We start from the raw sequence: 113,175 nt of genomic DNA on the forward strand, positions 1-113,175 counted from the left end.
TGAGGATGCGGAAATGGATGCCGGCGGCGTCCGCCGCGCGGCCCATCACGCCGCCCAGGGCATCGATCTCCTTGACTAGGTGGCCCTTGCCGATCCCCCCGATGGCCGGGTTGCAGCTCATTTGGCCGATGGTCTCGATGTTGTGGGTCAGCAGCAGTGTGCGCGCACCGCCGCGCGCCGCGGCCAGCGCGGCCTCGGTGCCGGCGTGCCCGCCGCCAATCACGATGACATCAAAGGAGTTCGCCATGGTCCTGCTATCCCGGCCGACGGTCCGGCCTGTGAGTGCAAGTCGCGCCGATTATGGTCCGGGCACGAAAATCGGAATTCTAGCAGGGAGTTACGCGAGCGCGAAGCGGCCCCCGGGCCAAATGGTTTTCCGGGCGTGCCGCGCCGGCCTGTTCACCTGGTTCGTTGCGCCGCGGCGGCTTCGGCCGTGATGGGCAGCAGAGGCCGCATCCAGCGCCCGCCGTCATTGCGAGCAAAGCGAAGCAATCTCCGGAAGCTGGCAGGACGTCGGGCCGCGAAATCCGGTGGTCGCGGCGGGCGATTGCCGCGGCCCCTTTCGGGGCCTCGCAATGACGGGGACTACTTGCCGATGCAGAAGCCGGCGAAGATCTCGCCCAGCAGGGCCTCGTGGTCCTGGCGGCCAAGGAGCGCGTCCAGGGCGCGTTCGGCCAGACGCAACTCCTCGGCGATCAGGTCCGGGGGCGCGGCGGCGCCGATCGCGGCGAGATGCGTGGCCGTCGTACGCAGGCCGTCCAGATGGCGCGCGCGCACGCTGAAGCGTTGCTGGCCACCCTCGCTCACGCCCAGGCGCTCGACGATCGCCTGTTTGAGCGCGTCGACTCCTGCCCCGGTCCGTGCAGAGATCCTGAGCCCGTGGTCCGCTCGGGTGGAGTCGGCGACGCAGTCCATTTTGTTCCAGACGGTCAGTCGCGGGATTTCCGCCGGGGCCGCCAAGTCGGGGACCGCATCCGGACGCGTGAGATCGCGCAGCTCCAGGATCAAGTCAGCCCCGGTGGCCGCCTCCCGCGCCCGCTCCATGCCGATCTTCTCCACCGGATCCTCACTCGCGTGCAGCCCGGCGGTGTCGATCAGTTCGACCGGTATCCCGTGGATCGCAATCGGCGAACGCAGGACGTCGCGCGTGGTCCCGGGGCGATCGGTGACGATCGCGACCTCGCTCTCAGCCAAACGGTTCATCAAACTGGACTTGCCGACATTCGGGGCGCCGACCAGGGCCAGGCGCAAGCCCTGGGCAAAGTAACGCGCCGGACGCAGTCGTTCGAGGAGTTCGCGGATGGTCGTGTGGAGGGTGTCGGCACGGCGTGCGATATCCGCTGCGGCCTCCGACTCGAGGTCGGTCTCGCCGAAATCAATCTCTGCCTCGATAATCACGCGCAGGTCGCGGATCGCGCGCGAGACCGGTTCGAGTTCGGTCGCCAGGGCTCCGTCGAGGCTGGATCGCGCGAGCCTGGCGGCCTGCTCGGTCTGGGCGTGGATCAGATCGGCCACCGCCTCCGCCTGCGCCAGGTCGAGACGGCCGTTGAGGAAGGCCTGCTCGGTAAACTCCCCCGGTCGGGCACGACGCGCGCCGAGATCCACCGCGGCGGCGACGATCGCCTCCAGCAAGACCGGGCTGCCGTGGCCCTGCAACTCGATCACGTCCTCGCCGGTGTAGGAGTGCGGGCCCGGGAAGGACAAGATCAGACCGTCGTCCAGCGACTCGCCAGTCGCCGGATCAATGAAGCTGCCGTAGTGGGCGTGGCGTGGAAGCAGCTGCGCGCGGCGGGTCAGGCGCCGCGCGATGGGCAGGGCCTGGGGACCCGATAGACGGACCACACCGATACCGCCGACCCCCGGCGGGGTGGCGACCGCGACGATGGTGTCCGTCACGGTCACGGAGCGTCAGCTCTTCTGCTTGTCCGGGTCCTCGCCGCTCTCGATCTTGCGCGTGATGTACCACTGCTGGGCGATGGAGAACAGGTTGTTGGTGAACCAGTACAGCACCAGACCCGCCGGGAAGAAGGCGAAGAACACGGTGAACACGAACGGCAGCGCCATGAAGATCTTCTGCTGCACCGGGTCCATCGGCGGCGGGTTCAGCTTGTACTGCACGAACATCGAGACGCCCATCAGGATCGGCAGGATGAAGTACGGATCGCGCGAGGACAGATCCTGCACCCACAGCCACCAGGGCGCCTGGCGCAGTTCGACACTCTCCAGAAGCACCCAGTACAGGGCGATGAACACCGGGATTTGCACCAGGATCGGGAGACAGCCACCCAGCGGGTTGATCTTCTCCTTCTTGTACAGGTCCATCAGCGCCTGGTTCATGCGCTGCTTGTCGTCCTTGTAGCGTTCCTTCAGAGCCTGCAACTTGGGCGCGACCTTGCGCATGCGCGCCATGGAACGGTAGCTGGTCGCGGAGAGCTTGAAGAAGGCCAACTTGATCAGGATGGTCAGGATGACGATCGACCAACCCCAGTTGCCCACGAAGGCGTGGATCTTGTCCAGCAGCCAGAACAACGGCTTGGACAGGAACGTGAAGATGCCGTAGTCGGCCGTAAGCTCCAGCCCCTGGGCGATCTCGGAGAGCTCTGCCTGGAGCTTGGGTCCGACCCACAACCGGGTGGAGAACTCGCCGCTGCTCCCCGCTGGGATCTGGCGCGATTCGGAGTGCAGACCAATCAGGTACTCGTCACCCAGATCGCTGGGTACGGCACGCGCGTACAGCGCATTGACCTCGTCTTCACCCGGAACCCAGGTGGAAACGAAGTAGTGCTGAATCATCGCGATCCAGCCGCCCTGGATGCGTGCCTGAATGGGGTCGTCGCGGAACGACTCGAAGCTTTCGCGTTGGTAGCTGCCATCGAAATAGGCCGCTCCGGTAAAGGTGTACAGCCACCAGGACTCCCGATCCGGCGTCGGCCCGTGGCGGAGCTGTCGGTACTGGCGACCGCTCCAGGTGGAATCGGACCGGTTGTGAACCTCGTAGTCCAGCTCGATCAGATGCGAGCCACGGGTAAAGGTGTAGGTCTTGGTGACCTCGATCTCGCCATCGTCGGAGACCCAGCGCAGCGGGACCTCGAGCTGTTCCTGCCCGTCGGCGAGCTCGAAGCGGTCCTGGTCGACCTGGAAATTGGCGTGGTGCGACGGGGCACGCCCCTCCATCGACTGGTCGTTCACCCGGTCGTGGGTCAGACCACTCTGGGCGACATAGCCGCGCACGCGATGGTCGAACAGGCGGACCGGCACCAGCGGATCGTCCTGCAGGTCCCGTGGATACTGCAGCAGGTCAGCGCGCAGCAGCGTGCCCCCGCGAGTGTCAATCAGGATCTCGTGGGTATCGGTACGCACGGTGATCTGCTGACGGTCCGGCTCCTGCAGGGTGCTCACTTGCGGGGCGTCTGCCGCCCGCGTGTCCGGTTCCGACTCGAATTGCGGCGCATCCGGCACGTCCTCCGGACGGGCATCGGGGTCCTCCGCGGCGCGCTCGGCGGCGGTGTCCGGCTGGGATGTGCTGCCGTAATCCTGGTTCCAGGCCTGCCACATCAGGAACAGGACAAAGGCCAGGGTCAGCCACAAAAGGGGGCGAAGGTTATCCATGAGCGCGACTACTTTGAGGGTCGAGTGCTGGGAGTATCGGAACGCGGGTGCGGGACCGGGTCATAGCCACCGGGCGACCAGGGATGGCAGCGCAGGATGCGGCGCAAACCGAGCCAAAAGCCCCGCAGGACCCCGTGAGTCTCGACCGCCTCGACGGTATAGGCCGAGCACGTAGGGTAATGCCGACAATGGGGTGCCATGAACGGCGAGATGCCGTACTGGTAGGCCCGGACGGGCAACAGGGCGATCTTGCGTGGCAGAGTCATTGCAGACGTTCCAGCAGGCTGTCGATCTCGGCGCGCAGGGCGCGGCGGTCCATGGTCGCCGCGCCGCCTCGGGCCAGCACGATCATGTCGACCGGTGGCAGGTGGGCCCGCCGCCGGCGGAAGGCCTCGCGCACGATGCGCTTGATCCGGTTGCGGTCCGATGCCTGGCGGACATGCCGCTTGCCAATCGCAAGGCCCAGGCGTGCCTCGCCGGATTCCGAATGGCGATAGAGCAGGGTCAGCTCGCGACCGCGCTGGCGCCGGGCATCCTTGAAGACGCGCTGATAGTCCGCACCGGTCAACAGACGGACGCGGCGCGGAAAGGTCTCGCTAGCTGGCGCCGCGGTCACGGGAGCCGGCGCGCCGCCCGGACTACGGGCAGAGGCGCTTGCGGCCCTTGGCGCGACGGGCGTTCAGGACCTTGCGACCACCACGGGTGGCCATGCGGGCCCGGAAGCCGTGCGTGCGGGCGCGAACGAGCCGGCTGGGTTGAAAAGTGCGCTTCATGAGAGTTCCCGTGACGCTTGGTTAAAGGGCGGTGAAAACTAGCGCCATCCGGACGCAAAGTCAATCTCGAGGGTCGGCAAGTCGCTGGCACCGGGTACCCCCATCGGCGTAGACTCGGTGGCTTCCAATTCCCCCGTCGCCCCGGAGACGAACGCGTGTCAGCCAATGCCCTGTGGACAGCCTGTCTGGATCGCCTGCAGGGGAAGGTCAGCGAACAGCAACTCAATACCTGGCTGCGGCCGCTGCATGCCGAAGAGTCCGAAGGCGGGCTGCGACTGCTCGCGCCGAACCAGTTTGTGTTCGAGCACGTGCGCGATCACCTGCTGGAATCGATCGAGCAGACCGTGGGCGAGCTGCAGCCGGTGGGTGACCAGGACGGACGCCGCGTGCGACTCGGGATTGGCGGTGCGCAGCTTCCGGTCCCGCCGACCCCCAGTGGTCGCGAGTCCCGCCATGATCGCGGTGCTGCAGACAAGTGCGCCAGCACTGCGCCACGCCCCCAGGGGCCCGTGAGTAACCTGAACCCGGCCTTCACCTTCGACAGCTTCGTCGAGGGCAAGTCGAACCAGCTCGCGCGCGCAGCCAGCCTCCAGGTCGCGGAAAACCCCGGGGTGGCCTACAACCCGTTGTTCATCTATGGCGGGGTCGGGCTCGGCAAGACCCACTTGATGCATGCCATCGGGCACAGCATCCTGGCCCGGCACCCCGAAGGGCGGATCATCTATCTGCACTCCGAGCGCTTCGTGGCGGACATGATCAAGGCGCTGCAGCACAACGCGATCGACGAGTTCAAGCAGCACTACCGCTCCGCCGACGCACTGCTGATCGACGACATTCAGTTCTTTGCCGGCAAGGAGCGTTCCCAGGAGGAGTTCTTCCACACCTTCAACGCGCTGCTGGAGGGCCAGCAGCAGATCATCCTGACCTCGGATCGCTACCCGAAAGAGGTCGAGGGGCTGGAGGAACGCCTGAAGTCACGCTTCGGCTGGGGGCTGACGATCGCGATCGAGCCGCCAGAACTGGAGACCCGGGTGGCCATCCTCCAGCGCAAGGCGGAGCAGGCGGGGATCGAGCTCCCGTCCGAGGTCGCATTCTTCATGGGCAAGCGGATCCGTTCCAACATCCGCGAACTGGAAGGCTCGCTGCGGCGGGTGATCGCCAACGCGCACTTTACCGGGAAACCGATCACCGTCGAGTTTGCCAAGGACGCGCTGCGCGACCTTCTCGCGGTACAGAACAAACTGATTACACTTGAGAATATCCAGAAGACGGTCGCGGACTACTATCGCGTGAAGGTGGCCGATCTGCTGTCGAGCCGGCGCAGCCGATCGATTGCCCGTCCGCGGCAGATCGCGATGGCCCTGGCAAAGGAACTGACCCAGCACAGCCTGCCGGAGATCGGACAGGCCTTCGGCGGTCGCGATCACACCACGGTAATCCATGCCTGCCGGAAGGTCGCCGAACTCCGCGAGGCGGACGCCAGCCTGGACGAGGACTACTCGAATCTTCTGCGGACTCTCAGTAGCTGAAGTGGCTGTCCAATGCTCGGCAAAGCTGTGGATAAGCTGGGTGCAACTCCGGTATGGAAAGGTGGAAAACGCGGACCGCGAAACTGTCCACAGGTTGGGAACAGGCTTCACAGAGGTTCGGGAGAGCCAAAAATTGTCGATAAATAACTGAATTTAAAATGAAATCTGGGTTTCCTGCACAGGTCGACGTGCCCCTTATTACTACTATTTAAATATCTAAACACTAGATACAGGACATCGCCATGGAACTGTCTTTCAATCGCGAGACGATGACCGAAGCGCTGCAACGGATTGTGGGCGCGGCCGAAAAACGATTGACGATGCCGATTCTCGGGAATGTGCGTCTGCGACCGGACGACAACGGCGCGATCCGGATGGATACCACGGATCTCGAACTCGCCTGGCAGGCGGATGCGGAAGGCACCATCCCTGGCGAATGCGATGTCACCGTATCGGTGCGCAAGCTGTTGGACGTCGTGAAGGCGGCCCCGGGGGACAGCGAGATTCGGGCTCGGGTGGAAGGCGAACGCATGACCGTGGGATTCGCCGGTTCGCGCTTCAGCCTGGCGACCCTGCCCGGCGCGGACTTCCCCGACTGGGAGGCGCGAGGGTCGGAGGTCGTGCTCGATGTACCCCAGAACCGGCTGCGACGTCTGCTGGAAGCGACGATGTTTTCGATGGCGCAGCAGGACGTGCGTTACTACCTCCAGGGTTTGCTCCTGGTAGCCAGCGGGACCAGTCTGCGGGCGGTCGCGACGGACGGGCATCGCTTGGCGCTGGCCGAGGTGGAACTCGAGCATCCGGTCGAGGGCCGAGTTGAACGCATTGTCCCGCGCAAGGCCGTGGCGGAGTTGCGACGAAATCTGGCCGACGACGAATCGACGGTCCGGATTGGATTCGGGGAAGACCAGGTCGTATTCGAACTCGGCAAAGCGGTCCTGCGCAGCAAGGTGATCGAGGGGCGCTTCCCGGACTACGAACGGGTCATCCCCTCGGACCTGCCCTCCACGTTGCGGGTCGACCGGGAAGTTCTGAAACAGGCGTTGGGCCGGGTCGCGATTGTGGCGAGTGACAAGTATCGCGGCGTACGCATGGCCCTGGGGGAGAACGGTTGCCAGGTGATGACCCACAACGCCGATCGCGAAGAGGCCCAGGAGTCGGTCGAGGCGGAATACGACGGGGGGCCAATGGAGATCGGGTTCAACCTTGGTTACCTGGCGGACGTGCTGAATGTCCTGGAGACCGAGCAGGTTCGCATCGGGTTGCGTGACGGGAACTCGTCGATCCTGATTCAGGCGGAACCACCGGGCGGGGCGCGCTACGTGGTGATGCCGATGCGCCTGTAGTTCCGGGGTCTGCGTGCTGGAGTCGCTGTGGTGGCAGGGGGTCCGCAACCTTGAGGAACAGGCCTTGACGTTGGGGCCGGGAATCAACCGGCTGGTCGGGCCGAATGGTGCAGGGAAGACCTCCATTCTCGAAGCAGTGCATATCCTCGCGGCTGGGCGCTCATTCCGTACTCAGCAATTACGTCGTGTTGGCCGGAGCGGAGCCGAAGGGTTGTGGATTGGGGCGGTAGTGAAGGACCCGGCTGGGGGCTCCCATCGGCTGGGGATTAGCTGGGATGGTGCGCGCCGGTCGCGGCTCGATGGCCGCTGGATGGAAGGCCATGCGGCGGTCGCTGAGTGGTTGCCGGCGCGAACGCTGCATGCGGGCTCCTTCGAATTGTTGACGGGTGGACCGGAAGAACGCAGGCGCTTGCTGGACTGGGGCTGCTTCCATGCGGTCCCGGGGTATCGGGGGCAGTGGCAGCGCTGGAAGCGGGCCCATGACCAACGTAATGCCGCCTTGCGCGCGGGGGACCGCGCGGGGGCTCGCGAGTTTGAGCGACCCTGGCTGGAATTCGGCGAGGCGATCAGTGACGCGCGCCGTCGTTACGTGGAATCCTGGCAGGCGGCGACCATGGAGGCCGCCCGGCAGTTCGGATTCGGCGAGCGGTTAGCCGATTTGAACTTGAATCCGCGGATGGGCTGGGATCGGGAAAGGAGCCTGAGCGAGGCCCTGGAGCGTAGCCGGGAGGGCGACGAAGAACGCGGCTTCGCGCAGGCGGGGCCGCAGCGGGCCGACATCGATTTGCGGCTATCGGGTCGTCTCGCCGCCGAGGCCTCCCGGGGCGAGCAAAAGCGCCTGGTTACGGCTCTCGTGGGCGGGCAGGCATGGATGCTCGAGACCGAGACCGGGCGGACGCCGGTGATGTTGCTGGACGATGTGGTCTCGGAGCTGGATCGCGAGGCAGTGGAGGGATTGATGTCCGGGTTGTGTGCGTCGGGCTGGCAGATCCTGGTGACCGCTGTGGGAGATGACATCCCGGGGCTGGCAGGGGATACCGCAGGGCAATTGTTCCACGTGAAACATGGTCGCGTAACACCCGAATCCCCAGCCTGATGCGCCCGGGCCTTGGGTCTCTTGGCCCTCCTGGACCCCCGTACGTGACCTCACCGGTGCCCCCCGCCTTTGCGCTATACTGGCGTGTCTGCAACTGGCCGGATGACTGACCCGCATGTCCGAAACTGAAGCCCAAGATCCCTCCGTCTACGATTCCTCTCAGATCCGCGTCCTCAAGGGCCTGGATGCCGTTCGCAAGCGACCGGGCATGTACATCGGTGACACCGATGACGGCACAGGCCTTCACCACATGGTCTTCGAGGTGGTCGATAACTCGATCGACGAAGCGCTGGCGGGTCACTGCGACAGTATTGAGGTTACGATCCACGAGGACAATGCGGTCTCCGTTACGGACAACGGTCGCGGCATTCCCGTGGATATCCACGAAGAAGAGGGTATGTCGGCCGCCGAGGTCATCCTCACTGTCCTGCATGCAGGCGGGAAGTTCGACAACAACTCCTACAAGGTCTCCGGCGGCCTGCACGGCGTGGGTGTCTCGGTGGTGAATGCCCTGTCGGAAGAGCTCCGCCTGGAGATCCACCGGGATGGTCAGCGCCACGAACAGATCTATCACCTCGGCGTCCCGGATGCGCCGCTGGCGGTGACCGGCACCACGGAGCGCAACGGAACGAAGATCTGGTTTCGCCCCAGCCCGACCATCTTCACCGACATCAATTTTCACTACGAGATCCTCGCCAAGCGCCTGCGGGAGCTGTCGTTCCTCAACTCGGGCGTGCGCATCACGCTGCGCGACCACCGGGACAACCGCGAGGAGACCTTTGTCTTCGAAGGCGGTATCCGTGCCTTCGTCGAACACCTGAACCAGAAGAAAACCGCGCTGCATCCCACGGTCGTCTACGCCGACCAGATGCGCGAGGACTACGCAGTCGAAATCGCCCTGCAGTGGAATGACTCCTACCAGGAGAACATCTTCTGCTACACCAACAACATTCCGCAGCGCGACGGTGGCTCGCACATGGCGGGCTTTCGCGCCGCGCTGACGCGCACGATCAATCAGTACCTGGAGAACGAGGGGCTGATCAAGAAGGCCAAGGTCGCCACGGCGGGCGACGACATGCGCGAAGGCCTGACGGCCGTGCTCTCGGTCAAGGTGCCGGATCCCAAGTTCTCCTCGCAGACCAAGGACAAGCTGGTTTCCTCCGAGGTCAAGCCGATCGTCGAAAGCGTGCTGTCGGACGCCCTCAACAACTTCCTGCTGGAACACCCGCAGGAAGCCAAGGCCATCACCGAGAAGGTGCTGGATGCCGCGCGAGCGCGCGAGGCCGCCCGCAAGGCGCGTGAGGTCACCCGCCGCAAGGGCGCGCTGGATATTGCCGGCCTGCCGGGCAAGCTGGCCGACTGTCAGGAGAAGGACCCGGCTCAGTCCGAGCTCTACCTGGTCGAGGGTGACTCCGCCGGAGGTTCGGCCAAGCAGGGCCGTGACCGCCATTTCCAGGCGATCCTGCCGCTCAAGGGCAAGATCCTGAATGTCGAGCGGGCGCGCTTTGACCGTATGCTGGGTTCGGCCGAGGTGGGCACGCTCATCACGGCGCTGGGCTGCGGTATTGGCAAGGAAGAGTACGATCCGGACAAGCTGCGTTATCACCGCATTATCATCATGACTGACGCGGACGTGGACGGCTCCCATATCCGTACCCTGCTTCTGACCTTCTTCTTCCGCCAGATGCCGGAACTGATCGAGCGCGGCCACGTGTATATCGCGCAGCCGCCGCTGTACAAGATCAAGCGTGGCAAGCGCGAGCAGTACGTGCGCGACGAGGCCGAAATGGGCGAGATCGTGATCTCCCTCGCCCTGGACGGCGCCGCGCTCTATCCCAGCCCGGATGCACCTCCGATTACCGGCGAGGCCTTCGAAGACCTGGTGAAGGGCTATCAAAAGGCCGCGCGCGCCGTGCAGCGCCTGGGCCGGATGTACGACTCGCGCATCCTCTGGGCGATGCTCGAGGCCGATGCGATCCCCGAGCCCCGAAGCGTAACCAACGCTGCGGTTCAGGCATGGTTTGCCCGCATCCTGGAGAATCTATCCAGCGACAAGGCGGGTGCAACCCGCTACAGCCTGGGGCCGGTGACCCAGCATGAAGGCACGGCGCAGCTGAGCCTGGACCGCATCGAACACGGCGCCGCCCTGTCGCAGTACATCACCGATGACACCCTCGCATCGCGTGATTTTCAGGCAGTACTTGACCTGTCCGCCCGTCTTAACGCCCTTCTCGACGAAGGTGCGTACATGAAGCGCGGGGAACGCGTCCACGTGATCGACGGCTTTTCCGAAGCCATGGAATGGCTCCTGCAGGAAGGCCGCCGCGGGCTGGCAACCCAGCGCTACAAGGGCCTAGGCGAGATGAATCCCGACCAGCTTTGGGACACCACGATGAACCCCGAATCCCGCCGCCTGCTCCAGGTCCGTGTCGAAGATGCCATCCGTGCCGACGAAATCTTCACCACCCTGATGGGCGATCAGGTCGAGCCGCGTCGCGAATTTATCGAGTCGCGAGCCCTCAGTGCCGAGAACGTCGATATCTGACGTTCTTGCTGCCAAGGTACGGATCCCGCCGGCACCATGCAGGTCCTGGCCGCACTCCTGGTCCTGGTGATTCTGGCGCTGGTCGCGTTTCGCCTGTACACCCATCTTGCAGTCCATGAACGCCGCGTCGTCGCGGCCTGGGCTCGACTCGATACCCTGCTCACCCAGCGCAATGGGCTGCTGGAGCGGGCTTGGTCCGCGACCCGGACCGATCCGCCCCTGGACCTGCGGGCGCTCCAACGGGTGGTCCAGGAACAGGAGCGAGCGCGACGCTGCGGCGATCTTCCCGGTCTGGCCCGGGGCGAACGCGCCATCCGCGCCGAATGGGACCATATACGAACGCAAATCATTGATAAATATAATAATTTATCGGATTCGACCGATCGACTGCCCCCTCGCGTAGCGGCACTGGACCAAGCAATTACTGAGGCCCTCGGCCGCTACAATGCCGCTGTGGATGCCTATGCCGGGCTGCGCCGCCAGTGGGCCTACGGACTCCTCGCCCGCCTCGCTGGCCATGCCGTCTTTCACCCCGTTCGCCCGCCGAGCCCGTAAGCTTCGCCCGGACGACCCCGTTGCCGGGAACACCCTGCCGGACATTCTGTCCGAATGGCATAATCCACTGCTGGCCCGACCCCTGGAGATACCGTGTCCAACCCCTTGCTGCAGACCGACCGGCTGCCCGCCTTTCGTGCCATCGAGCCTCAACATGTGCTGCCCGCGGTGGAAACCGTCCTGGTGGAGAATCGCGCGGAGATTGACCGGCTGGTCGCGGCCGTCGGGGATCACCCGACTTGGGCCACGCTGATCCGGCCATTGCAAGCGCTGGACACGCGCCTGGATGCCGTCTGGTCTCCGGTCGGACACCTCAATGCGGTCATGAACGGTCCCGAGATTCGCGAGGCATACAACGCCAGCCTCCCCCTGTTGTCGGATTACGGCAGCTGGGTCTCGCAGCATCAGGGCCTGTACCGGGCGGTCCGTCGCCTGGCAGACAGTGAAGAGTACGCGCAGCTTTCGCCCCAGCGGCGCAAGGTGCTGGATGACATTCTGCGTGATTTCCATCTGAGCGGCGTCGACCTCCCCGAGGCCGAGCGCGAACGCCTGCGCGCCATCAACGCCCGCCTTTCGGAGCTGACTGCACGTTTCGAAGAGAACGTGCTGGACGCCACTCAGGCCTGGACTTGGCAGACCGATGATGCGGCCGCGCTCGCCGGCATCTCCGAGTCCGATCGGGCCATGCTCGCGCAGAACGCTCGCGATCACGACCAGACGGGCTTTGTCGTGACCCTGGACATCCCCAGCTACCTCGCAGTCATGACCCACGCCGAGGATCGCGACCTGCGTTACCGTGTGTACGAGGCCTTCACGACGCGTGCGTCTGACCTCGGGCCCGGCGCCGGCAATCACGACAACAGCGAGATCATGGTCGAGATCCTCCAGTTGCGGGAGGAGAAAGCGCAGCTGACGGGCTTTCGCCACTACGCCGAGCGCTCGCTCGCGACCAAGATGGCTGATAGCGCCGAGCAGGTCGAAGGCTTCCTCCAGGATCTGGCGCACCGCGCGCGCCCCCGGGCCGAGCGCGACCTGGACGAGTTGCGCGCCTTTGCCCGCGACGAGCTCGACCTCGGAACCCTGGAGGCCTGGGATATGGCCTTCGCGGCCGAGAAGATGCGTGAGCGACGCCTGGGCCTCAGCCAGGAGATGTTGAAGCCCTACTTCCCCGCTGACCGCGCGGTCAGCGGCTTGTTCGGTCTGGTCCAGCGCCTGTTCCAGGTCCGCTTCGAGCCCGACGACAGCATCGAGACCTGGCACGACGACGTCCGGTTCTATCGCATCTTTGACGCGAATGGCATCGAACGCGCTGGCTTTTACTTCGATCTCTACGCACGCAAGAACAAGCGCGGCGGCGCCTGGATGGATGTCTGCCGCAACCGTTTCATCTCCGAGGACCGAGCCCAGCTGCCGGTCGCCTACATGACCTGCAACTCCACCCCGCCGGTGGACGGCAAGGCCGCCCTTTTCACTCATGACGAAGTGATTACGCTGTTCCATGAGTTCGGTCACGGCCTGCATCACATGCTGACCCGGGTGGACGAACCAGACATCGCCGGCATCAACGGCGTGGAATGGGATGCGGTCGAACTGCCCAGTCAGTTCATGGAGAACTGGTGCTGGGAACGCGAGGCGCTGGATCTGTTCGCGCGCCATCACGAGACCGGCGAGGCGATGCCCGAGGACCTGTTCCAGCGCCTGCAGGGGACGCGCCACTTCCACACGGCGTTACAGCTATTGCGCCAGGTCGAGTTCTCCCTCTTCGACATGCGCCTGCATGCCGGGCCCGCCCCTGCGAATGCGGCGGACATCCAGCGGCTCCTGGAGACCGTGCGTCAGGAGATCGCGGTGGTCCATCCGCCGGCGTTCAATCGCTTCGCCCACGGCTTCGGCCACATCTTCGCCGGCGGCTACGCCGCGGGGTACTACAGCTACAAGTGGGCCGAGGTCCTGTCGGCTGACGCATTCGGGCGCTTCGAAGAGGAAGGTCTGTTTTCGTCCGAGGTGGGGGCGGCCTACCTGCGCGAGATTCTCGAGGCCGGTGCCTCGCGCCCGGCCGCGGACTCCTTCCGTGCCTTCCGCGGGCGCGATCCGCAGATCGACGCCCTGTTGCGCCATAGCGGCCTGGAGGAGAAAGCCGCGTGAAGATCGCCAGCTGGAACGTCAATTCGCTCAAGGTGCGTCTGCCGCAGGTCCTCGATTGGCTGGGGAGCTCGCGGACCGACGTCCTGGCCCTGCAGGAGACCAAGCTGACCGACGAGAACTTTCCGGCCGCGGCCATCCGCGATGCGGGCTATCAGGTCGTGTTCTCCGGACAGAAGACCTACAACGGCGTGGCCATCATCTCCCGCAGCGAGGCCACCGACGTGGTCACCGACCCGGCGGGGCTCGAGGACGCCCAGCGCCGTATCCTCGCCGCCACCATCGGCGACGTTCGCGTGGTCAACCTGTATGTCGTGAACGGCGAGAACGTCGGTACCGAGAAATACGCCTACAAGCTGGACTGGCTAGCGCGGCTGCACGCCTGGTTGGCCGACGAGCTTGCGCAGCACCCGAATCTGGTGGTCCTCGGTGACTTCAACATCGCCCCGGATGATCGCGACGTGCACGACCCCGAGGCCTGGCACGAGCGCATCCTTTGCTCCACGCCGGAACGCGAGGCCCTGGCCGCGCTGACCGATCTCGGCCTCACGGATACCTTCCGCACCTTCGAGCAGCCCGCGGAGGAGTATTCCTGGTTCGATTATCGGGCCGCGTCCTTCCGTCGCAATCGGGGCCTGCGCATCGACCTGGTCCTCGCCAGCGCTCCCTTGCAGGCCCGTCTGCAGGCCGCGGGCATCGACCGCGAACCGCGTGCCTGGGAGCGTCCGTCCGACCATGCCCCGGTCTGGGCGGAATTCTCCGCCTAACCCTGGCCCGGGTCGCACCAACCGGCCATTCCCGAGGGAGACCCCGTGAAGTACAAGGATCTGCGCGATTTCATTGATGGCCTCGAACAGCGCGGCGAGCTGCGCCGCATCACCCGCGAGGTGGACCCGAACCTGGAGATGACCGAGATCGCCGACCGCGTCCTGCGCGCCGGCGGCCCGGCCCTGCTGTTCGAAAACCCCACCGGCTCCGACATCCCGGTGCTCGCCAACCTGTTTGGCACCCCGGAGCGGGTGGCCATGGGCATGGGCGAGGACTCTGTCGAAGCCCTGCGCGAGGTCGGGCGCCTGCTCGCCTTCCTGAAGCAGCCGGATCCGCCCAAGGGATTCAAGGCGGCCTGGGAACAGCTGCCGATCTTTCGCAAGGTGCTGGACATGGCGCCCAAGAAGATCCGCGGGGCGCCGTGTCAGCGCCATGTAATAGAAGGCGATGCGGTCGATCTCGGCCAACTCCCGGTCCAGACCTGCTGGCCGGAAGACGCCGGTCCCCTGATTACCTGGGGCCTGGTGGTCACCCGTGGCCCGGAGAAGTCGCGCCAGAATCTTGGTATTTATCGCCAGCAGGTCATTGGGCGCAATCGCGTGATCATGCGCTGGCTGTCCCATCGCGGCGGGGCCCTCGATTTTCGCGAGTGGTGCCAGGCCCACCCCGGCGAGCCGTTTCCCATCGCGGTTGCCCTGGGTGCCGATCCGGCCACCATCCTCGGCGCCGTGACCCCGGTGCCGGATACCCTGTCCGAATATGCCTTCGCCGGATTGCTGCGTGGCAGTCGAACCGAGGTCACCCGCTGCATCGGTTCCGACCTGGAGGTCCCGGCCTCCGCCGAGTTCGTGCTCGAGGGGCATATCCACCCGGGGGATACTGCGCCGGAAGGCCCGTTCGGGGACCACACGGGTTACTACAACGAGGTGGACGAGTTCCCGGTCTTCACCATCGACCGCATCACCCATCGTGATCAGCCGATCTACCATTCCACCTACACCGGTCGCCCGCCGGACGAGCCCGCCGTGCTCGGGGTGGCCCTGAACGAGGTCTTCATCCCAATCCTGCAGAAGCAGTTCCCGGAGATCGTGGACTTCTATCTGCCCCCCGAGGGCTGCTCCTACCGCATGGCCGTCGTCTCCATGCGCAAGCAGTACCCGGGCCACGCCAAGCGCGTCATGATGGGCGTATGGTCCTTCCTGCGTCAGTTCATGTACACCAAGTTCGTGATCGTGGTCGACGACGACGTGAATACCCGCGACTGGAAAGACGTGATCTGGGCCATCACCACCCGCATGGACCCGGCCCGCGACACCACCCTGGTGGAGAACACCCCGATCGACTATCTCGATTTCGCTTCCCCAGTCTCCGGACTGGGCTCGAAGATGGGCATGGATGCGACCTCCAAATGGCCGGGCGAGACCGATCGCGAGTGGGGCCGGCCGATCGCCATGGACGAGGCGGTCAAACGCCGCGTGGACGAGATCTGGGATGAACTGGGGATATGAGGCGTGACGCGCCGCCGAATCCCGGGCGCGGTCGGGCTCCTGGCTGTACTGCTGCTGGCCTTGACCGCCTGTGCGGCCGCCCCGGAGCGTGAAACCGCGCGCGCGGCGGGGACCCCAGTGAAGGAAGCTCCTGCGGGCGCAGCGATCGCCCCCGATCGCGTCCGCCGCTGGTCGGCCGCAGAACCCGTCGCCGTGGTGATCGCCCTGCACAGCTTCCGCGATCACGCCGGTGCCTATGAAGCCCTGGGTCCCTGGCTGGCCGATCGCGGCTACAGTGTCCAGGCGCTGGATCAGCGCGGCCATGGCACGAGCGAGCAACACGGCCGCTGGCCGGGTGCCGAACCCCTGATCAGCGACGTGGCTGCCATGGTCCGCGCGGTGCAAGCGGAGTACCCCGAGCGGCCGGTTTTCCTGCTGGGCGAGAGCATGGGCGGATCCGCCGCACTGGCAAGCCTCGCCACTCATCCGGAACTGGAGGTCGCCGGGGTTATGGCCATTGCCCCGGGCCTGCGTGGCGGGATCCCCGCTCGGGGTTTCTGGGATGCCGCCGTGCGTACCAGCGAGGTCCTCGCCGGCGGGCTCACGCTGACCATCGACCCCGACTACTCCGACAGCCTCGCGCCCGCCGCGGTCGAACGCTTCTCCACGGATCCGCGCATCATTCGCCGTGTGCGCATGGATACCTATGCCGGCGTGGTCTGGCTGGCCCAGTACGCCACGGATCATATCGGCCACGTCACAGCCCCGGTGGTGTACCTGTGGGGCGAGCAGGACGGGACGATCCAGCGCGAGTCGGTCTACATGGCCGCCCGTGCCCATCCACAGGGCCAGGCCGAGGTCTGGACCGACCCCGACTGGCCGCATCTCATTCTGCACGCCCCCGACTGGCCGACCACGGCCACCCGCCTGGTCGACTGGATGCAGCGGGTTACGACCGATCCGGCGGGCTCGCCTGCGGTATTGGCTCCCAACCCCCGCCACGATCCGTAGCCGAGGGCGCCGACCCGGTCGGACTGCGGTTGCTTGCGTTCGGGGCGGCAGCGGCGAGAATAACGGCCTTTCCGCGACCGAGGGTTTCCGATGGCGTTCGATGTCACCATTCAGCCCAGTGGCCATGTATTCGAGGTCGAAGACGACGAGACCGTCCTCGAGGCCGGCCTGCGCCAGGGCTTCGCCTTTCCCTACGGCTGCCGCAATGGCGCCTGTGGCTCCTGCAAGGGGCGGGTGCTGCAGGGCGAGGTTGATCACGGGCCGAACAAGCCACCAGGCATCAGCGAGGCGGAACTGGCCGACGGCATGGCCTTGTTCTGCCAGGCGGTCCCGGTGGACGACCTCGAGATCGAGGTGAAAGAGATCGGCGCAGCCAGGGACATCGTGGTCAAGACCCTGCCGTGTCGCGTGGCGGCCCTGAACCGCCTGGCCGACGACGTGATGGAGCTGCGTCTGCAGCTCCCGGCCGCCGAGCGCCTCCAGTTCCTCGCAGGGCAGTACCTGGACATCCTGCTCAAGGGGGGTGAGCGCCGCAGCTACTCCCTGGCCAACGCCCCGCACGACGATGCCCAGCTGTCCCTGCATGTCCGGCACATGCCGGGCGGGCGTTTCTCCACCATGGTGTTCGAGGAGCTCAAGCCCAAGGCGCTGCTGCGTATCGAGGGGCCGCTGGGCAGCTTTTTCGTCGACGAGGAATCCCCGCGCCCGCGCCTGTTCGTTGGCGGGGGCACCGGTTTTGGTCCGTTGAAAGGCATGCTGGACCATCTGGCCGCCGAGGGACTGGATCGACCGTACCACCTGTTCTGGGGCGCCCGCGGCGCCGATGGCATCTATGCCCCGGACTGGCTGCAGCAGATGACCGCCGAGCACGCCGGACAGTTCCGTTTCACGCCGGTGCTGTCGGATACGCCGGCCGAGACCGCCGCCGGCTTTGCGGCCGTCAGCGGCTGGCCTCACGATGCGGTGCTGTCGGAGTACCCGGACCTGTCCGGCTTTGATGTCTACATGGCCGGGCCACCGGCGATGATCCACGCCGCGCGCGAGGTCTTCCAGGCGGCCGGTCTGCCGCCGGAGCAGCTGTACTACGACAGCTTCGAACCGGCCACCCCGGCCGAGTAACAGCGCCGGTGCCCGCGTTGCTTATTCACCACGAAGGGCGCGAAGACACGAAGAAAGGCAAGGTCACAATCATTTGAACCACAGAGGACACCGAGGTCACGGAGAAAACCGGGAATGGCGTCATAAGGACGTAGGATGCAGATGAGCGCAGCGAATCGCATCAGTTCCTCTGCGAGCCGCTGATCCCGACCTCGATGCCTGGCTCGGTCTGTTCACCGACGAGTTGGTGCCCCGCACGGGGACGACGCGCCAACTCTGTGGTGTAACCGCCTTTCTTCCTGTATTCGTGCCCTTTGTGGTAGAAAAACCTAGGCCCCATTCGCGCGCAGGCGTTCCCCCAGGCGGTGGACCGCCGCCAGCATGGCGGCATCGGTGGGATCCTCGGCGGTCTCCACTGCAGCCTTGAAGCCCAGCTCCTGCGCGATCTCCGCGATGCGTTCGCTGCCGACCACCAGCGGGGTCTTGCGCAGCCACATGCGCCCCAGCTTGCCGACCATCTCGTACAGGTTGCGCAGCCCCTCGCCACTGGTGATGGTGATCACGCCGATCTGCCCGCGCGAGAAGGCGTACATCAGCTCGCCGGTATCGCCCTCGGGGCGCCCGCGGCGGTAGGCCTCGGCAAAGGTCACCTCGGCGCCGCGGGCCTTCAAGGTGTCGCCCAGCAATTCGCGGCCGCCATCGCCGCGGAAGATCACCACGCGCTTGCCGGCCACGTCCTGCATCGCCTCCTGCGCCAGCAGGGCCTCGCTGTCGAAGCGTCGCGGCGGCAGGATGTCCGCCGGGCGCCCGAAGCCCTTCAGTTCCTGTGCCGTGCGGTTGCCGATCGCCGCGATCTTTGTGGTGGCGGGCCATGAATGTTCCGCCAGGGCCAGATTGAGCACGCGCTGGACGGCGTTCGGGCTGATGAACACGGCGATATCGAAGTCCGCCAGCCGGTCCAGGACCTCGCGCAGGTTGGTGGGATCACTGGGGGCCAGGATCTCCAGCACGGGAAAGCGGATCACGCTCGCGCCCTCGGCCGTCAAGGCGGTACAGAACGGCTCTGCCTGGGCGGCCGGCCGGGTGACCAGGATGCCAAGGCCGGCCAGCGGGCCGTGGGCCTCGTCGACCACCGTGTTGTCGTCTGCGGATGCGGTCATGCGTCTACCCCTTCGTGTCCTGGCCGTGTTCGCGATGGGCGGCCGCGAGCAGTTCGCCTGCCCCGAGTTCCAGCAGCATGTCCGCCAGGCGGATCCCGAGGGCCTGGGCGTCGCTGCGCGGCCCCTCGACCTGGCGGCGCAACAGGCGACTGCCATCCACCGCGCCGACCAGGCCGTCCAGGTGCAGCTGATCCCCGACCAGCGTCGCATGGGCTGCCAGTGGGACCTGACAGCCGCCTTCCAGGCGACGGTTGAAGGCCCGCTCGGCGCGCACGCGGTCGGCGGTATCCGCATCGTTCAATGGTGCGATCAGCGCGCCGATGGCGGTATCGCCGGCGCGACACTCGATGGCGATGGCACCCTGACCAACCGCCGGCAGGCTGACGTCCGGCTCCAGGCAGCTGCGAATCCGCTCATGGAACCCGAGGCGCTTGAGCCCGGCTGCGGCGAGCAGGATGGCGTCGTATTCGCCGGCATCCAGCTTGCCCAGGCGGGTATTCACGTTGCCGCGCAGGTCACGGACCTCCAGGTCCGGTCGCCGCGCGCGCAGCTGGCACTGCCGGCGCAGGCTAGAGGAGCCAACCCGGGCCCCCTGCGGCAGCTCGTCGACATGTGCGTACTGGTTGGACACGAACGCATCCAGCGGGTCCTCGCGGTCGAGGATCACCGGCAGTTCGAGCTGCTCGGGCAGCTCCATCGGCACGTCCTTCACCGAGTGCACCGCGATGTCGGCGCGGTCCTCCAGCAGCGCGATCTCCAGCTCCTTCACGAACAGGCCCTTGCCGCCGATCCGCGCCAGCGGGGAGTCCAGGACACGGTCGCCCTGGGTGGTCATGCCCACCAGTTCAACCGGGCGTTCCGGCTCACGGGCGCGCAGACGGGCGGCGACGTGTTCGGCCTGCCACATGGCAAGCGGGCTCTTTCGGGTGGCGATGCGTACAGGCTTCATGGATTGTCCGGGCGAGCCACGGCGCGAGCGGCCGGGCGTTCAAACGGACTAGTATAACGGCGAATGCTTCGCGCCCCGAATCCCGCAGGGGTGTGCGGCCCTCTCAGGTCCCGTTGCGCAGGTAATCGCGCACTCGTGGCAGCTGGCGGCGGCTGATGGGGATGGGGTCCAGGTCGTCGTGGAACAGCAGGCGGTGGTCGGTCTGGCCGAGGCTTTCGACGCCCTTGACCGAGGCCTTCACCGCCAGGCAGCCGCGGTGGACCCGCAACAGGGCGGGGCCGTACAGGCCCTCCAGTTCGCGCAGGCGGGTGTCGACGAAGCCGGCCAGGCGTGCCGAGCGCGCCATGACGTAACCGCCCTCCGCGATGAAGATGTCCACCTGTTCCAGCGGTACGCGTTCCTCGCGCCGGCCGACGGTGATGTGGACCTCGTTCGGGAAGGTCTCGGGCCGGTCCTGTTTTTGCTGCACCGCACGCTGCAACGCCTGTTCCAGCCGTTCGCGGCGCACCGGCTTCAGCACGTAGTCGCGCACCCCGGCCTCGAACGCCTCCAGCGGAAAGCGGTCGTGTGCGGTGACCAGGATCACCGTCAGCGCGGGATCTTCCGCATGCAGACGCCGCGCGAGTTCCAGCCCGGTTTCCCCGGGCATGTTGATATCCAGCAGCAGGGCATCCGGCGCGTGGTCCTGCAATTGCATCTCGACCTCGCCGGCATGCGCAGCTTGCGCCACCACCCGATGCCCCAACTCCTGGGCGAGCGCGGTCAGGCGTTGACGGGCAATCGGTTCGTCGTCGGCAATCAATAACTCCAGTCGAGCGTTGTTCATGTGGTTTCCCCCCGGTTCGCGAGCGGCAAACGGATCCGGACCTCGAACCGCTCGACCTCGGCCTCGGCCTCGAAGTGTACCTGCCCGCCGAAGGCGTGCTGCAGCCGCAGGCGTACCGCATCGGTGGCGGTGCCGGTCCCCTCGCCGCGTGCGTGTGGATCCACGGTGTTGCCGATGGTCACCGTGACCCGTCCGGAATCCATGCGGCAGCGCACCCATATGCGCCCTGCGCCGCGTGCGGGTGCGATCCCGTGCTGGATCGCGTTCTCCGCCAGCGGTTGCAGGATCAGCGTGGGCACATCGAGATCCAGGCCCGGGTGGTCGGGGCAGTCCCAGTCGAGGACCAGGCGTTCGCCGAAACGGGTCTGTTCGATCTCGAGGAACGCGCGGACCAGGTCCAGCTCCTCACGCAGCGAGTGGCGGTCGCCGGTGGCGAATGTGGCGCGGAACAGATCCGCCAGATCCAGGGTGACCTGTTCCGCACGCGCAGGATCACTGCGACACAGCCCGGCGATGGTGTTCATGCTGTTGTAGAGAAAATGCGGGCGCAGGCGGGCGCGCATGGCCTGCTCCCGGGCCGCTGCCACGGCCCGGGTTTCGCGTTGCCAGGCCGCCTGCAGGTACAGGTAGTGCATGGCCATCAGGCTGAGGATGGTGGCGACACCGATCACCGGCCAGCGCAGCGCCGGGTCGGCCAGCACCAGTTCCTCCGCGAGGCGATAGACGATGGCGGTGTTGGCGATGGGAACCAAGGGCGGCAGCACGATCTGGGCGGTCAGCGGCAGTCGCTGCAGCGGTCTCTTGAGCCCGCACAGGATCAACAGGCTGGTCAGTGCCACCCAGAAGATGAACAGCGCGTGCAGCGCCAGGGCCGAGAGCCAGTCCTGACCGCCGCCGCGCAACAGGGCCACGGCCAGTGCCAGCAGCACGGCCACCATGAGCACGCGCAGCAATGTCTCCGCGCTGCAGAAATCGGGCAGCGGCGAGAGCCCACTGGTGGTGTCCCTGATGGTTTCCCCCTGGGCCATGCGTAACACTCCCCCCTGTTGCCGTGCACAAACGGGCGCCGGATCGCGCCATGTTCACTCCCCGGCTGTGCCCGTATACTTCCGTGTCTTTCCCCACCCGCTTCAGGATGCACCATGACGCAGGATTCCCCGCACGACAAGCCAGCCGCCACGCCTGCCGCCCCCGGTGAGGCCAAGCTGTGGGGCGGGCGCTTTTCCGAACCGACCGATGCCTTCGTCGAGCGCTTCACCGCGTCGGTGGATTTCGACCGGCGTCTGTACCGCGAAGACATCCAGGGCTCACAGGCGCATGCGCGCATGCTGGCCAAGGTCGGGGTGCTGACGCAGGCCGAGGCGGAGCAGATCCTTGCGGGGCTCGATGCGATCCGCGACGAGATCGCCGCCGGCGAGTTCGACTGGCAGGTCGGGCGCGAGGACGTGCACATGAACATCGAGGCGCGCCTGATCGAACGCATCGGCGATGTCGGCAAGAAACTGCATACCGGGCGTTCGCGCAATGACCAGATTGCGACCGACATCCGCCTGTGGCTGCGCGCGGCCATCGACGATGTCCTGCGCCTGATCCGCGGCTATCAGGATGGCCTGGTGGCCCTGGCCGAGCGTGAGGCGGATACCGTGATGCCCGGCTTTACCCACCTGCAGACCGCGCAGCCGGTCACCTTCGGCCATCACATGCTGGCCTGGTACGAGATGCTGGAGCGCGATGCCGAGCGTCTGCGGGATACGCGGCGCCGGGTGAACATCCTGCCGCTGGGCGCCGCCGCGCTGGCCGGTACGCCGTATCCGCTGGATCGTGAATACACCGCCGAGCTGCTGGGTTTCGACAGTGTCACCCGCAACTCCCTGGACGCGGTCTCCGATCGTGACTTCGCCATCGAATTCACCGCGGCCGCCGCGACCCTGATGATGCACCTGTCGCGTCAGGCCGAGGAGCTGGTGCTGTGGACCAGCGCCCAGTTCGCCTTCATCGAGCTGCCGGATCGCTACTGCACCGGCTCCTCGATCATGCCGCAGAAAAAGAACCCGGACGTACCCGAACTGGTGCGGGGCAAGACCGGTCGGGTCTATGGCCACCTGATGTCGCTGCTGACCCTGATGAAGAGCCAGCCGCTGGCGTACAACAAGGACAATCAGGAAGACAAGGAACCGCTGTTCGACACCGTCGACACCCTGCTGGGCTCGCTGCGTGCGTTCGGCGACATGGTGCCGAACCTTGAGGTACGGCGGGAGAATACGCTGGCGGCGACGCGCAAGGGCTTCGCCACGGCGACCGATCTGGCCGACTACCTGGTCGGGCGCGGTGTGGCCTTTCGCGATGCCCACGAGGTCGTCGGGCGAGCGGTGCGTATTGCGCAGGAGCGCGGGGTGGATCTGGCGGAGCTGCCGCTGGCGGACCTGCAGGCGATCAGCCCGGCGGTGGGTGAGGACGTGTTCACGGTGCTGACGCCCGAGGGCTCGGCCGCCGCGCGTAACCTCACGGGGGGGACCGCCCCGGAACAGGTGCGCCGCCAGGCTGCGGCCGCCCGCGAGCACCTGGCCGCGCTGGCCCGCGCCGACCGCTGAGTTCACCCCGCGCTCCGGTTCCCGGAGTGCGGGGGCGGGGCGCGTCTGTGTGCCGCCTGGCCCGCCTTCAGATCCGGTCCAGCGTGGACTCCAGCACTTCCCAGTGGACGTTGCCGTGGACGACCTCGTAGGCCAGCAGTAGCTGGCCGTGCGCCGAATCGCCCTCGAAGTTCGCCAGGACCCACTGGTTGTTCAGGACGTGGATGCCGTCGCGGCGGAACGCGTATGCGTCGCCTTCCGGCGCCTCGTGCGGGATCAGGCCGGTCTGCTGCATCAGGTCATCGGCGAGACGCTCGTTCGGGCGCACCATGCCGCGACGCTGCAGGTCCTGGAGATGGGCATTGGTCAGGCCCAGTTCCACCGGACGCGGGATCTCGTGGCGGGTGTATTGCTGCAGCTGCATCTGCGCCTGCAGCAGATCGCGGTTGGCCTCCGCGAGGTCCTGTTCGAGCCCATCGCCGCGCGCGATGTAGATCGCCAGGACGACCACGAAAAACAGCATGAAGCCGAGCCAGACCAGGCGTTCGCTGGTCTTCAGGTTCTGCGGCTTGGGGTTGTCTTGTTCGGACACGGGGCTTGCCTCCGGAATGCAGGGTGCCGTTTGCCGTGGGGCATCCGGCCGGAAAATGAACGCGCGACCGCCGTGGGTTCCTGAACCCGGGTCGATGCGACGCGCATGATAACCCCTGACACCGCAACCTGCCGAGAATGCCCCATGTCGGTCCCCGACCCCGTCAACGCCGCCGCCTCCGAGAGCCAACTGGAGTGGATCAACCACTTTGCCTGTCTGCCGGAGGCCTTTCACGAAAGCCCGGCACCCGCCCCGTTTCCGGATGCGACCTGCCTGGCGAGCAGCCCGGCCATGTGCGAGCGTCTGGGCCTGGAGGCCGCGGCCCTTGGCCGCGACCCGTGGCTCGGGGCCTGCACTCACGGTAGCGAGCTGGCGGGGGCCGAGCCGCGGGCCTCGGTGTACGCGGGGCACCAGTTCGGTGTCTTCGTGCCGCAACTGGGCGATGGTCGCGCGAAGCTCCTGGGCGAGGTTCGCACGCCAACGGGCGAGACCTGGGAGTTGCAGGTCAAGGGTGCCGGCCCGACGCGCTTCTCGCGCGGCGCGGACGGTCGTGCGGTCATGCGTTCCTCGGTGCGCGAGTACCTGGTCTCGGAGGCGATGGCCGCGCTGGGCGTGCCGACCACCCGTGCGGTGGCGCTGTTCGGGTCCAGCCTGCCGGTGTACCGCGAGCGCGTCGAGCCGGCGGCCATCGTGCTGCGCGCCGCGCCCAGCTTCCTGCGCTTCGGCCATTTCGAGTACTTCCACTACAACGGCTACAGCGCCCGCCTGCAGGAACTTATCGACTACGCCCTGACGCATGACTACCCGGAACTCCAGGGGGCCGATGATCCCGTCGCCGCGATGCTGGAGGCGGTGATCGCCCGCACCGCGGAGATGGTCGCCGACTGGCAGGCCATCGGGTTCTGTCACGGCGTAATGAACACCGACAACATGAGCCTGGCCGGCCTGACCATCGACTACGGCCCGTTCGCGTTCATGGATGCCTTCGACCCCGGCTACATCTGCAACCACACCGACCAGGGCGGGCGCTATGCCTTCGACCAGCAGCCGCAGATCGCGCAGTGGAACCTGATCCGCCTGGCCGAGACCCTGGTGATCCATTTCGCCGACGCTACCCGCGAGGCGGCGATCGAGCGCGCCAAGGCGCTGCTGCAGGGCTTCCAGTCGCAGTACCGGCAGGCCTGGCTGGCGCGTATGCGGGCGAAGCTCGGGCTGCAGGTGGAGCAGGAGGACGACGAGGCGTTGATCCAGGATCTGCTCGCGCGCATGGCGGCCGAGGGTGTGGATTACACCCGCTTCTTCCGCCAGCTGCCGGATCTGGAGCAGGCGGAGATCCGGGCGCAACTGGAATCGGAACTGGAGGATGGGGCCGCATGGCAGGCCTGGTGGTCGCGCTATCAGGCGCGGCTTGCGGGGGAGGGGCTGCCCCCTGAAGAGCGGCGCACGGCGATGAATGCCGTCAATCCCAAGTACATCCTGCGCAACCATCTGGCCCAGGCCGCGATCGAGCAAGCCGAGGCGGGGGATGCATCCGAGGTGCTGCGTCTGCAGCAGATCCTGGCGCGTCCGTTCGCCGAGCAGCCGGAATACGAGGCCTATGCGGACCTGCCGCCGGATTGGGCGAGCGGGATCCAGCTAAGCTGTTCGTCCTGAGAGGGCGTGCAGGCCGGACCCCGGACTGGAACGTCCGGAGACCGGGGCCAACTTATCCGAGGATGCCGCGCAGGATGTAGAAGTAGACCACCGCCAGGATCGCGCCGGCCGGCAGGGTCACGATCCAGGACAGGAAGATCATGCGCACCAGGCCCAGATTGATCGCGGCAATCCCGCGTGCCAGGCCCACGCCGAGGATCGCGCCGACCAGGGTGTGCGTGGTGGAGATCGGCAGCCCGGTGCCGGAGGCCAGGACCACGGTAGCTGCCGCCGCGGCGGTGGCGGCATAGCCGCGGCTGGGGGTGAGCTGGGTGATCCCGGTGCCCACGGTCGCGATCACCTTGTGGCCGTAGGTGAACAGGCCGAACACGATGCCGACTCCGCCCAGCAGCAGCACCCACATGGGCACGACGGTCTCGGTGCTCACATCGCCGGTCTGGATCACGTCCACGACTGCAGCCAGCGGGCCGACGGCATTGGCGACGTCGTTGGAGCCCAGGGCAAAGGCCATCGCGCACCCGGTCACCACCATCTGGATGCCGAACACCTTCTCGACATTGGCGAAATGGGAGCCTTCCTCGCCCACGCCAGCGGGATCGTCAAAGCGCAGGCGGCGGATCGCCATCATCCCGAGCACGACCACGATGGCGCTGATCAGGATCGCGAAGCCATAGGCCTGCACGGGCGTGAGGTCCAGGCCGACGTGGGTCAGGCCCTTGAACATCGTCACCAGTGCCGTGACAAAGGCCGTGAGGAAGATATAGAGCGGCGCCCAGCGCTTGGCGTTCTTCAGCGGATCGACGGTATCGAGGATCAGGATCTGCACACTGCGGAACAGGGCAAAGGCGATCATCCCGCCAACGAGCGGCGAGACCACCCAGGACATCGCGATGGTGCCGACACGTTCCCAGCGAACCACCTCGAAGCCGAGGCCGACCACGGCAAAGCCGACGATGGCGCCGATGATGGAGTGGGTCGTGGAGACCGGCCAGCCAAAATAGGAGGCGACCATCAGCCAGGTCCCGGCGGCTGCCAGGGCCGCCAGCATCCCGTAAACGAGCAATTCGGGGTTGTCGGCCATCAGGCTGGAGTCGACCATCCCGCTGCGAATGGTCTGGGTGACCTCGCCGCCGGCCAGCCAGGCCCCGGAGAACACGAAGATCGCGGCTACAAACACCGCCTGGCGAATGGTCAGCGCGCGTGAGCCCACCGAGGTGCCCATGGCATTGGCAACGTCGTTGGCGCCGATGCCCCAGGCCATGAACAGGCCGAAGATCACTGCAAGGCCGAGCAACAGGGTGCTGTATTCCATGCCGTCCTCGGTGCCTGTGCCTGGGTGCCGGTGGTTACTTGGCGAGCATCAGCTGCAGGCGGCTGCCTACACGCTGGGCCAGGTCGGCCAGTTCGCCGATGGAGTCGATCACGCGATACATGAACATCACGTTGACCGGCGGTAGTTCGGCCTCCTGCGCGAAGAGGATCTCGCGCACCTCGCGCTGGGCCTCGTCGGACTCGTGCTCGATCTGGTCCAGTTCGGTAAGGATGCCGTTGACGACCTCGACCTCGTGGCCGCGGAAGCCTGCCTCCACCAGTTCGTCCAGCTCGTTGATTGCCCGGCCGGCCTGGTCGACGGCATCCACGCTGCGGTCGAGGAAGCGCTTCAGCGGCTCGCCCATGTTGTCGGGGAATTGCATCTGACGGCCCAGCATCAGCCCGGCGATGTCTTTCGCCATGTTGGCGATGCGGTCCTGGATCAGCAGGGTGTCGAGCACGTCGCGGCGCGACATGGCCAGCATCATGCCCTTGGGCAGGTGCAGGCGCAGGTCCTTCTTCAGGCGGTCCGCCTCGCGTTCCAGCTTCGAAATCTTCTTCTGCTGTACCCGCGCGGTCTCCCAGTCGTCGCGGGCCATGGCCTCCATGAACGGCGGGAGCTCGGCGATGCAGGCGCGCACCTTCTCCATGTGCGCCTGTAGCGGGCGTACCGGGGAACGGCCAAACAGCTCGAAGACGAAGTTCTTGGGGGACATGGCGGCGCGAAGGTTGTCACAAAGCCTTAATCTAACGCAAAACACCGGAGCGCGCGCGGTCTTGTTGGTCCCGCCGACGCGCTCGGTGCGGTACACTCATCCGTCAGAGCTGGGGGTGCCCGCGATCGATGCGAGCTGAGAGAGTCCCCTTGAACCTGAACCAGTTAACGCTGGCGGAGGGAAGCTCGGTGCTCGATCCAGTCCGCGCGCGCTCCGTTCGCAGTCTGTCCGGCCCGTTCCGTTCCCTCTGCTGCCATGCCCGCACCGCAGAGGTCACTGTATGAGCGCCATCCCCGAGTCCTTCGCCCGCAAGACCGCCCAGGTCTCCGCCGACGTCACGCGCCCGTTCCCCAATTCCGAGAAGGTCTTCGTGCAGGGTTCGCGCCCGGATATCCGCGTGCCGTTCCGCCAGGTCGCACAAAGCCCCACGCTGACCGCCGGCACCCCGGAAGAGAACCCGCCGATCCCGGTCTACGACACCTCGGGCCCGTACACGGATCCGGACGCGACCATCGATCTGCACCGGGGCCTGGCGGATCTGCGCGGCGGCTGGATTGACGAGCGCGGCGACACTGAATGGCAGGACGGCCCGAGTTCCGAATACGGCCGCGCCCGCGCCGCCGATCCGGAACTGGCCAGCCTGCGCTTCGAGCACATCCGCCCGCCGCGCCGCGCGCAGGCCGGGGCGAACGTCTCGCAGATGCACTACGCCCGCCAGGGGATTGTCACCCCGGAGATGGAGTTCGTTGCCATCCGCGAGAACAACCGCCTGCAGGAACTGCGCGCGGATCCGCGCTACAAGAAGCTGCTGCGCCAGCATGCTGGCGAGTCGTTCGGGGCGTCGATCCCCGAGGCGATCACGTCCGAGTTCGTGCGTGACGAGATCGCCCGCGGCCGCGCGATCATCCCCGCGAACATCAACCACCCGGAGCTGGAGCCGATGATCATCGGCCGCAACTTCCGCGTGAAGGTGAACACCAACATCGGCAACTCGGCGGTCTCTTCCTCGATCGAGGAAGAGGTCGAGAAGCTGGTGTGGTCCGCGCGCTGGGGCGGCGACACCCTGATGGACCTGTCCACCGGCAAGAACATCCACGAGACCCGCGAGTGGATCCTGCGCAACTCGCCGGTGCCGATCGGCACCGTGCCGATCTACCAGGCGCTGGAGAAGGTCGACGGCAAGCCCGAGGACCTGACCTGGGAGCTGTTCCGCGACACCCTGATCGAGCAGGCCGAACAGGGCGTGGACTACTTCACCATCCACGCCGGCGTACGCCTGCAGTACGTGCCGCTGACCGCCGATCGCGTGACCGGCATCGTCTCGCGCGGTGGATCGATCATGGCCAAGTGGTGCCTCGCGCATCACGAGGAGAACTTCCTCTACACCCGTTTCGACGAGATCTGCGAGATCATGAAGGCGTTCGACGTCTCGTTCTCGCTGGGTGACGGGCTGCGCCCCGGCTGCCTGGCCGACGCCAACGACGCCGCGCAGTTCGGCGAGCTGGAAACCCTGGGCGAGCTGACGCAGAAGGCCTGGGCGCACGACGTGCAGGTGATGATCGAGGGCCCCGGTCACGTACCGCTGCAGAAGGTGAAGGAAAACGTCGACAAGGAGCTGGAAGACTGCTTCGAGGCGCCGTTCTACACCCTCGGCCCGCTGGTCACCGACATCGCCCCGGCCTACGACCACATCACCTCCGGCATCGGCGCGGCCAACATCGGCTGGTACGGCACCGCGATGCTCTGCTACGTGACGCCCAAGGAGCATCTGGGCCTGCCCAACAAGCAGGACGTGCGCGACGGCATCATCACCTACAAGATCGCGGCCCACGCCGCCGATCTCGCCAAGGGCTTCCCCGGCGTGCAGCTGCAGGACAACGCGCTGTCCAAGGCGCGCTTCGAGTTCCGCTGGGAGGACCAGTTCAACCTGGCGCTGGACCCGGAACGCGCGCGCGAATTCCACGACGAGACCCTGCCCAAGGACGCGCACAAGGTCGCCCACTTCTGCTCCATGTGCGGCCCCAACTTCTGCTCCATGAAGATCACCCAGGATGTGCGCGATTACGCGGCGGCCCAGGGCGTCTCCGCAGACGAGGCCCTGAAGAAGGGGATGCAGGAGAAGGCGGTCGAGTTCGTCGAGAAGGGTGCGCGCCTCTACCGCGAGGTGTAGATCGACCGGGAGAGACGCTAGGGAGACGCTGATTAATTCGCACGTCCGCGCTCGATCGATTTTGCCCGCTGACAAGGCGCGGTGAGCGAAGTGTAGCCGAGCTACATAAGCGAGCGCCAACGCGGTCAGCGGGCCCATTGTCGTCAACAACGGGCGGCCGAGCCCTCAAGGGGTTGGCGCCCCATTTTTCCCGATCCTGCGTTGCGGCGCTTGACCGTAGAGTGACTACGGCGCTGCGCACCGCGCCTTGTCTCGGGGAAAATGGGGCGCCAACGCGGACGTGCGAATTAATCAGCGTTTCCCTAGCGCACCTCGATCCGGCTGCGGCCGTTCTTCTTGGCGGCGTACAGGGCCTGGTCGGCACGATTGAAGGTGTCGACCCGGTCCTCGCCGGGGCGGTACTCGGTAACACCGAAGCTGGCGGTCTGCCGCCCCACCGTGTCGAAGTCGAAGGCGGTGATTCGCGCCTGCAGCTCACGGGCAGCGACGAGCGCCTGTTCGCCGCGCGTCTGCGGCAGCAGAACGAAGAACTCCTCGCCCCCGATCCGACCGATGGCATCCACCTTGCGCAGGTTCTGCCGCAGCAGGCCGGCGAACTGGCGAAGCACCCCATCGCCGGAGCTGTGTCCCCAGGTGTCATTCACGGACTTGAAGTGATCGATGTCGATCAGGATGACCGCGAACGGTTCACCGTAGCGCTCGGCCCGTGCGCGTTCCTCATCGAACAGGCGCTCGATATGCGCACGGTTCCACAAGGAGGTCAGTTCGTCGATCCGGGCGGCACGGGCCAGCTGCTGTTGTTGCAGGAAGGTGTGCTTGTGGGCCTTCTCGAGGATGAAGGCGCTCAAGCAGCCGAAGGAGAACGCGGCCAGGGCCCACATCAGGTGCAGCTGCAGCAGATCCGCCTCCAGCGGCTGGCGGAAGGTGGCGGCGATTACCAGCGCGATGATGACGGTTGCGGCAATCACGGCCTGGCGCAGGGCCAGTCCGGAGATCGCAAACGTCCACATGATGCTGAGATAGATCTCGGGGGCGAATATCAGAAACTGCGCCGAACCAACGTTCAGATGCAGGTTGGCCGCGTTCGCTACCACTGGTGCCAGGGTCAGGAGCACCCACATCATCGGCTGCAGGCGCCGCTCGAAACTCATCAGCCCGACCGCCAGCAGCAATCCCGGCACCAGCAGGGCATGGGCCACAAGCCTCGAGGTGTGCAGGTCGGTGGCCACCGATTGCTCGAGGACGGCGTACAGAAAATACAGCAGGGCCGTCAGGAACGCGACGTAGCGGGCCTGCGGGATCCGCACCTGGCGATGCCAGGCCGCGAAAGCCCGCCGAACGTCTGCGTCTTCCCGGTGCAACGGGTTTCCCAGGACCCGCAGGCGCCTGATGATGTCCAAACCCTGACTCCTATAACCGTTCAGGCCGCAGCGTGCGGATCCGGGCGTGTCGCCGCCGCGGTCCCGCCGCGGCCCTGCGAACGGGCCATGCGAAACGTTAATCGAAAGTGGCGCCCGCCGGGACTACTGCATGTGGCCGAAGCCGCCCATCAGGCCGGCGCCGATGCCGAAGATCATGCCCAGGACCATCAGGATCAGGTAGATCAGCAGCAGCACGCCAAAGATGGTGAAGTAGATGCGTAGGCGGCCGAGGGCGTACTTGATCGCTTCCGGATCGGCACTTTCGTAGGCGCGCTGGGAGGCGCCGGCGGCCTGCATCAGGACCACGCCGGCCCAGATCGGGATCCAGGCGATGATGATGCCGATGATCGACAGGGCGGTCAGCACGCCCGAGATGATTAGCATCACCCCGATCAACTGCATCCAGAATTTTCCGCGAACGAGTGGCTCGATCAGTCCACGGAGGTCGGCCCCGTTGGTGGTGTCCTGTTCCATGTTCAGACTCCTTGTCGTGATGGGCGGATGGCCGGAGCATAGCAGGCCCTTTCATGGTGTGACGCATTCGTTGTTTTGGTGCGCGCCGCCCGTGCATACTCGAGCAGGTGACAACCCGAAAAACAGGGCCACGCAAGGCTCGTGAAGCAGGGGGATGTATGAGCGACCAGGGACGACGCAGGGATGCCGGCCGCAGCGGGCCGCAGGGGACAATGCTGTTTCAGGGACAGGCCTTGCCCGAGCAGGAAAGCGCCGCGGACACCGCCAGCGAGGGGGCGCCCCCCGGCGGCCACCCGGTGCTGGTGGGGATCTCCGAGCCCTTCGGCCAGCAGCGCCTGACCTTGAAACCGGGCAAGCGCTCGGTGGGGCGTGAGGCTACCAATGACATCGTACTGCAGGAGGACAGCGTCTCCTCGCAGCATGCCTGGCTGGTCAACGACGGCGGCGAATGCCGGGTGGTCAATCTCTTGTCCACCAACGGCACCTGGGTAAACGACGAAAAGGTGCACGAGGCTGCGCTGAAGGACGGCGACCACGTCCGTTTCGGGCGGGCCGAGTTCGTGTTCCGCCGCCGCGACGACGGTTCCGATGCCCGGCCTGGCCGTGGGCCTCGGTCACGCTGGCGCTGGCTGGGCATCGCGGTTGCGGTCCTGGTACTGGCGGTCGTCGCGCGCATCCTGCTCGAGACGGTTTGAGGCTCAGGGTCGCCGGCGCATGCAGCGGATCGGACGCTACGGGGTCGGCGAGGAGATCGGGCGCGGTGCGATGGCCGTCATCCATCGCGGCTACGACCCGGATATCCGGCGTCCGCTGGCGATCAAGTGCCTGCAACCGGACTACGCCCGCCGCCCCGAGTACCGCCGGCGCTTCCTGGCCGAGGCGCGTGCCGCCGGCACCCTGACCCATCCGGGCATCGTCACCATCTTCGATGTCGGCGAGTCGGATCAGCAGCCGTTCATCGCGATGGAGCTGCTGGACGGCATCACCCTCGCGGAGTTCGCGGAACAGTTCCGGCCGCTGCTGCTGCGCAATGTCCTGAAGATCGCCATCCAGCTGGTGGAGGCCCTGGACTATGCCCACCGGCATGGCGTCGTGCACCGCGACATCAAGCCCGAGAACATCATCGTCACCAGCGCCACGGCGAACATCAAGGTGATGGACTTCGGCATCGCCCGCACCCTCAGGGACCCCGACTGGCGCGCCGACGACGACTGGCTTGCCGAGGACGACGACGGCTATATCGCAGGATCGCCGCACTATATGGCGCCGGAGCAGGTCCGTGGCCGCGATACCGACGCTCGTGCCGATCTCTATTCCGTGGGCGTGGTGCTGTACGAGCTCCTGACGGGGGCCACCCCGTTTCGCGGTCACGATGTCGAGACCCTGCTGACCCGGGTGGTCAAGGATCCGGTCCCCGCACCGCGGGTCATCGTGCGCGACTGTCCGCAGGAACTGATCGAGCTGGTGTTGCGCCTGCTGGCGAAGGAGCCGGACGAGCGCTACCAGTCGGCCGGCGAGCTACTGGTGGACCTCGAGCGTATCGACGAGCAACGCGCCGAGCGCGAAAGGGCAGGTGGCGGGCGTCGGATCATCCCGCTGCGTCTGCGCTGGGCCGCGGTCATGGGGGCACTGGTGGCGGTCACCCTGGTTGTCGGTGGCACGCTGGTACACCAGAAGCAGAATGAGGTGATGACCGACCTGGCGTTTGACTATGGGGCCACGCTGGCGCAGATCATCTCGGTGGAGAGTGCCGAGGACCTGTTGCTGGAGGACACCATCGCGGTCCAGGGCCGCCTGCGCGACATGCAGGCGAACCGGGAGATTGCCCTGCTGAGCGTCGTGGACCACCGCGGCGAGGTGGTGGCCAGCAGCGACCCGGAGGTCCTGGGCCAGCCCTACGAGCCGCCTTCCGAGGACCGCCTGCTTCAGCGTCGCGACGGCCAGGCCGTGTGGTCCATCACCGGGCGGGATGGCGCAGAGCTGTTCATGTTCGAGGCCCCGGTTCGCTACCAGGGTCATCACCTTGGGCAACTCCAGGTCGGGCTGTCCACGGGGTCGCTGCGCGCGGCGAACGAGGCCACCTTCATGGCCTTGCTGATGCTCACGCTGGTCACCCTCCTCGCGGTGCTCCTGGGGGCCTACGTGCTCGCCCGGCGTCTTCAGGCGCCGCTGGACCGCCTGCGCGGGGCGCTGGACCAGATCGGTCAGGGGCGGCTCGATACCCGGATCCGTGCCCGTCGACACGACGACTTCGAGCGGGTCTTCAGTGCCTACAACGCGATGGCCGACTCGCTGGAGGCGCGCATGAAGCGCCGGGTCGCCGGGACGCCCGAGCGCAGCGCTGCAGGGCCGGTTGCTGACGGCGACCGCACCCAGGAGCTCGCATCCGACGAGTTGCCGACCGAAGCCACTTCAAGACGTACCGCTACGGATTAACTCCGGTCGTTCTCGCGATCTAGGGAAACACTGATTAATGTACACGTTCGCGCTCGAGTCGCTTTTGCGTGCGAACAAGGCGCGGCGACTGCCGTGCAGTCACTCTGCACAAGGGAGCCGCAACGCCGTGCGCGCGCAAAAGCGGCCAAGCCCCTGCATTCAATGGCTTGTGGGGTTGGAGCCCCAGGTTCCCCGATCCTGCGTTGCACCACTTGCGGGTAGAACCACTACCCGCTGCACGACGCGCCTTGTCTCGGAAAACCTGGGGCACCAACGCGAACGTGTACATTAATCAGTGTTTCCCTAGGGCATCCAGGCGACGCTGCAGTTCCAGGGCTCGCAGGCGATAGCCGCGCGCCGCCTCGAACCCGGGGTCGATCGCCAGGGCCTCGTCCCACAATGCGATGGCGGTCTCCAGGTCCTGGTTGCGGTAGCGCACGATGGCCTCCGCGTGCAGGGCCTCCTTGCGCTGTTGCTCCAGCTCGTCAAGGTGCTGGCGCGCGGTCGCGTGTTGCGGGTCCTGTTCGAGCACCCGGCCGAAGGCCTCCAGCGCGTTTCCGGTCGCGCCTGCAGAGCGCGCCTCCACGCCCCGCTGGTGCCAGTAGCCGATCGCCGCGTCGCGCGAAAGGGGGTCCAGCCAGCTGGCCCATTCGTTCTGCGCCTCGGGGTGCTCGCGGACCAGCTCCACGACCTCCAGCGCCGCGCCATAACGCCCGGCTGCCAGGTCGGCCTCGATTGCGCGGCGCAAACCGTCCTCGCTGACGCCGGGCGCGGCGTCGGGGTCCAGAGCCATCAGCTGTTCGTCCAGATCGGTCTCGCCACGTTGCAGCCCCGCTACATCCCGTGGGATGCGCAGCCGTTGCCCGACGAGCAGTCGGTCCGGGCGTTCGATGTCGTTGTAGCGTGCGAGGATCACAAAGCGGGTGGCATCGCCGAGGTGCTCACGCGCCAGCCCGCCCAGGCTGTCGCCCGGCTCCACCGTGTGAACGAAATAGGCCTCGCCCAGGGTCGCCTGCGGATCCCCGGAGAGCTGTTCACGCAGGCCGCGGGCGGCGCGGTTGCCCGGATCATCTGCGAGGATCCGGTCCAGTGCCGAGCGTGCCCGGTCCATCTCGCCGCCCTGCAGGAGCTGCACGATCTCGGCGATCTTGAGGCGCTCGTCCTGCTCCTCACGGGCGATCGGGTCGGACGGGGCCTCGTCGGTCGCGACGACCACGTCCTCGGTGGCCTCCGCCTCGGGGTCGAACATGCCCTGTAGCTGCGCACAGCCGGACAGGAACGCTGTCAGTACGACAAGCGAGACGAGGCGAATCAGCGTGATGTGGGCTGGCATCATGGCAAGGACTGGTGCGGCTCGGCGAGTCCGCGAGTATACGGTCGGCATCAGTCCAGCGGCCACAGCAGGATCGCAAGGGCCGCAGCCAGAAGCGCCAGAAGGCCCAGCGTGGGCCCGATGCGCGCCTTCAGGTGCCGGCGCCAGAAACGCCCGCGCGGCGGCCCGCTCCGCCATGCTGCCAGGGCCACGTTGTCACCCTTGGGTCCGCCGCGTCGCGCCGCTTCGACGGCTGCGCTCGCGGTGGCCGTGTCGAGATCCGGGCTGTCCAGCAGTTCCGCGATCTCCATCGGCCCGATCTGTTCCCAGAAGCCATCCGAGCACAACAAGAAGCGCGTGTGACGGGTGACGGGGGCCTCGCCGTAGTCCACCTCGATCGGGTCGACCACGCCGAGGCCTCGCAATAGCCGGTTCTGCTCCGGGTGCGTTGCCATTTGCACCTCGCTTATTACCCCTTCGTCGACCAGCTGCTGGACCCGGGTGTGATCGCGCGTGCGTCGCTGAAGGGTGTCGCCCTCGAAGTGGTACAGCCGGCTGTCGCCGCAATGGGCCCAGCAGGCGGAGGTCGGGGTCACATACAGTGCCACCAGCGTGGTGCCGGGGCGTTGTGACGGATCGGTACCCCCGGCCTCCAGCAAGGCTGCATGGGTCTCGTGGAAGAGAGCGTGGAGCAGGGCACGGGCATCGGCAGCCTGCCCCGCGTAGCGGGTCCACAGGCGTTCGGCGGTCGCGATCGCGGCGTGCGAGGCGCGTGCCCCGCCCTCGTGGCCGCCCATTCCGTCCGCGACCAGCAGCAGGGCGCTCTGCCCGTCCGCGTTTTGTAGCACGGTCACCGCGTCCTGTTGCTCGGCGCGGCCACCCACCTCCCTGGCGTATCCGGTTTCCATGTGCGTGTGGCCCCGCTGATCCCGTGACCATGATGACCGAGTTGATCGGCGCGCGACAGCCCCGGGGGGAGAAGCGCATCGATCCGTGTCTCCCTAGCCGGTGGCGCCGATCCAGAACTGGATAGAGCGGCCGAGGAAGTCGTCCCAGGTCATGTAATGCGAGCCGTCGCAGGAGAAGGTCAGGCTGATCATGCCGTTGAACAGGTTGATCGAGGCGGAACGCAGGTACACGGTTTCGTCGGCATAGCGCAGCGCGCGCAGTGCCTCCAGCACGCGGCCGACGTCCTCCCTCGGGATCAGCGCCTCCGCGGGGTACGGCTCGTGCGGAAACGCCAGGCAGACGTCCGGGTCGCCCAGGGATTCGTGCGTCAGGATGCGGTAGCGGTAGGGGTCCTCGGTGGTCCACAGCGTGGCGCGCGAACTGGAGAAGTGGAACACCCCCTGGAACACGCCGCGCTCGGTGAACAGTTCTTCCAGAATGGCCAGGGCGGTGTCCATGTTCTGGTCCATCAGGCTCTCGGTACGACTCTGCAGGAACAGTGTCCCGCGAATCGACGGATCGCCCTTGATCTGGCGCCACTCGCTGGGCTCCTCGTACAGGTCCTCGGAGAAGTCGGGCAGGTTGCGCAGATCGAAGTCCGCACCGAGAAAGCCCAGCGCATTGCCCTGGTCGTCGCGCACCAGCTGCAATGAGGTCAGGGATGGCCGGCGTCCGAGCAGGCTGATGTAGGCATCCGACAGCAGGAAGCCGTCCGCGGGCACGGCCTCCTTCATGTACGGGCGCTGCGAGCGATCGCGCCCGAAGTGTTCCGGCAGTACGCCAGTGCGCGAGATGTTGTCCGAAAGCTGGACCCCCTCGGTGTTTAGTGCATACACGAAGGTCGCTTCCGGGATCTGGCGGATCGCCTCCTCCAGGATCGAGTCCAGCGCCTCGCGGCGCGGCCAGGCGGCACTCAGCCGGCCGGCGATCTCCGCCAGGGGTTCATGCAGCTTGTCCTCGAGGTAGTCGCGCTGGTGCTCGATCGCCTTTTTCAGTTCCGTCATGGTGCGGTGTCGTCTCCTTTCAGTGCGCTGCGATTATCCCTGATCGGGAATGGCGTTGTCGTGACGGCCCGCGCGGGCCGTTTGTCCCGGCACTTCGGCCTGGCGAACAGGTCCGAGCAGGAACCATGCCGACGACGAGCCCGCCTGTGTCCGATACTGCGAACATGCCCATGACGAAATCTACCGAATCCCTCCGCCCGGCCCGCCCCGGCGATCTCGACGCTATCAATGGGCTGGTGGCCGAGGCGGTCGAGGATTGGCCCTTGCCCGAGCGCGTGCGCCGGCTCGCCCTGCCGGCCTACCGCTATACCGAGGCCGATCTGATGTTCCTCGAGGTGACGGTGCTGGAGCGTGCGGGCGAGGTGGTCGGCGCCGCCGCCTGGGAGACGGCGGAGACCCGCGAGCTGCCGGAGGGTGCCGCCGATGGGCTGTTGCTGCATGGCCTCTACGTGGGGCGAGCCGCCCGCGGGCAGGGTGTGGGCCGGCAACTGGTCGAGGCCTGCCGGAGCGCCGCGCACGAGGCCGGAGTGGCCGGGGTGCTGGTCAAGGCCCAGGCCTCGGCGGCCAGCTTCTTCGCGGCGATGGGTTTCGTCCCGGTACCGGTGCGCGATCGCGACCGTGACTACGAACAGCGCTACTGGTGGGCGGTGGAAGGTTCGCCCGTCGCCGGCTGACGTCAGCGTCGCGCCCGGTGGCGGTACCAGAGGGCACCGAACAGGCCCCCGACAATGGCCAGCATCAGCAGCCCGAGGGGCCAGAGATGCTCGGGTGAACTCAGGAAGTGGAGCAGCGAGAAGGCGTCCCCGTGTCCGTGCCCGGGGTGGGCCAGGACGGGCGTGGTGGCCAATGCTAGAGCGGTTCCCATGAGGGTGCGCAAGTTCATCTCGGGGTCCTCCTGTCGTTCTGACCCACCATAGCGCGACACGCAGGCCGCTTCAGCAAATACGGGGCAGCTGCTCGCCGGCCGGCAGGATGACGCGGCGCTCCACGCCGGTCGCCAGGTGCCGGATGACAGCCGGTTCGCCCGTCTCCGCCCGTCCGATAGCGACGGCCCCGGCTGTCTCCGCGCGGGTCCGGAGAATCCTCAGGGCCTGAGCGGCCGCGTGTTCCGGAACGGCGGCCAGGAAGCGGCCCTCGCAGGCGGAGTGCAGCGGGTCCAGACCAAGGATCTCGCAGGCCCCGCGCACGTCGTTGCGCACGGGGATTGCGGCGTCCTCCAGCACCAGCCGGCAGGCGGAGGCATCGGCCAGCTCCTGCAGGGCGGCGATCGCACCGCCGCGGGTCGGGTCGCGCAGCGCGCGGACTGGCACGCCGGCGGCCAGTAGTGCGGCCACGGCCCCGGCGACCGATGCGCTGTCACTGGGGATCGGCGGGTCCAGGCCCAGGTTTTCGCGGGCGGCGAGGATGGCGACACCATGGCGGCCAAGATCGCCACTGGCGAGCAGTACATCACCGGGCCGGATCGCGCCCGGCGTGATCTGCACGCCTTCGGGCACGACGCCCACCCCGCTGGTGTTGATGTAGACCCCGTCGCCGCGCCCGGCCTCCACCACCTTGGTGTCGCCGGCGACCACCCGCACGCCGCATTCTTCGGCGGCCGCCTGCACCGAGGCGAGGACGCGCCGCAGGTCGTCCAGCGGCAGCCCCTCCTCCAGGATCAGGCCCAGGGTCAGCCACAAGGAGCGCGCCCCGGCCATCGCGAGGTCGTTGATCGTACCGTGCACCGCGAGCCGGCCGATGTCGCCACCCGGGAAGAACAGCGGCCGCACCACGAAGCTGTCCGTCGTCATTGCCAGGCGCCCGCCCGGGGCGTCGAACACGGCGGCATCGGGGGCGGCGAGAGCCGGGATGCCCAGCGCTGGCAGGATCACCTCGTCCAGCAGCTTCGCCTGCATCCGCCCCCCGCCGCCATGCGCGAGGCGTACGACGTCGGTGGTCATGCCCCGCCCCGATAGTGCAGGTAGGCCGCGCAGGCCCCCTCGGAGGAGACCATGGGTGCGCCCAGCGGGGTGTCCGGCGTGCAATCGCGGCCGAAGGCGGGGCAGTCGGTGGGGCGGCGCAGCCCGCGCAGCACCTGGCCGGCGATGCAGGGGCCATCCCCGGTCGCCTCGGGTGGGACGAGCCCGAAACGGGCCACGGCGTCGAACCGGGCGTATTCCGGGCGCAGCCCGAGGCCACTGGCGGGCAGGCGTCCCATGCCCCGCCATTCGCGCTCGACCGGCTCGAAGACGCGAGAGACCGCAGCGCGCGCGGCTGCGTTGCCGTGGTCCTGCGCGGCCCGGTCGTAGCGGTTCTCCACCTGGGCCGCGCCGCGTTCCAGTTGCTCCACGCAGGCGTGGATCCCGGCCAGCAGGTCCACCGGCTCGAAGCCGGTCACCACGATCGGGACCCGGAAGCGTTCGGTGATCGCGTGATAGGCGGTCGCCCCCTCCACCGTGCAGACATGGCCGGCGGCCAGGAAGCCCTGGATGCGGTTGTCCGGGTCGGCCAGCAACGCCTCCATCGCCGGCGGTACCAGCGAGTGCGAGACCAGCAGCGACAGGTTGCCCAGGCCCAGGGCCTCGGCCTGCAGCACGGCGATTGCGGCGGCCGGGGCGGTAGTCTCGAAGCCCACCGCCAGCAGCACGACCTCGCGATCCGGGTGTTCGCGCGCCAGCGCCACCGCATCCAGCGGCGAGTAGATTACGCGCACCTCGCCCCCGGCCGCGCGCGCCGCGTTCAGGTCGCCCAGCGCCCCGGGCACGCGCAGCATGTCGCCGAAGGTGCACAGCATCACCTCCGGGTGGCGGGTCAGCAGTACCGCCTGGTCCAGGGTCTCGGTCGGGGTCACGCAGACCGGGCAGCCGGGCCCGTGGATCAGCTCGACCGCGTCCGCCAGCAGTTCATCCAGGCCATGGCGCAGGATTGCGTGGGTCTGGCCGCCGCAGACCTCCATCAGCGTCCAGCGCCGGGTGCAGGTGGCGCGGATCGCTTCCACCTGACGCAGGATCAGCGCCGGGTCGCGGTATTCGTCCAGGTGCTTCACGGGCCCTCCGGGGCGGGCGGGTCGTGCGCGGGGATTTCGCGCAGGGCCGCCAGGGTGCGTTCGGCAGCGGCCTCGTCGAGGGTGGCGATCGCGATGCCGGCGTGGACCAGCACGTAGTCGCCGGGCCCGGCCTCGGGGGTGCAGGCCAGCGAGATCACGCGCGTGACGCCACCGAAGGCCACGCGCGCCTGGCGGAACAGCGGGTCGTCGCCGTCCACGCTGTCGATACGACCGGGGATGGCAAGGCACATGGGCTCAGTCTCCGTTCGGGGGCACCGCGGCCCGGCGCCCGATCAGCGCCTGGCCCAGCGCCAGCCCGCCGTCATTGGGCGGGATGCGCTGCGGCCACAGCGGTCGGAAGCCGGCGGCCTGCAGCGCGTCCACGCATTGTTGCAGCAACCACCGATTCTGGAAGCATCCGCCGGTCAGCGCCACGGTTTCCTCGCGCCCGGCCCGGGCGGCCTCCACGGCGAACCCGGCCAGCGCCCCGTGCAGGCGGACGGCCATACGGCTGGCCCCGGCGCCGTCGGCATGGTCGGCCAGCAGGGTCGCGACCAGCGGGCCCCAGTCGGCCTGCCAGGGTGCCGTTGCGGTATCCAGCGCAATGCCGGCGGTGCCGAGTCCGTATCCCGTGACCTCCGCCGCCTGCTGCACGAGCATGGCCGCCTGCCCCTCGAAGCCGGCACCGGTGCGTAGCCCGCCCAGCGCCGCGACCGCGTCGAACAGCCGCCCGACGCTGGACGTCCAGGGGGCGTTGATCCCTCGCTCCAGTGCCGCGAGCAGCGGGTGCCATTCCGCAGCGGTAAACAAGGCCCGCGCGGGGCTCGCCTCCAGCGCGGCCGGATCGCCGTCGAAGTGGGCATGCAGCAGGCCCAGCAGGGCGCGCCGGGGTTCGCGTATCGCGGCCTCGGCCCCGGGCAGGCGGAAGGGCCGCAGATGACTCCGCCGTTGAAAGCCCCCGTCGGCGTCCACTGCCAGGCATTCGCCGCCCCACAGCATGCCGTCCTCGCCGAGTCCCATGCCGTCCCAGACCAGCGCCACGGCCGGTTCGCGTACCCCGTGCTCCGCCAGGCAGGCCGCCGCGTGGGCGTGATGGTGCTGTACGGCGACGACCAGAGGCCCCCAGGCCCCGGCCAGCGGCGTGGAGGCGTAGTCGGGATGCCGGTCGCAGGCGACGCGCGCGATGTCCACGCCACAGAGCTCGCCCAGTGCGCGGGCCTCGCCAGCCAGCCGGTGCAGGGCCGCATCGCTGTCCAGGTCGCCGACGTGGGCGCCGACGACCACCTCGTCCTCCAGGGCCAGGGCCGGGGCGGCCTTCAGGTGGCCCCCCAGTGCGAGGGTGACGGGCCCGGCGTCTGGCAGGGGCACTCGCAGCGGCGCATACCCGCGGCCGAGGCGCAGGCATTGCGGCCGGCCCGCGGCGATCTGGAACACCGAATCGTCCAGTGCCCGCGCGATCGGCCGGTCGTGGTCCAGGATCCCGTCCGCGATCATGCCCAGTCGGGTCACCGCCTCCGCGGTGTCGATACAAAGGGGCTCGCCGCCGCGGTTGCCCGAGGTGCAGACCAGCGGGCCGGCGAAGCCCTCCAGCAGCAGGTGATGCAGTGGCGTCGCCGGCCGCATCAGTCCCAGACGGTTGAACCCCGGCGCCACGCCCTCCGCCAGCGGGGCGCCGGGCCGGCGGTCCACCAGCACGATCGGTGCCTCCGGCGCATCCAGCAGCGTACGTTCGGCGCCGGTGGCGCGCGCCACTTGGTCCAGCCAGTCGCCATCCGGCAGCATGACCGCCAGCGGCTTGTCCGGGCGCTGCTTGCGCGCGCGCAGGCGGGCCACCGCATCCTGGCGGGTCGCGTCCACCAGGAGCTGGAACCCGCCCAGACCCTTCAGCGCCAGGATCTGCCCCTCGCGCAGGGTGTTGACTGCCGCGTGCAGGGCCGCATCGCCGGTGGCGTGTTCGCCTCCGTCCGGGCCGCGCAGCGTTACCTGCGGCCCGCAGTCCGGGCAGGCCATGGCCTCCGCGTGAAAGCGCCGGTCCCCCGGGGCCTCGAATTCCGCCCGGCAGGCCGCGCACAGCGGGAACCCGTCCAGGGTGGTATGCGAGCGGTCCCAGGGCAGGGCCGTCGCTATACTCCAGCGCGGCCCGCAGGCCGTGCAGGCGGTAAACGGATAGCGGTGGCGGCGCGCCGCCGGATCCCGGATCTCGGCGAGGCAGTCGGGGCAGGGCGCGCGGTCCGGCGCCAGGGCTGGCGCGCCACCTTGCCCGGGGCCCTGAACCACGCGGAAGGTGGCATCGCCGACGGGGAGAGAAGCCGTGACGGTGATCGCATCGACCCGCGCGGCCGGTGGGGCCTCCTGCTCCAGGGCAGTCCGCAGCGCGACCAGCGCCGCCTCCTGTCCTTCGGCCTCGACCACCACGCCGGACGGCGTGTTGCCCGCCGAGCCGGTGATGCCGAGCAGCCGGGCCCGCTCCGCGACAAACGGCCGGAAGCCAACGCCCTGAACCCGGCCGGTGACCACCAGGCGCCAGCGCGCGGGCGATGGGGCGTGTGTCGCGGCGGTGCTCACGCCACGTCCACGCTCCGCAGTACGATCTGCTGGGCCTCGGGGTCAGCCTCGTCGTCCGAGGTCTCCACCTCCAGCTCGGCCCCCTCGGCGACGGTGCCGCGGGTGCCGTCCTCGAAGTGCTCGCGAAAGTGCTCCGGCGTGATGTGCGACAACGCCCCCAGCCACACCCGTACACGGGTGACCCGCTCGGCGTCGTTGTCGGCCGCCACCTGCTCGATCTTGCGCATCAGGTCGGCCATCAGCGAAAACTCGTGCATCCGTATCTCCCTATCCGAAAAAGCAGGCGTATTCGTCTTTTTCCACCACGCTCAGCACATCCTCCAGCGAGGCGAGTTCCGGGTGTGGGTCGTAGCCATGCCACTTCAGGTCTGCCCGTTGCCAGTAGAGTTTCCACCGGCCCGATTTGCGCACGAACGTGGCCTTGAACACCGGGTTCTCCACGATCCTGGAGGCGTCATCCAGCAGCGGGCGCACCTCGTACAGCACCACGCTCTGGCCTTCGAGACGCCAGACAAGGTCCAGACGGTCTCGAACATGGGCGGGTGGTCGGCGCCTTTCCATGAACCCACCCATCACTTTTTCAATCCGCTTGCGCTCGAATTCGCTCAGGGCCATACGTATCCGCTCTCCGTTGCTGCCGGGGTCAATCGTTGGCTAGCCGGGGTCGGCAAAGTGACGATCCCGATAGTTTAGAGTGTGTGCCACGAGACAGCGCTGAAGCGATCCTGCGGGCAAGGCTGCCCGTGTCCGGCCAAGCCTCCGTAAAGCGCGACCCCTTCCACCGGCCGACCCCCTCGGGAGACCTCATGCAGATTCACCTCGACACCCCGGACCTGATGACCCGCGTGCGGCTGGAGTCGCGTTGGCGTTCGGCCGGCGCATCGGTTACCAGCAGTCAGGCGCCGGAGCAGCCCGACCTGGTGGTGGTCGACCTCGGCAGCCGTGGCGTGGAAGCGGTGTCGACCTGGCGCGAGCGCTACCCAGACGCGAAGATTCTCGCCTTTGGCCCGCACGTGGAAGGGGCGATGCTCAAGGCCGCGCGCCAGGCGGGCGCCGACGAGGTCGTGGTCCGTGGCAAGGTGGCCGACCGGGTCGCAGCCAAGCTGGGGGGTGATCGCGCCTGAAGGTGCTCGGGCCCCCGCAATCCGGGGCCCGCGTTCACGCCGTGGTCGCGCGACGAGAGGCCGACAGGGCGCGCAGGCGGCGGCGCTGCATCTTGAGGCGATACTCCAGCTCCTTGAACTGGGTGTGCAGTTCCGTGCGCACCCAGCGATCGTTCATGGCCTCGCGCCCGGCCCGCATCTTGCGCGCCTGCACCGCCTGCCACTGGTTCACGGTATCGCGGAAACGCTGATACTCCCGTTCAACGGTCGCCCGCCAGGAGTCGTGCGCCGGCCCGGCCTGGTCGGCATTGAGCAGCCGGCGAAATTCGGTGTGCAGCCGTGCGCGCATGATCTTGAAGCGCGGTGTCCAGCGGCGGTCATACACCAGTCCGGTCCAGGCAAAAAGGTTGATCAGCCACTTCGAGGGGTCGTACTGCCACCAGCGCACCCCGTTGCGGTAGTCCGCCTGAAAGGCGTGGTGGAAGTTGTGGTACCCCTCGCCCCAGGTGAGCAGGGCGACCAGTCCGTTGTCCACGGCGGTGTTCTCGTCACTGTAGGGACGACGGCCCCACCAATGCGCCAGGGAGTTGATGAAGAACGTGAAGTGGTGGCTGAGCACCATGCGCAGAATGCCGGCCAGCAGCAGCATGCCGATCACATCCCCGAATGCCAGCCCCAGCAGCAGAGGCAGGCCCAGGTTCAGTCCCCAGGCCAGGGTCCAGTAATGCCGATGCTGCCACATTACCACCGGGTCCTTCGCCAGGTCCTTCACCCGTGAATAGTCGGGCTCGCTGGTGGGCCAGTTGCGCAGCATCCAGCCCATGTGGGCATGCCAGAAACCGCGCTTGATGGAATGCGGGTCGCGTTCCACATCATCCACGTAGCGATGATGCACGCGATGCCGCGCGCCCCAGTTGTAGATGCTGTTCTGCAGCGCCAGGGCACCGCTCAGCGCCAGCAGAACGCGCAATGGCCCCCGCGCCTTGAAGGTGCGGTGCGCCCAGAGCCGGTGATAACCCACCGTGATGCCCAGGCCGCTTAGCACCAGGAACAGGCCAAAAAACAGCCAGGCCGCGCCGCTGAAGCCCTGGGTGAGCCACCACCATGGCACCAGCGTGACCGCGGCCAGGTTGGTCAGTGCAAAGAAAACTGCCGGCGTCCAGGCAATCGGGGGGGCACGTTCGGACATGGTGGAGACCTGCAGGCGACCGGGGCGAGCGAAGATGCTCACCTATTCATAGCAGATGAGACCGCGACCGGCGAGTAAAAGTGCCCTCGTTCCGGACGGTCGGGCCCAGAGCGTTGCCGGATGATGGTAATTCCTTTGGAGGCGCCCCTTCGCGCCGGGCGTGGCGGGCCACTTCGCGTTCTACTTCCTGAGTATCGCGAACGCTAGCGTGGCCGTGGCGGCCACACTGAGGTACACCGCTGCGGTGTTCGTCTACTCGTCTCCTTCGCGCCCTGAAGCTGGAAAGCCCCGACATGCTCAAGCTGGTGGCGATCGCGCTGATAATGGTCGCGATCGTGATGCTGACCCAGATCTATGACACTGGCGCGAGCGGCGTGATCCTTATTGGCGCCGGTGAGGGCCTGCTGGCGGGTATGTCCTGCGCCATCTTCATCTTCGGCTTCTCAAGTACGCCGGTTCGCACGGAAGCCCGCAGGCTGTCCATGACCCCGAAGCCGCGACCGATGGACCGGCCAGCCGCGCAGGTTCTCGGCGTCAGGCCAGGTCTTTGTCGCCTTCGATAGATCGCGGCCAATAGCTCGATTTGACGCCCCACCCGGCCCCCTTCCTGCACTGCGAAGTCGGTGACGGAATGCACCATCATGGGGCGATCGGGATTGTCTTCTCGGCACCCGCATGCCTAAATGCGTCCGAATCAGACCATCAGGATGCGATCCATGAACGGAAGCCTCGACGAGAAGCTCGAACCCATTTATCAGGAAGTCCTGCACCGGAACGCCGGGGAGACGGAATTCCATCAGTCTGTCCATGGCGTGCTGGAGACGCTGGGACCGGTGCTGGTGAAGTACCCGGAGCTCGCCGAGCTCAAGATCATCCAGCGCATCTGCGAGCCCGAGCGTCAGATCATCTTTCGCGTCCCCTGGCAGGACGACAAGGGCGAGCTGCACATCAACCGCGCCTTCCGCGTCCAGTTCAACAGTGCGCTCGGCCCGTACAAGGGCGGCATGCGGTTCCACCCGTCGGTGTACCTGGGCATCATCAAGTTCCTCGGCTTCTCGCAGGTGTTCAAGAATGCCCTCACCGGCCTGCCGATCGGCGGCGGCAAGGGCGGCAGCGACTTTGACCCGAAGGGGCGCTCCGATTCCGAAATCATGCGCTTCTGCCAGAGCCTGATGACCGAGATGTACCGCCACATCGGCGAGTACACCGATGTGCCCGCGGGCGACATTGGCGTGGGCCAGCGCGAGGTCGGCTACCTGTTTGGCCAGTACAAGCGCCTGACCAACCGCTTCGAGGCCGGCGTGTTCACCGGCAAGGGTCTCGACTGGGGCGGCAGCCGTGCACGCACCGAGGCCACCGGCTACGGGGCGATCTTCTTCACCCAGGAGATGCTGAAGGCGCGCAACGACTCGCTGGAGGGCAAGCGCGTGGTGGTCTCCGGGGCCGGCAACGTGGCGATCCATGCTACCGAGAAGGCCCAGCAACTGGGGGCCCGGGTCATCGCCTGTTCCGACTCCCGCGGGGTCATCCTTGACGAGGACGGGCTCGACCTGGAACTGGTGCGCCAGATCAAGGAACGCGAGCGCGGTCCGATCAGTGCCTATGCGGAGCGCAAGAACGGGGCGAAGTACAGCGAAAACGGCAGTATCTGGGAGATCCCCTGTGATGTGGCCCTGCCGTGTGCCACCCAGAACGAGCTCACGGGAAAGGGCGCGAAAGCCCTGCTCGAAAACGGCTGTATCGCGGTCGCCGAGGGCGCCAATATGCCGGTCACCCCGGAGGGCATCCAGACCTTCCGCGAGGCCGGGATCGCCTTTGGCCCCGGGAAGGCCGCGAATGCCGGCGGCGTGGCCACCAGCGCGCTGGAGATGCAGCAGAACGCGAGCCGGGACTCCTGGACCTTCGAATACACCGAGGCGCGGCTGCAGGAGATCATGGCCAACATCCACCGCACCTGCCACGAAACCGCCGAGGAATACGGCTCGCCCGGTAACTACACCGTTGGCGCCAACATCGCCGGCTTCGTGAAGGTCGCCCGTGCCATGGAGGCGATGGGCCACATCTGAGCTTGCCCGCGCCGGGTTCCCCGGGTCTCCACTCCGAGGCTGGAGCGATCGAGCCACGGCCCGTGCCACCGGGTGCCGATCTGCGTCGTCGGCCGTGCTGATGTCCACTGGGGTGGGGGTGGCGCAGGCATGCTGGTGGGAGTGCGCAAGGGATCCATGTTTCCCCAGGCCTTTTGCTCGCGGGCCCGGGGAGAGGCAAAAGGCAAGGTGTGACCGTGGATCCTGTAGCAAGAAAGGCCCGAAAATCAACGTCAATGGGTGCTGTCGGCATCCCGTTAACATTAAAGCCGTTTGTTGCTCACCGAGCCGGATGGGTGAACAACACGGGTGACTCTCTCCCGTAACGCCTGCGGGGCTGCGAAAGGGGGGGCGTATTCTGGCGTTGGGCTGAATCGATTCAGGGAGTGCGGCGAGATCCGGATACCGCCTCGGCGAGATCGCCCGTGATTCGGGTGACGACCCGGGCAAGGCTGTCGCGGATCTCGCGCGAGAGATCGGCGCCGTCTTCGAGGCACGCGGGTTCGATGCCGTGGACGATGAGGGTCGCCGGGAGTTCGCCGAGGGAGCGGGCGAGTTCGACGGCCTCGGCGAGGCCGATGCCGTGGGAGGAGTAGCGGGCGCCGCGCGGCAGGGGTTCGCGGGCGTCGAGTCGGTGGAGGGTGCCGGGAGAGGCGCCGGTGACGATGGCGTCGACCAGTATTACGGGGTCGTGGCCCTGCCATAGCTCCATGAGCTCGGCGGGCTCGCCGCTGCAGGTGGCGGTTGTGAGGCCCGGCGTGCCGGCCAGTGCAGCGACCACGGCGTGGCCGATGCCGTCGTCGCCGCGCCAGGGGTTGCCGATGCCGATGACCAGCGGGCCCTTGCCCGTTGCGCTTGCGGCGCGGTCCGAGGCCTCTTTGCGTTGCTCAGGTGCGTCAGATGCAGTCCTAGATGGAGGTTTCGTGGCATCGACAATGGCTGCTCGGCGTTCGGTATCCATGACCGATTCAAACCCGCCTGTTCCGTAGGCATCGAGCAGCTTGCGCTCTTCCGGACTCAGTTCTGGCCTTGGCATGCGTTCGTTCCGAGACTCGCGCCTTGCTTGCAGGCGCCGCTCACTGGCGGTCGACGGTGAGGTCGAGGAAGTGGGTGGCGCAGGAGATGCAGGGGTCGTAGTTGCGGATGGCGACCTCGCAGTGGTGGCGCAGTTCGTCGTCCGGCAGGTCGAGGTGGGTCTGCACCAGTTCGCGCAGGTCGGCCTCGATGGTGGGCTGGTTGACGGAGGTGGGCGGGACGATCTTTGCATCGCTGATCAGACCCGCGTCGTCGATGCTGTAGCGGTGGTAGCAGATGCCGCGCGGGGCCTCGGTGGCGCCGAAGCCGGTGCCGGCGCGCGGGGTGACCGGCACCGCGGGCTCGGCCGGCGCGGCCCGGTAGCCGTCGACCAGGCGCAGGGCCTCCTCGAAGGCGAGCACGATCTCGATCATGCGCACCTGGATGCTGCGGAACGGGTTGCGGCAGGCCGCGCCCAGTCCGGCGCGTTCGGCCAGCTCGGCGGCGCGCGGGGTGAGGCGTTCGCGGTTCAGGGCGAAGCGCGCCAGAGGGCCCATGAACACCGGCTCGCCGGAGTCCGAGCGGTGGCTGTGCAGGGCGTTGGAGTGGGCGACGTGTTCCTCGGTGAAGATGTCGTCGTAGTCGCGGATGGCCGCGTCCAGGCCGCTGCTGGAGCCGAGGCGCCCGTGGGTGATCGGGTATTCGTCCGGGTGGACGAGCGACACGAACTCGTAGTTGCGTTCGAGGTTCGGGTAGTCGAGGGTGGCGAGGAACTCGGCCACCTCGCAGGACGCCTCCAGGCCCCAGGCCAGGTCCTCGCGCAGGCCGGCGACCGCGTCCGGTGACGGCGCGCGGTAGAAGCCGCCGACGCGCAGGTTCACCGGGTGGATCTCGCGCCCGCCCAGCAGGCGCAGGATGGCGTTGCCGATCTTCTTGATGCGCAGGCCGTTGCGCACCATGTCCGGGTGGTCCTTCGCGGCGGTGACCGCGTCGGGATAGCCGAGGAAGTCCGGCAGGTGGAGCATGAACACGTGCAGGGCATGGCTCTCGATCCACTCGCCGCAGTAGGCCAGCCGCCGCAGGTCCTGCAGCACGCCGTCCACGGTGATGCCACAGATGTCCTCCATCGCCAGCGAGGCGCCCATCTGGTAGGCGATCGGGCAGATGCCGCAGATGCGCGCGGTGATGTCCGGGGCCTCGCGGAAGTCGCGCCCGCGCAGGAAACCCTCGAAGAAGCGCGGCGCCTCGAAGATCGACAGCTTCACCTCCTCCACGCGGTCGCCCTCGGTGCGCACGTACATCGCGCCTTCGCCCTCCACGCGGGCGAGGTAGTCGACTTCGATGGTGCGGGTCTCGCTCATGGCCGGTTTCCTGATTCTTCGGGCGGTGCCGCGCCGCTCTCCTGACGTTCGCTCTCCTCGCGGAAGGCGTCGGCGCCGGCGTTGAAGGTGCGGTAGAAGCGCACGCGCGTGGCGCGGTCCATCCCCAGGGTCTCCAGCTGGCCGGACAGGCCCGGCGCGTTGGGCGTCTCCTTGGGCCCGAAGCAGCCATAGCAGCCGCGGTTGCAACCAGGGCACAACGCGCCGCAGCCGGCGTGGGTGACCGGGCCGAGGCAGGGCGTGCCGTGGGCGACCATCACGCAGATATGCCCCGCCCGCTTGCACTCCTCGCAGACGCTGGCGCTGGAGACCTGCGGGCGCCGGCCGTAGAGGAAGGCGCTGATGACCTCCAGCAGCTGGTACTTGTCGATCGGGCAGCCGCGCAGCTCGAAGTCCACCGGCACGTGCTGGCTGATGGCATCCGAGGTGGCCAGGGTCTTGATGTATTCCGGGTGGGCGTAGACCTGGCGGGTGAATGCCTCGACATCCGCGAAGTTGCGCAGGGCCTGGATGCCGCCGGTGGTGGCGCAGGCGCCGATGGTCACGAGGAACTTCGAGGCGCGGCGGATCTCGCGGATCTCCTCCGCCGCCTGCGGCGTGGTGATCGAGCCCTCCACCAGCGTCAGGTCCCACGGCCCGTCGATGCGGGTGCGCGTGGCCTCGGGGAAGTGGGCGATCTGGATCCGGTCGGTGACCGCCAGAAGCTCGTCCTCGCAGTCCAGCAGGCTGAGCTGGCAGCCGTCGCAGGAGGCGAACTTGAACACCGCCAGGGTGGGCTTTTCCCGACTCATAGCTCGCGTACCCGGAAGGCCGGTTCCATCACCGGGTAGGGGAACACGGGGCCGTCGCGGCAGACGAACTGCGACCCGATCTGGCAGTGACCGCAAAAGCCCACCGCGCAGCGCATGTTGCGCTCCATCGAGACAAAGATATCCTCCGGCTTCAGGCCGCGGCGCTCCAGCGCGGACGCAGTGAAACGCATCATCACCTCCGGGCCGCAGGTCATCGCCAGGGTGTTGCGCCGGTCGAAACCGCCGCGATCGACCAACTGGGTGACCACGCCGACATCGCCGCGCCAGGCGGCGGTCCCGCGATCCACGGTGATGCGCAGATCCACATCATCGCGCGCCGCCCAGGCGTCCAGCTCGTCGCGGAAGATCATGTCGCCGGGCGAACGCGCGCCGTAACAGACCACCATGCGGCCGAACTCCGAACGCCGCTGGAGCGCCGCGTGGATGACCGGGCGCAGCGGGGCCAGGCCGATGCCGCCGGCGACCAGCACCAGATCGCGCCCGCGCGCCTGTTCCAGCGGCCAGGCCGTGCCGAACGGCCCGCGCAGACCAACCACCGCGCCGGCCTCCAGATCCTGCATCGCGCGGGTCACGCTGCCCACCGCGCGGATGGTGTGCACGATGCCGCCGTCGTCGGTGATCGCGGAGACCGAGATCGGCACCTCGCCCACGCCGAAGAGGTAGAGCATGTTGAACTGCCCGGGTGCCGGCGCGGCGTCGGGCTCCACCCCCGGCTCGGGGTACAGCGTCCAGCTGAACACCTCGTTGCTGGCCACGTCGCGGCGCACCGAGTGGATGCGCCACGGCTCTGGCGCCATCGCCTGATCCGGCAGGGTTGCGACCGCGTCAGTGGCCATGCTCGGACCCTCCGTGGCTGTAGATATCCAGTGCCTGGAGTCGCGCGGCCTGAAGGCGCTGCACGATCAGCGCGGCAAAGTGCTTCATCAACGTGTAGCCGAACGCCGGGTCGGCCTCCATGCGTTCGCGCAGCACGCCGGCATCGAAGCGCAGGGTATGGACGTCGGTCACCGCCCGCGCATCGTAGCTGGCGCGATAAGGCGGCAGTAGCCAGGACCAGCCGAGGATGTCCCCGGGCCCGAGGGTCTGGAACGCCACGCTGCCTTCCCGCAGCGGGCTCTCCAGCGCGACCTGGCCCTCGCGGATCAGCCAGAAGGTCTCGGTCGGCTCGTGGTCGCGCATCAGCCGGGTGCCGGGCGTATAGCTGCACTTCGCCGCGCAGGCCGCCAGCAGGCGCCGGTGCTCCGGCGCCATATCCTCGAAGAAGGGCTCTTTCTCGATGACGGCCAGCAGCTCGTTCATCCCCGGCCCTCCGGGTCGCGGCGCACCGCGGTGACTTCCTCGGTGATGTCGATGCCCACCGGGCACCAGGTGATGCAGCGTCCGCAGCCGACACAGCCCGAGGTGCCGAACTGGTCGTGCCAGGTGGCCAGCTTGTGGGTGATCCACTGGCGATAGCGCGCGGCCACCGACTCGCGGTGCGCGCCGCCGACCAGGTGCGAGTGTTCCTGGTTGAAGCAGGAATCCCAGCGCCGCACGCGTTCGGTGCGCTGGCCTTCCAGATCTGGCACCTCCTCGACCTGCGAGCAGAAGCAGGTGGGGCAGACCAGGGTGCAGTTGGAGCAGGACAGGCAGCGCTCGGCGGTTTCCTCCCAGCGCGGGTGCTCGAAGGCCCGGTTCAGCACCTCGCGGGCGTCCGCCGGCATCTGTCGGCCCATCTTTTCCGGCGCCTCGGCCCAGACGCGTTCGGCGGCAGCCTGCTCGGCGTCCGAGGCCGGGCGCGGCTCCAGCCGGTCGAGCATCGCGCGCCCGGCGTCGGACCCGGCCTCGGCGACCAGGAAATGCTGCGTGGCGTCGATCACCTCGGTGAGCGCCAGATCGAAGCCCTCGCGGGCGCGCGGGCCGGTATCCATGGAGGCGCAGAAGCAGGTGCCTCCCGGCTCGGCGCAGCTGACCGCAACCATGAACAAGTCCTGGCGGCGCGCGGCATAGCCGCGGTCCTGTACCGCCTGGCCGAGGAACACCCGGTCCTGCACCTCGATCGCCGCCAGCTCGCAGGCGCGCATGCCGATGAAGGCATGGCGCGGAGCATCGGAGGTGCCGGGCTCGGTCACGAAGCTGCCGTCCGGCTGACGGGTCAGCCGGAACAGGGTCTCCTCGGGCGGGAACAGGTACTTCTTCCAGGAATGCGGTCCGACCACATAGCCGAACAGCGCGTCGTCGTCGCGTTCGCGCAGGCGGTAGTGCCCGGGGGCCTGCTCGTCGGTCCAGCCCACCGGCAGGTCCTCGAGGCCGCCCACCCGGTCGTAGACGATCGCGCCATCGCGCCGTGTCGGCCCCACGACCTCGTAGCCCTCCCCGGCCAGCAGGCGGATCAGCGTGTCCACGGCTTGCGGTGCGATCACTTCCACAGACGGCTCCTGGGCCTCGGGCGAGCCGCTCGGTACGGCAAGGCCCCACATCCGTCCATAGTGCGGCAAGAGCGTGGCGCGATCCAGCGACATCCCGGGCTGGTAATAACCCGGATACCTGCCACACTCCATGGAGGGCGGTGTGCGGCCCTGGCGACCCGTTGTCCGGGGAAAACGATGCCAGTTATGAATGCGCCGGCGAGGCACAATATCTTCGTGGTCGGTCTGGACGACTTCCATCTGGCACAGCTCCGGACCCTGCCCGGGACGGAGAACTATGTCTTCCATGCATTGTTCACCCGCGAGGAGGTCAAGCCCTGCGCCCGGTTTCCGGTGCGTCGGATCCTGCTCGAGGGTCGCGAGCGGCTGAGCCAGTTTCCCGGCACGGTGGATGCCGTGGTCGGTTTCTGGGACTTTCCGGTCAGCACGATCCTGCCCCTCCTGCGCCAGGCCAGGGACCTGCCGGGGCCGACCCTGGAAAGTGTGCTGAAGTGCGAGCACAAGTACTGGAGCCGGCTTGAACAGGCCCGCGTTGCACGCGAACACATCCCGGCCTTCTGCGCGGTCAATCCGTTTGCCGACGATCCGCTGCGCGCGGTCACCCTGGATTTTCCGTTCTGGATCAAACCGGTGAAATCGGTGCTCTCTTACCTCGGCTTTCGCGTCGGCGATGCGGACGACTTCCGGCGCGCCATGGAGCGGATCCGCAGGGAGATCGACCGCTTCGGCGAGCCCTTCAACCATGTCCTGGGGCACGCGACACTGCCTCCGGAGGTGGCCGGAGTCGATGGCAATCACTGCATTGCCGAGGCGCTGATATCGGAGGGGCGCCAGTGCACCCTGGAGGGGTATGCCTGGCAGGGCGCGGTCCGGATTTACGGTGCTGTTGATTCCCTGCGCGAGGGTGCGGCCGGTTCGTCATTCTCGCGCTACCAGTATCCGTCGACCTTGCCGGATGGCGTGCAGGCGCGCATGGGCGAGATCGCGGACCGCGTGATCCGGCAGGTGGGGTATGACTGTGCCCCGTTCAACATGGAATTCTACTGGGACGAGGCCACGGACCGGATCTGGCTGCTGGAGATCAATACCCGGATCTCCAAGTCCCACGCGCCGCTGTTCCGGTTGGTCGATGGCTGTTACCACCATCAGGTCATGATCGACCTCGGGCTGGGCCGCGAGCCCTCCATGCCGCATCGCCAGGGGGAATTCGGGTGTGCGGCCAAGTTCATGGTTCGCCGATACCAGGACGCACGGGTCGTGCGGATGCCCACGCCGGGGGAGATCACGGCCGTCGAGGCCGAGTTCCCGGGTGTGGTCGTACAGATCGAGGTCGCGGAGGGCATGCTGCTGTCGCAGCTTTGTTATCAGGACAGCTACTCCTACGAGGTCGCGACCCTGTTTGTCGGGGCCGCGGACAACACCGAGCTGGAGCGAACCTATACGCGTGTGATGGAGCGGCTGCCCATGGAGTTCGAACCCGTCGACGAGGCACAGCCATGAAAATCGTCCGCGACTTTCCCTACGCCGTAACGGTCGAGGAATACATCCCGATCCCGCTTGCCGACGGCACGCACCTGGCCGCCCGGTTGTGGCGCCCCGAAGGCGCCGAACAGCAACCCGTCCCCGCGATCCTGGAATACATCCCGTACCGCCGGCGCGATTCCACGCGACTACGCGACGACGCGATCCACCACTACTTTGCCGGTCACGGCTACGCCTGCCTGCGGGTGGACCTGCGCGGATCCGGAGACTCCGAGGGGGTGCTGGAGGACGAGTATCTGCAGCAGGAACTGGATGACGGCGTGGAGATCCTGCGCTGGATGGGCGAACAACCCTGGTGCAACGGCAATGTCGGGATGATCGGCATCTCCTGGGGCGGGTTCAACGGCCTGCAGATCGCGGCGTTGCAACCACCGGAGCTGAAGGCCGTGGTCAGTGTGTGTTCCACCGATGACCGCTACGCCGACGACGTCCATCACATGGGCGGCTGCCTGCTGGGCGACAACCTGTCCTGGGCCTCGACCATGTTTGCCTACAACTCCCTGCCGCCGGATCCGGAGATCGTGGGCGAACGCTGGCGCGAGATGTGGTTCCAGCGCCTGGAGGGCAGCGGGCTGTGGCTGGAGAAGTGGCTGCGCCACCAGCGCCGCGACGACTACTGGAAGCATGGCTCGATCTGCGAGGACTGGTCCGCGGTAAAGACCCCGGTCATGGCGGTGAGCGGCTGGGCCGACGGCTATTCCAACGCGGTGTTTCGCCTGCTGGACAACCTGCAGGGGCCTCGCCTGGGCCTGGTCGGCCCCTGGAGCCACAAATACCCCCACCAGGGGGTCCCGGGTCCGGCCATCGGCTTCCTGCAGGAATGTCTGCGCTGGTGGGACCACTGGCTGAAGGACGAACCAAACGGGATCATGGAAGAACCGATGTTGCGGGTCTGGATGCAGGACAGCGTCCCGCCGACCACCCGCTACGAGGAACGCCCGGGGCGCTGGGTGGGCGAACCACTCTGGCCCTCGGCAAACGTGGAACTCGAGCCGCTGACCCTGGCCTGGCCGGGGCGACTGGAGAACGAATCGGGGGGCATACGGGAACGCGAGATGAGCCTGCAATCGCCGCTGAGCGTGGGCCTGTTCGCCGGCAAGTGGTGTTCGTATTCAGCGACGCCCGATCTGCCGCACGACCAGCGCGAAGAGGATGGGGGCGCCCTGGTATTCACCAGCGCCCCGCTGGAGAAGCCCCTGGAGATCCTCGGCGCTGCGATGCTGGAACTGGAGTTGAGCGTCGATCAGCCCGTCGCGATGGTTGCGGCGCGGTTGTCCGATGTTGCCGCTGACGACAAGGCGACCCGCGTCACCTATGGGTTGCTCAACCTGACCCACCGCGAAGGCGCCGAGGCCCCGAAACCACTGGAGCCCGGTAAAACCTATCGCGTCCGGGTCAAGTTCAACGACGTAGCGCAGCGCTTCCCGGCAGGACATCGCATCCGGCTATCGCTGTCGACTTCGTATTTCCCGCTGGCATGGCCGGCGCCGCGGCCGGTGCGGCTGCGGCTCATGACGGGCGCGAGCCGTCTGCTTCTGCCCCGTCGCGCGCCGCGCGAAGATGTGGATCCCCGAATTGCCTTTCTCCCTCCCGAGGGCGGGCCTCCCTCGACGGAAACCCATCAGCTAACGCCGCAGCTGCACAACTGGCGGGTCATTCGCGACCTGGCGGAGGACGAGTCGACTCTCGCGGTGACCAACGATGCGGGGACGGTACGGCTGGACGACCTGAACCTGGAGATGCAGCGGAAGGCGCTGGAGTGGTACAGCTACCAGGGTGACGACTTCAACTCGGTGCGTGGGGAGACCCTATGGGAACGCGGCTTCCGACGCGGCGACTGGGCGGTGCGCACGGTAACCCGAACGGTGCTTACCTCGAGCCCCACCGATTTCGAGATCCACGCCCAGCTGGATGCGTACGAGGGCGAGCGTCGCGTCTATGCCCGCAACTGGGACGTGAAGATCCCCCGCGACCTCGTCTGACAAAGCCACCAGGGGGGCTGGAGTCTGCCCGTGACAGCGCCCGATCCTGCGTTATGCTGGGCCCCCGCTGGTGCTATCGTCCGGTCTCGGGGGCGGTTCCATGGGGCACGCGCGTCGTCGCTGCCCAGGGCCGGTTCCTTCCTCATGCGCAAACACCGGAACGAGGCATCGTTGGGAAACCCCTTGGGGCCTAGCGTGCGCAGGTACTACGCGAACCCCTATCCAACCTATGGATTAGAGAGAACGTTATGCGGGTCACCGTATTCAGTGTTCAGCAACACGATCGCGAGTTTCTGCTCCCTGCTTTTCAAGCGGCGGACATGAAGCCTCTCCTGCATGCCGAACGCCTGACCGCAGAGACGGTGCACCTTGCCACAGGGTCGGATGCGGTCTGCGTCTTTACCAACGATGACTTGCACCGGCGCGTGATCGACGGGCTCGCCGATCACGGGGTGCATGTGGTGGCGCTGCGCTGTTCCGGCTACGACAACCTGGATATCGACCGCGCCCGCGAGCGTGGCGTGCGCGTGGCGCGGGTGCCGGCCTATTCCCCGAACGCGATTGCGGAGCACGCCGTCGCCCTGCTGATGACGCTGAACCGGCGCGTGCACATCGCCTGGGATCGCACGCGGCGCGGGGATTTCCGCCTCGATCACCTGACCGGATTCGATCTCGTCGGTCGCACGGTGGGTGTGGTGGGCACGGGCCGCATCGGCCAGGCCTTCGCGCGCATCATGCTCGGGTTCGGCTGCCAGGTGGCGGCGCACGACCCGTACCCCAACGCGGAGCTGCAGGCTGCGGGCGTCGCGTATCTCGACCTGGACGCGCTGCTGGCGCAGTCCGAGGTACTCAGCCTCAGCTGTCCGCTGACCCGCGAGAACCGCCACCTGATCAATGCCGACACCCTGGCGCGGCTGCCGCGCGGGGCCGTCCTGATCAACACCGCCCGCGGCGCGCTGGTGGACACCGACGCGGCCGAGGCCGCGCTGGAATCCGGCCAGCTGGGCGGACTGGCCATGGATGTGTACGAGGACGAGGCGTCGTTATTCTTCCGCGACTGGTCGCTGGCCGGGTTGCCCGACCGGCGCCTGGCGCGGCTGATGCAGCGCGACGACGTGCTGGTCACCGGCCACCAGGCCTTCCTGACTCGCGAGGCGCTGGCCAACATCGCGGACCACACGGTGACCAACCTGCAGGTGCTGGCGGCCAATACCGAGGCTGCGGCTACCCTGGAGGGCCGAGTGGTTTGATCGGTGCCTTTCGCCTGGCCCGGCAGGCCAGGGTGCCTACAGCAGGAGCCGATACCCCGCACCGAGCGCGGCGCAGACGAGAATAAGTGGAATGATGCCTACCCGGAAACGGGCCAGGGCCATAAAGGCGGCGATCCCGAGCAGGGCCGAGAACCACTCGAAGGTGCCCTCGAAGCCGGCGGGCCACAGTACGTGCCAGGTGAAGAACACGGCCAGGTTCACGATCACCCCGACCACGGCGGCGGTAATGCCGGTCAGCGGGCCGGTGAAGTGCAGATCGCCCCGGGTGCGTTCGACCAGGGGCGCGCCCACCAGGATGAACAGGAACGACGGCAGGAAGGTGAAGAACGTCGCGACCAGCGCCCCGAGCAAGGCGGCCAGCAGTACCTGATCCGGGCCGAGAAACGCCTGGGTCCAGCCGCCGATGAAGCCGACGAAGGTGACCACCATGATCAGCGGCCCCGGCGTGGCCTCGCCCAGCGCCAGCCCGTCGATCATCTGGGTCGGGCTCAGCCAGCCGTAGGTCTCCACTCCGCCTTGATAGACATACGGCAGCACCGCGTAGGCCCCGCCGAAGGTCACCAACGCGGTCTGGGTGAAGAACTGGCCCATGCGGGTCACCGTGGCGTCCCACCCAAATACCGCGAGCAGCATGCCGAAGACGGCGGCCCACAGGCCTAGGCCGACCAAGAGGAAGCGGAACACCCGCGACCAGCGAAACTGCATCCAGGGTGCGGGTGGGGTGTCGTCGTCCACCACGGCCGGCCCCGTGGCCTTGTGGCTGCCAGCGCTGTGCGATTCGCCGCTCCGGAAGCGCTCCGGCCAGACCCGGCTGCCCAGCCAGCCGAGCAGCCCCGCGGCGATGATGATGTACGGGAACGGGATGTTGAGCACAAAGATCGCCAGGAACGCCGCCACGGCCATCAGCCATAGCAGGCCGTTGTTCAACACGCGTCCGCCGATGCGCCAGCCGGCATAGACGATGATTGCGATCACCGCCGGCTTGATGCCGTAGAACACGGCCTCCACCGCAGGCACGTCGCCAAAGGCCAGGTACACCCAGGACAGCCCGGTGATCAGGACCAGCGAGGGGAGGATGAACAGCAGCCCCGCCATCAGGCCGCCGAAGGTGCCGTGCAGGAGCCAGCCGAGATAGGTCGCCAGCTGTTGCGCCTCCGGGCCGGGCAGGACCATCGCGTAGTTCAGCGCATGCAGGAAGCGGTTCTCGGAGACCCAGCGACGCCGTTCCACCAGCTCCTCGTGCATCATCCCGATTTGCCCGGCGGCACCCCCGAACGAGATGAAGCCGAGCTTGAGCCAGTAGCGAAAGGCTTCGCCCCGGGTTGGGGCGTCCGGTCGTTTATCCGAGGGCTCTGTCATCCGTCACGTCCGTTCGGGTTGGGCAGCGCTTGTCCGAGCCCATCCGCGTTGTCCTTGATTGCAACAAAAAGGCCCGGCGCCTTGCGGGGCCGGGCCTTGGGGAGCGCATCGGGGTGCCCGATGCGCGAGGGGTTCTTAGCCCTCGTTGTGGTAGCGGGTGATCCGCTCCACTTCGTTCTTCGCGCCCAGGATCACCGGCACGCGCTGGTGGATGCCGGTGGGGCTGACATCCATGATGCGCTCGCGACCGGTGGTGGAGGCGCCGCCCGCCTGCTCGATGATGAAGCTCATCGGGTTGGCCTCGTACATCAGGCGCAGCTTGCCGGCGGTGCCCTTGGCCTGCATCTTGGAGTCCATCGGGTACATGAACACGCCGCCGCGCGACAGGATGCGGTGCACCTCGGCGACCATGGAGGCCACCCAGCGCATGTTGAAGTCCTTGTCGCGGGCGCCTTCCTTGCCGGCCAGGCATTCGTCGATGTAGCGCTTGACCGGGGCCTCCCAGAAGCGGCTGTTGGACATGTTGATCGCGAATTCCTCGGTGTCTTCCGGGATCTGCACGCTGTCCTTGGTCAGCAGGAACTCGCCGAAGTCCTTGTCCAGGGTGAACATCTGCACGCCCTTGCCGGTGGTCAGCACCATCATGGTGGACGGACCGTACAGGCAGTAGCCGGCGGCGATCTGCTTGGTGCCCGGCTGCAGGAAGTCCTCGGTCTTCGGATCGGAGACGCCTTCCGGCGCCTTCAGGATGGAGAAGATCGTGCCGACGGAGACGTTCACGTCGATGTTGGAGGAGCCGTCCAGCGGGTCGAACAGGACCAGGTAATGACCACGCGGGGCGCCGGCCGGCATCTCGCAGATTTCGTCCATCTCTTCGGAGGCGAGGCCGGCGGCGTGGCCGTTGTGGCCCAGGGCCTCGATGAACACCTCGTTGGTGATGATGTCGAGCTTCTTCTGCGTCTCGCCCTGCACGTTCTCGGAGCCGGCGGAGCCGAGAACGCCGACCAGGTCACCCTTGTCGACGAGGTCGGAGATCTTCTTGCAGGCCACCGAGATATCGTTCAGCAGGCCGGTGAATTCGCCGGTCGCGCCCTGGATACCGCGCTGGGTCTCGATAATGTAGTTGGTCAAAGTCGTGCCGATATGCATGATGCAATCCTGATGCTGTTGTGAATCGGGTGACACCGCGCAATCGAGGTGCGTGAGCACCATGACGGGGCGAACGGCCCCGGTGCGCCGAGTGTCTTAACCGGCATAGTGTAGCAAAAGCACCCGGATGGGCCGATCCGACGGGTAGTTGATGGCTTGAGCGGGCTGGCATTTGTCGTGCATGGCATCCGGGGCTGTATCCACAAGGGAGATTCGCATGCCGCAAAACGCGCTGTACGCCCAGTCCGGCGGGGTTACCGCCGTCATCAACGCCAGCGCCTGGGGGGTGATCGAGGCGGTGCGCGCCCATCCGGCCCATTTCGGCAAGATCTATGCGGCGCGCGACGGCATCCTCGGTGTCCTGCGCGAGGAGATCATCGATCTGGATCAGGAGGACCCGCTGACCCTCGCGGCCCTGCGTCATACCCCCGGCGGGGCGTTCGGCTCCTGCCGTTTCGACCTGGGCGATCCCGACAAGGATCCGGAACAGTACGAACGCCTGGTCGAGGTCTTCCGCGCCCATGACATCGGCACCTTCTTCTACAACGGCGGCGGCGGTTCCATGGATACCGCGCTGAAGATCGCCAGGATGGGGGATCGCATGGGCTTCCCGATCAAGGCGATCGGCGTGCCCAAGACGATCGACAACGATCTCGCCGTGACCGACTCCAGCCCCGGGTTCGGCTCCGCCGCCAAGTTCATCGCCACGGTCGTGCGCGAGGCCAGTCTGGATGTCGAGTCCATGCACACCAGTTCCACCAAGGTGTTCGTGCTCGAGGTAATGGGTCGGCATGCGGGCTGGCTGGCGGCCGCCGCCGCGCTGGCACAGGAGTTCGACGGCCAGCCGCCGATGCTGATCCTGTTCGCCGAGACCCTGTTTGACCAGGACGACTTTCTCGAGCACCTGAACCGGACCATCGAGCGTCACGGCTACTGTGTAGTGGTCGTCTCCGAGGGTCTGAAGAATCCGGATGGCACCCTGTTCTCGGTGGCACAAAGCCATGATGTGTATGCCTACACCCAGCTGGGCGGCGCCGCCCCGCGCCTGGCCGAGCTGATCCGCGAACAGACCGGACACAAGCTGCACTGGGCGGTGGTCGACTATATCCAGCGCTCCGCGCGGCATATCGCGTCGAAGGTGGACGTGGAGCAGGCCTATGCCTGTGGCCGTGCGGCGGTGGAGGGCGTGGTGGCCGGCGAGGATGCCTTCATGCCGATCATCCGCCGCGATTCCAACGATCCCTACCGCTGGAGTATCGGTTTTACCCCGCTGGAGACCGTGGCCGACGTCGAGCAGGGCATGCCGCGCGAGTACATCACCCCGGACGGCTACGGCATCACCCAGGCCGCGCGCGATTACCTGCGCCCGCTGATCCAGGGCGAGGACGCCCCGCCGTTCGACCAGGGCCTGCCCTGCTACCCGCGCATCCGGGGCGAATTGCTGCCCAAGCGTTGCCCTCCGTTCGAGGTCAAGACCGACTAGTCGTTTCCGGGCGAGTGGGCGTCGGCGTCCAGCCAGGCCCGCTGGAAGGCGAAGAACTGCCGGGCGACCCTGTCCGCCTCGTCGACGCGCAGATAGTCCGCGTGTTCGGCCGGTGCACAACGCGCACAGACGAAGGTGATGCCCTCACAAAGGCTGGTGCAGCACGGGCTGTTGTCCGTGCGGCGCGGTCGGTAATGGACCCACGCGGAGGCCGTATCCGCAACCGCAGTGGGCCCGGATTCCAGGCTGAGCGCGGCGCCACAGTGGCTGCAGGCCGCCTCGATCCGGCTATGCGCGCCGCTCAGCATCGGGATGGCCAGCGCGTCGACGGCGCACATGGCGGTAACCAGACCGCGCCCGGCGACGCTGACCGTGATCCGCCCTGGTGCGGCGCTGTACGGGTAGCAGCCCAGACCCTGGGCCTGATGCGCCACGGCATCCAGCGCGGCCAGTCGCTCCAGCGCGCGGATATCCAGCTCCCGGGCCTCGGGTGGCCGTCCGCGCTGGCGCCAGTGTTCCAGGACTTCGAGATAGGCGGCGCGTACGGCTTCGGGGGCATCCCGCAGGCGCTGTTCCAGCGGGAAGTCGCCGCGCAGGCGTTCCAGGGCGGCGGTCACGTGCGCCGGCCTCATGACGAGGCGCAGCAGCTGCCCGGGCCCTCCTGCTGGATGGGCGGACAGGGCACCGTGCCGTAGGAGCAGAACACGCAGCAGTCCCCTGGAAGTGGCCGGAGCAGGACCCCGCAGCCGGTGCATTCGTAGAACCACTGGCAGGCGTCGGTGGGCATCGTTTCCGTCTTCTGGTGCCCGCATTCCGGGCAGGTCAGGGTCGAATCGGGCACGATCTCGTTCATATGCGTTTCAGCTCGGTTTGCGAGGATGGGAGCCAACGACCGGGGCTGGCGGGAAAAACCCCGCCAGACAACCGGAATCGGCACAAACGCCGTCTGGCCAGCGTCTATTCTCTGCCAAGCCCGCGCAAGACGGGCCCACAACCGGATCCCGGATGGAGGAAATCATGTACTCGCGCATTCTCAATCGCACCCTCGCCCTGACCGCTGCCAGTGTGCTGGCCGCCGCGTTTGTCGCGCCCGGCCAGGTCGCGGCCCAGGGCGCCTACTTCGCCCCGGCGGACGGTTCGCCGGATGAGGTCGCCTTCGAATACCGCATGCACGAATACGGCTGCGCCAATGTGCGCGGACAGTGGCGCGCGACCAACAACACGGATGACTGGCTGGAAGTCCGGGTCACCAAGACCGCCTACAACTGCCCCGGAGAGCTGGAAGACGACGTGCGCACGACGACCCGCCTGTGGCGCACGCTGGGTCCGGGCGAGACCCAGGAGCGCACGCGCGACAACTCCGTGTGCGGCGGGGCCTGGGCGCGTGGTGTCGAGGTCCTGGAGTACGAGATCAAGGTGGTCGACGCCCCCGACGAAAGCTGACAGACGTGTGAAACCGGCCGCGATTTTCGTTTGCGGCCGGTCAATTCGCGGCTCTGGCGGGCTACACTTGTAACAACCGTTCACCGATTTCAAGGAGTCTGCCCATGAGCGTTCATTCGTTCCGTCGAGTTCTGTCCGCACCCGCGGCACTGCTGGTCGCGCTGGCCCTGACCCTGCTGCCCGCCACCCCGGCATTCGCCGATGTCGGCATGCTGGATACCGGCAGCATGATCCAGCAGGCCAGCGCGGACGACACCCGCGCCCAGTTGCTGGAACAGCTCAATGACGCCGAGGTTCGCGCGCAGCTGATCGAGATGGGGGTTGATCCCGAACGTGCCGAGCAGCGTGTGGCCCGCCTGACCGACGACGAACTGGCGCAGCTGGAGGCGCACATGGAGACCGACCCGGCCGGCGCGGCGAGCGTCCTGGGTGTGGTCGCCATCGTGTTCGTGGTGTTCGTGATCCTGGATGCGGTGGGTGTGACCGACATCTTCTCGTTTGTCGGGCCGTCCCGCTAAGCCACGCCCTGCATGGGGTCCATCTCGACGTGGCGAGTCACGGGGTTTCTCGCGCTCGCCGCGCTCCTCTGGCTGACTGGTTGTGCCACCGCGCCGCAGAGCGCGGGTCTGGCGAGCGAGCGTCCGACGGATCTGCCGGCGCGCGTCGAACTGGCTGACACGCCGTTCTTTCCCCAGGAGCAATACCAGTGCGGCCCCGCCGCGCTGGCCACGGCGTTGAATGCCCGGGGTATCGACGCCGCGCTGGATGATTTGATCGAGGAGGTTTACATCCCCGCCCGCGAGGGCAGCCTGCAGACCGAGATGCGCGCGGCGGTGCGCGCGCGCGACCAGGTGGCCTACCGTATCGAGCCCCAACTGGAGGCGATCCTGCGCGAGGTGGCGGCGGGCAACCCGGTAGTGGTGTTCCAGAACCTCGGGGTGGCCCTGATCCCGGAATGGCACTTTGCGGTGGTTATCGGATACGACCTGGAGGATCGGGAGATCTTCCTGCGCAGCGGCCCGATCCAGCGCCACGTGAATTCCTTTGCCCGCTTCGAGCGCACCTGGGCGCGGGGTGAGCGCTGGGCCTTCCTTGTGATGCCCCCCGATACCCTCCCGGCCACCGCCCAGCCGCTGCGCTGGCTGCGTGCGGTCAACGAACTGGAACAGACCGGGCGCTTTGCGGCGGCGGCCACGGGCTACGAAACCGCCATGGACCGCTGGCCCAATGAACCGATTCCCTACGTGGGTCGCGCCAACGTGGCCTTTGCCCAGGGCGATCTGCCGGCGGCGGAGAATGCCCTGCGGGCGCTGGTCGAGCGTGATCCGGCCCGCCACGAGGGCTGGAACAACCTCGCGCACGTGCTGATCGCTCGCGAGTGCGGCGAGCAGGCACGCGAGGCCGCGAGCTGCGCGGCCGATCTGGCGGGACCGGGAGCGTATGCGCGTACCCTGGGCGCCGCGGCGGAGGCTCCCGACGGCGGCGCCGAGTGCCGAGCCCTGCCGCCCTGTGCCGCGGCGACCGAGGCACGCGCGCGGTAAGACCGCACGGATTCCGTCATCGCAAGTCGCGAAGCCCGCGGCGATCGGCGGGGTGTGGATGACCGCGCAACGCTCGCAGGGACAGTCCCTGTTGCGTTAGGCCGAGCGTTTTTCCAGGGCCTGTTCGGCGTGCTTGAGCACCAGGCCCAGGTTCTGCTTCTCCACGTCCGTGACCTGCGGGTCATTCTTTACCGCTTGACGCAGGTGCTCCACCAATTGCGCCAGTTCGTCGCGCGAGATCTGATGGAAGTTGAAGCCGCCGCCGTAGCGGGACTCGAGCTGGTCCCAGTAGTCGGCAAGCGGGGGGCGGTAGTCGTCACTCATCGGGCAGTCCTTGTTTGGTGCGGGCGCGGCGTGCGCGACAGGCATTTTGTCTGTTCGCGGTGCTTGCGGTCTAATGGGGGCTTTCCCGACCGGCCTTTCGCCCATGTCCGTTACTGCCATCTATCCTGGCACCTTCGACCCGATCACCCACGGTCACACGGACATCGTGCGGCGTGCGGCACGGTTGTTCGATCGCGTGGTAGTCGCGGTGGCCGCCAGTCCCAACAAGGGCCCGGCCTTCCCGCTGGAGACCCGCGTGGCCCTGGCCGAACAGGCGGTGGGTGATATCCCCGGCGTGGAGGTGCAGGGCTTCGATGTCCTGCTCGCGCACTTTGTTCATGCGCAGCAGGCCAACGTGATCCTGCGCGGATTGCGGGCGGTGTCCGACTTTGAACATGAATTCCAGCTCGCAGCGATGAACCGACAGCTTGCGCCGGAGGTCGAAACGCTGTTTCTGACGCCAGCGGAGGAGTACAGCTTCGTCTCCTCCAGTCTGGTGCGGGAAATCGCCCGACTGGGCGGCGACGTCTCAAAATTCGTTAGCCCCGGTGTGGCGCGCATGCTGGCCGAACAAAACGGCGCAGCACGCTAGCCGGGCCCCGCCACTGGATACGAGGAACGGCCCATGGCCCTGATGATCACCGACGAATGCATCAACTGCGATGTCTGCGAGCCCGAGTGCCCGAATGAGGCCATCTACCCGGGGGACGAGATCTACGAGATCGACCCCACGCTGTGCACCGAATGTGTCGGCCATTTCGACGAGCCGCAGTGCCAGCAGGTCTGCCCGGTGGACTGCATCCCGCTGGATCCCGATCACAAGGAGACCCGCGAGCAGCTGACGGCCAAGTACGACGCCCTGATGGCCGCGAAGTAGGCCGCGGCATGGATTGGCGCCGCCCGCTCCTGCACTGCGCGGTCTTCGTCACCCTGTCGCTGGCGCCGCCGCTGGCGCTGGCCGGCCCGGGGCAGCACGCAGTGGCGAGCGCTCACCCGGCCGCCACCGAGGCGGGCGAGGCCGTGCTGCGCGACGGCGGCAACGCCTTCGATGCCGCCGTCGCGATTACCGCCGCCCTGGGTGTAGCCGAGCCCTACGGCTCCGGGCTCGGGGGCGGCGGGTTCTTCCTGCTGTACGAGGCATCCTCCGGCCGCAGCGTGATGCTCGATGCCCGCGAGACCGCCCCGGCCGCGGCCGACCGTGACATGTATCTGGATGCCGACGGCGAGGTGATCGACGGCTTGTCGCTGGATGGCGTGCTTGGCGCCGGCATCCCCGGCATGCCCGCCGGCATGGATCACCTGGCGCGGGAATACGGACGCCGTTCACTGGCCGACAGCCTGGCGCCGGCGATCCGTCTGGCCGAGGACGGTGTTCCGGTCAGCGGCCGCTACCTGCAGATGGCGGGCTTTCGCCATCAGGCCCTGCGCGACGGGGCCGGCGCGCGCGACATTTACCTCGAGGCGGGTCGCCTGCCGGACGAGGGCGCGACCCTGCGCCAGCCGGACTTGGCCGTGACCCTTCGGCGCCTGGCGGACGAAGGCCGTGATGGTTTCTATACCGGTGATCTGGCCGAGCGCCTGGTCGCCGGCGTGCGCGAGGCCGGCGGTATCTGGACCCTGGACGACCTGGCGAGGTACGCGGTCGTCGAGCGCGACCCCGTGCGTCTGGACTATCTTGGCGCCACGATCACCACCGCCTCGCCGCCATCTTCCGGCGGGGTCGCGCTCGGCCAGATCCTGAACATCCTGGCGTTCTACGACCTCGAGGCACTGGCGCCGGACATGCGCGCCCACCTGACCATCGAGGCGATGCGCCGCGCCTATCGTGATCGCGCCGAGTACCTGGGCGACCCGGACCATGTGGATATGCCGCTGGAGCGGCTGCTGTCGCGCGACTACGCGGCCGGTCTGCGCGCCACCATCCATCCCGACACAGCCACCCCCAGCCGCTACCTGCCGCTGTCGGTCGAGCCGCAGGCCGAGCTTCCGGAGTCGGTGTCGACCGAAAGTCGCGAGACGACGCACTTTTCCGTGATCGACGCCGAGGGCAACCGGGTCGCGGCCACGCTGACGCTGAACTATCCGTTCGGATCCGGCTACGTGGTGCCCGGGACGGGCGTGCTACTGAACAACGAGATGGACGACTTCTCGGCCAAGCCGGGCGAGCCCAACGCCTATGGCCTGGTCGGTTTCGAGGCCAATGCCATCGCGCCGCAGCGCCGCCCGCTGTCGAGCATGAGCCCGACCTTCGTCGAGACCGAGGATCGCGTGGCGATCCTGGGCACGCCGGGTGGCAGCCGCATCATTACCATGGTCCTGCACGGCGTGTTCGGCGTGCTCGAGGGGCAATCCATCGAGGAGGTCGTCGCGGCGCCTCGCTACCACCACCAGTATTTGCCCGATCGGGTGGAACACGAGACCGGGGCGTTCGATGCCGAACTGCGGGGCCAGCTGGTCTCGCGTGGGCATCAGCTGGTGCCGCAGGTGCGTCCGTTCGGTGACATGCACGCCATCCTGTGGGAGCGCGGGGCGGGTCGCCTGGAGGCGGCTTCCGATCCGCGCGGCGAGGGCGAGGCGCGGGTGTTCCAGCCCTGAAGACGCGCTGGTGGACGCGCGCGCAGGGGGGCGCGCGAAGAATGGGTCAGAGTATCCCTGGCCTTCACGAATTGCGCCCACACAAAAAGCCGCGCCCCGAGATCGGGGGGCGGCTTTTTTCGATTCACTGCAACCGCCGGGCCGGCAATGCCGGCCCGGAACCCGGGGGCTTAGCCCTGGGCCAGATCGCGGATGCGGGCGTTCAGGCGGCTCTTGTGGCGAGCCGCCTTGTTGCGGTGAATCAGGCCCTTGCTCACGGTCTTGTCGATCACCGGAACGGCCTCTTTGTAGGCCTCGGCGGCCGCCTGGGCATCGCCCTTGTGCAGCGGCTTCAGCACGGCCTTCATGGCCGTACGGAAACGGGAGCGCAGCCCCATGTTGTGGGCGCGGTTCTTGACCGCCTGACGGGCCCGCTTACGGGCAGAAGCAATATTTGCCAAAGTACTTCCCTCGCGTTAAATCGCTAGGTTCTGGAAAGGCGGCAGAGCATACCCCCGGGGCACTCCAGCGTCAACCGGGTCCTGCGCGTGATGGGGATGGCCTGGGGCCGTCCATGCGTCTACTGTAGAAGAAAGAAAGCCATTCAAAGGAGAACAGGATGAATCGATTCAACCAAACCCTTCGGGCCGCGCCGGCGACAGCATCGGGCGTGGCCCTGCTGTTCGCGGCGCTCCTGCTGGCGAGCATTGCCTTCATGCCGCAGGCCAAGGCCTTCGAGCCGGAGGCCAAGGTCGTCTATCACGCCGACTTCGCCGACCCGCGCCGTTTCTCCGCGATGCTGACCAGCATCAACAACATGATGACGCATTACCAGAACGAGTTTATCGATGCCGACGTGCGCATCGTGTTCGTGGCGCACGGCATCCGCTTCCTGACCGATGACGACCTGGCTGATACCCCGTTCGAGGCCGACGAGGAACTCAAGGAAGAGCGCGACACCCTGCGTGGGCGCCTGATGAGCCTCGCCAGCACCCACGGCGTGAAGCTCGAGCTGTGCGAAATCACCCGTTCGCAGATCGGTCTGGACGAGGACCTGATCTACGATCACGTCAACTTCGTGCCCTCGGGTGTGGTGCGCGTGGCCGAGCTGCAGAACGAGGAAGGCTTCGCCTACATCAAGATCGAGTAAGGACCTTTCGCATGCTTGACCCGAAGCCCCGCCTTGGCGGGGCTTTTTAGTGTCTCCACGAAGGTCCGAAGACGGCCAGGGGTGGGTGCGCTACGGGGGTATCGCGGGCAGGATGCGCCGGCCTTGCGCGATACCACCTCGAGCCCTTTTTCTCCGTGCCCTTCGGGGTGCAGGAAGGCCGCGTCGGGCGTGTCCGTTCAGCCGTGGTTACAGCACTTCGAGCTTGGCGAAGCTCAGCACCAGCCACTTGGAGCCGGCGTGGGCGAAGTTCACCTGGACCCGGGCCGAGTTGCCGGAACCCTCGAACTGGGTGATCAGCCCCTCGCCGAACTTCGCGTGGTGCACCCGTGCGCCGATCGCCAGGCCCGCCGCGGAGGCCTCGGCGGCCTGCGTATCCATGGCCCCGAAGCCCGCCGTCTTGTTCCGGGCCGCGGCAAAGCGCCCCGCGCCATAGGGCGAGGCCTGCGGGCGCAGCACCTCCAGCGCGCCCTCGGGGATCTCGTTGATGAAGCGCGAGGCGACATTGTAGGACTCGCGTCCATACAGCCGGCGCGTCTCGGCATGGATCAGGTACAGCTCCTGTTCGGCGCGGGTCATGCCGACATAGGCCAGGCGGCGCTCCTCCTCCAGTCGCCCCGGCTCCTCCAGCGAGCGGGCGTTGGGGAACAGCCCCTCTTCCATGCCGGTCAGGAAGACCAGCGGGAACTCCAGGCCCTTGGCCGAGTGGAGGGTCATCATCTGCACCGCGTCCTCGTGCGGGTCGGCCGCACCCTCGCCGGCCTCCAGCGCCGCGTGGGCGAGGAACTCGGTCAGGCGATTGCCTTCGCCTTCCTCGCTCTCGGCGGTGCTGCTCATGTCGAAGGCGCGCGCGGCCCCCACCAGCTCGTCCAGGTTCTCCAGGCGTGCCTCGCCACGCTCGCCCTTTTCCTTCTTGTAGTGCTCGCGCAGTTGCGCGCGCTCGATCGCCTGTTCCACCTGATCGGCCAGCGGCTGGCGCGGCAGCTCCTGCTGCAGGGTGCGGACCAGCTGCACGAAACCGGCGACCGCGGTGCGCGCGCGTCCGGGCAGGGCGTCGGCGTCCACCGCGTGAGTGGCGGCCTGCAGCAGGCTGGTGTCGGCGGCCTGGGCGGCCTGGCGCAGGCCCTCCAGGGTCTTCTCGCCGATCCCGCGCGGGGGCTGGTTGACCACGCGCAGGAAGGCGGCATCGTCATCGCCGTTGCCGGCCAGGCGCAGGTAGGCCAGGGCATCGCGGATCTCCTGGCGCTCGAAGAAGCGCAGGCCGCCGTAGACCCGGTAGGGCATGCGCCGGCCGATGAAGGTTTCCTCCAGCACGCGTGACTGGGCGTTGGAGCGATACAGCACCGCGCACTCGCGGTACAGCCCGCCCTGGTCCACGTGGCGGGCGATGGTCTCGGCGATGAAGCGCGCCTCTTCCTGCTCGTTCAGCGCGGTGTACAGGCGGACCGGTGCGCCTTCGTGGCCCTCGGTCCACAGCTCCTTGCCCAGGCGGCCGGAGTTGTGCCGGATCAGGGCGTTGGCCGCGTTCAGGATGTTGGCGCTGGAGCGGTAGTTCTGCTCCAGGCGCACGACCTGGGTGCCCGGGTAGTCCTTCTGGAAGTGCTGGATGTTCTCGATCTTCGCGCCGCGCCAGCCGTAGATCGACTGGTCGTCGTCGCCCACGGCGAATACCGGGCTGTCCCCGGCCAGCAGGCGCAGCCAGCCGTACTGGATGTCGTTGGTGTCCTGGAATTCGTCGACCAGCACGTGGCGAAAGCGCGTGCGGTAGTGCTCCAGCAGGGCCTTGTTGTCGCGCAGCAGTTCCAGCGAGCGCAGCATCAGCTCGGCGAAGTCCACCACACCGGCGCGTTCGCAGGCCTGCTGGTAGGTGGTGTAGACGCGTACCCACTGGCGGGCGACCGGGTCGCCGGTATCCGGCAGGTGTTCCGGGCGCGAGCCCTCGTCCTTGCGCGCGTTGATGTACCACTGCGCCTGCTTGGGCGGCCAACGCGACTCGTCCAGCTCCAGGGCGCGCAGTACGCGCTTGACCATGCGCAGCTGGTCATCGGAGTCGAGGATCTGGAAGGCCTGCGGCAGCTTCGCCTCCTGCCAGTGCTGGCGCAGCAGGCGGTGGGCGAGGCCATGGAAGGTCCCGACCCACAGCCCGGTGGCCGGGTGGCCCAGCAGCGACTCGATGCGCCCGCGCATCTCGGCCGCCGCCTTGTTGGTAAAAGTGACCGCCAGCAGGCTGTGCGGGGCCACGCCCTCGACGCCAATCAGCCAGGCGATGCGGTGCACCAGCACGCGGGTCTTGCCGGAGCCGGCGCCGGCCAGGACCAGCACCGGATGCGGCGGGGCGGCCACGGCCTCGCGCTGGGCCGGGTTGAGGGAATCGAGCAGGGGGGAGACATCCATGCGCGAATGGTAGGGAAACCCGGCCGGAATCGCACGTTCCGCATGCAGGCCGTGTGCCTTCGCCCGCGCAAACGCGCTACCCTCGGAGGCAGCCTTCAAGAAGACGCTGATTCATCGACTCCGCGCGGGAACCTCGCGCGCCGATCAGGTCCCAAAGGCCGACGCATCAGGAATGAGAAGAGACCGCGAATGAACGAGATGCCATCCCGGCACCGGCTGGACAGCCCCGTATCCGGGCAGGAACTGCACCCGGATAACCTCGCTTTCGCCGAGGATCTGCTGGAGCGCTACCAGGACGACCCTGATTCCGTCCCGCCGGCCTGGGCCGATTACTTCCGCTCGCTGGAAAATGCGCCGCGCCCGGAACGCCGCCGGCGCTCCACCGATCGGCCCGATCTGGCCCATGAACAGCTGCAGATCCGCGTGCTGCAGTTCATCAATGCCTACCGCTACCTCGGTCACTTTGGCGCCCGTCTGGATCCTCTGGAGCGCGAACCGCCGGAGCCACCGCGCGAGTTGAGCCGCGAGCATCACGGCCTCGACCAGGTCGGCCCCGATGTCACCTTTGATCCGGGCTCGCTGTTCATCGACGGGCGGGTCTCGCTGGATACGATCGAACGGGTGCTGAAGGAGACCTACTGCGCCGGTATCGGCGCGGAATACATGCACCTGATGGCCACCGACGAGAAGCGCTGGCTGCAGGAGCGTCTGGAATCGGCCCATGGCCACTTCGGTTTCGATGACGACACCCGCCTGGCGATCCTCGAGCGTCTGACCGCGGCCGAGGGTCTGGAGCGCTATCTGCATCGGCGCTATGTCGGGCAGAAGCGCTTCTCGCTGGAAGGCGCGGAAAGCCTGATCCCGCTGCTGAATGCCCTGATCCAGCGGGGCGGCGCGCGCGGGCTGCAGGAGTTCGTGGTCGGCATGGCACACCGCGGACGCCTCAACGTGCTGGTCAACCTGTTCGGCAAGTCCCCGGAGGAGCTGGCCAACGAGTTCGAGGGGCGTCCGCGCGACGACCGTGGCACTGGCGACGTGAAATACCACATGGGTTTCTCCTCGGACCTGGATACCCCGGGTGGTCGGGTGCATCTGGCGCTGGCCTTCAATCCCTCGCACCTGGAGATCGTCACCCCGGTGGTGGAGGGTTCAGTGCGGGCGCGCCAAGTGCGGGTCGGCGATCGCAAGGGCAACCGGGTGATGCCGGTGGTGATCCATGGCGATGCCGCCTTTGCCGGGCAGGGCGTGGTCATGGAAACCCTGAACATGTCCCAGACCCGGGGCTTCTCCACCAAGGGCACCGTGCATGTGGTGGTGAACAACCAGATCGGTTTCACCACTTCGACCCTAAAGGACTCTCGTTCGACGCATTACGCCACTGATGTCGCCAAGATGGTGAACGCGCCCATCCTGCATGTGAATGGCGATGATCCCGAGGCCGTGGTGTTCATCACCCAGATCGCGCTGGACTACCGCATGCGCTTCGGCAAGGACGTGGTCATCGATCTCGTCTGCTACCGCCGCCAGGGCCACAACGAGGCCGACGAGCCGGCCGCCACGCAGCCGCATATGTATCGTCGTATCCGCGACCTGCCGACCACTCGCGAGCGCTACGCCAGACGCCTGATCCGCGAGGGCCTGACCACCGAAGACGCACAGGAGCAAGCGCTGGAGGACTATCGCGGCCGGCTGGATGCCGGCCAGCCGGTGGCGCTGTCGTTGCTGCGCGAGCGCAACAGCCATGCCGGATCCTCGACCAACTGGGGCCCCTATCTGAACCAGACCTGGGACCAGGACGTGGAAACCGGCGCCCCCGCCGACCGCCTGGCGCGCACCCTCGAGCAGCTCTCCACCCCGCCAGAGGGTTTCCATCTGAACGACCGCGTGCAGAAGATCCTGGATGCCCGCGTGTCCATGGCGCGGGGCGAGCAGCCGCTGGACTGGGGTGCGGCCGAGACCCTGGCCTACGGTGCGCTGATCCAGGACGGCTACCGCATTCGCCTGTCCGGGCAGGACTCCAGCCGGGGCACCTTCTTCCATCGCCATGCAGTCCTGCATGACCAGGAGACCGGGAAGGCCATCGTCCCGCTGCGGCGCCTGGATCCGGACCACCCGCGGTTTCTGGTGATCGATTCGCTGTTGTCCGAAGAGGGCGTGCTCGCCTTCGAATACGGCTATGCGACCGCCGCGCCCGAGGCTCTGGTGGTCTGGGAGGCGCAGTTCGGCGACTTCGTGAACGGCGCTCAGGTGGTGATCGACCAGTTCATCTCCTCCGGCGAGCAGAAGTGGGGGCGCCTGTCCGGCCTGACCCTGTTGCTGCCCCACGGCTACGAGGGGCAGGGCCCGGAGCACTCCTCGGCCCGCCCGGAGCGCTTCCTGCAACTGGCGGCGCAGGAGAACATGCAGGTCTGCGTGCCCACCACGCCGGCGCAGATGTTTCACCTGCTGCGCCGGCAGATGCTGCGGCCCTATCGCAAGCCACTGATCGTGATGACCCCGAAGAGCCTGTTGCGCCACAAGGACGCGGTCTCCGACCTCGATGCGCTGGCGACGGGCCAGTACCAGACGGTCATCGACGACGCCCGCATCGAGGATCCCGGCAAGGTGCGGCGGGTGCTGCTGACCAGCGGGCGGATCTTCTACGACCTGGCCGCGCGCCAGGCCGAGGGCGAGCACACCGATACCGCGATCCTGCGGCTGGAACAGTGCTACCCCTTCCCCGAGGAACGCCTGACCGAGTTGCTGGGCCGCTACCCGGAGGCCGACGAATTCGTCTGGGTGCAGGACGAGCCGGAGAACCAGGGCTACCTGGAGTTCGTCGCTCCGCGTATCAACCCGCTGCTGGCGGTGCGCGGGCAGACCCTGCACGCGGTCGCGCGGCCCCCGGCCGCCGCGCCCGCCGTAGGCTACCCCGAGGTGCACAAGGCGCAGCTGAAAGATCTGCTCGAACGCGCCTTCGGGCCGATCAGCTCGCGCGACACGCCGCACCCCACGCCCTGAACATTCGATAAAGACGCATAGAACAAGGAAGCGAGATGGCATCCGATCGCACCCCGATCCAGGTCCCGGAACTCCCCGAGTCGGTCGCCGATGCGACCGTGATCGCCCTGCACAAAAAGGCTGGCGACGCCGTCAAGCGCGACGAGCTGATCGCCGAGCTGGAGACCGACAAGGTGGTCCTCGAGGTGTCGGCCCCCAGTGCGGGCACCCTGGTCGAGCTCTCCGCCAACGAGGGTGATGTGGTCAAGGCCGACGCGATCCTGGGTTATCTGGGGCCCGCCGAAGCCGGCCCGGAGGACCCGGACGAAGAGGCCGAGGATGAGGCAGCGCCTTCCAGGGCATCGACAGCCACGGAGGGCGGTAAGCCGGCGTCCGTGGCAACGGGGGATCGGGAAGAGGAACCGGCCGCTGCCTCCTCACCCGAGCCCGCGCCGTCCGGGGCCGGGAACGGAGCGGCCGGTAGCCCGCCGCCCACGCCGGCCGTGCGGCGCCTGCTGCAGGAAGCCGGCCTGCGTCCGGAGGATGTCGAGGGCACCGGCGACGACGGGCGCATCCAGCGTGCCGACGTGGAGCGTGCGCGCAGTGATCGCAGCGCGCCCGCGGCTTCTTCGAAGCCATCGGGTTCCGTCGGGGCTGCGCGACCCCAGGCGTATGCGGCTGACCCCGGAGACCGCGCCGAGCGCATCGAGCGCGTGCCGATGACCCGCCTGCGGGCGCGCATCGCGGAACGGTTGCTGGAAGCGAAGCAGACCACCGCGATGCTGACCACCTTCAACGAGATCGACATGTCCGCGGCGATGGCCCTGCGTAGCCGCTACAAGGAGCCCTTCGAGAAGCGCCATTCCATCAAGCTCGGCTTCATGGGCCTGTTCGTGGCCGCGGCCAGCCGCGCGCTCGAGCGCTTCCCGGTCGTCAATGCCGCATTGGATGGCGAAGAGATCGTCTATCACCACTACAGCGACATCGGCATCGCAGTCTCCTCCTCGCGCGGACTGGTGGTGCCGGTCCTGCGCGATACCGGCAACGCCTCCATTGCCGAGATCGAGCGGCGCATCCGCGACTACGCCGAACGCGCACGTGACGGCAAGCTGGATATCGACGAGCTGCGCGGTGGCACCTTCACCATCACCAACGGGGGCGTGTTCGGTTCGTTGTTCTCCACGCCGATCCTGAATCCGCCGCAGAGCGCGATCCTCGGCATGCACGCGATCAAGGAACGCCCGGTCGCGGTGGACGGCGAGGTCGTCGTCCGGCCGATGATGTACGTCGCCCTGTCCTACGACCACCGCCTGGTCGACGGTGCCGAGGCGGTGCAGTTCCTGGTCGCCATCAAGGACGCGATCGAGGACCCGGCGCGGTTGCTGCTCGACGTTTGACCCTGTGAGGTGGAGTGGTGGCGTCAGGCTACGACTCAAGCCGCATCCCACGTGACGGCTGGCTCAGTCGTCCGTGACGGGACGGCGCCGGGGGCCGGGGCGCAGGCTGAACAGCAGCACGCCGGCGCCGATCAGCGCGAGCGGCCAGACCGGCCAGGCGAGCCCCTGCCAGGCCGCGACTTCCAGCTGCGTGGCCAGCCCCGCGAGGGCCAGCAGGGCCACGCCCGCCCAGCCCTCGTTGCGGCGGCGGGACTGGCGCCTCAGCCCGTTTTCCAGCTCGAGGATCTGGCGGCGTAGCGCGGCGTCGCGCTCGGCGCGCTGCTCTTCCACGGTCAGGGCCTTCTCCAGGTGTATCGGCAGTTCCGGCAGGTGCGCCAGCAGGCGCGGCAGGTGTTGCTGCGCGTTGCGGATGAACGCGCGCACACCCATGCGTTCGTGCATCCATTTCTCGATGAACGGCTTGGCGGTGGTCCACAGGTCCAGCTGGGGGTAGAGCTGGCGGCCCAGGCCCTCGATGTTCAGCAGGGTCTTCTGCAGCAGCACGAGCTGCGGCTGGACCTCCATGTTGAATCGCCGCGCGGTCTGGAACAGGCGCAGCAGGACCTGGCCGAAGGAGATTTCGTCCAGCGGGCGCTGGAAGATGGGCTCGCAGACGGTGCGGATTGCGGCCTCGAACTCGTCGACACGGGTGTCCTTGGGTACCCATCCGGATTCCACGTGCAGTTCGGCCACGCGGCGGTAATCGCGGTTGAAGAAGGCGTGGAAGTTCTCGGCCAGATAGCGCTGGTCGGAGTCCAGCAGCGAGCCGACGATGCCGAAGTCCACCGCCAGGTAGGTCGGGTCGTCCGGGTGGGTGGCATCGACGAAGATGTTGCCCGGGTGCATGTCGGCGTGGAAGAAGTTGTGCTGGAACACCTGGGTGAAGAAGATCTCCACGCCGCGTTCGGCCAGCAGCTTGAGGTCCACGTTGCGTTCGCGCAGGGCGGCGACATCGGCCACCGGGAGGCCGCCGATGCGCTCCATCACCAGTACGCTGCGGCGGGTGTAATCCCAGATGATCTCCGGGATGTAGAGGAGGTGGCTGTCCTCGAAGTTGCGGTGGATCGCGGCGGCATTCGCGCCCTCGCGGATCAGGTCCAGCTCGTCGGTGACGGTCTTTTCGTACTCGTCCACCACCTCGCGCGGGCGCAGGCGCTTGGCCTCGGACCAGTAGCGGTCCGCCAGGTCCGCGATCAGGTGCATGACCTCGAGGTCCGCGCGGATGGTCTTGAGGATGCCGGGGCGCACCACCTTCACGACCACCTCGCGCCCGTCCTGCAGCGTGGCCGCGTGCACCTGGGCGATGGAGGCCGAGGCGATTGGCGTGTCCTCGAAGGCGGCGAAGGCGATCTCGATCGGGCGTTCCAGTTCGGCCTCGATCACGGCGCGCGCCTGGTCGCTGGGGAACGGCGGCACCCGGTCCTGCAGGCGCGCAAGCTCGATCGCGATGTCGTCCGGGAGCAGGTCGCGCCGGGTGGAGAGCATCTGACCGAACTTGATGAAGATCGGGCCCAGATCCTCCAGCGCGCGGCGGATGCGCTCGCCGCGCGTGCCTTCAGTGCGGCGGAACCAGTTCCAGGGCGCGAGATAGAGCAGGAAGCTGAGCGGGCGCAGCGGCTTCAGCGTGAACAGGATGACGTCGAGGCGATAGCGCACCAGGACCCGCGCAATGGTCCACAGCCGCAGGCCCCGGTACAGCGCGCGGCGCATCAGGCCTGCCGGTCGTCGGATGCGGAGGCCGGTGCCTCCAGACGACGCAGCCGCGCATCCAGCCGGGCGACATCGTCGCGCAGCTTGGCTACGTCCTCGGCGAAGGCCTCGAACGCGCCACCGGCGGGCAGCCATTCGAGTTCGTCGCGCAGGTAGTCGGCCGTGTCCTCGGCGGAGCGCCGACCGAGATGGCGCAGGCTGTCGCGCGCCTGGTCCAGGAGGTGGCGCAGCGGCCCGGCCGCCCCGGCGCCGGCAAAGCGCTCGAACAGGTCCTCCCAGTCGATCCCGGCGTCGCGCAGTGCGTGCTGGAGGTCGGAGAGCACGGTGGCATCGCCGGTGATGGTGAGTCCGGAACGGTCGTCGCGCCCCATCGCGGCGGCCAGCGACAGCGGCGAGCCCGAGAGCTGCACATCTGCCGGGTCCTCGATGCCGCCCACGACCTGTAGCCGATCGGAGGCCCCGACCAGCGAAAGCGCGATCCCCGGCGGCTCGATCACGATCGCGATCGCACGCCCGGCCAGCCGCGCCCGGTCCTTCTCCGGGGCGCTGGCCAGGTGTTCGTTCAGCGTGGCCTCGATCAGGGCCGCGAACGGGCTGGGCAGGGCGAAGGGTTCGGCCATGAATACGTTACAACTTGGTGCCGCGGTGCAGGGCCACGATGCCGCCGGTCAGGTTGTCGTACTCGACGCGTTCCAGCCCGGCGTCGCGCATCATGCCGGCCAGGGTTTCCTGGTCCGGGTGCATGCGGATGGATTCGGCCAGATAGCGGTAGCTGTCGGCATCGTTGGCGACCAGCTTGCCCATCAGCGGCAGCATCTTGAACGAGTAGACGTCGTAGATCGGGCGCAGCGGCGCGACCGGCTGCGAGAACTCCAGCACCAGAACACGCCCGCCGGGTTTGATGACCCGGCGCATCTCGGCCAGCGCACGCTCCTTGCGGGTCACGTTGCGCAGGCCGAAGGCGATGGTCACGCGGTCGAAATAATCGTCCGGGTAGGGGAGCTGTTCGGCGTCCGCCTGCACGAAGTCGAGGTTGCCCACGTGGCCCTCGTCCAGCATGCGGTCGCGCCCGGCCTCCAGCATCGAGGCGTTGATGTCGCAGACCACGATCTGCCCCTTGGGTCCGACCCGTGGGGCAAAGGCCCCGGCGAGGTCCCCGGTGCCGCCGGCCAGGTCCAGGATCTTCATACCCGGGCGCACGCCGGTACGCTCCAGCGTGTAGCGCTTCCAGATGCGATGGACGCCCATGGACATCAGGTCGTTCATCACGTCGTAGCGCGAGGCGACCGAATGGAACACCTCGCCGACGCGCGAGGCCTTCTCGGACTCGGGGACGCTCTGGTAGCCGAAGTGGGTCTTGCCGGATTCGTCTTTCATCAAGGTGCCGTTGTCAGTGCGTCTTGCGCTCGTGTCCGGCCTCTTTCAGCCGATCCAGGTAATCCTGCCACAGTCGCTCCTGGTTCGTGCCGAGCTCGTGCAGGTAGTCCCAGTCATAGATGCCGGTATCGTGCCCGTCGGAGAACACGAGCTTCACCGCATAGTTTCCGACCGGCTCGATCCCGGTGATGTTCACGTCTTCCTTGCCGACCTGCAGCACCTCCTGGCCCTTGCCGTGCCCGCGCACCTCGGCCGAGGGCGAATACACGCGCAGGAACTCGCAGGGCAACTCGAAATGCGAGCCGTCCGAATACGTCAGCTCCAGGATGCGCGACTTCTGATGCAGCTGGATATCGGTGGGTCGGTGGGTACTGCTCATGTGGCCTCCAGAATCCTCGGTCCGGGATGGCCCGGAAGATCTTTCGCGACCGCCCAAAACGGCGGACGCCAACGGACTGCGAGGATACCAGCCCTGTGGGTCAGCGTGGCATCTCCCCGCGCACCGCAGGTCTGCCGGCCTTGACACCCTTCGGACCTCGCGCCAGAGTCGGCAACCTTAATCATGGAAAGGGAATGTCCATGACCTCGCCACGGACTGGCGCATTCGCCGTACAGGCACACCCCGATCTTTCAGCCGCCATGACCTTTCGTGCTCCCACGCTCGCGCGGGTCGGATTCGGGCGGGCGTTCGATTGTCGCCGCGGAGGTTTTTCCCATCCCCCCTTGCGGTTCCAGTTGGGCATATCACGAACCGCGAGAGGCGCTCCATGTTCTGGTTGATCGCCTATGTGATCGCACTGATCGCGGCGGCTGGCATCCTGTCCGAGCGATCGCGTGCGCCCGTTCGGGCCAGGGTCCTGTTCGCCCTTGCCGTTCTCGCGGTGCCATTCGTGCTGCAGACCTTCGGCTGGATGCTCCTGGGCGATGAACCCCATGATCTGATCGCGGCCCAGCTCGGGCTTCTGTCATACGTCATCGGCCCCATTCTGGTGGCCTGGTACTTCCTGTATCGCTATCCGCTGCCGGCATCCGCACGGCATGCCCCGAAACTGAAGAGCTTTCGTCTGGCGATTGGCGCCTGGCATCGCCATATCCTCATTCTTGGCTTCATGGCGTTTGTCGTGGTCGGGATGGGCGCCACATACAACCCGCTCACGCAGTGGGCGTACGACCGCGTTGGGCAGCACAACCTCGAAAACGAGGTCGTCCGGGCCAAGCTGGCGGACCAGCACTTCGATATCCCGATGCGATATTTCGTGATTGATGCGTACGTGCCGCGTGGATACTGGCCGAGAGCCAAGAATCGCCGGGTGGATGTCGGCGCCCTGAGCATCTACGTCCTGTTGCCGGATCTGCGACCCTTCTATCCCGAAGAGAAACATCTCTGGAATCTGGAGGGTGGCGGCCGCGGGGACCGGGTTCGTGTGACGATCTGGGAGGATGATTTTTCCAAATCCAACGTAAAAACCTTACGAGCGCGGGCCGCCGAATCAGGGGAGCCCCTCGCCCCGGAAACGGCAAAGACGTATGGCGTTGATCGGCACAATGAGGATGTGGAAGCTTTGTTGTACGCTCGCAGACTCCGTCTGTTTCCTCGCGATGAATCCGAAGCGTGGTTTATCACCTGCGCGAGTCCGAAGGACGTCCCTTCCCCCAGTTGCCGGATGAAGACCGCATTCCGTCCCGGCATCGCGCTGGAAAAGACCTTCGGCCTTGAATACCTCCCCGATTGGCGCCGCATCGCGACCAAGAGCGAGCGGCTGGTGGATTCTCTGGCGGTCGAAGGGGCCAACCCATGATGACCCTCAGGCGCTTTTGCGCCCTCGATGTCGAATGGTTCGCGCTCGGGTTTATTCAGTGGCCCAGCCGAAAGTCGGCCCCACGGAAACGAGGGCGGAGGTCATGAGCGTCGCCGGCCTGATGGGATCAGTGCTCATTGCCCTGATTCCCATGGCGGTTGCCATTGTTGCGGCCATTGGGGTGCTGATTGCCGTCCGTCGTGCGTCGGCTGCTGTCAGGATCGGCTATGCCCTGCTCATACTGGCCTTGCCGGTGGCCGTGATGCTGGGATTCATACTTCTTCTGGAAGAGTATGGGCGTGAGATATCCACGGGACTGCCGGTGGCCCTGTTCGCGTTGATTGGCATTCCGCTGATGGCCGTCTGGTGGTTTCGGCGGCGCCACCCAGTGCGGTTGGAGACGGGCGCGCCCGTCGCCCCCACGGTGCGCAGCTTCCGCCTTACGTTTCGCTACTGGAGGCTGGAGCTGGCCCTCGTAGCCCTGGTGGTGCTGGTCGTCTTCACGGAGAACCCGGTCTCGCACAAGATCAACGACTATGCGGGCAGGGTTTATCTGAATATCGCAACGGCGCACTTCGACTTGTCAGGCCACAAGTTCGATGTGCCGGTGCGGTTTTTCTACTCGGTCTATGAAGAGCTGGGCCACTGGCCGTACCCCAGAGAGGGGCGGCATGAACCGGCGACCCTCCAGTTGAGCGTCCTCCTGCCGGATCTGCGGCCTTATCACCACGAAGACCGTGATCGCTGGACTCGGGATGACGACGCACTCGGAGACCGGGTGGAAATCGCGCTTTTGAATGATCCGCTGTTGTCGTTTGTTGGCTCGATGGCGCGGCTCGCAAGGGAGAACCCTCAGGACGTCCGGGCATCCGATGATGACCTCGCCGTGTTCGACATCGATCCCCAGGAAGTGAGCCTGAAGGCCCTGGGCCAGCCGCCGTTTTTCATCCCTGAAGACGCATCAAAGAACCTCGTAATCCATTGTGCCCCGCCAGGCGATCAGCCCGCTTCTGAATGCATGGCCATGACCGTCTTTCGCGATGATCTCGCATTGACCTATCGCTTCGCCCCCGAGCACCTTCCGGACTGGCAGCGAATGGATCGCGAGGTTCGACAGCTCCTGGACTCCCTTTCGGTCGAGCTCGACGCGCCATGAGGCCTTCCGCGCGTCTTTCCATCCCCCATGAGTGGCGGTCCCGTTTCACTCTCTATCCGATCTTCGTGATCCGGACGCAGAACCGGGGCAGGGGCGCATGAGCGGCGCCGGCCGGCTGACCCTGATCGTGGTCGTCCTGGTGGCGATCTGGCTAGTGGGTTCCGCCCTGTGGTCGGGCCTCGCACGGCCCGGGCTCGCCGGGGTGGGGGTGTTCGACACCCTGCACGAGATCTATGGCGAGCCGCCGAGGCTCGAGATCCAGGAGTTTTCGCCCCCGATTCGCAAGGCCAACATCAATGGAGTGCCGATTGCGATCCCGTCCAACTATCTCGCGCTGGTCGGCATCGAATACAAGGATCAGAGCACCTGGGCGCCACGGGACCCGGATACGCCGAAGCCCGATGAGCGCACTTTCGAGGATGAGGCCCATGCCTTCACGCTCGCGGTTCGATGGCCGGATCTGAAGCCGCGCAGCCCGGAAACGCGGAAAAGCTACTGGACCAAGGGCGATCCCGACGGCGATCCATGGTTGCAGATTGGCCTCGGCGCCTACAGCGATCCGGACGCAATCGGGCGGGATCTTGGTTGGGCGCCGGTTGTGCGGGGCCGGATCGAAATGATTGAGGGGCGCACCCACACCAGGAGGCTCCCTCCCCGCACTTCATCAGAGCTGTGGGGTGAGACTGAAACTGTACATATTCGCTACGAAATGCGCGGCACCGACCCGGAGACGGGTCTGAAATGGGCGGAACCCGTGGGGCCGGGGACCGAGCGATTCCATACCTGGAACCAAACACTCCACTGGCAAGGCGATCTCGACGGCTACGTGAGTGACATGATTCGTTGCTACAACGGCCAGATGCCAAGGCCCGACGCCCGCCCGGTCTGCCGTCATCGATTCAAGTTGCCCGAATGGGGTGCTCGGCTCGCAGTAACCTACCCGCGCGACCAGTTGCCGCAATGGCGGAAGATTCGGTCTGCCGTGCGCGATCTCATTCTGGACCTTGAGGCGGCCCCCTTGGAGAACACAGAAGAGGGTCCATGAGCATTCGTCAATCGCTCATCAACTTTCTGGCGAAATACCCCGGCCCGACGGAGGCCGAGGCCCGTCGTTGGCGGTACGCCTTGATCGCAATGGGTGCACTGGCCCTTGTCGCCGAAGGGAGCCTTGTCTTCATCCTTTATCACATGGATCCGGCTGCTCCCCCATTCTGGTTAACTGCTCCGGCGGGCTGGCTATGGGAGCATGTTCCCGCTGCCCGTGGTTTCACGAACAGCTCCTACGCCCTTCGCGCACAGATGCCGTACGTATTTGTGGTGTTTTTCTTCTTGGTGGTCACAACCGCTGCGCTGGTGGCCTGCTGTAATCGCCGTGGATCGATCCTCGGCATGGCCGTCAATTTTCTCCAAGAGGGGGTCTTTAGGCAGGCGGTTATCCTCGTCGTGATTCCAATTGTCTACTACGCGGTCTATTTCGTTGTTTTTTCTTCCGATAAAGATCCAGTTATGGGTCCGAATGAAAGATCGTATAGGCATTATGGGGTTTTTTTTGAGGCTCATTTGGGAGTGTTGTCCGCGTGGGTTCCATTGGCAATATTTTGCGGTTCCTTTATTGGGGTGCATCTTGCCTTGGTTCCGGAGATTCCCAGGCTTGTAAGGGCCGCCCGGGCTGGCCGAACTCGATTGCCAACGGATCCTGGAAGCTAATCGTCCATGTACACCTTGGCTTACTTCTCGGCATGGCTGTCTTTTCTTTTTGTCTGGGCGGCTCTCTTCAGCCTGATCATTCTTGGATCCCGTAGACGCGCTGGGCTGGGTGCGCGGATGTCCTACGCATGCCTGACTCTGCTGGCCCCGTTTTTGGTGTTCTTCCTCGGGGCTCTGGGGGTCTGGTATGCGCCCGAAGGCGTGCCACGGTGGCTCGAGATGACGCTGGTGTTCTACCTCCCGCTTGTGACGCCGTATCTGGTCCGTACCCTGTTTGTGTTGCGCTGGCCGGTTCATGCGTAACGGCCCGTGCGCACTATCGCCGTCCTGCCGGACCTGATGGGCAGCAGCGAGGTGCATGATCTGCATCAGGCGCTGGTGCGCCCTGCCGCCAACGAGGCGACCTTCGGAAAGCCCCTTGACAGAGCGGTCTGAAGCCGGGAGCCTTTAAACCCATCGCTCATGGACAGGGAAAAGCCATGACCTCGCCACGGATCGGCGTCCTCTCCGCAGTGCCGCTTCGGCTGATGCCGCATCACGCTCCGATAGCGTCGGCGCGTTGCCCCGCAATGCGTACCGGCGCACTGCTGGATTGGCTTCCGTCGTACTTGCGCCTCGCTAGGTGCACCCGCTTATTGAGTTGCCCACCAGCCGTTGCCATGGCCTGGCTGATCCTCTATCCCGCCGAGTTTCCGGGCTATGCCAACGAGTGGTCGGCCCGACCGGATTTTGAGGCAATCACGCTCGCGTTTCAGATGCGCTCGTGCTTCGGGATGCGCACATGATCCTTCGCCAATCCCTTATCGACATCCTGTCGATATACCCGGGACCAACAGGGGCCGAGGCCCGACGCTGGCGAAATGTCCCAATCGCCATGGGTTCGCTCGCGCTGCTAGTAGAAGGGATCCTTGTCTACATGTTGGGTAACGGATGATTCTATACCGCACGAGAAGGCGCCCCTGTTTCCACGAGGTAGCGCAATCCTTCGTCTTCAGGGGGGCTCGGATACCGCTGAGGCTGTCATCGAGCTCGCGAAAACTTGGGGGGCGAAACGATGAGACGGGTGCCTGAGTCTCTCTCTCATTCTAGGTTGGCTAGTTGGGCGAAAGGCAGCTGGCCCTATCAAGTGTTCGTTGTCCGGGCCCTTCAGCGCGGGACTTCTAGAGCTTGGTACATCGTCTCGTTTTGTTTCCTTTTCTTTGCTGTATCCGACTATGTGGATTATCTAAATACTGTCCCCGATATGGGGGGATTGACGAGGCAAGAAGGCGTGGTGGAGCGCATTAATGAAGGGCGAGGGCGCGCTCGTCGTTCAATTGTCATGGACGTGGACGATGGCGATCCTGTTCGCTTTTTTGGGGCGATCCCTTTGGGCGAGGATGGCGAGAAGATTATCGGGGAGCCCGTTACGGTCTGGTTGCACAGGAAGACTAGTGTATTTGGTCCATCAACCAGGGTTTATCATCTCGAATTCGAGGGAGAGACTCTCGTTAATTACGAGGAAATAAGGCCACGCTTGGAGGCGTCGCAGGAGAGGCTTCCGAGATTCGTAATATGGTGGCTCGTCCTCGGAGTGATTCCGCTCATGCGCGTCTGGTGGGTCAATAGAATTATCGGTTAATAGAAGTTTAAACGGATAACAATACAAGGATGTTTGTTGCGGCTCGTGGGTTTGACGAAAAATATCAGCACTTGATGAAGTCGGCTCTTCACATGAAGCTGTCGCCAGCGGAGTTTGCGAGTGCAGCGAATAATTTAAATGACAAGGACTCCCTCGGCGCGTCAATAGCGGCCTTGGGTGGCTTGCAATCGTTGGCGTCGGTGGCGAGCAGGGCCATTGATTTTGTAGGCGCCCCACTGGCCGTCGCGTCTCTTCGGCATAACGTTAATGTGGCCGGAGAGGATATCGCCGAATTCGGGTACATCCGCAATAGCACATCTCTCGATTCTGGCTGACACGACCTGCACCGGGCGCGTTCGGACGCCGAGTCGCTGCGCCAGGAGCTGATCAAGGCGCGCCGTCTGGACGAGCTGACCCGCCCGCGGGCCCCGGTGGATGGCAGGGTCGAGCAACTGGCCGTGCACACGGTGGGTGGGGTCGTGGAGCCGGCCCGTCCGTTGATGGTCGTGGTTCCCGAGGACGGGGCCGTCGAAGTCGAGGCCACCCTGCCCAACAAGGACATCGGCTTTGTCCGGGCTGGCCAGGAGGCCGAGGTCAAGCTGCAGACGTTCCCCTATACCAAGTACGGCACCATCGACGGTGTGGTGACGGACGTCTCGCAGGATGCGGTGCAGGACGAGCAACAGGGACTGGTCTTTGTGGTACGTGTCCGCCTGGAGCAGGACACCGTGGATGTCCATGGCGAGGCGGTGAGCATCGCACCGGGCATGATGGCGACAGTCGAGATCAAGATCGGCTACCGCCGGATCATCGAGTATTTCCTGGCGCCGTTGCTGCGCGCGGCCAACGAGAGCCTGGGGGAGCGATAGGCGATGGGGCGGCATCGCATGATGTCAAAGTCCGGATTTGAGTCGGTCTGCGTACTGACCGGACACGGTTAGTGATCTGTCACCGCGCTGTATGGGCGAGCTGCAAAGCGATCAGCGTCCCATTGGGTTGTAGTGCCCCCAAGCGATACATGCTCGGCTTGGCTCTCATCGCTGCCCATTGTCGTGACGATGGGCGGAGCCTCTTCACTGGAGTCAGATTGCCGCCGGTTTTTGTGCGCGGGGCATTGTTTGTGCGAAGGGAGCGATTAGCTCCAGGCGGTGCGGGCGCGGCGGTAGAAGTCGGGGTCTTCGCTGGTGGCTCCCTGCTGGGTGCAGACGGCGGCTGCGAACTGGAGGGCGCGGTCCAGGGTGGTTGCCCAGGGCCAGTCGTGTTGCAGGCCGATGATGGCGACGCTGGCGAAGGCGTCGCCGGCGCCTACGGCGTCGCGGAAGCCGTCGACCGCGGGGGCCGGGGCCTGCCAGTGCTGGCCATCGGTGGTGTGGATGGCTGCGCCGTCGGCGCCGTGGGTGATGATCAGGGCGGAGCGGATCGCGGCGCGTTCCAGGAGCGCCGCCGAGCGCTCCGGTGCGGCGACGTCGGGGGCCAGCGTGGCCGCCTCGTCGGTGTTCAGCTTGACCACGTCGGCCCCGCGCATCAGCGCGAGGACGTCGTCAGGCTGGTACCACGGTGCGCGCAGGTTCACGTCGACGAAACGATGTTGTGCACGGGCCTGCAACCGTTCCAGTAGCTCGCGGTTGTCCGCGCGCAGGGCGAGCGTGCCGTGATAGAGGAGGCCCGCGGTGTCCGGCAGCTGGTCCGCCCATTCCGCCGGAACGGTGTCATAGGCCTGGTCAGGGACGATGGTGTAGGTCGGTTCGCCGTCTTCCAGGGCGATGCGGACCTGGCCGGTGGGGGCCGCGGGGTGCCTGTACAGGCCGCGGGTGTCCATCCCGATGCGGTTCATGCGCTCGCGGATGCTGCGGCCGTCCGCGTCGTCCCCGACTCCGCCCACGAAACAGGCGGCCTCGCCCAGCTGGTGCAGGTTCCAGGCGACGTTGAAGGGCGCGCCGCCGAGGACGCGCGTACCGTCGGGGAAGCAATCGAACAGGACTTCGCCGAAGATCAGGTGGGGTTGAGGCGTGCCGTTCATGGGTTCCCTCGGCAGTGGATCAGTCGCCGGCCCGCTCGATGCGGTCACGGCCTCGCTTTTTCGCTTGTAGCAGCGCGTGGTCGGCGGCATCGAATATCGCCTCCGGGGCGGCGGCGGGGTCGATTCCGGCCAGCCCGGCGGAGATGGTGACCTTCAGACGCGTCTTGCCGGAGCGCACGATCAGACGGTCCACGGCGTCGCGGATGGTATTGGCCTGGCTGTATGCAGCGTCAGGCTCGCGATGGATGATCATCACGAATTCCTCCCCGCCGTAGCGCGCGACGAAATCCGGCTCGCGCACGCCCTCGGCCAGGATCTCGGCGACCGCGCGCAGGACCTTGTCGCCGGCCGTGTGGCCGTACTCGTCGTTGATGGTCTTGAAGTGGTCGATGTCCCAGACCAGCAGCGAGGCCGCGCCCGATTTCTCGAGTTCCGCGGGGAGTTGCTCCAGCCGCTGTTCGAAGGCCATTCGATTGGGCAGGCCGGTGAGGTTGTCGCGACTGGCTTCGGCGCGCGCCTGCTCCAGCCGGTTGCGCAGCGCTTGCACCTGACCCTCCAGGCTGCGGCCCTTGGAGCGCAGGAGGCGGTTCCGCTCCTGCACCACCTGCAGTTCGTCTTCCTGCTCGTTCCGAAACGTGGTGACGCGCTCCACCATGCGGTCGAGACCGCGGGTCACCTCGGTGCGCAGGGTCGCGAGGTCCTCGACGTCGACCACCCGGCCTTTGATGTGCTCGACATCCCCGGAGATCCCCGCGTGCAGTTCGGAGACCGATTCCCGGGCGCGCTGGCCGCGCGCCTCGTCTTCGGACAGGGCGGTATCCACGTCCTCCAGTCGGTGCCAGATCTCGCCGACGACCTCGGTGAGTTCTTCGCGCTCCGTCATTGCCTGCTCGCACTTGTCGTGCATCACCGAAAAGAGGCGTGTGAGGGTGCGTTCGATCTCTGCCTTGTCGCGCCGATCGGCGGCCCGGGTGAGGGCCTCCAGCTCGGGGTCGAGGAATTCGAAGCCGAGCAGGCCACGCTGGACGACCGCGAGGATGCCGTCGGCCAGGTCCTCTCGCTGATCGCTGGAGCGCACGGCGTCGGCCAGCTGGCCGCTCAGGCGATCCAGCCAGGCGGTGTCGCCGGGGTCGGATTCGATGGCGCGGGTCAGGTCGCGCACGGCGCCTTCCAGTGCCGGCACCTTCGCGGAGACCACCGCGAGCGATCGCAGGGCGACGCGGCGGATCGCGTCCTGCAGGGCGCGCTCCCGATCCAGCGAGCGCTCGAGCTCGATAATGGTCTTGCGCAGATCGCTATCGGACATCGGGAAATCCCGGATAGTAGGCACGCCTATTTAAGCGCGGAAATGGGGTGGATGCCAGGGAAACACGGACTAATGTACACACTCGCGCTCGAACCCTACCCGTCTTTCGGCATCGGTTTAGTGCGCTGGATCATGAAGGGCCTGGCGCTGCGGCAGTTCGATCTCGATACCGACCGGCAGGTGGTCGGAGAGCGCCACGTTGTAGACACGCACGTCGCTGACATGCAGGTCGGGGGTCAGCAGGATGTGGTCGAACACCAGGCGCGGGTCCCAGGCGGGATAGGTGGCCGGGCAGGCCATCGGCTCCATCAGGCCGGTCCGCGCGACCAGCTGGCGCAGTTCCTCGCTGTCCTGCTGGCAGTTGAGGTCGCCCATCACGATCGCATGCGGAAAATCCTGGATGTGCTCCGCGACGTAGGCCAGCTGGGATTTCCGCGTGCGCTTGCCCAGGGCCAGGTGCAGCAGGAACAGCACCAGCTCCTCGCCGTCGCCCATGGCGTAGCGGGCCTCGATCGCGCCGCGGCCGGGCAGCGCTCCGGGCAGACGGTGCATCTCCACCCGGTCCGGCTCCAGGCGTGAGAACAGGGCGAGGGAGTGCTTGGCGAACTGCCCCAGATCGCGGTTGATCCGGTTGTAGGTATACGGGAACTGTGCGCGTTCGGAGAGATAGGAGGCCAGATCGACGAAGTTGCTGCGCAGGCTACCCCCGTCCAGTTCCTGCACACCGACGATGTCGAACTCCGAGATAAAGCGCGCCACCCGGTCGAGGTTGTCCATGCGCCCACCGTAGGGGAGCACGTGCTTCCAGCTGTTGGTCAGGTAGTGATGCAACCGGGAGGAGTGGATGCCGACCTGGGCGTTGAAGCTCAATAGCCGCAGGCGTTGGCTGCCCTGCTCGTGGTGATACCCCAGGCGTTCCGGGGTGGAGGCTTCCGGTTGTGTCGCGCCCTCGGGCCCGGTGGGCGCGGTGCGATCATGGCCGGACGCGATCGAGGTCATCGCGGGTCGTCTCCTGCTGGCGGGGAAGTCCGCGTTGTCAGAATGGACAAACCAGTTCGCCCAAACGTTCCGTCAGCTTCATGTTCTCGCTGTAGTCCACTGGGCAGTCGATGATTGTGACCCCGGGTGTTACCAGGGCCTCGCGCAGCGCCATCTCCAGGCTGTCGCCGGGTTCGATGCGCACGCCGTGCGCCCCGAACGACTGCGCCAGCTGCACGAAGTCCGGATTGCCGAATTCGACGAAGGCCTTGCGGCCATATTCGCGCACCTGCTTCCACTCGATCAGGCCGTAGGCGTTGTCGTTCCAGATCAGCACAACGAAGTTGAGGCCCAGGCGAACCGCCGTTTCCAGCTCCTGCACGTTCATCAGGAAGCCGGCATCGCCGGTGACCGCGACCACCTGGCGTTCGGGGTGGAGCTTGGCGGCGGCAATGGCGCCCGGCAGCGCAATCCCCATGCTGGCAAAGCCATTGGAGATCAGACAGGTATTGGGTAGCTCGCAGCGGAACATGCGCGCCATCCAGAGCTTGTGTGCGCCCACATCGGTGATCATGATCGCGTCGAGGTCGGCGGCGGTGCGCAGATCCCAGATCAGCTTCTGCGGCTTGAGCGGCACCTGGGTGTCGTTGCGGTGCTCGTTCATGTCGTCGATCAGGCTCTGGCGTAGCGGGCGCAGGACGGTCTCTTCGCGTGGGCTCACCTGTTCCGCCAGGCGGTGCAGGCAGGTCGTCAGATCGCCCAGTACCTCGGCGGTCACATTGTAGTGACCGTCGATCTCGGCCGGCGCGGAGTCGATATGGATCAGGGTCCGGTCGGCGTCCGGATGCCAGAAGCTGGGCGGGTATTCGACCAGGTCGTAGCCGATGCAGACGATCACATCGGCCTTGTGGAAGCCAAAATTCACGAAGTCCTGGCTTTGCAGACCGACCGAGCCCAGCGCCAGCGGGTGGCGGAACGGCAGTACGCCCTTGGCCATGAAGGTGTTGGCGACCGGAATGTTCAGGGCGCTGGCGAGCATGGCCAGGGCGCCGCTGGCGCCGGAACGGATCACGCCGTTCCCGGCCAGGATCAGCGGGTGCCGGGCCTCGTTCAGCAGGCGCGCGGCCGCCTCCAGGGAGGCTTCGGCCGGTACGGCGGCCGGGCCGGCATGTACCGGCAAGGGTGGATTCGGGCACGGCAGTGAGGCGATGTTCTCTGGCAGCTCGATGAAGCTGGCACCGGGTTTGCCGCCTTCGGCCCACTTGAAGGCCTTGCGGATCACCTCGGGCAGGATCTCGGGTTCCAGCACCTGTGAGCTGTACTTGGTGATCGGCTGGAACAGGCCCTTCAGGTCGAGGACCTGGTGCGATTCCTTGTGCAGCCGATGGGTGCTGGCCTGGCCGGCAATTGCGACCAGGGGGGCGTGATCCATGTTGGCGTCGGCGACGCCGGTGATCAGGTTGGTGGCACCGGGTCCCAGGGTCGCCAGACAGACGCCCGCCTTTCCGGACAGCCGCCCGTGGACGTCGGCCATGAAGGCCGCGCCCTGCTCGTGACGGGTGGTGACGAACTCGATGGGGGAGTCGGCCAGGGCGTCGAGAACGGCCATGTTCTCTTCGCCGGGGAGGCCGAAGATGCGTTCCACGCCCTCCTGTTCGAGGCACTCGACCAGACGCTGGGCGGTGGTCGGATCGCTCATGGCCGAACCCGTCGGAGCGGGCCCGCGTTAGCCGCGGGCACGTTCGATCAGGTAGTCGGCAACCTCCAGCATTTCGTCGTGCCCGCCGGCCATGCTGGCGGAGACGCTGGCCTCGCCATTGATGACCAGGGTGGGCACGCCGCTCACGGCGTAGTCCTGCACCGCCTCGGTGGCCTCGACGATCCGCTGGCGAATCGCGTCGGAGCGCATGGTTTCGCGGAATTCGTCGGCGTCGAGTCCGCGCTGGTTGATGAAGCGCAGGATGGCGCTTTCCGAGCGCAGCTGGCGGCCCTGATCGTGGATCGCGTCGTAGAACGCCTGATGCACCTCGTCGAGCACGCCCAGTTTCTCGGCGGTGTAGTAGACCCGGGCATGCAGCGCCCAGACATCGTTCATCGGTGCCGGCAGGTATTCGAACTGTACGTCGTCGGCCAGGCCGGGCTTCCACGCCTGAACCTTGGGCTCGAATTCGTAGCAGTGCGGACAGCCATACCAGAAGATCTCGACGACCTGGATCTTGCCGTCCTCCAGGCCGGTGTCGAGCGGCGGCTGGATGGCCCGGTAGTGCTGGCCTTCGCGGTATTCGGCCGCGAGGCTGGTACCGGTGGCGAGCAGCAGGCCGGCGCCGCCCAGGGCGCCCATGAATTCACGACGCTTCATTTACAGTTCTCCGTAGGAATGCAGGCCGGACAGGAACATGTTCACACCCAGGAACGCGAAGGTGGTGATGAACAGGCCCACGATCGCCCACCAGGCCATGGTCGGGCCGCGCCAGCCCTTGGTAAAGCGCATGTGCAGCCAGGCCGCGTAGTTCAGCCAGACGATCAGCGCCCAGGTCTCTTTCGGGTCCCAGGACCAGTAGCCGCCCCAGGCCTCGGCCGCCCACATCGCGCCCAGCACGGTGGCGATGGTGAAGAAGGCAAAGCCGATCGCGATGGACTTGTACATCACGCTGTCCAGGGTGTCCTTGGACGGGATGCGCTGGGTGATCGCGGCGTCCGGCCGCGTACGTTCCAGGCGATCGCGGATCAGGAAGGCGACGCCCAGCATGGCGGCGATGGCAAAGCCGCCGTAGCCCACGAAATTGGTGGGTACGTGGATCTTCATCCACCAGCTGTTCAGCGCCGGCACCAGCGGCTCCACGATGTGCGCATCGCGGGTGAACATGTACCACAGCAGGAAGGTGACCGCGGCCGCGATGATGAGCATCACGAAGGCGCCCATGTTGCGCGAGCCGGTGCGCTGCTCGTAGTACAGGTACATCAGCGCAGTCAGGGCCGCAAACAGGATGAACACCTCGTAGAGGTTGGCCACCGGGATGTAACCCCAGGTCGGGTCGGTCAGGTAGATCTCGCGCCAGCGCACCAGCAGTGCCATGGTCCCGGCACCCGCGCCGACCCAGGCGAAGGCGGCCCCCACGCGGGCGGGGAAATCGGAATTGGAGAACAGGCCCATCAGGTAGGCGACAGTGGAGAGATAGAGGAACACGCTCATCCACATGACGCCGGCCTGACCGGAACCGATGTAGTTCAGCCAGAAATTGGTCTCGTTGGCGGCCAGGCTATCGCCGTAAAGCCAGATGCCGAACAGCGCGAGCACCCCGACGATGACCGAGAAGGCCTGCCATGGGCGCCAGAACCAGCCCATCCAGGCGCTGGTGCCGACCGCAAGGATCAGGCCGCCGATGTCGTAGCGGTCCATGTTCTCGCCGAAGAGCGTCAGCGAGATCACCGCTACGGCGGCCATCAGTGCAAAGTAGGCCCAGTCGCGCAACTGCAGTTGGCGGAAGAAACCGGGCCGTTCGAAATCCAAGGCCTCGTGGGGTACAGACATGGTGTGCTCCTCCGGTGACGCGCGGGTCAGGCGTTCTTGTTGTGACTGTCGTCGCCAGCCGAGTCCGAACGGACTGGCTTTTGCTCGATGATCCAGCGCTTAAGATGCGCGAAACGTTCCTCGAATTCCACTTGATGGCGGTTACTGGTGCCGGCCATCACCACGTGGGTGCCTTCGCCGTCCTCGCGCCGCCGCGCCATGATCCACAGGCGCTGATAGGACACGTAGAACAGCAGGAAGATCCCGACAATCAGCATGGTGCTGCCGACGTACACCGTGCTCTGGCCCGGGGCGCGGGCGATCTGCAGGCCCGATGCCTCGCGGTGCTCGAAGTCCTTCAGGTGGAAGAAGAACGGCGACTGATACAGGCTGATCGCGTTGATCGCCGAGATCGTGTCCTCCAGGAAGCGCTGTTCCTCTTCCTGGATCGAGACCACACCCTCGTCCTGCAGGACCTCCATGTAAAGCCCCTGGAGGCCGGCGTGAAGGATGCGGACCATCAGGTCGCGTACTTCCTCGATGCGTTCGGCCGGGACGCGGCGTTCGATCTCGTTGTGCACGGCCATGTAGCCGCCCTGGGCGAACAGGCCCATCAGTTCGGCCGCGGTTTGCGCAATCGCCTGGTTCTGCGACCCCTCGACGGTGTCGTCGTCACGGGCGACTTGGCGGGCGATCTCGTTGCGCACCTCGGGGTTGTGCAGCATGGCCAGATAGGTGCGGAAACGTTCCAGCGAGTTGTCGGCATCGGCCGGCAGGAACAGGTAATGGAACTCGTCGGCCGGGCTCTCGCGCACACCGCTCAGGAAATACATGGCCCCTTCCTGCAGGGCCGGGCGCTGGTAGTTGCGGTAGTAGAGGCCATGGCCGGTGCGATCCATCAGGCGGAAGTCGAAGCTCGGGCCCATGTGCCGGTTTTCGCGCACGCCTTCTTCATTCAGGAGCGGGACCACGTTCTCCAGCTGGAAGTTGGTGAACTCGATGGTGCGGGTATCGCCATCCGGGGTCGGGATGTCCATCTCCTGGAACACGCGGCCGGGGACTTCGAGCGCTTGCAGCGCCTCGGCACCCAGCGGGATGGCGTCGATGTCCAGGCGGGTGCCGCCGTCGGCAAAACTGGCCTGGAAGATGGCATAGCCGTTGTAGATCAGCGGATAGTTGACCGAGATCGTATGCCGCAGCGGCTCGTCGCGGTTCGGATCGTGGATGATCAGGTCCGATTCGTAGGAGCTCTCGGCGCCGGTGGAAAAGCGCTCAATGCGGAACTCCTCCAGTTCGATGCGGAACGGCAGCTCCTGGACGAAATAGCCCTCCCGCATCGGCAGGAAGACCACGTTGGCCGAGGCGCCCTCGGGGATCTCCACCGAACCGCGGAAGGACGGGTTCCAGTCCGGGATCCAGGCCGAGCGCGGGACCTCGGAGATCGGCACGCTGCGGGTCTCGATCTCCAGGTTCCCCAGCCATTCGTTGATCTTGAGCAGGGTCGTGCCATCGGCCAGGGCGCCGACACAGATGACGACAATGCCGACATGGGTCAGCAGGTAGCCCAGGCGGTTCCAGCGCCCGCGCATCGCGGCAATGACGGTCTGGCCATCGCTGTTCTTCTCGCGGGCCTTGAAGCCCTGAGCCTTCAGCACCCGATGGGCGTGCTCGACGAATTCATCCTGCGGCTGGTCGAGTTCGCCGGTGGCGCTCGAGTGAAACGAGCGCAGGGACTTTTCCTTGACCTGCAGGTTGTAGCGGCGCAGATCCTTCAGCAGTCCGGGCGACTGGCGATAGACGCAGAAGGAGGTGGAGATGACCAGGAAGGCCACCACCAGCAGGAACCAGGTGGCGGAGTACACCTGATACAGGCCCATCCCGGCGAAGATCTCGTGCCAGAACGGCCCGAAATCCATCAGGTACTCCGTATAGGGCTCGTTCTGCACCAGTACGGTGCCGATCACGGAGGCGATGGACAGCGCCACCAGCAGGGTGATCGCCAGGGTCATCGAGCCCATGAAATCCACAAGGATGCGGCTGCGCCGCGGCTTGCGGGCGGCTTTCTGGCGAGATGCGGAGGACGGGCCGGCGTCTGCGGCCTGATCGATATTCGACATTCTGAAACCTGCTTTAACCCTGGCGACTATGCGAAGCAACCCGAGGGGGTTCAATTTCCAAGACAAACTGCACGGGCGTTCCGCGAGCACTGGGTGGACCGATGGCGTGCCGAGGAGTTCGGTCGTGCCCCACCATGACGCAAGTGGCTACGAGGGCATTCCCGCAAAGCGTGTATTTCTTGCGCCCAACAACGTGTATTTCTTGCGCCCAACAAAAAGGGGCGGCCGAGGCCGCCCCTTTCCTGGGTCGCTTCGCCGCCCATCCTGCGCGGCACAACTGCGGACCGGATCAGTTACCGGTCTGCAGGCCGGCCATGTACTGGGACACGGCCTCGATGTCGGAATCCGACATATTGCGCGCGACATTGCGCATCATGCGACCGTTGTCGTTGGCGCGGTCGCCGTTGCGGAAGTAGCGCAGCTGGTCGGCGCTGTACTGCGCGTGCTGGCCGGCGACGGCCGGGAACATCGCTTCCGGGTTGCCGTTGCCGTTGGGGCCGTGGCAGGCGATGCAGGCGGCGACATTCTGCGACGGGATGCCGCCGCGGTAGATCTGTTCGCCGCGCTCGACGACTTCTTCGTCGGCGGTGCCGCTGCTGATGCTCTGCTCGGCGAAGTAGGCGGACAGGTCACGCATGTCCTGCTCGTCCAGGTTGGCAACCTGGCCGGCCATCAGCGAGTTTTCACGGCGGCCGGACTTGTAGTCTTCCAGCTGCTTGGTGGTGTACTTCGGGTGCTGGCCGGCGAGCTTGGGCCATTCCGGGTTGACGCTGTTGCCGTCAGCCTGGTGGCAAGCCGCGCAGGACTGGGAGAGTTCCTGGCCGCGCTGAGGATCGCCCGCCTGGGCCGCCGACAGCGGGAGCAGCAGGGATACGGACAGGGCAGCAAAGAGAGCGGAAAGCTTGTGGTTCATGATGGAGAATCTCCTGCTTGTAAATGCGTGCCGGGTCTCGACCCGTTCCTTGTGCCCCATGGCAGGGCGATCAACATAAGGGGCGCAGTTTATAGCACAATGCTAATTTGTACTCAAAAATAAACCGAGCCCCGCACTCGGCCAAGGACTGTATCCCCCCATGCAACCCCGATTCCGCGAGACCGCCTTCATGCGCGGGGTGGCTCAGCTATCCCAGCTCCCCGAGGATGCCGGTGTCGAGATCGCCTTCGCCGGGCGTTCCAATGCCGGCAAGTCGAGTGCCCTGAATGCCCTGTGCGGGCGCAAGGCGCTGGCGCGGGTCGGGCGCACACCGGGGCGCACCCAGGAGATCAACCTGTTCAGCCTGCCGCCGGCAGAGCACTGGCGGCTGGTGGACCTGCCGGGTTACGGCTTTGCCAAGGTCTCGGCCGGAAAGCGGGCCGAGTGGGACCAGTTGCTGGGGGGGTATCTGCGGACGCGCCAAAACCTGATCGGGCTGGTGCTGATCATGGATATCCGCCGCCCGCTGACGGAACTGGATCGCCAGCTGCTGGAGTGGGTCCCGCTGGAGCGCTGCCGCCTGCACTGTGTGTTGACCAAGGCGGACAAGCTCTCGCGCCAGGAGGCCGATCGGCAGCTGCGCAAGGCCCATGGCGAGCTCGAGGTCATGGGCGTGGAGGCGACGCTGCAGACCTTTTCTTCCCTGAAAAACCAGGGCGTGGACGATTTGCGCGGCCTGCTCGGCGACTGGCTGGTTGACCACGAGTCCGATTGACCCAAGGGCATGGGGCCGGGTGTCAGGCGTTGGGTCAGGAGGCTTGGACAAAAAGAAGCCCCGGCCTTGGGGTGGGACCGGGGCTAATTTCGGCCTCTACAGGGGGTGGAGAGGCCTATTGCCCGCTCAGGGAGAGAAGCGGGCCGCGCTGGGCTAGAGCGCTTATGAAGTGAGAAAGCGTCGTCCGGGCAAAGTTCCGGCCGGATCCGTCTCGATTGCGAATTTGTTCACAGAATCGATTACCCCGGCCCCACACAGGCGTCCTGCGTGAAAGGGGCGAACCTATTCGCGGCCCTCATGGCCCTCGATTCGGGCCTGCAAGGTAGCCACCAGCTCGCTGGCCGATGTCCCGTGCGGGTGGATCTCCAGTAGTTCGCCTTCGGGCCCGATCAGGTAGGTGGACGAGCTGTGATCCACCACATACCCCATGGCCGAGTCGATCTCGGTGCGTTCGTAGAACACCCCGTAGCGTTCGGTGATCGGTCGTAGCTCCTCGTGGGAACCCGTGGCAGCCTGGATGGCCGGGTGGAAGTGGCCGACGTAGGTTTTCAGGCGTTGCGCATCATCACGTTCGGGATCAACACTCACCAGTACGGCGGCAACACGATCCTCCAGGTTCTCCGGTAGGCGATCGAGTGCGGCGCTGATCCAGCCCAGACTGGTGGGGCAGGCATCCGGGCAGGCGGTGTAGCCGAAGTACACCCAGACGTATTGCCCTTCCAGGTCCGCGAGCCGGAACCGGTTGCCCTCGGTGGATACCGGCAGTTCGATCGGCCCGCCGGATACCGCATCGGCCACCGGCAGGCGTTCGTGGTCGGCCCCCTGAGACACGGGCGGCGGTGCCGGGCGGAACATCACGAAGACGAGCAGGGCACCGGCCGCCAGCACGGCCAGCGCCCACAACAGGCTACTCAGCGGAATACGCTGCATGTCGGTCTCCCTTAGGGCGTCTCGCCGTGGCTGCGGCGGGTGACGAAGCGGAACTGGACCCGGGCCGCATCGGGGTCGCCCGCAGGCATGACGGTGGCGGCCCAGGTCATGGACTCGGTGGTGCAGATGGGCAGGGTGGTCTCGCCGGTGTAGCGGCCGTCGCCGGTATGTTCCAGTCGCGGGCGCTGGAAGCCCATGTACATCTCCACCCCGGCCAGGTCCAGTTCCAGGGCCTCCGGGTCGCCCAAGTGGGTCCGCGCGGTCGCATCCAGATCCAGGGTCAGGGCCAGGGGTTGCAGCATCGGCACCGGGCGCGGCGCGATCTCCAGGGTGAGCGTGCCGCCTTCCGGATGGGTGGCGGTGCAGGGGGCGACGTTCAGATCGCACTCGCCCGGCTGGAGAATCGTGACGTCGCCCGAACCGCCGGTGTCCAGATAGCGATCAGCCAGCACCCATGCCGTAGCCAGCAACAGGATCGCGACCAGCCAGGGGGCGACCCGATTGAAGCGCATGGCGGGCTCGTCCGCCATTTAGTGCGCATCGTCCCAGTTGGCGCCGACGCCGATATCCACCACCAGCTCCACGTCGAGATCGGCGGCGCCGCTCATGGCCTGGCGCACGAGGTCGGTCAACGCATCCAGTGCGCCGTCGGCGACTTCGAATACGAGTTCATCGTGTACCTGCATGATCATGCGGGAATCGATCTGCGACTCGGCCAGGTCGTTCGCGACCCGTACCATCGCGCGCTTGATGATGTCGGCGGCCGTGCCCTGCATTGGGGCGTTGATTGCGACGCGCTCGGACTGCTGGCGCCGGGCACCGTTGCGGCTGTTGATCTCCGGCAGGTACAGGCGGCGGCCGAAGAGCGTCTCGACATAGCCGTTCTCGCGTCCGCTGGCGCGCGCCTTCTCCATATAGTCGTGCACGCCGGGGTAGCGATTGAAGTAGCGGTCGATGTATTCCCGCGCCTCGCCCTGCTCGATGCCGAGGTTGCGCGCCAGCCCCCAGGCAGACATGCCGTAGATCAACCCGAAGTTGATCGCCTTGGCCGCCCGGCGCTGGTCGCTCGAGACCTGGTCCGCCTCTGTGCCAAAGACCTCGGCGGCGGTCGCGCGGTGGATGTCCTGCCCCTCGGCGAAGGCGCGCAGCAGGCCCGCGTCCTGCGACAGGTGGGCCATGATGCGCAGCTCGATCTGCGAGTAGTCGGCCGCCAGCAGCTGGTGGCCCGCCTCGGCGATGAAGGCCTGGCGGATGCGCCGCCCGGCCTCGGTGCGCACCGGGATGTTCTGCAGGTTGGGTTCCGACGACGACAGGCGCCCGGTGGCCGCACCCGACTGGTGATAGGACGTATGCACCCGCCCGGTCTTGGGGTGGATGCGCCGGGGCAGGGTCTCGGTGTAGGTGCTGCGCAGCTTGGACAGCCCGCGGTGCTCCAGGATCAGGCGCGGCAGGGCGTAGTCACCCGCCATCTGTTCGAGCACGTCCTCGGCGGTCGAGGGCTGGCCCTTGGGCGTGCGCCGCAGCACCGGCAGCCCCAGGCGTTCGAACAGGATCTCCTGGATCTGCTTCGGCGAGCCGAGGTTGAACTCGCCGCCGGCCTCCTCGAAGGCCTCGCGCTCGATACGCTCCATCTCGGTCAGCAGCGCCTGGCTCTGCGCGCCGAGCTGGTCCGGGTCGACCTTCACGCCTGCGCGCTCGATATCCGCCAGTACCGGGACCAGCGGCATCTCGATCTCGCGATAGACGAACGCCGGGCCTTCCGCTTCCTTCAGGCGCGGCTGGAACACCGCATCCAGTTGCAGGCAGATGTCGGCATCCTCGCCGGCGTAATCGGTGGCGATGCCGATATCCACTTCGGCGAACGGGATCTGCTTCGCGCCCTTGCCCGCCACGTCCTCGTAGTGCGTGGTCTTGTAGTCCAGGTGGCGCTCGGCCAGGGAGTCCAGGTCGTGGCGGTTGGCGCCGGCGTCCAGGCAGAAGGATTCGAGCAGGGTGTCGTCCTGGATCCCGCGCAGGGTGATGCCGTGATTCCCCAGTACGTTGCGGTCGTACTTCAGGTGATGGCCGAGCTTGCCGTGGTCCGTGGACTCCAGCCACGGCTTCAGGCGCTCCAGCGTCGCGTCGAACGGTAGCTGCGGGTCCGCATCCGGCCCGGTATGGGCGAGCGGCAGGTAGTACGCCGTCCCTGGCTCGAACGCGAACGACATGCCCACAAGCTCGGCACGCATCGCGTCCAGGCTGGTGGTCTCGGTGTCGAAGGCCACGCGCTCGGCCTTGTCCAGGCGCTCCAGTAGCCCAGCGAAATCAGCCTCTTCGCGAACGGTCTGGTAGTCGCCCTTCGTCTGTGCGGGTCCGGGGTTGTCGGCGGCGGTATCGCCGTTGCCGCCCTCCAGTTCCGCGCGCCAGCGAGTGAAGCCGTAGCGGCGCACCATCTCCAGCAGGCGGTCATGGTCCGGCTCCTGGATCGCGAGGTCGTCGGGGCCGACATCCAGCGGGACATCGCGCTTGACCGTGATCAGCTCGCGCGAGGTCGGCAACCGGTCGGCGGCCGCGCGCAGGTTCTCGCCGATCTTGCCGCCGATGTCGTCGGCCTGCTCGAGGATGGTATCGAGGTCACCGTACTTCGCGATCCACTTGGCCGCAGTCTTCGGGCCGACCTTGTCGACGCCCGGGATGTTGTCGACGCTGTCGCCCATGAGCGCGAGATAGTCGACGATCTGCTCCGGGTCGACGCCGAACTTCTCCTGCACGCCGTCCGGGTCCAGGGTGACGCCGCTCATGGTGTTCACCAGCGTGATGCGGTCATCCACCAGTTGGGCGAGGTCCTTGTCGCCGGTGGAGATCACCACCGCGTGGCCGGCGCGCGCCGCCTGGTCGGCCAGGGTCGCGATCACGTCGTCGGCCTCGACACCCCCGACGCACAGCAGCGGCAGGCCCATCGCCCGGACCAGCTCGTGCAGAGGCTCGATCTGGGCCGCCAGCTCATCCGGCATCGGGGGGCGGGTGGCCTTGTATTCGGGGTAGATGTCATCGCGGAAGGTCTTGCCCTTGGCGTCGAACACCACCGCCATGTGCTCCGGCCCGTAGTCCGCGCGCAGCTTGCGCAGCATGTTGGCCACGCCAATCATCGCGCCGGTCGGGGCGCCATCCGGCGCGGTCAGTGGCGGCAGGGCGTGGAACGCGCGGAACAGGTAGGACGAGCCGTCGACCAGGACGAGGGGCGGTTGCGACATGCAGGCGGAATCCGGACAGGGAACGCGCGCCATTCTACAGGGCTGGCCGTGAGGCGCCCATTCGTGCGGGCCATTTGTATGGATACGTTTGTATGGACGCGGGGCGCCCGTTACGCTTGAGTCTCCATCCGAGGAACCCGCCGCATGAACAACCGTGAACGTGCCGAACACCCGGGCCTGCGTCCGATTGATGACTCTGCCCTGACCCGTGAAAGCTGGAAGATCTTCCAGATCATGGCGGAGTTCGTGGAGGGCTTCGAGCGCCTGGCGCACATCAAGCCCTCGGTCAGCATCTTCGGCTCTGCCCGCTTCCCCCCGGAGCATCGCTATTACCAGCTGGGCGAGACGACCGCGCGCCAGCTGTCGGATGCCGGCTTTGCGGTGGTCAGCGGCGGCGGGCCGGGCATCATGGAGGCGGCCAACAAGGGGGCCTTTGGCGGGCGCTCGCCCAGCATCGGCCTGAATATCCAGCTACCCCACGAGCAGAGTGCGAATGACTACCAGGACGTGGGGCTGGGCTTTCGCCACTTCTTTTCGCGCAAGGTGATGTTCGTGAAGTATGCATCCGCCTACGTGGTCCTGCCGGGCGGCTTTGGCACGCTGGACGAGCTGGCGGAGATCCTGACGCTGGTGCAGACCGGCAAGACCCGGCGTATTCCCGTGGTCCTCGTGGGCAGCGAGTTCTGGAAGGGGCTGCTCGACTGGTTCCAGGACACCCTGGTGGAACAGGGCACCATCGACGAGGAGGACCTGCAGCTATACTCGTTGGTAGATTCGCCGGAGGATGTGGTGAGCGCGATCTTCGAGCACTACGAGACGCGCAGCTTCGAGCCGTCCGCGGAAGAAAAGAAACGACTGATGGAGCTGTGACGATGACCCCGACCCGCCTGAGCCTGCCCCTGTCGCTGCTGGCGGCCCTGCTGCTGGTGCCCGGTTCGGCGCTGGCGCAGGAAGACCGCGAGTGGGGGGATGCCCCGCCGCCGCCGGAACTGGACGAGGCTGCCGATCCGCCGCCCCCGGTGCTGGACGAGCGCGCCCGCGAGCAGCGCTCCCTGGAAGAGGCCGACATCATCATTATCGAGCGCGATGGCGAGACGCGGCGCGAGTACCGCATGGGCGGCCAGCTGGTGATGGTCGAGGTCACGCCTGCGGTCGGCCCGACCTACTACCTGATTGATACCACCGGCGATGGCACGCTGGATGGTCGCCGCAACGAGCTGGATCCCGACTTTGTACCCCCGTCCTGGGTGATTTTCCGATGGTAATGAATGAATCCGAAATTCAGCGCTGCGGCGAGCTTGCCGACCTGGCACTGACGGCCGGTCCCGAGGGGCCGGAACTCGACGGTCGGCCGGTGCAGTGCCTGCGCCTGCCGGCTACTGCGGCGCCGGCCCTGGAGCAGGCACTCGGTGCGGTCCCTGCTGGCTGTGGCCGTGTGATCGGCCGGGGTACGGATGCTGCGGCCGGGCAGGTGGTCCTGGTGCTCGAGCGTGGCCAGGCCATTCAGGGCACGGTCGCGGCCGAGGGGCCTGGCAGCCTGGAGGCCCTGGGCGAGCGCGCGGCCGACTGGCAGGGCCGCCACACGGCCGGCGCCCTGCCCGCTGGAGACGGCTACCGCCGCGGCGTGCTGCAGCAGAGGATGCGCGAGCGTGCGGACACAATCACGTCTTCGCTGGATGCCGAATCGCGGACGATCCTGGATGCCGAGCTGCACCATCAGGGGCTTTACCGTTTCGAGGACCTGCCGCTGGCGGGAAGCGTCTGGCAGACGGTCCGCATCTATCCGGAGGGCGCCGGCCTGGCCGATCTGGTCCTCCCGCCCGCGCCGGTGCCGGCCTTCTGGCAGGTCGCGCGGCTCGCCCTGGCGGTCGCCGTGGATGACGCGGGGCGGCCGGATGCCGAGGGCTACCGGGCGTTGCTGTCCGGATATAACCGACGGCGGCCGTTGACCGCCATCGAGCGAGGGGCGGCGCCAACCCTGCTGCGCCTGGCTGCGCTGGACGATTGGCTCGCCGCACTGGAGGCCGGGGCCGATGGGCGCACCGAGCGCGAACGGCTGGCAGCCCTTCAGGCAGAAGCGGCTCGCTTGCAGGGTATCTGGGTTCGCGCCGCGGCTTGAGGGCCCAGCCGGCCCGCACTGACGTGTGGGGCGCCTGGGCCGGTCGTTCGCAAACACAACGAGGCGGGGTCGTGGATCCGTGCCTTCCAAGGAGGAAAGCCCATGTTCCGAATCGCTGTCTGGCTGGCGTTGCCCCTGGCCGCCCTTCTCGCCCCTGCGCTCCTGAGTGCCGACGTCTATCGCTGGACCGACGATCAAGGCAATGTCCACTTCGGCGACCGCCCCCCCGAGGGGAGCCGTAGCGAATCGGTCGATGTGCGTGAGCCGATGCGGGGCGTGCCGCTGGAGGGCGCGCGCGAGATCCTCGAGCGCCCCGTGCGCCCGCGCGGCCAGCCCGAAGCGGAGGGTGCCTACCAGCGGGTCGCCATCGCGCGGCCGGGGGATGGCGAGGGCGTGCGGGCGAACGATGGCAATGTGACCGCGGAGATCGAGATTGAACCGGCGCTTGACGCCGATGCCGGCCACCGCGTGGTCTGGTTGCTGGACGGGGAGGCCGCCGGCGAGGGGTCTTCGACGAGCGCGACATTCGAGGGCCTGAACCGCGGTGCCTATACCCTGCAGGCGCGGGTCGTGGACGAGTCGGGTCAGGAACTGGGCGCCAGCGATACCATCGAGTTCAACGTGCTGCGCATGGCCATCCCGCGCAGCCAGCAACAGCAGCAACGGCCCCAGCAGTTTCCGTCGGGCGGTGCACCGCAGGCACCGCAGGCACCGCAGGCTCCCCGGGCGCCGCGGCCGGTGACGCCTGGCCCGAATTGATGACGGCACTCGTATAGGCGCACCGAAGTGGTGCGGTTGACGCCCTAGATTGGTGCTATTATTGCACCAATCTGGGGCGTTTCGGTTTCAAGGGTGTCGGCGGCCAGGCTTCTGGTGTGACGCAGTCCCCGGCTTCAGCGCCCCGCCCGGCGATTTTCGCTTGGCGCGATTCCTGCTTGAGGCCTTTCGATGACTACGCCCCTTGCCAATCCCGGTCTGGCTACCCCGCCCTGGTGGGACGACCTCTCCACGGCCGTGCTGGTGACCGATGCGAACCTGCGCCTGCTGAGCCTGAACAGTGCGGCTGAGGTCCTGCTCGGGCTGAGCCGCGAACGTATCGTCGGTCACGGACTGGGGCAATGGCTCAAGCTGGACCGGAATCTGGCCAACCGCCTGCGTTCGGCGCTGACCCTGGATCAGCCGATCACGCTGCGTGCCCGTCAGATGGAGCCCCTGCGAGCCGACAGCTTCCTGGCCGACGTGATCATCACGCCACTGCACCCGGCCGGCGAGCGGCCGGGCCAGTTGCTGTTCGAACTGAACGCCATCGACCGCCACGAGCGCATCAGCCGCGAGGAACAGTTGCAGAAGCAGCAGGCGATCACCCGTGCAGTGACCCGTGGGCTGGCCCACGAGATCAAGAACCCGCTGGGCGGGCTGCGCGGCGCGGCGCAGTTGCTCGCCAGCGAGCTGGACGACTCGGGTCTCAAGGAATACACCCAGATCATCATCCGCGAGGCGGACCGCCTGCGCAGCCTGGTCGACCGCATGCTGGGGCCGAACAACATGCCGCGGCGCGAGGCCGTGAATCTGCACGAGGTCCTGGAGCACGTGCGGGGCCTGGTCAGCGTGCAACTGCCGCTGGGGCTGAAGATCCGCGGCGACTACGACCCCAGTATTCCCGACGTGCAGGCGGATCGCGACATGCTGGTGCAGGCCATCCTCAACCTGGTGCAGAACGCGGTGCATGCACTGGAAGACGGGGGGCAGATCACCCTGAGCTCGCGGATCCTGCGCCAGTACACGATCTCCGGGAAGCGCCACCGGTTGGTGGCCAAGCTGAGTGTGCGCGACAACGGCCCCGGCATCCCGGAGGAGATCCGCGAACGCATCTTTTTCCCGATGGTGACCGGGCGCGCCGAGGGCACCGGGCTGGGGCTGCCGATTGCCCAGAGCCTGATCCAGCTGCATGACGGCTTGATCGAATGCCATTCGCGGCCGGGGGCGACCTCATTCGACATCCTGCTTCCTATTGATTCCCCCCAGGGCCGGGAGGAGACGCACTGATGGAACCCATCGTCTGGATCATTGACGACGACGACTCGATTCGCTGGGTGCTGGAACGCGCCCTCCAGCGTCACGCGATCGCCGTGCGCGGCTTCGAGACCGCGGACGCTGCCTGGGCGGCGCTCGAGCGCGATCCGGTCCCGGACACCATCGTCGCCGACATCCGCATGCCGGGCCTGAACGGGCTGGATTTCCTCGCCCGCATGCAGACCCGCCCGGATCCACCGCCGGTCATCATCATGACCGCCTTCTCCGATCTGGAGAGCGCAGTGGGCGCCTACCAGACCGGGGCCTTCGAGTACCTGCCCAAGCCGTTCGACGTGGACGAGGCCGTGGCCCTGGTGCAACGCGCGCTGGAGGCGCGCCGTGCCGGGCAGGAGAACGGCCCCGCCGGTCCCGAGATCGAGGAGACCCCGATCATCGGCGAGGCTCCGGCCATGCAGGAGATGTTCCGTGCCATCGGGCGGCTCTCGCGCAGCAATATCACCGTGCTGATCAATGGCGAATCCGGCACCGGCAAGGAGCTGGTTGCCCGCGCGCTGCACCAGCACAGCCCGCGCGCCGACCAGCCGCTGATCGCGCTGAACACCGCGGCCATCCCCAAGGATCTGCTGGAGAGCGAGCTGTTCGGTCACGAACGCGGCGCATTCACCGGGGCCAACCAGAGTCGCAAGGGCCGCTTCGAGCAGGCCGACGGCGGCACCCTGTTCCTCGACGAGATCGGCGATATGCCGTTCGACCTGCAGACGCGCCTGTTGCGGGTGCTGTCCGATGGCACGTTCTACCGTGTGGGCGGCCATACCCCGATCCGGGTGGACGTGCGCATCATCGCCGCGACCCACCAGGACCTTGAAGAACGCGTCCGCGCGGGCCTGTTCCGCGAGGATCTGTTCCACCGCCTGAACGTGATCCGCATCCACGTGCCATCGCTGCGCGAGCGCCCGGAGGACATCCCGCTGCTGGTGCAGCACTTCATGGCCGAGGTCGCTCAGGAACTGGGCGTGGAGGCCAAGACCATGCGCCCCGAGGTGGTCGCGGAGCTGCAGCGCCTGCCGTGGCCGGGGAACGTCCGCCAGCTGGAAAACACCTGCCGTTGGCTCACCGTGATGGCGTCGGGCCGCGAGGTGCACCTGGATGACCTGCCGGCCGAGCTGCACCAGCCGACCGAGAGCCGTGCCGAGCCCGGGAGTGCCCCGGTCCGTGTCGCTGCCGGCCCGCGGGACTGGACCGCCGAACTCGCCCAGGTCGCCCGCCAGCACTGGCAGCGCGGCGATCACGACCTGCTGGGCTCGGTCCTGCCGCAGATGGAACGCACGGTGATCCGCGAGGCACTGAACGCGACCGGTGGTCACCGCCAGCAGGCGGCCGCCCTGCTTGGATGGGGGCGCAACACCCTTACTCGCAAGATCCAGGAACTCGGCCTCGACGACGAGTAGGTCTTTTCACCGAGAAGGCACGAAGAAGGGCAAGGGCGATTTAACCCCAGAGATCACGGAGGACGCGGAGAAAACCAGGGATGGTTTTGTTACGGGTAGGATGCCGATGAGCGCAGCGAAACGCATCGGCCACACGGGGTGGCCCGGCCCCGATGCGTTTCGCATGGCTCAACGCATCCTACCCCTCTGAAAAATTGGCGCCTTTTTCCGTGTGCTTCGTGGTCAACAGGCTCTTTAGTGAACCGGCCTTTCAGGTGGTGGGATCCTGCGGAGCGGGCGGGGCGCAGGCGGAGACGGCACCGTTCAGTTGCAGGGTGCCGGTCAGGTCGCGCACGTGCGTGTAGCCGTGGCGGTCCATGTAGTCGCTGATGCCGTGCAGGATCTTGGGCAGGCACAGCGGGTCGTAGAACAGCCCGGTGCCCACACCGACCGTACTGGCGCCGGCGATCAGGAATTCCAGCGCGTCGGTGGCATTCATCACGCCGCCCTGGCCGATGATCGGTACGTTGTGCGGCGCGGCCACCTGATAGACCTGTTGCACCTTCAGCAGTGCGATCGGCTTGATCGCCGGGCCGGACAGGCCGCCCTGGTTGTTGCCGATGACCGCGCGGCGGTTTTCCACGTCCACTGCCATCCCCATCAGGGTGTTGATGACCGCAAAGGCGTCGGTGCCGGCCTCGATGCAGCGCCGGGCGTTCTCGGCGATGTCCGTCTGGTTGGGCGAGAGCTTGGTGATCAGCGGCTTGGAGGTGACCTGGCGGCAGGCCTCGACCACCCGGGCGGACATGTCCGGGTCATTGCCGAAGGCGACGCCGCCTTCCTTCACGTTGGGGCAGGAGATGTTGATCTCGATGGCGTCGATCGGGGAGTCGTCGAAGCGCCGGGTGACCTCGATGTACTCCTCGAGGGTGGAGCCCGAGACGTTGGCGAAGAAGCGCGTCTCGTCGAAGTCCAGCTGCGGCAGGGTGTGGTCCACCACGTGGTCGACCCCGGGATTCTGCAGGCCGATGGCATTGAGCATGCCGTCCGGGGTCTCGTAGACGCGGTGCGGGGCATTGCCCAGCCGTGCGGCGCCCGTGGTGCCCTTCAGGCAGATGGCCCCGGCATCGCGGTTGGAGAAACCCGCCACGCGGGTGTATTCCTCGCCAAAGCCGACACAGCCGGACAGCAGCACCAGCGGCGTGTTCAAATGCAGGCCGCAGAATTCCAGGGCCAGCCGCGGATCGGTGCGCGAATCACTCATGCTTCACATCGTCCTCTATGAACCGGAGATCCCGCCGAACACGGGCAATATCATTCGTCTGGCAGCCAATACCGGGGCGGCGCTGCACCTGATCCACCCGCTCGGCTTCGAGCTGGACAGTGCGCGGGCGCGCCGCGCCGGGCTCGACTATCACGAGCTGGCCCGGGTGCAAGAGTATGACAGCCTCGACCAGTGGCGGGAATCGGTGCAGCCTGGCCGGGTGTTCGCCATGACCACGCGCGGGCAGGTTCGCTACGACGCCCCGGCCTTCCGCGATGGCGATGCCTTGTTGTTCGGTCCGGAGACGCGAGGCCTGCCGGCGTCGGTCCTGGATGCCCTGCCGCCGGAGCATCGCCTGCGCCTCCCGATGCGCGAGGGCAGTCGCAGCCTCAACCTCTCCAATGCCGTCGCGGTGGTGGTCTACGAGGCCTGGCGCCAGCTGGGGTTTCCCGGCGGCGCATGACGCCGAGTCAGCGGGTACGGCGCGCGGGATTGCACTACCCTCGGAAGAAAGCACCCGCGCCGTCCGTCTTTCGAGGACGATCGCGCCCGTACGTCCACCACGAGAGGTTTCCGATGTTTCCAGTGCTGCGTTCTTTCTGTCTGCTGGCCGCCACGGCCCTGATCTCGGCCCCGCTGGCGGCCGATGAACCCACCGGTTCCGACAACTGGTGGTGGGACGACGATTGGTGGGAGGACGGGGTCATGTACGCCGATCTCGAAAACCACGAGGTGGCGATCGAACGCATCGAATACGAGCGCGATGGCATCGGCATTCCGGCGATGGTCGCCCGTCCGGCGGACGGTGAGGACTATCCCGCAATCCTCTGGACCCATGGCCGGCGCGGCCTGGACGATCTGGCCGAACTGCACGTGAAGCGCCTGGCCGCGCGCGGTTTCGTCGTGCTGGCGCCGGATCTGTACACCGGCCGCTTTATGGAGAGTCATCCGCTGGACCATGATTACGAGCTGGAAGGTGATCTGAACAGCGGTCTGGACGTGCTGTTGGAACGCGACGACATCGTGGGTGACCGCGCCTGTCTGGTGTCCATCACCCGTGGCGGCTACAAGGCGCTCAAGGTCGCCGTCACCTTCGAGCGCCAGGTCGAGGATGTCGCCTGCTGGGCCGGGTATTACCCGCACCTGCAGGACCCGAACCTGGGCGAGCCGCACCAGGTGTATCGCTACGCCAATGAGGTCAACCAGCTCGAGATCCCGATGATGATCCTGATCGGCGACGAGGAGCAGTACCAGCGCCACCGCACCGCGCGCATGGCCGCCGATGGTCTCGCAAGCCGCGGGGGCGAGGTGCACTGGATCGAATACCCGGGCGTGGGCCGCGGCTTCGACTTCCGCAACGGCAACAACCGCACCTTCGCCGACGACCTCGCCTCGCGCGACGCCATGATCCGCGTCACCCGCTTCGTCAACCAGCACCTGCGCGACTGACCTCGCTGCCGTCCGCGAGCTGGGCACCAACGAAAAAGGCCCCGCCGGGGCGTAATCCGGCAGGGCCTGGGATGGTAGACGCCCCGGCGGTCCTGGCCGTCGGGGTGTCCGTGCTACGGCCTTAGAAGTCGTAGCGCATGCCGATCGAGATGCCACTGGCTGTCTCGCCGTTCACGCCTGCCGCGGTGGCGTCCACGGTCCGGGAGTCGGAATAGGGCGTGCGTGCGACCGCGTCGTCGTTGCTCACCGAAGCGATGGTGCCGTGGAAACGCAGATTACTGTCCACACGATATTCGAGGCCGAGGGCAAGCAGTGTGGCGTCGCTCTGGTCGATGTCCGAGTCGTGCTGGAAGACATGCCCCTTGAGGTAGAAATCCGGCGCGACGCGGATCTGCGTGCCAAGACCGTAGGTGTCGGATTTCACTTCATCAAAATTGTCGGCTGTCTGGTACAGCGCGCCGACATTGATCGCGTCGGTGATCTTGTAGCTGCCGGCAAGGCGCCAGCCATCGGAGCTGTCGTCCGCGGCTGCGTCCTCGCGAGTTTCATAGGCAAGGGCCCCGGTAAGATCACCCATGCGAAGGGTCAGCGAGGTGCTGAAGGCTTCATTCGGGCGGCCGGATTCGGTGGTCGACGTTGAGGCGCCGCCTGTTTGCGGGCTGTAGTGGATATCCCAGACGAAACCGCCGAAGGTCGGCGTGCGATAGTGAATGCCGTTCTCGAAGCGATTGTCGGACGCGAATCCCGTGGCCTTGGTCAGATTGCGCATGTCGCCCAGCTGGTCACCAAAGAAATTGGCCGGGCCACGGGCGCGCTTGAATGGGGTATCGAATTCGCCGACCCGCAGCATGCCCCAGGCGTCGCCTTTCAGCCCCGCGAAGGTGTCGCGCGTGGCAAGCGTCAGGTCGTCATCCGCATCGAAGTCGATACCCTGTTCGATCTGGAACAACCCGATCAGTTGCTCGCGGAACTCGTGTTCGCCCTTGAAGCCCAGCCGACTGGAGTTGCTGACGAGGCTGGGTTCGCTGTAACTCGCGCCGTTGTCGAGGTAATCGACGGAGATGTTGGCGCGGCCGTACAGCGTCCAGTCGGCGGTGGCCAGGGCCGGGACGACCAGGCCGGCGGCGATCAGGCTGGTCAGCAGGTGCTTGCGGTTCATGGATTTCTCCCCTATTTGCGTTTGAACGTTGGCGAGACGCGAGTGCCTCTCGACAGGGCGCAAGCATGGGGAGGCCGGGTGACGCCCCGGTTAAGCGCTGATGAAGATCCCGTTAAAAGGCCACACCGTTGCGGAAATGACACGGCTTTGAACGGAACCCGCCGCAAGGCGATGGGTCCTTCCGATGAGGAGCCGGTTTCCGGTCTCCTGGAGGTCTCGGGGCGAGCGAGAGGAGGTGCGGCATTGGAAGCATCGGAGTCGACGATCCCCCGCCTGAGTGGCTGGATGCTGTGGCCCCTTCTGGTTGTATCCCCGGCAAGCGGCGCGGAGGATGAGGCGCCGCCGGTGCTTGATCCGGTCGAGATCACGGTGACGGCGCCGCGCCTGGCGACCCCGCTGGCGGATCTGCCTGCGGCGGTCAGCCGGGTCGACGAGCGCCAGGCCACCGAGGGGCGGCAGGGCCTGCAGCTGGACGAGGCGCTCAACCGTGTGCCGGGGCTGTTCGCGCAGAACCGCTACAACTTTGCCCAGGATGCGCGAATCTCGATCCGCGGTTTCGGTTCGCGCGCCCCGTTCGGGGTGCGTGGACTGCGCATCCTGCAGGACGGGATCCCCGAGACCACGCCGGACGGGCAGTCGCAGGTGGATGCCATCGATCTGCTGAATCTGCGCGACATTGAAGTGCTGCGAGGGCCCAGCGCGGCGTTGTACGGCAATGCCTCCGGCGGCGTGATCGCTGCGCGCACCCGCGACGGGCGGGATCCGCGCGGATTCGGCGGCGGCGTGTTGATGGGCAGCTACGGTTATCGTCGCGCCGAAGCGGTGGCGGAGCAGGACCACGGCACCCACCGCTATTCCCTGACCGCACATGATTTCGCCATCGACGGCTACCGCGAACAGTCCACCGCCGAGAAGCGCTATCTGCGCCTGCATACCGTCTCGGAACTGGATGCCGGCACGCTCAACTTTCACCTGCGCTACCTGGATGCGCCACGCACCGATGACCCCGGCGGCCTGACCCGCGAGGAGATGCGCGAGGACCGGCGTGCCGCGGCCCCGCTGGCCACGGCGCTGGACAGTACCCAGTCCGCCGAACAGCTGACCACCGGCCTGCAATGGGAACAGCCACTGGCCGGGGGCGAGTTGCGCCTGGGCGGCTTCTGGACCCACCGCGACTACGCGCAGCAGCTTCCATTTCCTACTGACTCGAGGGTGGCGTATGACCGGGATTTCTATGGTGTGAACGCTCAGTACGAGCACGACTTCGGGCGGACCCGAGTGTTGACCGGTATCGACCTGGAGGAACAGCGCGACGACCGGACTCGCCGCTGTACGTCGGGCACTTTCGAGCCCGGGGAGCTGGATTGCGACGATGACGAAGTGGTCGGCGATCTGGCTCTGGATCAGCGCGAACGGGCCCGCTCGCGCGGGGTATTTGTCCAGACCGATACCGCACTCGGGTCGGACTGGAACCTGGTGGCCGGCGCCCGTCACGACCGTATTCGCATGTCCATCGACGATCACTTCGTCGAGCGGTTTGACGACGGTGATGACGTCACGGACCGATCGGGCCGCCGGACCTTTGACGAGACCAGCGGCATGGCCGGGCTGATCTGGCACTTCCGGCCCGAGTATCGCGCCTACGTGAATGTGGCGACCAACTTCGAGACCCCGACCTTCACCGAGTTTGCCAATCCGGAGGGCGGAGGCGGCTTCAACCCCGAGGTGGAGCCACAACGGGCGCGCAGTATCGAGGTCGGTATCCGGCGCGAGAATCCGCAGCTCTCCTGGGAGGCCTCGGTCTATGCCACGCGGGTTCGAGACGAGATCGTCGTGGACGACGAGGGAGATTTCCGCGATTTCTATGAGAATGCGGGACGTACGGCGCGTGAAGGGGTGGAGCTTGGAGTCGAGTGGCGGGCGTCGGAGGCCTGGACCTTGAGCAGTGCGCTGAGTCTGAACCGCTTTCAGTTTCGGGAGTATGCGGATGCCGGGGGCGAGCACTTCGACGGCAACCGGATGCCGGGGCTGCCGCGCGAGCAGTTGTTCGTCGAGGCCGACTGGCGCGACGGCCCCTGGTTCGTGACCGTGGACGCGCTGCATGTGGGGTCGCGTTACGCGGACAACGCGAACACGGAGAAGGTGGGGCCGCAGACGACGCTGAATCTGCGCGCCGGCCGGTTCTGGCAGCAGGGCGATACCCGTGCCGAGGCCTTCGTCGCCGCCAACAACCTGCTGGATGCGGACAATGTCGACAACATCCGGATCAATGCGGCGGGCGGCCGCTACTACGAGCCAGCGCCGGGTCTGACCTTGATGGCGGGGGTGCGGATGTATTTCGGACAGTGAGAGGGGTGGGATCGGTGCGGTTCGCTGCGCTCACGGCAGCCTGCGATCGGCGGGTCCGGAAGCATCATCGCAGGATGCGCTGAGCGCAGCGAACCGCATCCACACACGGGTCCGACTAATCACGACGCCACGGCTCGTCCGACGACTTCCCGGGCTCGATCTCGTCCAGGCGCCCCTGCTCGATCTTGCGCAGGGTCTCCGGGTCGGTCTCGTCGTCGTCCTCCCAGGAGGATCGGCGCGCCGGGGGTAACGGGTCACGCCGGTACAGGAGCCCGCCACAGACCGCGCCCACCACTGCGCCGAACAGGTGTGCCTCGAACGACACCTTGGGACCACTGGGGAACACGCCCCACAGCATGCTTCCGTAAAGAAACAGGATGATGATGGCGAGCGCGATGGACAGCGCATCGCGGCGGCGAATCCCGATCACGACCGCGAAGAACATCAGACCGTGGGTAAGGCCGGACGCCCCGATGTGCAGCCCCTCGCGGGCAAA

General features: G+C 66.7%; 105 protein-coding genes, 2 pseudogenes and 1 riboswitch (2 of these 108 running past the window's edge). Of the genes and pseudogenes, 50 read left to right on the forward strand and 57 right to left on the reverse strand.

Annotated features, from left to right (window positions below):
• The 6 genes from mnmG to rpmH all read right to left on the reverse strand — a co-directional run.
• Positions 1-247, reverse strand: the 5' end (the start) of a protein-coding gene (mnmG, locus tag D575_RS0105730) for a tRNA uridine-5-carboxymethylaminomethyl(34) synthesis enzyme MnmG (RefSeq protein WP_018144959.1). Its footprint begins 1,616 nt before the window's first position; only the first 247 of its 1,863 coding nucleotides appear in the window; its start codon is at positions 245-247; its stop codon lies beyond the left edge, outside the window.
• A 338-nt stretch (positions 248-585) separates the two neighbouring features.
• Entirely contained in the window at positions 586-1,902 is a 1,317-nt protein-coding gene (gene mnmE, locus D575_RS0105735; RefSeq protein ID WP_018144960.1) for a tRNA uridine-5-carboxymethylaminomethyl(34) synthesis GTPase MnmE, read from the reverse strand.
• Positions 1,903-1,908: 6 nt separating this feature from the next.
• Complete coding sequence (gene yidC, locus D575_RS0105740) at positions 1,909-3,609, reverse strand: membrane protein insertase YidC (protein ID WP_038032059.1); 1,701 nt, start codon at positions 3,607-3,609, stop codon at positions 1,909-1,911.
• 8 nt (positions 3,610-3,617) lie between these two features.
• Positions 3,618-3,875: a membrane protein insertion efficiency factor YidD gene (gene yidD / locus D575_RS13935; protein ID WP_047251849.1), complete on the reverse strand. Its 258-nt coding sequence runs from the start codon at positions 3,873-3,875 to the stop codon at positions 3,618-3,620.
• Positions 3,872-4,225 (reverse strand): ribonuclease P protein component, encoded by a 354-nt coding sequence (gene rnpA / locus D575_RS0105745; RefSeq protein ID WP_038032062.1) that lies wholly within the window; start codon positions 4,223-4,225, stop codon positions 3,872-3,874. Before rnpA ends, yidD begins: the two co-directional genes overlap by 4 nt.
• Before the next feature lie 22 nt (positions 4,226-4,247).
• A complete protein-coding gene (gene rpmH, locus D575_RS0105750; protein ID WP_018141118.1) occupies positions 4,248-4,382 on the reverse strand; it encodes a 50S ribosomal protein L34 in 135 nt (44 codons plus the stop codon).
• 155 nt (positions 4,383-4,537) lie between these two features.
• Between rpmH and dnaA the strand changes: the two genes are divergently transcribed.
• The 10 genes from dnaA (at position 4,538) to D575_RS0105800 (ending at position 17,980) form a co-directional block, all read left to right on the forward strand.
• Positions 4,538-5,911: a chromosomal replication initiator protein DnaA gene (gene dnaA, locus D575_RS0105755; RefSeq protein WP_018144963.1), complete on the forward strand. Its 1,374-nt coding sequence runs from the start codon at positions 4,538-4,540 to the stop codon at positions 5,909-5,911.
• A gap of 242 nt (positions 5,912-6,153) precedes the next feature.
• Positions 6,154-7,257 (forward strand): DNA polymerase III subunit beta, encoded by a 1,104-nt coding sequence (dnaN, locus tag D575_RS0105760; protein WP_018144964.1) that lies wholly within the window; start codon positions 6,154-6,156, stop codon positions 7,255-7,257.
• Between the two features lie 13 nt (positions 7,258-7,270).
• Positions 7,271-8,353, forward strand: a complete 1,083-nt coding sequence (locus D575_RS0105765; RefSeq protein ID WP_081612099.1) for a DNA replication/repair protein RecF — start codon at positions 7,271-7,273, stop codon at positions 8,351-8,353.
• A gap of 115 nt (positions 8,354-8,468) precedes the next feature.
• A complete protein-coding gene (gene gyrB, locus D575_RS0105770; protein ID WP_018144966.1) occupies positions 8,469-10,898 on the forward strand; it encodes a DNA topoisomerase (ATP-hydrolyzing) subunit B in 2,430 nt (809 codons plus the stop codon).
• Between the two features lie 36 nt (positions 10,899-10,934).
• Positions 10,935-11,453, forward strand: a complete 519-nt coding sequence (locus D575_RS0105775; RefSeq protein WP_018144967.1) for a hypothetical protein — start codon at positions 10,935-10,937, stop codon at positions 11,451-11,453.
• A 93-nt stretch (positions 11,454-11,546) separates the two neighbouring features.
• Positions 11,547-13,598 carry a M3 family metallopeptidase gene (locus tag D575_RS0105780; protein WP_018144968.1) on the forward strand — a complete coding sequence of 684 codons (2,052 nt, stop codon included), beginning with the start codon at positions 11,547-11,549 and terminating at the stop codon, positions 13,596-13,598.
• Complete coding sequence (xth, locus tag D575_RS0105785) at positions 13,595-14,362, forward strand: exodeoxyribonuclease III (protein ID WP_018144969.1); 768 nt, start codon at positions 13,595-13,597, stop codon at positions 14,360-14,362. The genes D575_RS0105780 and xth overlap by 4 nt, the downstream gene beginning before the upstream one ends.
• Positions 14,363-14,407: 45 nt before the next feature.
• Positions 14,408-15,871 (forward strand): 4-hydroxy-3-polyprenylbenzoate decarboxylase, encoded by a 1,464-nt coding sequence (ubiD, locus tag D575_RS0105790; protein WP_018144970.1) that lies wholly within the window; start codon positions 14,408-14,410, stop codon positions 15,869-15,871.
• Between the two features lie 3 nt (positions 15,872-15,874).
• Positions 15,875-16,861, forward strand: coding sequence for an alpha/beta fold hydrolase (locus tag D575_RS0105795; protein ID WP_018144971.1), 987 nt, complete (start codon positions 15,875-15,877; stop codon positions 16,859-16,861).
• Between the two features lie 90 nt (positions 16,862-16,951).
• Positions 16,952-17,980: a CDP-6-deoxy-delta-3,4-glucoseen reductase gene (locus D575_RS0105800; RefSeq protein ID WP_018144972.1), complete on the forward strand. Its 1,029-nt coding sequence runs from the start codon at positions 16,952-16,954 to the stop codon at positions 17,978-17,980.
• Positions 17,981-18,288: 308 nt separating this feature from the next.
• On the opposite strand, the gene D575_RS0105810 is transcribed toward D575_RS0105800, so the two are convergent.
• The 4 genes from D575_RS0105810 to D575_RS0105825 all read right to left on the reverse strand — a co-directional run bounded on the left by D575_RS0105810 (position 18,289) and on the right by D575_RS0105825 (position 21,922).
• Complete coding sequence (locus D575_RS0105810) at positions 18,289-19,119, reverse strand: uroporphyrinogen-III synthase (RefSeq protein WP_018144974.1); 831 nt, start codon at positions 19,117-19,119, stop codon at positions 18,289-18,291.
• Positions 19,120-19,123: 4 nt separating this feature from the next.
• Positions 19,124-20,068 (reverse strand): hydroxymethylbilane synthase, encoded by a 945-nt coding sequence (gene hemC, locus D575_RS0105815; RefSeq protein WP_018144975.1) that lies wholly within the window; start codon positions 20,066-20,068, stop codon positions 19,124-19,126.
• 103 nt (positions 20,069-20,171) lie between these two features.
• The gene (locus D575_RS0105820; protein ID WP_018144976.1) at positions 20,172-20,894 is read right to left on the reverse strand and encodes a LytTR family DNA-binding domain-containing protein; all 723 of its coding nucleotides are present in this window, start codon (positions 20,892-20,894) and stop codon (positions 20,172-20,174) included.
• Positions 20,891-21,922, reverse strand: coding sequence for a sensor histidine kinase (locus D575_RS0105825; RefSeq protein ID WP_018144977.1), 1,032 nt, complete (start codon positions 21,920-21,922; stop codon positions 20,891-20,893). Before D575_RS0105825 ends, D575_RS0105820 begins: the two co-directional genes overlap by 4 nt.
• Positions 21,923-22,036: 114 nt before the next feature.
• Between D575_RS0105825 and argH the strand changes: the two genes are divergently transcribed.
• Positions 22,037-23,485, forward strand: a complete 1,449-nt coding sequence (argH, locus tag D575_RS0105830; protein ID WP_018144978.1) for an argininosuccinate lyase — start codon at positions 22,037-22,039, stop codon at positions 23,483-23,485.
• A 67-nt stretch (positions 23,486-23,552) separates the two neighbouring features.
• On the opposite strand, the gene D575_RS0105835 is transcribed toward argH, so the two are convergent.
• Positions 23,553-24,056: a hypothetical protein gene (locus D575_RS0105835; RefSeq protein ID WP_018144979.1), complete on the reverse strand. Its 504-nt coding sequence runs from the start codon at positions 24,054-24,056 to the stop codon at positions 23,553-23,555.
• A 144-nt stretch (positions 24,057-24,200) separates the two neighbouring features.
• On the opposite strand from D575_RS0105835, the gene D575_RS0105840 reads away from it, so the two are divergent.
• Positions 24,201-25,709: a YdiU family protein gene (locus D575_RS0105840; protein WP_018144980.1), complete on the forward strand. Its 1,509-nt coding sequence runs from the start codon at positions 24,201-24,203 to the stop codon at positions 25,707-25,709.
• 52 nt (positions 25,710-25,761) lie between these two features.
• Here D575_RS0105840 and D575_RS0105845 read toward each other — a convergent pair whose 3' ends face one another.
• Positions 25,762-27,021, reverse strand: coding sequence for an inorganic phosphate transporter (locus D575_RS0105845; protein WP_018144981.1), 1,260 nt, complete (start codon positions 27,019-27,021; stop codon positions 25,762-25,764).
• A gap of 34 nt (positions 27,022-27,055) precedes the next feature.
• Positions 27,056-27,736, reverse strand: a complete 681-nt coding sequence (locus D575_RS0105850) for a TIGR00153 family protein (protein ID WP_018144982.1) — start codon at positions 27,734-27,736, stop codon at positions 27,056-27,058.
• 101 nt (positions 27,737-27,837) lie between these two features.
• Positions 27,838-27,935, forward strand: a riboswitch (TPP riboswitch).
• A gap of 81 nt (positions 27,936-28,016) precedes the next feature.
• Here D575_RS0105850 and thiC point away from each other — a divergent pair.
• Positions 28,017-29,906, forward strand: coding sequence for a phosphomethylpyrimidine synthase ThiC (gene thiC, locus D575_RS0105855; RefSeq protein WP_018144983.1), 1,890 nt, complete (start codon positions 28,017-28,019; stop codon positions 29,904-29,906).
• A gap of 302 nt (positions 29,907-30,208) precedes the next feature.
• On the opposite strand, the gene D575_RS0105860 is transcribed toward thiC, so the two are convergent.
• Together D575_RS0105860 and D575_RS0105865 are read right to left on the reverse strand one after the other, a co-directional pair.
• A complete protein-coding gene (locus tag D575_RS0105860; protein ID WP_018144984.1) occupies positions 30,209-31,306 on the reverse strand; it encodes a diguanylate cyclase in 1,098 nt (365 codons plus the stop codon).
• A 123-nt stretch (positions 31,307-31,429) separates the two neighbouring features.
• Positions 31,430-31,801: a DUF5362 family protein gene (locus D575_RS0105865; protein ID WP_018144985.1), complete on the reverse strand. Its 372-nt coding sequence runs from the start codon at positions 31,799-31,801 to the stop codon at positions 31,430-31,432.
• A gap of 212 nt (positions 31,802-32,013) precedes the next feature.
• On the opposite strand from D575_RS0105865, the gene D575_RS0105870 reads away from it, so the two are divergent.
• Complete coding sequence (locus D575_RS0105870) at positions 32,014-32,496, forward strand: FHA domain-containing protein (RefSeq protein ID WP_018144986.1); 483 nt, start codon at positions 32,014-32,016, stop codon at positions 32,494-32,496.
• Between the two features lie 19 nt (positions 32,497-32,515).
• The gene (locus D575_RS0105875) at positions 32,516-34,237 is read left to right on the forward strand and encodes a serine/threonine-protein kinase (protein ID WP_018144987.1); all 1,722 of its coding nucleotides are present in this window, start codon (positions 32,516-32,518) and stop codon (positions 34,235-34,237) included.
• Between the two features lie 292 nt (positions 34,238-34,529).
• On the opposite strand, the gene D575_RS0105880 is transcribed toward D575_RS0105875, so the two are convergent.
• The 3 genes from D575_RS0105880 to D575_RS0105890 all read right to left on the reverse strand — a co-directional run bounded on the left by D575_RS0105880 (position 34,530) and on the right by D575_RS0105890 (position 37,501).
• Positions 34,530-35,573, reverse strand: coding sequence for a LysM domain-containing protein (locus D575_RS0105880; protein WP_018144988.1), 1,044 nt, complete (start codon positions 35,571-35,573; stop codon positions 34,530-34,532).
• Positions 35,574-35,620: 47 nt separating this feature from the next.
• Positions 35,621-36,457 carry a PP2C family serine/threonine-protein phosphatase gene (locus tag D575_RS0105885; protein ID WP_018144989.1) on the reverse strand — a complete coding sequence of 279 codons (837 nt, stop codon included), beginning with the start codon at positions 36,455-36,457 and terminating at the stop codon, positions 35,621-35,623.
• A 93-nt stretch (positions 36,458-36,550) separates the two neighbouring features.
• On the reverse strand, positions 36,551-37,501 hold the full coding sequence (locus D575_RS0105890) for a PDC sensor domain-containing protein (RefSeq protein ID WP_018144990.1): 951 nt from the start codon (positions 37,499-37,501) through the stop codon (positions 36,551-36,553).
• Positions 37,502-37,671: 170 nt separating this feature from the next.
• On the opposite strand from D575_RS0105890, the gene D575_RS0105895 reads away from it, so the two are divergent.
• Entirely contained in the window at positions 37,672-38,175 is a 504-nt protein-coding gene (locus D575_RS0105895; protein WP_143592439.1) for a GNAT family N-acetyltransferase, read from the forward strand.
• A 2-nt stretch (positions 38,176-38,177) separates the two neighbouring features.
• Here the strand turns inward: D575_RS0105895 and D575_RS0105900 are convergent, their stop codons facing one another.
• Genes D575_RS0105900 through D575_RS0105930 form a run of 7 tightly spaced genes read right to left on the reverse strand, consistent with a single transcriptional unit; the run spans position 38,178 to position 43,706 of the window.
• Complete coding sequence (locus D575_RS0105900) at positions 38,178-38,384, reverse strand: hypothetical protein (protein ID WP_018144992.1); 207 nt, start codon at positions 38,382-38,384, stop codon at positions 38,178-38,180.
• A 52-nt stretch (positions 38,385-38,436) separates the two neighbouring features.
• Positions 38,437-39,441, reverse strand: coding sequence for a hydrogenase expression/formation protein HypE (gene hypE, locus D575_RS0105905; protein WP_018144993.1), 1,005 nt, complete (start codon positions 39,439-39,441; stop codon positions 38,437-38,439).
• A complete protein-coding gene (hypD, locus tag D575_RS0105910; protein WP_018144994.1) occupies positions 39,438-40,526 on the reverse strand; it encodes a hydrogenase formation protein HypD in 1,089 nt (362 codons plus the stop codon). The genes hypE and hypD overlap by 4 nt, the downstream gene beginning before the upstream one ends.
• The gene (locus D575_RS0105915; protein ID WP_018144995.1) at positions 40,523-40,777 is read right to left on the reverse strand and encodes a HypC/HybG/HupF family hydrogenase formation chaperone; all 255 of its coding nucleotides are present in this window, start codon (positions 40,775-40,777) and stop codon (positions 40,523-40,525) included. Before D575_RS0105915 ends, hypD begins: the two co-directional genes overlap by 4 nt.
• Positions 40,778-40,781: 4 nt before the next feature.
• Entirely contained in the window at positions 40,782-43,091 is a 2,310-nt protein-coding gene (hypF, locus tag D575_RS0105920; RefSeq protein ID WP_018144996.1) for a carbamoyltransferase HypF, read from the reverse strand.
• The gene (locus D575_RS0105925; RefSeq protein WP_018144997.1) at positions 43,088-43,348 is read right to left on the reverse strand and encodes a hydrogenase maturation nickel metallochaperone HypA; all 261 of its coding nucleotides are present in this window, start codon (positions 43,346-43,348) and stop codon (positions 43,088-43,090) included. Before D575_RS0105925 ends, hypF begins: the two co-directional genes overlap by 4 nt.
• Before the next feature lie 10 nt (positions 43,349-43,358).
• Complete coding sequence (locus tag D575_RS0105930) at positions 43,359-43,706, reverse strand: DUF3024 domain-containing protein (RefSeq protein WP_018144998.1); 348 nt, start codon at positions 43,704-43,706, stop codon at positions 43,359-43,361.
• A gap of 191 nt (positions 43,707-43,897) precedes the next feature.
• On the opposite strand from D575_RS0105930, the gene D575_RS0105935 reads away from it, so the two are divergent.
• Positions 43,898-44,215, forward strand: coding sequence for a response regulator transcription factor (locus tag D575_RS0105935; RefSeq protein WP_018144999.1), 318 nt, complete (start codon positions 43,898-43,900; stop codon positions 44,213-44,215).
• A 34-nt stretch (positions 44,216-44,249) separates the two neighbouring features.
• Here D575_RS0105935 and D575_RS0105940 read toward each other — a convergent pair whose 3' ends face one another.
• Entirely contained in the window at positions 44,250-45,383 is a 1,134-nt protein-coding gene (locus D575_RS0105940) for an acyl-CoA desaturase (RefSeq protein WP_038032115.1), read from the reverse strand.
• A 154-nt stretch (positions 45,384-45,537) separates the two neighbouring features.
• Between D575_RS0105940 and D575_RS14465 the strand changes: the two are divergent.
• Together D575_RS14465 and gdhA are read left to right on the forward strand one after the other, a co-directional pair.
• Positions 45,538-45,864: pseudogene (locus tag D575_RS14465) on the forward strand (EamA/RhaT family transporter); the annotation flags it as partial.
• A 235-nt stretch (positions 45,865-46,099) separates the two neighbouring features.
• Complete coding sequence (gdhA, locus tag D575_RS0105950; RefSeq protein WP_018145001.1) at positions 46,100-47,449, forward strand: NADP-specific glutamate dehydrogenase; 1,350 nt, start codon at positions 46,100-46,102, stop codon at positions 47,447-47,449.
• Between the two features lie 397 nt (positions 47,450-47,846).
• On the opposite strand, the gene D575_RS0105955 is transcribed toward gdhA, so the two are convergent.
• From D575_RS0105955 to D575_RS0105980, 6 genes are read right to left on the reverse strand one after another with little or no spacing between them, the layout of a single operon-like run.
• Entirely contained in the window at positions 47,847-48,503 is a 657-nt protein-coding gene (locus D575_RS0105955) for a hydrogenase maturation protease (protein ID WP_018145002.1), read from the reverse strand.
• A gap of 40 nt (positions 48,504-48,543) precedes the next feature.
• Positions 48,544-49,842, reverse strand: a complete 1,299-nt coding sequence (locus D575_RS0105960; RefSeq protein WP_018145003.1) for a Ni/Fe hydrogenase subunit alpha — start codon at positions 49,840-49,842, stop codon at positions 48,544-48,546.
• Positions 49,839-50,651, reverse strand: a complete 813-nt coding sequence (locus D575_RS0105965) for an oxidoreductase (protein WP_018145004.1) — start codon at positions 50,649-50,651, stop codon at positions 49,839-49,841. Before D575_RS0105965 ends, D575_RS0105960 begins: the two co-directional genes overlap by 4 nt.
• On the reverse strand, positions 50,648-51,508 hold the full coding sequence (locus D575_RS0105970) for an FAD/NAD(P)-binding protein (protein ID WP_018145005.1): 861 nt from the start codon (positions 51,506-51,508) through the stop codon (positions 50,648-50,650). Before D575_RS0105970 ends, D575_RS0105965 begins: the two co-directional genes overlap by 4 nt.
• Positions 51,498-51,971 carry a cyclic nucleotide-binding domain-containing protein gene (locus D575_RS0105975; protein WP_018145006.1) on the reverse strand — a complete coding sequence of 158 codons (474 nt, stop codon included), beginning with the start codon at positions 51,969-51,971 and terminating at the stop codon, positions 51,498-51,500. The genes D575_RS0105970 and D575_RS0105975 overlap by 11 nt, the downstream gene beginning before the upstream one ends.
• A complete protein-coding gene (locus D575_RS0105980; RefSeq protein ID WP_026182065.1) occupies positions 51,968-53,080 on the reverse strand; it encodes a 4Fe-4S dicluster domain-containing protein in 1,113 nt (370 codons plus the stop codon). The genes D575_RS0105975 and D575_RS0105980 overlap by 4 nt, the downstream gene beginning before the upstream one ends.
• Positions 53,081-53,266: 186 nt before the next feature.
• Here D575_RS0105980 and D575_RS0105985 point away from each other — a divergent pair, with 186 nt between their 5' ends.
• From D575_RS0105985 to D575_RS0105995, 3 genes are all read left to right on the forward strand, one after another.
• Positions 53,267-54,580 (forward strand): acetyl-CoA carboxylase biotin carboxylase subunit family protein, encoded by a 1,314-nt coding sequence (locus D575_RS0105985; RefSeq protein ID WP_018145008.1) that lies wholly within the window; start codon positions 53,267-53,269, stop codon positions 54,578-54,580.
• On the forward strand, positions 54,577-56,604 hold the full coding sequence (locus tag D575_RS0105990; RefSeq protein ID WP_018145009.1) for a CocE/NonD family hydrolase: 2,028 nt from the start codon (positions 54,577-54,579) through the stop codon (positions 56,602-56,604). The genes D575_RS0105985 and D575_RS0105990 overlap by 4 nt, the downstream gene beginning before the upstream one ends.
• Positions 56,605-56,852: 248 nt before the next feature.
• A complete protein-coding gene (locus D575_RS0105995) occupies positions 56,853-57,854 on the forward strand; it encodes a 2-hydroxyacid dehydrogenase (protein WP_018145010.1) in 1,002 nt (333 codons plus the stop codon).
• Between the two features lie 36 nt (positions 57,855-57,890).
• On the opposite strand, the gene chrA is transcribed toward D575_RS0105995, so the two are convergent.
• A complete protein-coding gene (chrA, locus tag D575_RS0106000) occupies positions 57,891-59,234 on the reverse strand; it encodes a chromate efflux transporter (RefSeq protein ID WP_018145011.1) in 1,344 nt (447 codons plus the stop codon).
• A gap of 135 nt (positions 59,235-59,369) precedes the next feature.
• A complete protein-coding gene (locus D575_RS0106005; protein ID WP_018145012.1) occupies positions 59,370-60,383 on the reverse strand; it encodes a class 1 fructose-bisphosphatase in 1,014 nt (337 codons plus the stop codon).
• A 217-nt stretch (positions 60,384-60,600) separates the two neighbouring features.
• Here D575_RS0106005 and D575_RS0106010 point away from each other — a divergent pair, with 217 nt between their 5' ends.
• Positions 60,601-61,866 (forward strand): 6-phosphofructokinase, encoded by a 1,266-nt coding sequence (locus tag D575_RS0106010; protein WP_018145013.1) that lies wholly within the window; start codon positions 60,601-60,603, stop codon positions 61,864-61,866.
• Here D575_RS0106010 and merB read toward each other — a convergent pair.
• Together merB and D575_RS0106020 are read right to left on the reverse strand one after the other, a co-directional pair.
• Positions 61,863-62,498 carry an organomercurial lyase gene (merB, locus tag D575_RS0106015; RefSeq protein WP_018145014.1) on the reverse strand — a complete coding sequence of 212 codons (636 nt, stop codon included), beginning with the start codon at positions 62,496-62,498 and terminating at the stop codon, positions 61,863-61,865. The genes D575_RS0106010 and merB overlap by 4 nt on opposite strands.
• Positions 62,495-62,719 (reverse strand): GDCCVxC domain-containing (seleno)protein, encoded by a 225-nt coding sequence (locus D575_RS0106020; protein ID WP_018145015.1) that lies wholly within the window; start codon positions 62,717-62,719, stop codon positions 62,495-62,497. Before D575_RS0106020 ends, merB begins: the two co-directional genes overlap by 4 nt.
• A gap of 152 nt (positions 62,720-62,871) precedes the next feature.
• On the opposite strand from D575_RS0106020, the gene D575_RS0106025 reads away from it, so the two are divergent.
• The 3 genes from D575_RS0106025 to D575_RS0106035 all read left to right on the forward strand — a co-directional run bounded on the left by D575_RS0106025 (position 62,872) and on the right by D575_RS0106035 (position 64,850).
• On the forward strand, positions 62,872-63,309 hold the full coding sequence (locus D575_RS0106025) for a hypothetical protein (protein WP_018145016.1): 438 nt from the start codon (positions 62,872-62,874) through the stop codon (positions 63,307-63,309).
• 104 nt (positions 63,310-63,413) lie between these two features.
• Complete coding sequence (locus tag D575_RS0106030; protein WP_018145017.1) at positions 63,414-63,827, forward strand: PA2779 family protein; 414 nt, start codon at positions 63,414-63,416, stop codon at positions 63,825-63,827.
• Positions 63,828-63,839: 12 nt separating this feature from the next.
• Positions 63,840-64,850 carry a PA2778 family cysteine peptidase gene (locus tag D575_RS0106035; RefSeq protein WP_018145018.1) on the forward strand — a complete coding sequence of 337 codons (1,011 nt, stop codon included), beginning with the start codon at positions 63,840-63,842 and terminating at the stop codon, positions 64,848-64,850.
• 96 nt (positions 64,851-64,946) lie between these two features.
• On the opposite strand, the gene D575_RS0106040 is transcribed toward D575_RS0106035, so the two are convergent.
• A complete protein-coding gene (locus D575_RS0106040) occupies positions 64,947-65,174 on the reverse strand; it encodes a hypothetical protein (protein ID WP_018145019.1) in 228 nt (75 codons plus the stop codon).
• Positions 65,175-65,277: 103 nt separating this feature from the next.
• On the opposite strand from D575_RS0106040, the gene coaD reads away from it, so the two are divergent.
• Genes coaD through ggt form a run of 3 tightly spaced genes read left to right on the forward strand, consistent with a single transcriptional unit; the run spans position 65,278 to position 67,769 of the window.
• Positions 65,278-65,766: a pantetheine-phosphate adenylyltransferase gene (gene coaD / locus D575_RS0106045; RefSeq protein WP_018145020.1), complete on the forward strand. Its 489-nt coding sequence runs from the start codon at positions 65,278-65,280 to the stop codon at positions 65,764-65,766.
• Between the two features lie 33 nt (positions 65,767-65,799).
• Positions 65,800-66,051: a YfhL family 4Fe-4S dicluster ferredoxin gene (locus D575_RS0106050; protein WP_018145021.1), complete on the forward strand. Its 252-nt coding sequence runs from the start codon at positions 65,800-65,802 to the stop codon at positions 66,049-66,051.
• Between the two features lie 8 nt (positions 66,052-66,059).
• Complete coding sequence (gene ggt, locus D575_RS0106055) at positions 66,060-67,769, forward strand: gamma-glutamyltransferase (RefSeq protein ID WP_018145022.1); 1,710 nt, start codon at positions 66,060-66,062, stop codon at positions 67,767-67,769.
• 170 nt (positions 67,770-67,939) lie between these two features.
• On the opposite strand, the gene rpsT is transcribed toward ggt, so the two are convergent.
• The gene (gene rpsT / locus D575_RS0106060) at positions 67,940-68,209 is read right to left on the reverse strand and encodes a 30S ribosomal protein S20 (protein ID WP_019612252.1); all 270 of its coding nucleotides are present in this window, start codon (positions 68,207-68,209) and stop codon (positions 67,940-67,942) included.
• A 158-nt stretch (positions 68,210-68,367) separates the two neighbouring features.
• Between rpsT and D575_RS0106065 the strand changes: the two genes are divergently transcribed.
• On the forward strand, positions 68,368-68,898 hold the full coding sequence (locus D575_RS0106065) for a DsrE family protein (protein ID WP_018145024.1): 531 nt from the start codon (positions 68,368-68,370) through the stop codon (positions 68,896-68,898).
• Positions 68,899-69,105: 207 nt separating this feature from the next.
• Here D575_RS0106065 and uvrD read toward each other — a convergent pair whose 3' ends face one another.
• Positions 69,106-71,310 (reverse strand): DNA helicase II, encoded by a 2,205-nt coding sequence (gene uvrD, locus D575_RS0106070; protein ID WP_038032117.1) that lies wholly within the window; start codon positions 71,308-71,310, stop codon positions 69,106-69,108.
• 189 nt (positions 71,311-71,499) lie between these two features.
• Between uvrD and D575_RS0106075 the strand changes: the two genes are divergently transcribed.
• Both D575_RS0106075 and odhB read left to right on the forward strand, forming a co-directional pair.
• A complete protein-coding gene (locus tag D575_RS0106075) occupies positions 71,500-74,310 on the forward strand; it encodes a 2-oxoglutarate dehydrogenase E1 component (protein WP_018145026.1) in 2,811 nt (936 codons plus the stop codon).
• 35 nt (positions 74,311-74,345) lie between these two features.
• Positions 74,346-75,686, forward strand: a complete 1,341-nt coding sequence (gene odhB, locus D575_RS0106080; RefSeq protein ID WP_018145027.1) for a 2-oxoglutarate dehydrogenase complex dihydrolipoyllysine-residue succinyltransferase — start codon at positions 74,346-74,348, stop codon at positions 75,684-75,686.
• A 63-nt stretch (positions 75,687-75,749) separates the two neighbouring features.
• Here the strand turns inward: odhB and ubiB are convergent, their stop codons facing one another.
• The 4 genes from ubiB to D575_RS0106100 are packed head-to-tail and all read right to left on the reverse strand — an operon-like array spanning position 75,750 to position 79,191.
• Positions 75,750-77,435: a ubiquinone biosynthesis regulatory protein kinase UbiB gene (gene ubiB, locus D575_RS0106085; protein WP_018145028.1), complete on the reverse strand. Its 1,686-nt coding sequence runs from the start codon at positions 77,433-77,435 to the stop codon at positions 75,750-75,752.
• Positions 77,435-78,055 (reverse strand): SCP2 domain-containing protein, encoded by a 621-nt coding sequence (locus D575_RS0106090; RefSeq protein WP_018145029.1) that lies wholly within the window; start codon positions 78,053-78,055, stop codon positions 77,435-77,437. Before D575_RS0106090 ends, ubiB begins: the two co-directional genes overlap by 1 nt.
• A gap of 7 nt (positions 78,056-78,062) precedes the next feature.
• A complete protein-coding gene (gene ubiE, locus D575_RS0106095; RefSeq protein WP_018145030.1) occupies positions 78,063-78,812 on the reverse strand; it encodes a bifunctional demethylmenaquinone methyltransferase/2-methoxy-6-polyprenyl-1,4-benzoquinol methylase UbiE in 750 nt (249 codons plus the stop codon).
• 13 nt (positions 78,813-78,825) lie between these two features.
• Positions 78,826-79,191 carry a gamma-butyrobetaine hydroxylase-like domain-containing protein gene (locus tag D575_RS0106100; RefSeq protein ID WP_018145031.1) on the reverse strand — a complete coding sequence of 122 codons (366 nt, stop codon included), beginning with the start codon at positions 79,189-79,191 and terminating at the stop codon, positions 78,826-78,828.
• A gap of 388 nt (positions 79,192-79,579) precedes the next feature.
• Here D575_RS0106100 and D575_RS0106105 point away from each other — a divergent pair, with 388 nt between their 5' ends.
• From D575_RS0106105 to D575_RS0106150, 8 genes and pseudogenes are all read left to right on the forward strand, one after another.
• On the forward strand, positions 79,580-80,611 hold the full coding sequence (locus D575_RS0106105) for a hypothetical protein (protein WP_018145032.1): 1,032 nt from the start codon (positions 79,580-79,582) through the stop codon (positions 80,609-80,611).
• A gap of 103 nt (positions 80,612-80,714) precedes the next feature.
• A complete protein-coding gene (locus D575_RS0106110; RefSeq protein WP_026182066.1) occupies positions 80,715-81,767 on the forward strand; it encodes a hypothetical protein in 1,053 nt (350 codons plus the stop codon).
• Between the two features lie 97 nt (positions 81,768-81,864).
• Complete coding sequence (locus D575_RS0106115; protein ID WP_018145034.1) at positions 81,865-82,812, forward strand: hypothetical protein; 948 nt, start codon at positions 81,865-81,867, stop codon at positions 82,810-82,812.
• Positions 82,809-83,474, forward strand: coding sequence for a hypothetical protein (locus tag D575_RS0106120; RefSeq protein ID WP_018145035.1), 666 nt, complete (start codon positions 82,809-82,811; stop codon positions 83,472-83,474). The genes D575_RS0106115 and D575_RS0106120 overlap by 4 nt, the downstream gene beginning before the upstream one ends.
• 6 nt (positions 83,475-83,480) lie before the next feature.
• Positions 83,481-83,777 (forward strand): hypothetical protein, encoded by a 297-nt coding sequence (locus D575_RS0106125; protein ID WP_018145036.1) that lies wholly within the window; start codon positions 83,481-83,483, stop codon positions 83,775-83,777.
• Between the two features lie 6 nt (positions 83,778-83,783).
• Entirely contained in the window at positions 83,784-83,909 is a 126-nt protein-coding gene (locus D575_RS14620) for a hypothetical protein (protein WP_018145037.1), read from the forward strand.
• Positions 83,910-84,133: 224 nt separating this feature from the next.
• Positions 84,134-84,259 carry a hypothetical protein gene (locus D575_RS14625; protein WP_018145038.1) on the forward strand — a complete coding sequence of 42 codons (126 nt, stop codon included), beginning with the start codon at positions 84,134-84,136 and terminating at the stop codon, positions 84,257-84,259.
• 1,177 nt (positions 84,260-85,436) lie between these two features.
• A pseudogene (locus tag D575_RS0106150) lies at positions 85,437-85,964 on the forward strand (HlyD family type I secretion periplasmic adaptor subunit); the annotation flags it as partial.
• A gap of 266 nt (positions 85,965-86,230) precedes the next feature.
• Here D575_RS0106150 and D575_RS0106155 read toward each other — a convergent pair.
• The 8 genes from D575_RS0106155 to D575_RS0106190 form a co-directional block, all read right to left on the reverse strand.
• Positions 86,231-87,115 (reverse strand): carbohydrate kinase, encoded by an 885-nt coding sequence (locus D575_RS0106155; protein ID WP_018145042.1) that lies wholly within the window; start codon positions 87,113-87,115, stop codon positions 86,231-86,233.
• 19 nt (positions 87,116-87,134) lie between these two features.
• Positions 87,135-88,421 (reverse strand): GGDEF domain-containing protein, encoded by a 1,287-nt coding sequence (locus D575_RS0106160; protein WP_018145043.1) that lies wholly within the window; start codon positions 88,419-88,421, stop codon positions 87,135-87,137.
• 117 nt (positions 88,422-88,538) lie between these two features.
• A complete protein-coding gene (locus D575_RS0106165; protein ID WP_018145044.1) occupies positions 88,539-89,420 on the reverse strand; it encodes an endonuclease/exonuclease/phosphatase family protein in 882 nt (293 codons plus the stop codon).
• Positions 89,421-89,457: 37 nt separating this feature from the next.
• Positions 89,458-91,098, reverse strand: coding sequence for an acetolactate synthase large subunit (locus D575_RS0106170; RefSeq protein ID WP_018145045.1), 1,641 nt, complete (start codon positions 91,096-91,098; stop codon positions 89,458-89,460).
• A 27-nt stretch (positions 91,099-91,125) separates the two neighbouring features.
• Entirely contained in the window at positions 91,126-91,758 is a 633-nt protein-coding gene (locus D575_RS0106175; RefSeq protein ID WP_018145046.1) for a thiol:disulfide interchange protein DsbA/DsbL, read from the reverse strand.
• Positions 91,759-92,931, reverse strand: coding sequence for a c-type cytochrome biogenesis protein CcsB (gene ccsB, locus D575_RS0106180; protein ID WP_018145047.1), 1,173 nt, complete (start codon positions 92,929-92,931; stop codon positions 91,759-91,761).
• 26 nt (positions 92,932-92,957) lie between these two features.
• Positions 92,958-95,027, reverse strand: a complete 2,070-nt coding sequence (locus tag D575_RS0106185; RefSeq protein WP_018145048.1) for a cytochrome c biogenesis protein ResB — start codon at positions 95,025-95,027, stop codon at positions 92,958-92,960.
• A gap of 289 nt (positions 95,028-95,316) precedes the next feature.
• Positions 95,317-95,940 (reverse strand): cytochrome c, encoded by a 624-nt coding sequence (locus D575_RS0106190; RefSeq protein WP_018145049.1) that lies wholly within the window; start codon positions 95,938-95,940, stop codon positions 95,317-95,319.
• Between the two features lie 160 nt (positions 95,941-96,100).
• Here D575_RS0106190 and yihA point away from each other — a divergent pair, with 160 nt between their 5' ends.
• Complete coding sequence (yihA, locus tag D575_RS0106195; protein ID WP_018145050.1) at positions 96,101-96,715, forward strand: ribosome biogenesis GTP-binding protein YihA/YsxC; 615 nt, start codon at positions 96,101-96,103, stop codon at positions 96,713-96,715.
• Between the two features lie 282 nt (positions 96,716-96,997).
• Here yihA and D575_RS0106200 read toward each other — a convergent pair whose 3' ends face one another.
• The 3 genes from D575_RS0106200 to polA are packed head-to-tail and all read right to left on the reverse strand — an operon-like array spanning position 96,998 to position 100,878.
• Complete coding sequence (locus tag D575_RS0106200; RefSeq protein ID WP_018145051.1) at positions 96,998-97,645, reverse strand: SCO family protein; 648 nt, start codon at positions 97,643-97,645, stop codon at positions 96,998-97,000.
• Positions 97,646-97,656: 11 nt separating this feature from the next.
• The gene (locus tag D575_RS0106205; protein ID WP_018145052.1) at positions 97,657-98,175 is read right to left on the reverse strand and encodes a hypothetical protein; all 519 of its coding nucleotides are present in this window, start codon (positions 98,173-98,175) and stop codon (positions 97,657-97,659) included.
• A complete protein-coding gene (gene polA / locus D575_RS0106210) occupies positions 98,176-100,878 on the reverse strand; it encodes a DNA polymerase I (protein ID WP_018145053.1) in 2,703 nt (900 codons plus the stop codon).
• Between the two features lie 144 nt (positions 100,879-101,022).
• Here polA and D575_RS0106215 point away from each other — a divergent pair, with 144 nt between their 5' ends.
• The 6 genes from D575_RS0106215 (at position 101,023) to ntrC (ending at position 106,479) form a co-directional block, all read left to right on the forward strand.
• The gene (locus D575_RS0106215; RefSeq protein ID WP_018145054.1) at positions 101,023-101,748 is read left to right on the forward strand and encodes a TIGR00730 family Rossman fold protein; all 726 of its coding nucleotides are present in this window, start codon (positions 101,023-101,025) and stop codon (positions 101,746-101,748) included.
• 2 nt (positions 101,749-101,750) lie between these two features.
• Positions 101,751-102,143, forward strand: coding sequence for a DUF2782 domain-containing protein (locus D575_RS0106220; protein WP_018145055.1), 393 nt, complete (start codon positions 101,751-101,753; stop codon positions 102,141-102,143).
• Positions 102,143-102,997, forward strand: coding sequence for a hypothetical protein (locus D575_RS0106225; protein ID WP_018145056.1), 855 nt, complete (start codon positions 102,143-102,145; stop codon positions 102,995-102,997). The genes D575_RS0106220 and D575_RS0106225 overlap by 1 nt, the downstream gene beginning before the upstream one ends.
• Positions 102,998-103,099: 102 nt before the next feature.
• On the forward strand, positions 103,100-103,756 hold the full coding sequence (locus D575_RS0106230) for a DUF4124 domain-containing protein (protein WP_018145057.1): 657 nt from the start codon (positions 103,100-103,102) through the stop codon (positions 103,754-103,756).
• Positions 103,757-103,945: 189 nt separating this feature from the next.
• Positions 103,946-105,043: a nitrogen regulation protein NR(II) gene (gene glnL / locus D575_RS0106235; RefSeq protein WP_018145058.1), complete on the forward strand. Its 1,098-nt coding sequence runs from the start codon at positions 103,946-103,948 to the stop codon at positions 105,041-105,043.
• On the forward strand, positions 105,043-106,479 hold the full coding sequence (gene ntrC / locus D575_RS0106240; protein WP_018145059.1) for a nitrogen regulation protein NR(I): 1,437 nt from the start codon (positions 105,043-105,045) through the stop codon (positions 106,477-106,479). The genes glnL and ntrC overlap by 1 nt, the downstream gene beginning before the upstream one ends.
• 250 nt (positions 106,480-106,729) lie before the next feature.
• Here the strand turns inward: ntrC and D575_RS0106245 are convergent, their stop codons facing one another.
• Positions 106,730-107,722 (reverse strand): dihydroorotate dehydrogenase, encoded by a 993-nt coding sequence (locus tag D575_RS0106245; protein WP_018145060.1) that lies wholly within the window; start codon positions 107,720-107,722, stop codon positions 106,730-106,732.
• Between D575_RS0106245 and D575_RS0106250 the strand changes: the two genes are divergently transcribed.
• Positions 107,721-108,185, forward strand: a complete 465-nt coding sequence (locus D575_RS0106250; protein WP_018145061.1) for a tRNA (cytidine(34)-2'-O)-methyltransferase — start codon at positions 107,721-107,723, stop codon at positions 108,183-108,185. The genes D575_RS0106245 and D575_RS0106250 overlap by 2 nt on opposite strands.
• A gap of 113 nt (positions 108,186-108,298) precedes the next feature.
• Positions 108,299-109,171, forward strand: coding sequence for a dienelactone hydrolase family protein (locus D575_RS0106255; RefSeq protein WP_018145062.1), 873 nt, complete (start codon positions 108,299-108,301; stop codon positions 109,169-109,171).
• 121 nt (positions 109,172-109,292) lie between these two features.
• Here D575_RS0106255 and D575_RS0106260 read toward each other — a convergent pair whose 3' ends face one another.
• A complete protein-coding gene (locus D575_RS0106260; RefSeq protein WP_018145063.1) occupies positions 109,293-110,330 on the reverse strand; it encodes a porin in 1,038 nt (345 codons plus the stop codon).
• A 285-nt stretch (positions 110,331-110,615) separates the two neighbouring features.
• On the opposite strand from D575_RS0106260, the gene D575_RS0106265 reads away from it, so the two are divergent.
• A complete protein-coding gene (locus D575_RS0106265; RefSeq protein WP_231367510.1) occupies positions 110,616-112,679 on the forward strand; it encodes a TonB-dependent receptor in 2,064 nt (687 codons plus the stop codon).
• Positions 112,680-112,794: 115 nt separating this feature from the next.
• Here D575_RS0106265 and D575_RS0106270 read toward each other — a convergent pair whose 3' ends face one another.
• Positions 112,795-113,175, reverse strand: the 3' portion of a protein-coding gene (locus D575_RS0106270; RefSeq protein ID WP_018145065.1) for a rhomboid family intramembrane serine protease. 348 nt of this gene lie beyond the right edge of the window; the window shows 381 of its 729 coding nt (coding positions 349-729); its start codon lies beyond the right edge, outside the window — the gene reads right to left on this strand; it ends in the stop codon at positions 112,795-112,797.

The organism is Thioalkalivibrio sp. AKL6, assembly GCF_000376905.1.
GTDB classification, from domain to species: Bacteria; Pseudomonadota; Gammaproteobacteria; order Ectothiorhodospirales; family Ectothiorhodospiraceae; genus Thioalkalivibrio; species Thioalkalivibrio versutus.

Bases quoted from the DNA above. Each gene is read 5' to 3' on its own strand.
- ubiE (WP_018145030.1), bottom strand. From the start codon at position 78,812: ATGAAAGACGAATCCGGCAAGACCCACTTCGGCTACCAGAGCGTCCCC.
- D575_RS0105895 (WP_143592439.1), top strand. From the start codon at position 37,672: ATGACGAAATCTACCGAATCCCTCCGCCCGGCCCGCCCCGGCGATCTC.
- D575_RS0106105 (WP_018145032.1), top strand. From the start codon at position 79,580: ATGTTCTGGTTGATCGCCTATGTGATCGCACTGATCGCGGCGGCTGGC.
- D575_RS0106220 (WP_018145055.1), top strand. From the start codon at position 101,751: ATGACCCCGACCCGCCTGAGCCTGCCCCTGTCGCTGCTGGCGGCCCTG.
- D575_RS0106125 (WP_018145036.1), top strand. From the start codon at position 83,481: ATGTACACCTTGGCTTACTTCTCGGCATGGCTGTCTTTTCTTTTTGTC.
- D575_RS0105990 (WP_018145009.1), top strand. From the start codon at position 54,577: ATGAAAATCGTCCGCGACTTTCCCTACGCCGTAACGGTCGAGGAATAC.
- D575_RS0105845 (WP_018144981.1), bottom strand. From the start codon at position 27,021: ATGGAATACAGCACCCTGTTGCTCGGCCTTGCAGTGATCTTCGGCCTG.
- D575_RS0106115 (WP_018145034.1), top strand. From the start codon at position 81,865: ATGAGCGGCGCCGGCCGGCTGACCCTGATCGTGGTCGTCCTGGTGGCG.
- ntrC (WP_018145059.1), top strand. From the start codon at position 105,043: ATGGAACCCATCGTCTGGATCATTGACGACGACGACTCGATTCGCTGG.
- D575_RS0106090 (WP_018145029.1), bottom strand. From the start codon at position 78,055: ATGGCCGAACCCTTCGCCCTGCCCAGCCCGTTCGCGGCCCTGATCGAG.
- D575_RS0105800 (WP_018144972.1), top strand. From the start codon at position 16,952: ATGGCGTTCGATGTCACCATTCAGCCCAGTGGCCATGTATTCGAGGTC.
- D575_RS0105775 (WP_018144967.1), top strand. From the start codon at position 10,935: ATGCAGGTCCTGGCCGCACTCCTGGTCCTGGTGATTCTGGCGCTGGTC.
- hemC (WP_018144975.1), bottom strand. From the start codon at position 20,068: ATGAAGCCTGTACGCATCGCCACCCGAAAGAGCCCGCTTGCCATGTGG.
- D575_RS0106020 (WP_018145015.1), bottom strand. From the start codon at position 62,719: ATGAACGAGATCGTGCCCGATTCGACCCTGACCTGCCCGGAATGCGGG.
- D575_RS0105875 (WP_018144987.1), top strand. From the start codon at position 32,516: ATGCAGCGGATCGGACGCTACGGGGTCGGCGAGGAGATCGGGCGCGGT.
- D575_RS0105870 (WP_018144986.1), top strand. From the start codon at position 32,014: ATGCTGTTTCAGGGACAGGCCTTGCCCGAGCAGGAAAGCGCCGCGGAC.
- ubiB (WP_018145028.1), bottom strand. From the start codon at position 77,435: ATGCGCCGCGCGCTGTACCGGGGCCTGCGGCTGTGGACCATTGCGCGG.
- D575_RS0106190 (WP_018145049.1), bottom strand. From the start codon at position 95,940: ATGAACCACAAGCTTTCCGCTCTCTTTGCTGCCCTGTCCGTATCCCTG.
- gyrB (WP_018144966.1), top strand. From the start codon at position 8,469: ATGTCCGAAACTGAAGCCCAAGATCCCTCCGTCTACGATTCCTCTCAG.
- argH (WP_018144978.1), top strand. From the start codon at position 22,037: ATGACGCAGGATTCCCCGCACGACAAGCCAGCCGCCACGCCTGCCGCC.
- yidD (WP_047251849.1), bottom strand. From the start codon at position 3,875: ATGACTCTGCCACGCAAGATCGCCCTGTTGCCCGTCCGGGCCTACCAG.
- chrA (WP_018145011.1), bottom strand. From the start codon at position 59,234: ATGACAGAGCCCTCGGATAAACGACCGGACGCCCCAACCCGGGGCGAA.
- ggt (WP_018145022.1), top strand. From the start codon at position 66,060: ATGGATTGGCGCCGCCCGCTCCTGCACTGCGCGGTCTTCGTCACCCTG.
- D575_RS0106200 (WP_018145051.1), bottom strand. From the start codon at position 97,645: ATGCAGCGTATTCCGCTGAGTAGCCTGTTGTGGGCGCTGGCCGTGCTG.
- D575_RS0106185 (WP_018145048.1), bottom strand. From the start codon at position 95,027: ATGTCGAATATCGATCAGGCCGCAGACGCCGGCCCGTCCTCCGCATCT.
- D575_RS0105890 (WP_018144990.1), bottom strand. From the start codon at position 37,501: ATGACGGAACTGAAAAAGGCGATCGAGCACCAGCGCGACTACCTCGAG.
- D575_RS0106215 (WP_018145054.1), top strand. From the start codon at position 101,023: ATGAACAACCGTGAACGTGCCGAACACCCGGGCCTGCGTCCGATTGAT.
- D575_RS0105850 (WP_018144982.1), bottom strand. From the start codon at position 27,736: ATGTCCCCCAAGAACTTCGTCTTCGAGCTGTTTGGCCGTTCCCCGGTA.
- merB (WP_018145014.1), bottom strand. From the start codon at position 62,498: ATGAGGCCGGCGCACGTGACCGCCGCCCTGGAACGCCTGCGCGGCGAC.
- D575_RS0105985 (WP_018145008.1), top strand. From the start codon at position 53,267: ATGAATGCGCCGGCGAGGCACAATATCTTCGTGGTCGGTCTGGACGAC.
- D575_RS0106160 (WP_018145043.1), bottom strand. From the start codon at position 88,421: ATGTCCGATAGCGATCTGCGCAAGACCATTATCGAGCTCGAGCGCTCG.
- D575_RS0106170 (WP_018145045.1), bottom strand. From the start codon at position 91,098: ATGAGCGATCCGACCACCGCCCAGCGTCTGGTCGAGTGCCTCGAACAG.
- D575_RS0106120 (WP_018145035.1), top strand. From the start codon at position 82,809: ATGAGCATTCGTCAATCGCTCATCAACTTTCTGGCGAAATACCCCGGC.
- dnaN (WP_018144964.1), top strand. From the start codon at position 6,154: ATGGAACTGTCTTTCAATCGCGAGACGATGACCGAAGCGCTGCAACGG.
- D575_RS0105865 (WP_018144985.1), bottom strand. From the start codon at position 31,801: ATGGAACAGGACACCACCAACGGGGCCGACCTCCGTGGACTGATCGAG.
- D575_RS0105925 (WP_018144997.1), bottom strand. From the start codon at position 43,348: ATGCACGAGTTTTCGCTGATGGCCGACCTGATGCGCAAGATCGAGCAG.
- D575_RS0106245 (WP_018145060.1), bottom strand. From the start codon at position 107,722: ATGAGTGATTCGCGCACCGATCCGCGGCTGGCCCTGGAATTCTGCGGC.
- D575_RS0105955 (WP_018145002.1), bottom strand. From the start codon at position 48,503: ATGCCAAGGCCAGAACTGAGTCCGGAAGAGCGCAAGCTGCTCGATGCC.
- D575_RS0105820 (WP_018144976.1), bottom strand. From the start codon at position 20,894: ATGAACAACGCTCGACTGGAGTTATTGATTGCCGACGACGAACCGATT.
- D575_RS14625 (WP_018145038.1), top strand. From the start codon at position 84,134: ATGGCCTGGCTGATCCTCTATCCCGCCGAGTTTCCGGGCTATGCCAAC.
- D575_RS0106230 (WP_018145057.1), top strand. From the start codon at position 103,100: ATGTTCCGAATCGCTGTCTGGCTGGCGTTGCCCCTGGCCGCCCTTCTC.
- D575_RS0106065 (WP_018145024.1), top strand. From the start codon at position 68,368: ATGAATCGATTCAACCAAACCCTTCGGGCCGCGCCGGCGACAGCATCG.
- uvrD (WP_038032117.1), bottom strand. From the start codon at position 71,310: ATGGATGTCTCCCCCCTGCTCGATTCCCTCAACCCGGCCCAGCGCGAG.
- D575_RS0106110 (WP_026182066.1), top strand. From the start codon at position 80,715: ATGAGCGTCGCCGGCCTGATGGGATCAGTGCTCATTGCCCTGATTCCC.
- D575_RS0106075 (WP_018145026.1), top strand. From the start codon at position 71,500: ATGAACGAGATGCCATCCCGGCACCGGCTGGACAGCCCCGTATCCGGG.
- glnL (WP_018145058.1), top strand. From the start codon at position 103,946: ATGACTACGCCCCTTGCCAATCCCGGTCTGGCTACCCCGCCCTGGTGG.
- D575_RS0106255 (WP_018145062.1), top strand. From the start codon at position 108,299: ATGTTTCCAGTGCTGCGTTCTTTCTGTCTGCTGGCCGCCACGGCCCTG.
- thiC (WP_018144983.1), top strand. From the start codon at position 28,017: ATGAGCGCCATCCCCGAGTCCTTCGCCCGCAAGACCGCCCAGGTCTCC.
- D575_RS0106250 (WP_018145061.1), top strand. From the start codon at position 107,721: ATGCTTCACATCGTCCTCTATGAACCGGAGATCCCGCCGAACACGGGC.
- D575_RS0105960 (WP_018145003.1), bottom strand. From the start codon at position 49,842: ATGAGCGAGACCCGCACCATCGAAGTCGACTACCTCGCCCGCGTGGAG.
- D575_RS0105970 (WP_018145005.1), bottom strand. From the start codon at position 51,508: ATGGCCACTGACGCGGTCGCAACCCTGCCGGATCAGGCGATGGCGCCA.
- rpmH (WP_018141118.1), bottom strand. From the start codon at position 4,382: ATGAAGCGCACTTTTCAACCCAGCCGGCTCGTTCGCGCCCGCACGCAC.
- yidC (WP_038032059.1), bottom strand. From the start codon at position 3,609: ATGGATAACCTTCGCCCCCTTTTGTGGCTGACCCTGGCCTTTGTCCTG.
- gdhA (WP_018145001.1), top strand. From the start codon at position 46,100: ATGAACGGAAGCCTCGACGAGAAGCTCGAACCCATTTATCAGGAAGTC.
- D575_RS0106265 (WP_231367510.1), top strand. From the start codon at position 110,616: ATGCTGTGGCCCCTTCTGGTTGTATCCCCGGCAAGCGGCGCGGAGGAT.
- D575_RS0105880 (WP_018144988.1), bottom strand. From the start codon at position 35,573: ATGATGCCAGCCCACATCACGCTGATTCGCCTCGTCTCGCTTGTCGTA.
- D575_RS0105810 (WP_018144974.1), bottom strand. From the start codon at position 19,119: ATGACCGCATCCGCAGACGACAACACGGTGGTCGACGAGGCCCACGGC.
- D575_RS0105935 (WP_018144999.1), top strand. From the start codon at position 43,898: ATGCAGATTCACCTCGACACCCCGGACCTGATGACCCGCGTGCGGCTG.
- D575_RS0106010 (WP_018145013.1), top strand. From the start codon at position 60,601: ATGCCGCAAAACGCGCTGTACGCCCAGTCCGGCGGGGTTACCGCCGTC.
- yihA (WP_018145050.1), top strand. From the start codon at position 96,101: ATGCAACCCCGATTCCGCGAGACCGCCTTCATGCGCGGGGTGGCTCAG.
- D575_RS0105915 (WP_018144995.1), bottom strand. From the start codon at position 40,777: ATGTGCCTTGCCATCCCCGGTCGTATCGACAGCGTGGACGGCGACGAC.
- D575_RS0106005 (WP_018145012.1), bottom strand. From the start codon at position 60,383: ATGCATATCGGCACGACTTTGACCAACTACATTATCGAGACCCAGCGC.
- hypE (WP_018144993.1), bottom strand. From the start codon at position 39,441: ATGACCACCGACGTCGTACGCCTCGCGCATGGCGGCGGGGGGCGGATG.
- D575_RS0106225 (WP_018145056.1), top strand. From the start codon at position 102,143: ATGAATGAATCCGAAATTCAGCGCTGCGGCGAGCTTGCCGACCTGGCA.
- D575_RS0105975 (WP_018145006.1), bottom strand. From the start codon at position 51,971: ATGAACGAGCTGCTGGCCGTCATCGAGAAAGAGCCCTTCTTCGAGGAT.
- D575_RS0105930 (WP_018144998.1), bottom strand. From the start codon at position 43,706: ATGGCCCTGAGCGAATTCGAGCGCAAGCGGATTGAAAAAGTGATGGGT.
- D575_RS0105885 (WP_018144989.1), bottom strand. From the start codon at position 36,457: ATGGAAACCGGATACGCCAGGGAGGTGGGTGGCCGCGCCGAGCAACAG.
- ccsB (WP_018145047.1), bottom strand. From the start codon at position 92,931: ATGTCTGTACCCCACGAGGCCTTGGATTTCGAACGGCCCGGTTTCTTC.
- D575_RS0106155 (WP_018145042.1), bottom strand. From the start codon at position 87,115: ATGAACGGCACGCCTCAACCCCACCTGATCTTCGGCGAAGTCCTGTTC.
- D575_RS0106035 (WP_018145018.1), top strand. From the start codon at position 63,840: ATGGGGTCCATCTCGACGTGGCGAGTCACGGGGTTTCTCGCGCTCGCC.
- D575_RS0106175 (WP_018145046.1), bottom strand. From the start codon at position 91,758: ATGAAGCGTCGTGAATTCATGGGCGCCCTGGGCGGCGCCGGCCTGCTG.
- D575_RS0106025 (WP_018145016.1), top strand. From the start codon at position 62,872: ATGGAGGAAATCATGTACTCGCGCATTCTCAATCGCACCCTCGCCCTG.
- D575_RS0106030 (WP_018145017.1), top strand. From the start codon at position 63,414: ATGAGCGTTCATTCGTTCCGTCGAGTTCTGTCCGCACCCGCGGCACTG.
- D575_RS0106040 (WP_018145019.1), bottom strand. From the start codon at position 65,174: ATGAGTGACGACTACCGCCCCCCGCTTGCCGACTACTGGGACCAGCTC.
- D575_RS0106205 (WP_018145052.1), bottom strand. From the start codon at position 98,175: ATGGCGGACGAGCCCGCCATGCGCTTCAATCGGGTCGCCCCCTGGCTG.
- D575_RS0105825 (WP_018144977.1), bottom strand. From the start codon at position 21,922: ATGGCCCAGGGGGAAACCATCAGGGACACCACCAGTGGGCTCTCGCCG.
- polA (WP_018145053.1), bottom strand. From the start codon at position 100,878: ATGTCGCAACCGCCCCTCGTCCTGGTCGACGGCTCGTCCTACCTGTTC.
- D575_RS0106165 (WP_018145044.1), bottom strand. From the start codon at position 89,420: ATGACCTCGATCGCGTCCGGCCATGATCGCACCGCGCCCACCGGGCCC.
- D575_RS0105940 (WP_038032115.1), bottom strand. From the start codon at position 45,383: ATGTCCGAACGTGCCCCCCCGATTGCCTGGACGCCGGCAGTTTTCTTT.
- D575_RS0105995 (WP_018145010.1), top strand. From the start codon at position 56,853: ATGCGGGTCACCGTATTCAGTGTTCAGCAACACGATCGCGAGTTTCTG.
- D575_RS0105840 (WP_018144980.1), top strand. From the start codon at position 24,201: ATGTCGGTCCCCGACCCCGTCAACGCCGCCGCCTCCGAGAGCCAACTG.
- coaD (WP_018145020.1), top strand. From the start codon at position 65,278: ATGTCCGTTACTGCCATCTATCCTGGCACCTTCGACCCGATCACCCAC.
- odhB (WP_018145027.1), top strand. From the start codon at position 74,346: ATGGCATCCGATCGCACCCCGATCCAGGTCCCGGAACTCCCCGAGTCG.
- D575_RS0106100 (WP_018145031.1), bottom strand. From the start codon at position 79,191: ATGAGCAGTACCCACCGACCCACCGATATCCAGCTGCATCAGAAGTCG.
- D575_RS0105965 (WP_018145004.1), bottom strand. From the start codon at position 50,651: ATGAGTCGGGAAAAGCCCACCCTGGCGGTGTTCAAGTTCGCCTCCTGC.
- D575_RS0106050 (WP_018145021.1), top strand. From the start codon at position 65,800: ATGGCCCTGATGATCACCGACGAATGCATCAACTGCGATGTCTGCGAG.
- D575_RS0106260 (WP_018145063.1), bottom strand. From the start codon at position 110,330: ATGAACCGCAAGCACCTGCTGACCAGCCTGATCGCCGCCGGCCTGGTC.
- D575_RS0105900 (WP_018144992.1), bottom strand. From the start codon at position 38,384: ATGAACTTGCGCACCCTCATGGGAACCGCTCTAGCATTGGCCACCACG.